This window comes from Saccharophagus sp. K07, from assembly GCF_014336955.1.
Taxonomy (GTDB): Bacteria; Pseudomonadota; Gammaproteobacteria; order Pseudomonadales; family Cellvibrionaceae; genus UBA5868.
The window spans coordinates 461374-576716 of record NZ_QRAI01000001.1; the positions used below are offsets into that span (position 1 = coordinate 461374).

Sequence of the window (115343 nt, forward strand, 5' to 3'; positions counted from 1 at the left end):
TAAAGACTTAGAAGCCCTACTGAAACGAAATGCGTTGGCTTTAGAGAATACTAAGGAGTCCGCGGAAAATGCGGAGATACAGCGTCAACGTAATAGAACCTGTAATTTCTGGATTCAGGAATACAATCGTACAAGGAGTGAACTGGATAAAAGCCACCGAGATGTGGCGTGTCGGGATGCAGGTAGACCATTTAGTAAATAGTTTTCCACGCTTTTCTAAATTTCTGTTCTTTTTCGTCTTTTCTGGACCAATCCAAAATTAGCTGATCCAGAGTTGCGAATAAAAAAGGCGATTCATTTGAATCGCCTTTTTTGTATCTAACTTTTATTTATTTCTTTTTCTGCAAATACCCATGCATATCCAACCAACGCACAAAGCTGCTGAACCAGCCGGTGCTGGTGGTGGTTTTGTTGTACATGCCGAAGCCGTGGCCGCCTTGTTCAAACAAGTGGAATTCCACCGGGCGTTTGGCGGCGCGCCAGCTGTCGATCAGGTCGTAGCCGGAGTTGGCAAAAAATGGGTCATCTGCGGCCAGGGCGACGAAGAGAGGTGGCGCGTCGGCGGGGACTTCCACTTTGGACAAGGGGCCGTAGATATTGGCGATAAATGCGGGATTGGCGTCTTGGCCGTACAGGGCGGTGGACATGGTGAGCATGGCGCCGGCGGAGAAGCCGACCATACCGATGCGGTCTGGGTCGATCCGCCATTCTTTGGCGCGCTCGCGCACCAGGGCAAAAGCTGCGCGGGCATCAGCTATTTGTACAGCAAATTCTTCCGCCGGGTTTTGATCTGAGAGCGGGCGAGCAGCGCGTGGGGCGCCGGAGAACATGGCAGCCATGGCTTTTTGGAATTTGTCCATGTCGGCAGGCGTTTGCACCAGGCGATATTTCAGAACGAAGGCTGCAACACCTTTATCCGCCAGTGCTTTGGCAACATCCCATCCTTCATTGCTCATGGACAAAGTACGGAAACCACCACCGGGCGCAACGATCACAGCAGCGCCAGTCGCTTTGCGTTTTTTGGGCAGAAAGGGCGTTAAGGTTGCTTCGGTCACGTTGCGAGCGAAGGAGCTGCCGTATTGGCTGTGCCAGGACTCCTGGGCGGTTGCGTTCGGCAGCGGACCGGTTCCCAATGTAATGGCGTTGGGCTGTTTGGGAATGGCAATCGGGGTCATGGTGTCATCCAGCGCAAAGGCTGGAATGGTCAGCTGACAACCGAGAACGGTGAGGGCGATGGCGAATAAACGGGTAAAGCGTTTGCGGGAGGGTGCGATCATTCTTATAGTCTCCTAAACCCTGGTTTGGATGGTATACCGCGTGTTTTCGTGTAAAACGAAGGCCGAATAATAACGGAAATTTGCAGAATTTATATGATAAATAGTGGGCGGTTATAAGATGTGGGCGAGGAGAGATAAGAAAAGGCCGGCATTTGCCGGCCTACGCAATTCAAGGTTCACTATCTATTCAATTTAGCTGCCGCTATCGGTTGAGCCGACACGGATTTGCGAGGGCAGCTCGTGATCCGGTTTAGGTGTGGTCGGGCTGCTGGGTGGCAGGATGGGGAGAGTCACTTTGGGCTGATCCCCAGTCAAACTATGCAGAAACGCCGTAATGGCTTCTACTTCGTTTGCTTTTAATTCACGTCCCAATTGCGCATCACCCATAATTGCTACAGCTTCTTTTAAATCCCAAACCTCGCCGCTGTGGAAATAGGGCGGGGTGAGGGCAATATTGCGCAAAGGTGCTGCGCGGAATACGTATTCATCGCTCGCTGTGTTAGTGACCGCAAAACGACCTTTGTCATCCGCAGGCAGAATATCCGCACCCGGTTTTTTCACCACGCCGAATGGGAAATACGCCTGGCCGCCGACATTCACGCCGTTGTGGCATGCGGCGCAGCCCGTATTAATAAATAAATCGAGTCCTTCTTTTTGCTGTTTGGTTAGCGCATTGTTATCGCCTTTCAGAAAACGGTCGAATGGTGCATTAGGTGTAATCAATGTGGTTTCAAATGCAGCGAGTGCGCGCGCAGCGTTGGCGATGGTGACGGGATTTTTGCCGCCAAAGGCTTTTTGAAATTCCGCTACATATTCGGGAATGCTTTTTAAGGTGGCTTCAATACGGTCCGGTGTATTGTTCATTTCCACCGGTGCTTGCAACGGACCTAAAGCCTGTTCTTTGAGGTCGGCTGCACGACCATCCCAAAATTGCGCAACATTAAAGACAGCATTGAGCGCCGTTGGATTATTGCGCGGACCTTTTTGCCAGCCGTGACCGATCGAAACCTGCACGTTGTCACTGCCGCCAATACTTAAATTGTGGCAAGTGTTGCAGCTGATGAGATGGCTGCGCGATAAACGCGGGTCAAACCAGAGTTTATGCCCCAGTTCGATTTGCGCGGATACGACTTTTTCACCTGCCACTTCCGTTACTTTGATTGGAATCGGTTTAAAAATGGCGTTAGCGCGATCCCTTAAAGCCTGATCCGCACTCGCGGCACTTGCCATTACCAGCGTTCCGCCGATGAGCAAGGAGAGCAATTGATTTTTCTTCATGGGAGGGTCCTCATTATTGACCTTAGCGTTAGAAGTGCACTTGATAAGACGAGTTCCGGAAAATCGGTTTTATTACCCTCTCAGGGGCGGTTGGGCATGTGTTTAACGGGTTACTTAAATGAATGTGCAGGCAGGCGAAACAGGCGTACAACATAAAGCGCCACTCAATTGATTCGAGACCTAATGGAATAGAGCGGCGCCGTTAGCACGGCACCGGTAAGTCTTGTAGCGATGATATTGCAGGGAGGGAGTTTAGGATTTGATTGACATCAAGAGTTCGAGTGAATGCATGCGTTCGTCTGGGTCGTACAGATCGATGGTAAACATGAACTCGTTAACTTTTAGTTCGTCGGCCAAGTTTTCCAAATGAGCTTTGATTTGAGTAGGAGTACCTACGCCTGCCAGTGCGAGAAAGTCGCTGACACCCGCTTTTTCCTGCGGTGTCCAGAGTTCATCCATATTTTTAACCGGCGGGCGCAACCACAAGGGTTGATTGCGGAAAAGGGCAAGGATGCGCTGCAGACTGGTGGTAAAAATAAATTTGGCTCTTTCTTCCGTTTCGGAAATCACTACCGGCACGCCCAACATTACGTAGGGTTCGGACAATGTTTCGGACGGGCGAAATTGCGTGCGATAGATATAAATCGCTTCGCGCACTAAGCGAGGAGCAAAATGCCCCGCAAATGCATATGGTAGACCGCGCTGGGCAGCGAGTTGAGCGCTGAATAAACTCGATCCCAATAACCAGATCGGCACTTGTGTGCCTGCGCCGGGCACGGCTTTTAAACGTTGATTGGGGGTGGCGGGCGCTAACAATTGTTGCAGCAGGCTGACTTCAGTAGGAAAGTCATCCGCGGCGCGATCGTCTCGTCGCAATGCGCGTGCCGTGACAGGATCAGTGCCCGGAGCGCGGCCGAGTCCTAAATCAATCCGCTCTGGATAAAGGCTCGCTAGGGTGCCAAATTGTTCTGCGATCACTAAAGGTGGATGGTTGGGCAGCATAATGCCGCCCGACCCCACCCGAATATTGCGTGTGGCGCTGGCGATGTAGCCGATCAAAACTGCGGTGGCGGAGCTGGCGATCCCTTCCATATTGTGGTGCTCCGCCAACCAAAATCGTTTAAATCCCAATTCATCTGCTTTTTGAGCGTAGCGCAACGAATGTTTAAAGGTTTCGCATGCGTCTTCGCCTTCGCGAATGGAAGCGAGTTCAAGCAGTGAAAATGAAATGGTGTCGAGCATATTGTATTAACCATACTGCGGTAATGAGACTTGGATTGTACTGGATCTTATTGGTGCCAGTGATTTTGATGAATCTTTTGTTGCGAGTCGGTTGCAGAGAGAAAAATACAAAATTTCATTGCGGCAATTTTTATCCGAGAAAAAATGAAAATTCATTTCTCTCAATGTTTGATGGTTTTTAACTCTTTTTCTCAAATCGTAGAAATATTGATTTTAACCACATGTTGATAGCGGCTTCTTTTTTGCAAACGTGTTAACAAAAAATATCCGTGTAATAAATTGAGAGTAAGCAATCGCAAACTGCGTCTCATTTTTTAATGAAGGTAGACTCATACAATTTTGGGGGTTATTCCCCCAAATACAACATGGTCACCTACTATGAAAAAATCGAATTCAGACGATCAGGTCAGCTCTTCACGGGAGGAGCGGCGCAAACTGGTTAAAGCAATTGGATCGGCAGTGGTTGCGGTGCCTGTGATGAGTCTGCTGGGGTGTGGCGGCGGCACAGGTGATTCCAGTTCGAGCAGTTCAAGTAGCAGTAGTTCGAGTTCAAGCAGCAGCTCCAGTTCCAGCAGCAGTAGTTCAAGTTCGAGCAGTAGCAGTGGAACTCCCGTTGAGGGATGGGCATCGGGCGGAACTGCTTCTATGTGGACGGCATTTCCACCACCCAGTCCCTTCACTCCCGGCAGCGCCACTACCTGTACCCCCACAGGCGATTTGATGCTAGGCCCCTGTTATTTTTCCGTCGATCATTTCCGCGAAGATATTTCCGATGGTGAAAAAGGTGTGCCGGTGATTTTTGCCTTTCAGGTTCTTAACCGAAATTGCCAGCCTTTATCCGGCATCATTGTTGATATTTGGCACACCAACTGTGAAGGTTTTTATTCAGCTGATAACAGTGGAGCTGCCAAGAGTTCCCCTGATTGGAATGGTCCTTTCTGCGCGAATAACAATCAGCGTGCTATGCAGTCGCGTTGGCATCGCGGTGCGCAAATTACCAATGCTCAGGGCGAGGTGTATTTCAAATCCTGCTTCCCTGGCTGGTATGCGGGGCGTTCGAATCATCTTCATGCGCTATTTGTGGAAAACGGCCAGGAGCTGTTGGCGACGCAGTTCGCCTTTACGGATGAGCTCAATAACGAAATCCATGTCAATCACCCCGAATATATCGGGCGCCCTCAAGATACCCCGCTCGCCAGAGACAGTGTTTTTAGCGGCGGTTTCGGCGGTGGTTTTGGAGGCTTTGGTGGTTTTGGTGGAGGCGGCGGTGGCGGTGGATCCGGCGCTAATTGGGTGATGGACACCAAGCGCAATGAAGACGGATCCATGCTCGCCTACCGGTCGATCATTCTCGATATCTGATTAATTTTCATTGCGGTAAGCGCGATCTTTCCGGGCGGCATCTCGCCGTCCGTCTCCCCACTATTTCACAGCGGAAATTTCCGTTCGGAGGTTTTCATGAAACCTTATGCGATTGACGCCTTAGCCCGACTTGGGCGGATCCTTGGCAGCCTTGTTTTGGCGATGTTTCTATCTGCCTGTGGCAGCGAGGATGAGCCACTTGATGGTTCCTCTTCCAGCAGCAGTTCAAGTTCTTCCAGCAGTTCTTCATCGAGTTCGTCTAGTTCTTCTTCCAGTTCTTCCTCAAGTTCATCTTCGTCCAGCTCCGGCGATGTGCATACCCACGATCACTGCGAGGTTGGTTTCCATCCGCATTCAACGGATGGAACGCTGCCAGATCGCTGGGCGGAGTACACGGAAAACGGCCAAACGGATGCGACCCTGCGTCCCGAGATCATCGCCTGGATGGATTCTCAGGCATGGCAAGAAGCCCATTTCATCTGGCATCAGGCACGCCGTTGTACCTCTGGCGGTGGTGGCGGATTCGGCGGTTTTGGCGGCTTCGGTGGAGGCGGCGGTGGTGGCGGTACTGTAGATCCCTGTCAGTTCCCGGATAAGCGCCCAGCGGAAAACGAATGTGCGGGTCCGCAGGACGGCTATGAATTCCTGGTCATGCACCGCCATATGATCCACACCCTTCAACAGTTGTGGCCGAGCCTGAAAGATCAATTTGCCGGCTGGGATAAATTCCCGTCGCAAAACGATTATCCGGATGTGGTGCAGCAGTACTTCCGCCCCTGGGCGAGTGGCGTCGCGCAGGATGCAGCCCTGGCCGACGGTATCGATCAAATGACCCGGGAAGATGTCTTGTCCCGTTGGCCAACCGAAGGTCATTTTGGGCAGTGGATTCAATGCGGCACTCTGCAAGGCGGTTTGGGGTTAAACGGTCTGCACGGTGCTCTGCATTTCAATGCCTTCCCACCCAACAACCAAGCGCACAGCGTTGCCAATCAGCGGCGCAATCTCGACGCCTACACCTTTTGGAAACTGCACGGTTGGATAGACATGGTGTGGGAAAAATATCGCACCAAGGTCGGCTTAACCGCTGATGATCCCAAGCTGGCTGCGGAACTGGTCAAGCAATGTAAAGAGCATCATTTCTGGGCGCAGCAGATCGATCCCAGTTTGGTACAGCCCGAACCAGGTCCCGGCGGGGATGAAGAAGCCGGATATTTCCACGAGCTGGTGCGGCCGGCATTGGAGCAGGGTGGTTGTACAGGCTGTCACGGACCCGGTGAGTCAGCAGGATTGCGTCTTGGCTACAACATCTCCTCCGCTGAAATCGTGCAGCGCTTAGTCAATGTCAATTCCGCTCATGCGCAAGGCTACAAGCTGGTTGTTCCGGGTGATCCGGATAACAGCTGGTTGTATTTGAAGGCGTCGGGAGGCAGCCAAAACACCAACGCCGTGTGCAATCAAGCTGCCTTGTCGACCTGCAAACAACCTATGCCCGGCATGAGCCAACAGGGGCTGGATGCTTTGCGGCAGTGGATTTTGGATGGCGCACCTGCGCCGACCAAACAATAAAAGTTTAAGCGCGAGTCAGGGCCGAGTTGGCAATCGACCGGCCCTTTTTTTGAGCCATAAAAATAGGTAAATGCAGATGAAACGCTTTTTTTGGCTTATTGCAGCGTTATTGTCAGTGTCGGTTTGGGCTGGTGATACCACGTCTCCAAGTGCGAAAGCAGCGGATGCACAACCTGGACAAATAATCTCCAATGACAAAATTCCCAGCGGAATCTTTGTGGCGGGTCAATTGAATCCAGGTTTTCACGGGCGCGGCGTATCACTGGAAGCCAAGGTTCTGGAAATCCGCGATGCACCGGATAAGACCCATTTGCTCAAGCTGGAATTGACGGGAAAAGAGCCTTCTCGCTTTTGGGCCACCACCTTTGTGCCGCTGGCCAAGGATGAAGTCAAAATTGGCGGCGTCTTGATGTTTAAGGGATATATCGCCAGCACCGACTCATTGGATTCAGGAGGCAGGTTGCGACTTATGACGGAGGGAAGTTTGGCCGTGCTACAGGCGCGAACTATAGAAACGCCAAAGTAATATCGAAAGCTATAAATAAAAACGGGGCCAATTGGCCCCGTTTGTTTTCCGTAGCAACCGATTAACGGATGTGACGGTTGATGATGTTTTCGTACAACTCTTGGCGACCGGAAATTTGTTCTGGCTCGCCATTTTTGTTGCCGATTTCTGCCAGTTGTTCCAGGGACAGCTTGCCAGCTTCGAATTCTGCACCTTTGCCGCTATCGAAAGACGCGTAACGGTCTTTACGCATTTTTTCGATCGGAGAGTTGCGCAGGATGTCGTCAGCGATCAGCAGAGCGCGGGCGAAGGTGTCCATGCCGCCGATGTGGCCGTAGAACAGGTCAACAGGGTCAGTAGAGTTACGACGTACTTTCGCGTCGAAGTTAACACCACCACCTTGCAGGCCGCCGGCGCGCAGGATAACCAGCATCATTTCAACGGTTTCGTTGATGTTGTATGGGAACTGGTCGGTATCCCATGCGTTTTGGTAGTCACCGCGGTTGGCGTCGATGCTGCCCAACATGCCCGCGTCAGCTGCAACTTGCAGCTCGTGGTCCATAGTGTGCAGAGCCAGAGTGGCGTGGTTGGTTTCGATGTTCAATTTGAAGTCTTTATCCAGACCGTAGTGGCGCAGGAAGCCGATGACGGTAGCGGAGTCGAAATCGTATTGATGCTTGGAAGGCTCCATCGGCTTAGGCTCGATGAAGAAGGTTCCTTTGAAACCTTGCGCACGAGCGTAATCGCGAGCCATGGTCAGGAAGCGGGCGAAGTGTTCTTGTTCGCGCTTCATGTCGGTGTTGAGCAGGCTCATGTAACCTTCGCGGCCGCCCCAGAACACGTAGTTTTCACCGTTCAGAGCGATGGTTGCATCCAACGCGTCTTTCAACTGAGCACCAGCGTAGGCAACTACGTTGAAATCCGGGTTGGTGGAAGCACCGTTCATGTAACGTGGGTTGGAGAACAGGTTGGCGGTACCCCACAGGAGTTTTACGCCAGACTCTTTCATTTTCTCTTTAGCGCGTTCTACTACGGTGAACAGGCGCTCGTGAGTTTCGTGACGAGAAGAACCTTCTTCAACCAGGTCGATGTCGTGGAAGCAGTAGTAGGGAGTGCCGAGTTTTGTGAAGAACTCGAACGCTGCGTCCATTTTTTTGTAGGCGCGGGTGATAGCGTCAGAACCTTCGTTCCACTCGCGACGCTGGGTGCCTGGACCGAATGGGTCAGCGCCAGTGCCACAGAAGCTGTGCCAGTAACATGTGGCGAACTTGAAAAACTCTTCCATGGTGCGGCCAGCGACGACTCGCTTGGCGTCGTAATATTTAAAAGCTAAGGGGTTATCGGACTCTGGACCTTCATAGCCGATTTTCCCCACACCTTTAAAATATTCTTTATCTCCAATTACTATGCTCATTGCGTAATACCTTCTGTTAATGACACAAATGTCTTGTTCAGTGTTGTGCTCCCTGCCGGGGCGTGGGTTATACGGAAGTGATCAAGCGCACTCCCATATGAGCCGTAAAACTGTCATCCGGTGCCAGAGTTATCAGGCCGTCGCCTGTGTTAAATGCATCGATGCCGCAGCTAACGGATTCGATTGCGATAGATAGCCGGTCTTGCGCGATACAGACCTGCAGGTAGTTTAATCCCAGTTCGCCAGTTTTCTGCCAAATCTCCAGTCCTAATTTTTGACTTTCAGACCAGAGAATCGTTTTGGCGACAGTGGTTACGTCGCTGTCTTCCAGGGCAAAACAATCGTCGAACTGGATGTCGCCCATAGGGCGGAGCTGGTCGAACTCGTGATAAGGCAGGCGCTCACCGGTCGGCAGCATACGCTCATCAATAGCCAGCTTGCGTGAACGCGGCAGCTTCAGACTCAGCGTATCCATTTTCTCTGACAGCCCAAAATAGGGGTGCCAGCCTACACCGATTGGCATCGGCGACTTGTCACGATTATGGACCCTATACTCGATATCGAGCTCGGAACTTGCGCGCAGGGTGTAGCGGATAACGACTTCCGCTTTAAACGGATAGCCCTGCTGAGAGCCGTCGCAGTCGTAGCGAAGAGTTGCTTCGCTGACTTCATCGCCTTCGACTACGGAGACTTCAGGCTTTATATGATGAATAAAACCGTGCAGCGCATTGTTGCGGCTCGTCTCATTAACCGGCAATTGATAGGTCTTGCCGTTGAACTCATAACGCCCGTCGCGCAGCCGGTTAACCACCGGGAAAATCGGAATATTGCGGAAAACCTTGTCGGTTTCCATGGCGCTTTTGCTAGGTAGCCCGACGATCACATCAACGGGCCCTTTGGCGGATTGGAATTGCAAGCGGTTGGTAAGACCGCCGAATTCTGGAACCAATTCCAATAAGCACCCATTGGCGGTGCGAAGAATATCTGCTGCGTAATCTTTGCTCATAAGGAATTACTCGGCACTGGGTACCGTTTCACTCCATTTTTGATAGGCATCCTGGTACTGCGCTTGCAGCTCAGGCTTCGGCTCGATGCGCTCTTTCAGTGCCAGGCCAGCAAAGGCTGACTGCACAGAGTCGTAAAAGCCGGATCCTAAAGCGGCACCGCGCGCGGCACCTTCAGCACCGTCGGTTTCGTACAGTTCGATGGTGCTGCCGGTGGTGTTGGCGAAAGCTTCGGTGAAGATGCTGCTCAGGAACATATTGCCGCGGGATGCGCGCACGAGGTCGCAGCGGCCGCCCAGTTCTTTAATGACGTCAAAACCGCGATTAAGCGCGAACACAATACCTTCCTGAGTCGCGCGGACCAAATGGCCCAAGCTGTGACGGTTGAGATCGATATTGTGGAAATGTGCACCGACGGTGCGGTTGTGCAACATACGCTCGGCACCATTACCGAAAGGCAAAAACTGCAGGCCGTCGCTGCCGACAGCCACTTTTTCTGCCAGTTGGTTGAGCAGACCGTAGTCGAGCAGATTGCCGTTGGCGCTGAGCACCGAACGCAACCAGCTGTAAGCTCGACCGGTGCCGTTTACGCACAGGAGTACACCATTGCGCGCTTGCTCGCTGGTATGAGTGACGTGCAGGAAGGTGTTGACGCGACCTTCACGGTCGGTCAGCGGTTTATCGGTTACGGCGTACACAACGCCTGAAGTACCGGCGTTGGCCGCGATCTCACCTGGATTCAACACGTTCAAACTGAACGCGTTATTGGGCTGGTCGCCCGCGCGGTAGCTGATTGGAATACCGGCGGGAATGCCGAGTTCTGCAGCTGCAGCGGCGTTAACAGTGGTGGTGCCGCCGATATTGGGTTCGATGGCAGGCAGCAAGTCGGCAGAGAACTGCCAGTGGTCCAGCAGACGATGAGCAGGGCTGGATCCTTTGAAATCCCACAACATGCCTTCAGACAAACCGCCTGGGGTGGTGGTCACCTCACCTGACAGTTTCAGGGCGATGTAGTCGCCGGGCAGCATGATCTTGTGGATTTGCTGATAAATCTCAGGCTCGTTTTGCTGAACCCAACGCAATTTGGAGGCAGTGAAGTTGCCGGGGGAGTTCAGCAGATGTTGGAAACAGTAATCTGGTCCGAGGGATTGCAGAGCCTCTTCACCTTGGGATACAGCTCGGCTGTCACACCAGATAATAGAAGGACGAAGAACTCGGTTGGCTTTGTCGACTACAACCAAGCCGTGCATCTGATAGGTGATACCGACTGCTGCTATGTCTTTAGGCGAGAAGGTGCCTTTGCTCCACAGCGCGGCGCAGCCTTGTTTGACACAGTTCCACCAGGTTTCCGGATCTTGTTCCGCCCAGTTCTTTTGCGGGCTGAGGATTTCCAGCTCTACGGCTGGATATTGTGCGGATGCCGCTGATCTGCCGGTTTTGCCGTCGAGCACGGAAAGCTTGACGGAAGAACTACCGATATCAATGCCCAAGAAATACATATTGAGGCTCTATTTATTGAAAATTAAATGGCAAAACGCCGCGAAAATATCCCAACGAGAATAGAGGGGACTAACACGGCCGGGCTACAGGCTTTTTAACCGCCTGAACGCGTATTTTTAACTACCCAAATGCACGTTAAAAACCCATTATCAACGGGTTAAATTGTATGCTTTCCGCAAATTCACAATTGCTGGATCAAGTTTGGGCTGCTCCTGTGTTTAAGAAGCCATATTTCAATCTCTGATTCTCGCGGAACCGACTGGGAGTGAGTTTCTTGTTTTCGAGAAACTTGCGGTTGAAATGCGAGATGTTGGCGTAGCCGCAACTTAAGGCTATATCCAATATATCCCGGTCTGTTGTCGCCAATAGGTGACACGCTTCAGCGATGCGAACCTCGTTAACGAATGAAACAAAGGTGCGTCCCGTTTGCGCGCGGAAAAAGCGTGAAAAACTTTGCGGCGCCATGTTGACGAGCTTGGCTACGTCCGGCTGTTTGATTTCTTCGTGTAGATGGTTTTTGACGTAATTGATGGCGTTGGTCAGTCGATCGACGCCGCGAACGGATTGTTCGACCACATAGTCGTCACTGGCCAAAGCTTCCTGCTCACATTCACTGAGAGACTGACACAGCAAAAGAAAATGAGCGATACGGGCAAGTCCGCGGTGATTGCGCACATTTTCCAGCCACTGGCGCGCTTCGCCCAGGTTGCCTTGGGTAAATAACAGGGCTCGGCGAGTCGCTGTAATAAGCGTTTTCATAGCCCGCGCTTCGGGGATGCTATAAAAAGTTTCGCCGAGAAATAATGGGTCAAACTGCACGACCAACATTTCGTTTTCGGTAAATTGGTCGTCACTAATCCAGCAATGGGGAATATTCGGACCGATTAAAACCAGATCACCTGGATAAAAGGTTCCTATATGGTCACCAATGAAACGTTTACCACTGCCTTTGAGAATCAGCGAAATTTCAAATTGCGGATGAAAATGCCATTTGTGATTGGCTTGAAACGCCGGACAGGAATATTGCAGAACCCGAATAGATTCATCGGCTTCAAGTTGTACATTTTCAAAAGCGGGTTTTTCCATGGTGATGCTAACTTGAGACTTCTCGGTTCGTGATTTATGAGCGTTTCTGGGATAGAAATCAGTTCTTTCTATTCTTTCCATAGCTTTTCACGGTATTCAAATCGGGGTTGTTGCGGGGCAGCAAGCTTTGCCGGTCAAACACCTTTGAGGCTGCAGTCTAACACCCGTCATTATGTCGCGCCATGCGTCCAATCTCACATTTTTCGCATAAAAGGGTAGTGCTTATGGTTAAAAATAGCAAAGAAATGGTTAAGACAGGGGAGGGAACCTCACTATTAAGGTGATAGGCTCCTCATTATGATTTTGACAATAAGTTACTCAATAAGCCCAATTCATCTGGTCATTTCAATGAGCAATTCTTTCCTAAAACGAACTCGTGTAAATCGAGTTTTTTATTTTTTCTTTATAGTCGTTTTTACTTTTTTATATTCCTTAAATAGCTGGGCTCTTGGTGAGCCTGCCTATATTAGTGATAAGGCCGAGACTGGCGCTCTGGGAATTGTCGGGAAAGAACGTACGGCTTCTATATATGTAGATGCGGCGGATTTTCCTGGCGTTATTAGGGCGGCAAAAGATCTCGCGCTCGATGTCCAGCGGGTATCCGCAAAACTCCCTGCGCTGGTGCAGTCTCCGGAAGAATTGAAGGGGCACGCCATTATTATTGGAACGCTTGAGCGCAGCCCGTTAATTCGCCAATTAGTAGAGCTGAAAAAACTGGATGTCGCGGCTATTGCTGGACAATGGGACGCGTTTCATCTCGAAGTGATCGACAATCCTCTTCCTAATATTGAGCGTGCGCTGGTGATCGTCGGTGCGGATAAGCGGGGAGCGATTTACGGAATTTACGACATTTCTGAACAAATCGGTGTATCGCCCTGGTACTACTGGGCAGATGTTCCCCCAAAGCACAAAGAGCAAATTTATGTGCGCGCAGGCACGCACAAACAGAGTGCGCCGACCGTGCGCTACCGCGGTATTTTCCTTAATGACGAAGCGCCGGCTTTGACCAATTGGGTTAAAGCGAATCACGGTGACTATAACCACGAGTTTTACGCGAAAGTGTTCGAGTTGCTTCTGCGTTTAAAGGCCAATTATTTATGGCCGGCTATGTGGAATAACGCCTTCAACGATGACGATCCGAAAAACCAGGCCTTGGCGGATGAGTACGGCATAGTGATGGGCACATCGCATCATGAGCCTATGATGCGCGCAGATAAAGAATGGAACCGCTATGGCAAAGGCCCATGGGAATACTCCATCAACCGCGAAAATATTTTTGAGTTTTGGCGAGCAGGTACGCAGCGCGCCAAACCTTATGAAAGTCTGTACACACTTGGAATGCGCGGACAAGAAGACGCGCCTATGAGCGAAGGTGAAAATATTGAGCTGTTGGAACTGATTGTTCGCGATCAGCGCAATATTCTCAGCGAAGTATTTCCTCATACCCCGCTCGAAGAAATTCCGCAGGTCTGGTGCTTATATAAAGAAGTACAAGCTTATTACGAAAAAGGCATGCGCGTGCCGGACGACATTACCTTGTTGTGGAGTGATGACAACTGGGGGAATATCCGTCGTTTACCAACGCCGCAAGAGCGCAATCGTAAAGGTGGTGCAGGGGTTTATTATCATTTCGACTATGTGGGTGGTCCGCGATCTTATCGTTGGATTAATTCGACTCCCATCGCCAAAATCTGGGAACAAATGCATTTGGCCTACCGCTACGGCGCTACCCAAATTTGGATTACCAATGTCGGCGATCTCAAACCCATGGAATTTCCGACCGAATTTTTCCTGCGCATGGCGTGGAATCCGCAGCAATGGCCAAAAGAGCGTTTGCAGGAATTTGGCCGTTTATGGGCAGAGAGAGAATTCGGCCCTGAATACGCAGCTGATATTGAAGCGCTGATCACCGGCTATACCCGCCATAACGGCCGGCGCAAACCCGAGTTAATGGAGCCGGAAACCTACAGTCTGCTGCATTACGGTGAAGCTGATCGGATTCTGGAAGAATTACAGCAGCTGACTGCCAAGGCGGAATACATTTACAGCAAGATAAGCGCGGATAAACGCGATGCTTATTATCAGTTGGTGCTGCATCCGGTGCTCGCCACTGCAACCGTCTCCCGTCTTTATATAGCGACTGGTAAAAATCGCCTTTACGCCAATCAGGGGCGCAATATTGCGGACCGCTATCGCCAGGAAGCCAAAGAATTGTTCCGTCAGGACCAGGCATTACGCGAGCGCTACCACAGCATCAATGGCGGCAAATGGCGTCATTTTATGGATCAATCCCATATTGGTTACACCAATTGGCAGAATCCGGAAGGCGATCAGCTGCCGGTGCTGTACGAATATGTGCCGGGTGATTATGCGGAAATGGGCATCGCAGTCGAAGGTATTGCGGAATCCTGGCCGTCGGCGGTAGCGGGCACTTGGCCGCATAAAGGTAAGCATGAATTGCTGTTTGATTTTTACGGCAAACAAACCCGCGAATTGGTGATGTTCAATCGCGGCCAGCATCCTTTTGAATTCACTGCCACTGCGGAACCTTGGATTAAGCTCAGCAAGGCAAGCGGCCCGGTTCAAGATCAGGTTGCTATTGCTGTGACTATTGATTGGGATGCGTTGCCGGATGGTGTTGCACAAGGACAAATTGTTTTTCGCGGCACTGGCTGGCAGAGCGCGAGAATTTCTGTCTCAGCCAACAAACCTGTAGCGAAGTTGCGAGAGACCGCCAAAGGTTATCTCGAAGCGGATGGATATATAGCAATAGAAGCGGCCAACTTTACCACCAGCAAAGCGGTTAAAGGTTTTGCGTGGCAGGAAATCCCTTTGCATGGGCGCACTCACAGCTCGATCTCGGTTTATCCCATTGGCGATCAAGTCTTTAGCAATCCGGCAAAAGCACCTTACGTCGAATATCCCATAACCTTCTTCTCATCGGGCGAAGTCGATGTGCAAGTTTTGCTGGCGCCGAGTCTGCCGTTCGTTCCCGGCCGTGGGTTGCGTTACGCTGTCGCGATTGGTAACGAAAAACCGCAGATAGTGGACTTTTTGCAGGGCTATAAGGATGGTGATGCCGCATGGGAAGAATCGGTAAAAGATGGAGTGCGTGTAGGCAGCAGTCGTCACAAGATAAAACATCCAGGACCGACTACACTGAGATTGTATGCGGTAGATCCCGGCGTTACGCCACAAAAATTATTGATCAATACCGGAGGCTTAAAGCCGAGTTATCTCGGGCCGGAACAAAGTCCGTTTTTACAATAAATAGGGTTTTAGCTGTCATGTGCGACAAACGATCGTTTTGTCGCACATGCTGATCTGATCATAATGAGTTTATGGCGCGCGTTTGACAAAAGATAGATTCAACGCCTAGCCCTATGTTAGTCTTTGCCGCAGCTCTCCTGCTGGATAGGAATAAAAATAAGGCAGAGCTTATTAGCTGGTGACTGTGTTCAAAGTGCAGGTTCATAAAAATAAAAGCACTACTATCTGATTTATTTGACTCGCTACACGCATTCAACTTGCGGTATCAGATAATCCAAATGCCATTTCACATATGGCACTTAGTGTGTGCGAACTTGCCTTGAAGTAGTCCTATCACCTCAATCATTGTTCTGCTGTAAATAGTGCCGCTCTGTGCAGCCTTGTCTGGCGTAAAGCCGGAGGGTGTATGCGGAAAATAATAACGAATGTTGCTTATATGACAGCGTGGGCCATGCTTGCATCAAGTGCTGAGGCTAATGCCGTTTTTCTGACACTTGTTGGGAGCTGCGATCTTCCAAAAGTTGGCTATTCTGACTAATTGGCTATGCTCTAAAAGGGCTATTCCCAAACCGTACGCAGGCGGTTTGCAGTAACACTTTCATGGACGGGCTTTAAGCACAATAACAATAAAGGCTCGATACATTGGGGTCGATCCCGGGCAAACATCATCGGTTAAAAAACAAATAACTATTAATCAGGTAATCTCGGAGACGCTATGTCTAAGTCAATTTCCAGGAGTCCATTTGCGTGGCCGCTATATGCTAGCTTCGCAATTCTGTCGGCGTGTTCCGACAGTGATCCGGCGAACGTGTCCTTTAATGGTGGGGACACAACTGTGGTGGAAACCAATGTCATTCCAAACCATGACTTATCCAACGGCGATGAAGGTTGGGAAACGAGAGCTGACAGCGTCGTTGCTGAGTTTGCACTAGCTCCGACCCTGGGTCAGGGCGGCAACAGTCTGAAGACGTCGGTGAAAATTGTGGAAGTTGACAGCGCACCCGACGATATCTCTGTGGGGCCATCTTCCGTCACTGTGAAACCTGGACAAGCCTATTCCGGGGCCGCCTATGTAAAAGGTCCTTTGTGTGGTTTGACCCGATTTGTGGTTAATCCAGTCGGCAATACGGATCCTGAGCAGATTTTAGTTAGTCAGAATGTTTTCCTGACTGGTCAACCGCAGATGGTTGAGTTTTATTTTCAGGTTCCGGATGGCGTCTCTGAAGTAGAAATCCCGGTACAAATGGGATTCGCCGATAATATCGGCAGTGAAATTTATATCGATCGGATGATTGCCGCACCCATCCCCCGTATGCCACCTATACAGGAAGGCAACGTTGTTCCCAACTCCGATTTTGAAGAAAGCACAACGACTATCGCTGGCGCTACAGGCTCCTGGGGAAATACAGCACCGGAGGCGGGTGCAACATTTAGCGTGGACTCTTCAGGAGTTGCGCAAAGCGGCAACAACGCGGTCAGAATCGATTTTCAAGATTCGGTCGGCACTGGCGATCCCTGGGCTATTGAAGGCGGACCTACCAACGTTAGCGTAGTGTCTGGCTGGACTTACACATTTTCTGCCTGGGTGAAGGGCGATAACGGGGGCAAGATCAATTTCCTGGTGCAAAACCCGACGCAATACAACTCTTATGGTACTCAGGAAATAGAGCTTACCGCTGAATGGCAAGAAGTGCGTTTCTCAGCAAAAATCGATGGCACTGATGTAGTCCGTCTCTACGCCCAATACAATTTCGCTGAAAACAAGGGCAAAACCATCTACGTCGACAACATTAAGCTGATTCCGCCGGATACTTGCCCATATGCTCCTTCGTCTGGGGATCTGGTCAGCGATAACGCCTCCCTGTTTGACTACAACCACGTTACCAATGGCAGTCTGGAAGAGGATGTTCTCGATTTCCTCGGTTGGGAAACCAAAGCCGCAAATGGCGCCAGTGCCGATTTCGACATGCAAATCGTCGACAAATTTAATCGGTCTTTGGTTAACAAAGGTAATCAATCTCTCAGAGTCAGCATAATCGACACAACGGCAAATCCTGCCGATATCCAGGCTGGTCCTGCTGATATTTTTGTCGTTCCCGGAAAAACCTATATTTATTCTGCTTTTGCGCGTGGCACCGTGGGCACCAAGGCGAAATTCGTTCCCGTGCTGAGCGATGCTATTGCGACGTCACTGGAAGGTTTGGAAGTGACGTTCGACAACGTTTGGCAGCAAGTCACGTTTGATTTCACTGTGCCGGAAAACGCTCCCGTTTTAACCGAGACAGAGCTCCAGGAAGCCCGCTTGCCTGCTGATGCAGTTGTAGCTCGTCTGCAAATGGCGGTGAATCTGGGTTATCCGCAGAATGAAGGAAAATATGTTTTCCTGGATGATTTCACTTTGTTGCCAAACGCTCTCACCAACGGCGATTTGGAAGACGGTCTGCAGGGGTGGGCCACGGTTGCCCCGGACAATATTGCGACTACCACGCTGGATAACACCGACGCGCACACCGGCAACAATTCATTGCGATTTGATTTCAGCAAAAATGCCGCTAATTCAGATGACTCCGGCTTCTTATTGCAACTGGAAGACGTTTATGCCGGATTTGAAAATGTGGCAGTTGAAGGTGGACGCAAATATTACGTTTCCGCGCGATTCAATGGTGATTCCGGCGCGCGTGTAAAACTGCTCGTCAATTCCGCAGATGGTTCGAAGGAGTTTGCTTCCAGCGTTACCACTTTGAGTGGTGGTTGGCAGGAAGTCACATTCACAGCCAATATTCCGGAAGATGTTGAAGTGGTGAATGTAATCGCGCAAATGGGTTACCCCTCAAACGCTCTGCACTCGATTAGTTTGGATACCTTCAGATTGGTATCGCAAATTCCGCCGCCGCCCCGTGCGAAAGCCGCCAATCTGGTATCGAACGGTAATTTTGAGACTGGAGCTACCACAGGCTGGGAGGGAAACAACGCGGCAATTGAGCTGGTTGATGCAAACAAAAATGCGGACGGCGTACGTTCCGGCCGTTATGCGTTGCGCGTGTCTGATCGAGCATACGACTGGGCTTCTGCACAATTCGAATTGGGAGACAGTGCTCTTACCGCAGGTGACAGCTATTTCGCTGCTGCTTGGGTGAAAGTGGATGGCGCAGTTGCGGATACGCTGCAGCTGACCTTGCTCGTTCAATACTCTGAAGGTGATCCGGATTATATTCCGATTGCCAACACAGGCTTAGCCGATACCCTGGAGTGGACGCGCCTAGCCGGTGTATTCACCTTCAATCCGGGCAGAACGGTCACATCCATCAGGCCCTATATAGAAGCGACTAACGCCGAGACCAATTATTTTATTGATGAGTTGGTTGTCACCAAGATTTACAACATCAATGGTGGATTCGAGTCGGGCGATATCTCGAAGTGGGATGAGGCGGGTGCAACCATCGAAGTCACCACGGCGGAAAAACACTCCGGCGAATTCTCAGTGCACGTGACTGGCCGCACTGAAAACTGGAATTCCGTGCAATACGACATGCGCGATATAGGCCTGGTGCCGGGGCGTACTTATCTGTTGTCCGCCTGGGTGAAAGTGGATGGTGCAACCGCAGAAACCATCAAAATGACGATGGAATATGTGGATGAGAGCGAATCTCCACAATATCGCACCATTGCCAGCTCTTCCGATACGTTGAACTGGGTTCAGCTAAGCAACACATTTACTTATTTGCCTGATGGGGAAGTGAGCACGCTCAAAGTCTACTTTGAGTCGGATAGCGCTACGGCATCCTATTTTGTTGATGACCTGGTCATTACAGAATTCGTACCTCCTGTGAGTGTGATTACTAATGGCGATCTTGAGACAGGTACGATCAAAGGATGGGAGCCCTCCGGTGGCGCCACTGCCATTTCCGTTGTGCAATGGCCGCAAGGCGGTGCTCATTCAGGGTTCTTTGGTCTGCATGTGTCAGGCAGAAGCGCCAACTGGCATTCTGCGCAATACCCCCTGCTGGATTTGGAGTTGGAAAAAAATACTTCTTATAAAGCGTCCGTATGGGTCAAGCTCGCCGGTGATACTGAACTTGACACGGTATATCTGACGCTGCTCTTGAATGACGGCGGAGCGGATCAGTACATCAATGTTGCGAGTGCGACCGTCACCAACACTAAATGGACCAAGCTGGAAGGTATTTTCGACTACGCACCGACTGGCGATGTGACAAATTTGCGTCTGTATATCGAAGCCGTAGGCGCTGAAACCAGCTATTACATCGATGACCTTGTCGTTGCGCGCAATTACGCCTTTAACGGCGGTCTGGAAGTGAGCGCTACAGACCATATCGGTTGGACTGGCTCTGGTGCGGCAAACATCTCCGTGACAGACGAGGAAAAACAGCACGGTTCTTTCTCACTGTATGTGACGGATCGAGCAGCGAATTGGAACGCTGCGCAGTTCGATCTGACAAATAGCGGCATGCAACCCGGCAAAACCTACGATATTTCTGCATGGGTGAAAATTGATGGGATCGTTGAAGATCCCATTGCAATGACCATGGAAACGCGACGACGGGCAGATGATTCGGAATCGAGCTACACCACGCTGGATCGCGCTGAAGACACCTCGGACTGGGTACAACTCAAAGTCCGGTATGCCTTTGCCTTTGACGAAATGCCTGAGATTTTCAAGGTTTATTTTGAGGCGACCGATGCAGACAGCTCTTATTACGTGGACTCATTGGTGATCACAGAAGTAGACGAAATCTATACGCATTAAAAAGCGAGTTGAAACTGTTATTCACTGTCACGTTTACAGAATTCGAGAATGGTTATGACGAATAAAATAAATACCTTGCGTAATAAAACAGGCATATTCACCTACTCTTCGACAGCTGTTTTGCTCGGCGCTTTATTTGCTCAGCAGGCTTATGCGCAAAACGCAGAAACAGAGGAAACTGCAGCTCCGGTAGTGGAAGAGGTGGTGGTATATGGAATTAAACAATCGCTGAAAAACGCCCAGGATTTAAAACGGGATTCGGCGACGGTAATCGATGCCATTACGGCATCGGATATTACCTCGCTGCCGGATAAATCTGTGGTGGACGCGCTGACGCGCGTCCCCGGGGTAACCGTGGAAGTATTCGAAGCGACGGATGACCCCGAGCACTTTGGCGCAGAGGGAAGTAGCGCGCTGGTGCGCGGCCTTGATCGCACACTGACGCAATTTAATGGCCGCACATCCTTCAGTGCGACTCAGTGGGGAGCGGTTAACCTCTCGCATATTCCATCGGAGTTAGTGGGGGCAATTGAAGTACAGAAAAACCAAACCGCTTCCATGATTGAAGGTGGTATTGCAGGTACTTTGAACGTTATCACCCGTAAGGCATTCGATAGCCCCGGAATGCAATTGGGTGGAGCTATTAAAGCGGATTACGGCGATCTGGTAGAAGAATGGTCTCCGAATATTTCCGGTTTGTTCAGTAACCGCTGGGAAACCAATGCTGGTGAGATTGGTTTTTTGGTGTCGGTAGCTTGGAGTGAAACCAATGCGGCATCCCAATCCGTCGGTACTCACAACTACTATGAAAAAAGTAATCGCACCGCGCCACGGTATCCGGAGGGGAATTCCCTGGACGGCGTGGGTTCGCCGCTTCCTGGCGCAGATCCTGATGCCGTTTATTGGTTGCCGCCTTCTATTCAGGTGAGAACCAAACAAGACGCTAACGAACGTTTGGGTTTCGTCTCGTCACTGCAATGGCGCAACCCGTCCGAAACATTTTTGGCTACCTTGGAATTTATTCGTTCGGATAACAAGTCTTCCTGGACGGAGCGTCTGGTACAGAATAAAGACCAGTTGGGCGATCAGTTCGACAACGCCAATATCGTGAATGTGCTGGAAATTCCCGGCATTTCCGGTTTGAACGAAAGTTTTGATCCTGAGACCGGCTTGTTCACTCACGGTGTTTTGGCCGGTAGCGGCACAGCTACCTATGGATACGCACCAGAAACGCGTTATCACGATGAAGAAACTTATGTGAACGACATAAGTTTGGACATCGAATGGAAAGTCAACGATAACCTCACCATCAACAGTGATATTCAATTTGTGGATTCAGGCCTGGTTCTGTTCGACCACACGATCCACAGTTATTTTGAATCTGATGTGTGGATGGATTTTAGAAGTCCTGACAATCCGCAAGTCGGTTTCCTGGGCAGCAACTTCCACATGCTAAGTTCCGCAGAAGCGGCGGCGGGTCACAAAGGGACTGTATTGAAAGATGCCAACGGTAATTATTGGGGCGGTGATATTACCTCTATTACGGACCCCGCCAATATTCATACCCGCTCAGCCATGGACCATAACACCGACAGCTCCGGAAAAGATTTTGCGTTTTCATTGGATGCGGATTATGAATTGGAAGATAGCTGGTTAACCAATATCAAAGTCGGCTTCCGTGTATCGGATAGAAGTCAGACTCACAAATCGACGGAATATGACTGGGGTGTGATTTCTCCGGAATGGAGTTCGCAACACAGACGCTCCGTGGCGGATTATCCGCAATTCCAGGAAGTATTCGATTTCGGTAGAGGCTTCCACAACGGCAAAGCGTTTGTCGACGGCAGCGTCACTGCTTTCTATATGCCAAGATTGGACTGGGTAAAAGATCTGAACGCGTTCGAGCGCGAATTCCGCTCTATTATTCCGAAAGAATACGATCCAGATATTGCTGCCCTGCCGATTGGTGAGGGATTCCCCGATGCAAATGATCCACGCCGGGATTCCACCTGGTGGTACACCGAAGAAGAAGGCGCGGGCGATCCCTTCTACACATTGGAAAGCCGATATGTGGAAGGCAAAGAGCCCGGCAGCCCATATTCGCCGTACTACATTTTTACGGTAGAAGAGCGAAAAAGCGCCGCTTATGTTCAATTCGATTTCGACTTTGTCGATCTGCCAATGCCTATTCGCGGGAATTTAGGTTTCCGCTACGTGGATATCGACGTGTCGACAACGGGTTCGCGAAATTTCTCGACGCCTTTAAAAGCTGGAGCTTGGTCTGACCCTGCACGTTATGCTCCGACCACCCAGATCATCGGATTTCCCGCCGACTTGGAGCAATGGTTACGTGACAACGCTGCGGCTTATGAAGAAGCCATCGCAGCGGGTGAAACACCGCCTGTCCCAGATCCATCGACGCTGGAATGGCTCAATGGTTATTCGGAACGCACCAGCGTTAAACCAAAACGCTATTCAACCGTGTTGCCCAGCTTGAACTTGGCGATGAATTTAAGGGAAGACTTGATTTTGCGCTTTGCCGCATCAAAAGCGATTTATCTGCCGCACTTGTCGTTGAAACGAGCGAGCCAGGAGTTAGGGGTCCAGGTGACCGCAGTAGAGGATGATAATCCACCCACTGGATGGGATTCGGAAACACGGGGTGAGCCGCTCAAGTCGGTTACCTTCGTGAACTACACCAGCTCTACTGTTGGTGGCTCCAACCCGCACTTGTTGCCGGAAGAGTCGATTAACGTTGACTTGGGACTTGAGTGGTATTTCTCTGATGTAGGTTCTTTGTCCGGCGTCATTTTTACCAAAGACATGGATAACCTGATCCGCAAAGGCTCAGCTCGTCTGGACACGGATAACCCCTCAACTGGTGCAGTGGTAACGGTTGTTCAGGCGGATACCTATGAGAACGTCGGTAAAGCGAGAATCGATGGTTTCGAAATTTCGTATCAGCAAACTTACGATATGCTGCCAGGATTCTGGAGCGGTTTAGGTTTGCAGGCAAACTATACCCGCCTCTATACCAAAGAGGATGTCGGAGCCAATATCGATACTTCCATATATGGAGCCTTTGTTGGTCTTCCGTTGGAAGGATTGTCGCCAGAAAACTACAACGTGATCGCGTTTTACGAGAACGATATATTCAGCACGCGGTTGGCTTACAACTTCCGCTCTGAATATATGTTGAATTCTCGCGATGTAATCGGTAAACGACCGGTTTACAACACTGACCGCGGAATTCTCGACTTCTCGTTTACATACAAAGTGAATGATTCGTTCAAAGTCGGCTTTGACGTTAATAACCTGACCAACGAAACGACGCATACCCGGTACCAGTATGACGAGGCTGGCAATTTGCATCCGCGTCATTATTTCATCAACGACCGGCGTTTTACCTTGCGTATGTCCGCGAGTTATTAATACAACGCTTGGGTGATAACAAAGCAAAGCGTATAGTGAAAGCTATACGCTTTTTTTATTTGTGCAGATTCATTTTTTATCCGCATTAGTGTTGTTGATTCCAGTCAAGACGCAGGAACAGTATGCAGACAAATACCGCATCTCAAGATGGGCCAATCGAGCATCTGGTAATTCTGGGTGGAGGAACGGCAGGCTGGATGGCCGCTGCGGCTATCGGTCGAGTGTTTCGTAATTCCGCGATGAAGATTACGGTCATCGAATCCAGTACTATCGGGACAGTTGGTGTAGGCGAAGCGACGATTCCGGAAATTTACAATTTCAATAAGTCTCTAGGTGTCGATGAACGGGAGTTTCTCAAATTTACCCAAGGAACATTTAAACTCGGTATCGAATTTGTCGGCTGGAACAATCCCGGTGCGTCTTATATTCATCCATTTGGGCGTTATGGAACCGCGCTCGGTTCAGTGCCGTTTTTTCATTATTGGCAGCGCTTGCACAATTTAAATCTCGCCAAATCTCTTCCGGATTACTGTTTTTGCATCGAAGCCTGCAAACAAAATAAATTGTCCCGTCCGGTCAATGTGCCTAACTCGCCCTTGAGCGAAATCGATTATGCCTATCACTTCGATGCCGGCCGTTATGCGCAATTTTTGCAACGCTATTCGGCCGCCTGCGGGGTAAAACATGTGGATGCAAAGGTCCTTGCAGTTGGCAGAAATAAGGAAAATGGCTATATCCAGTCACTGGCATTGGATACAGGCGACACCATAGAGGCAGATTTTTTTATTGATTGCACAGGTTTTAAAGGATTATTGATTGAAGAAACCTTGCGCAGTGGTTATGAGGATTGGAGCCATTATTTGCCCTGCGACAGCGCTATGGCGGTGGCCAGTCCGCGGTTAGACCCTTTGCCACCTTATACGCGGGCAACTGCACGCGAAGCAGGTTGGCAGTGGCGTATCCCGTTGCAACACCGCACCGGCAACGGCTATGTGTTCTGCAGTCATTTTATTTCCGACGAAAAGGTCAGAGAGACCTTGCTTAATAATGTGGCTGGTGGAGCGACGTCAGAGCCGCGCATTATTCGTTTTAAAACCGGTGTGCGCCGCAAACAGTGGAATAAAAATTGTGTCGCCCTGGGATTGGCGTCGGGATTTCTTGAGCCGCTGGAGTCCACCAGTATTCACTTGATCTATGAGGCGATTGCCAATTTTATTGGCTTGTTCCCGACCAAAGTGGTCAAGCGCGAGCTAGTGGAAAAATATAATCAGCTGCAGGCGCGCAGCTATATGACCATTCGCGATTTATTGATATTGCATTATTGGGCAAATAATCGCGAAGGGGAGTTTTGGGATTATTGCCGCAATATGGATATTCCGGATCGGCTGCGCCACAAAGTGGATCTTTATCAAAACGCCGGAAGACTTTTCCGCCAAGACAATGAATTGTTTGGTGACACCAGTTGGATTTCGGTTTTGGTAGGGCAGGGAGTGAAAACGTCACACTACAATTCGATTGCGGACACCATGCCGCTGGAAGAGCTCAAACAAAAATTCGAGCAGATATATCAAATTATCCAAAACACCAGTCGGCAGCTGCCATCGCACAGCGAATATATCGAAAAATATTGCAAAGCTGAGAACTATTAAGGAGAGGCGCAAGCTGAGCAAATACAGCTTGCGCAGATTTGCGGATTTATTTGCAGCCGGTGGAGCCTTCGGGCAAGCGTTCGAGGCGAATATTGGCGATCGACAAATCCAGTCTTCCCGATGTGCTGATCAAAAATACCCCGTTGATTTTGCTTAAATCAAAATTGGAGCTTTTCAGACAGTTCAACGGAACTGGAAAGGATGTCCAGGTATCGGGCTTCAGTTTTCGCAACAGCATGCCAATTTCATATTCCGCTCGGCACGGATAGCCGCAATCCATACCGACCAATACGCTTTCCTTGGGACGGGTTTTGACTTTCACATCAAAGGTTAGGGCCGCCACATCTCTATAAGCCGCAATATTGATTGGCTGACCGTATATTCCCAGCTCGCCTTTCATATCTTTTTTCGACCAGGAAATATTTATGGCATCGTTTTGCCCTACGAAATTATCCGGCTCCACGCGAATTTTTCCGCTGGCGGATTTTCCGGAAAGTCCATTGATCGACATGGCCCATTTGCCCGGATCTCCCAACAAAATACCGCGGGATCCCAACAGCTCACCCTTCACGAAGTAAAAAAAGTCCGGATTAAGTGCTGCCTCGGCTGCCGGGGTCTCGGAAGCTGCGGGGCACTCATCCAGTCCTGCGGGAGTTGGTGCAATGCGGATATTGGTGATGGAGACATCCATGGATCCGGAAGTCCCCAACAGAAATACGCCGGAAATTTTGCTGAGATCGAAGGTTTGACCGGAAAAGCACGAGAGTGGGATAGGCAAAGCAGTCCAGCGTTCAGTTTCAATCGAGCGGAGAATGCTGCCAATATTGTATTGCCCGCGGCAGGGGAAGCCGCAGTCCATACCGAGCTGCACCTCCTGTGATGGAGGTGTATGGACTTTGACGTCGAAGATCAACGAGGAATTATTGAGTTTCGACGCTAAATTGATGGAAGCGCCGTAGATCGATACATCTCCTTGTTTATCTTCACCCGACCAGATCGCTCGAAAAGTATCATTACTGATACGGAATTTATCGGGAGAGATGCGAATTTTGCCAGTTGCTGATGTACCAGACAGGTTGTTGATGGGTTGCAGCCAGTTTTGCGGGTCGCCCACCGTCAGTGTTCTTTCATCCGATAGGCGTCCCTCTACAAAAATGGGAAATGTAGATGACGGTGCTGTATTGGCTAAACCCAGACTCGCCGCTAACAGGACAGAGAACAGTGGATATTTAAGCATTTGGCGGAAATTTATGTTCATAGTAGACCCCCTAAAAGCTAGATAAAGTTTAGCTGCGGAATTCGATCATGGCTGGGACTGAAGGAATAAAGACGGCGGTGAGATTGCGGTAAATTCTGGAAATAGGCTTTTTGCGGGCAAAAAAAAGGCGCAACTTAATATGCGCCAAAGTTCCGGGCTAAGGAAACGTGAACCGCCTGCGCAAAATGCGCTAAGCAGCTAAAACCGAGCAATTAATAGCGGACGGATTAAGGCGAACGATGTGGCGGGCTTCGGCCCTGGATGATGCATCCCTATAGCAAACAAGGAAAGGCAACATAAATTTCCCATCGGTTCTTTTTATTTTCAGTCGGCAAATCCGTCCGGTTCTTACAAGATTAGCACTAGCTGCGAAAAATGCATGGCTCCGTTTGGTGTCAGAGCGTTGACGCTAGACTTGTCGCTTATGTTGTTCATGAAGATTAGTGCCAACATTCGGACATTTGTTACATGCTTTTTAGCCAAGTGGCGGTACTTTTTTCACACACATTCAGCTTTGTTAATTACAACTGGGAGCGGTGTTAACCCATTCTAATAATCAATATGACCATATATGCTTGGTCGTCTTGTTTGGGGGTTTTTTATTTCTTTCGGCCCACTGGTTCGGGGGAGAGGAAAATGTGCTGCCAGCGGAAATTTTGGTGCTATGATTCGTGGCCACGCGTGATGAAGCATGTTGGGGATTATCGCCGGTCGAGATTTTCGGATGAACCGCCTGAGCGCAACTATAATTTCACCGCGAAACATTCCGCGTAACTTTAATCGTCACAATAATAAGTTGTTCTTTTCTGGGGAATTATCATGAGTTCATCTGATCCACAAAGTCTTACCGCAAACGCGGGAGACAACCAGGAAAATTTCTTTTTCATCTTGGCCATTTGCTGTGTAGCGACCATCGGGGGATTTCTATTTGGTTTCGACAGCGGGGTTATCAACGGGACAGTTGATGGGCTCAAGATCGCCTTTAACTCGGATTCTGTCGGGACAGGCTTTAACGTAGCTTCCATGCTGCTCGGTTGCGCCGTAGGTGCTGCAGCGGCAGGTCGATTGGCGGACATTTATGGTCGCCGCACCATGCTGATTTGGTCCGCAATCTTTTTCATCGTATCTGCCTGGGGGTCGGGCATCGCCACATCCTCTGGCGAATTTATTGTCTACCGTGTCCTTGGCGGTCTTGCCGTGGGCGCAGCCAGCGTTATGTGTCCCGCCTATATCAGTGAGGTAGCTCCCGCCCGCTATCGCGGCAGGCTGGCGACGGTGCAACAGGTGGCCATTATCTGCGGTTTGACGGCAGCGTTTTTGAGTAACTATTTGATTGCGGCCGTGTCGGGTTCTTCGCTGAATATTTGGTGGTTGGATTATGAGGCCTGGCGTTGGATGTTCTGGGTTGAAATCTTGCCAGCTGGCATTTTCTTGATCACTTTGTTCATGATCCCTGAGAGCCCGCGTTTCCTAGTCGTGCGCGACAGGAAAGAGCAAGCAGCCAAAGTTCTGCGCCGTCTTTATGGCAATGTCATCGGCTCCGCCAAGGTCGCAGAGATTGAGTCCTCTCTGGCAGCGGACCATCACAAGCCGAGTTTGAAAGACCTGGTCGACAAAACAACCGGCAAGATACGCCCGCTGGTATGGGTGGGTATTGGGCTTGCGGTGTTTCAACAGTTGGTGGGCATTAACGTGGTGTTCTACTACGGAGCCGTGCTGTGGCAGTCCGTCGGCTTTTCCGAAAACGACTCTCTGATGATCAACGTCGTGTCCGGCTCGGTCAGTATTGGCGCTTGTATTGTTGCCTTGTTGCTGATCGACAAGATTGGTCGCAAACCGCTGTTGTGGATCGGTTCTGCCGGTATGGCCGTAACCCTTGGATTGTGCGTAGTTGCCTTTGCTTCCGCGACCCTGGATGCCAATGGTCAGCCGTCTCTGACGGAAACCATGGGCGCCCTGGCTCTGATCAGCGCCAATCTCTATGTGATTTTCTTTAACCTGTCCTGGGGACCGGTTATGTGGGTAATGTTGGGCGAAATGTTCCCCAACCAAATCCGCGGTTCTGGGCTGGCTGTTGCCGGTTTCTTCCAGTGGGTGGCCAACTTCGCCATCACCATGACCTTCCCGATCATGTTGGGATCCATAGGTCTGGCGGGCGCCTACGGCTTCTATACTCTCTGCGCGGCGATTTCTGTGGTGTTCGTGTTGAAGTTTGTCCACGAAACCAAAGGCATCGAATTGGAAGATATGAAAGGGTAACCAACCCGTCAAAAAGGATTACATCGAACGCGGGACTATGTCCCGCGTTTTTTTTGTTTTAGGTTCTGAGCACCAGGAGCAACTTACGTGAAAATCATCGATACCAAAGTGATTGTTTGCAGCCCGGGGCGCAACTTCGTCACTCTCAAAATCATTACGGATGAAGGCATTTATGGTGTGGGCGACGCGACGCTCAACGGCCGGGAAAAGGCAGTGGTCAGTTTTTTGGAGGACTATGTTTGCCCGTCTTTGATCGGGCGTGATCCGCACCGGATCGAGGACATCTGGCAATTCTTTTATCGCGGTGTCTACTGGCGCCGCGGCGCGGTAAATATGACGGCGATTGCCGCAGTGGACACGGCGCTTTGGGATATCAAAGCCAAAGCCGCCAATATGCCGCTGTACCAGCTATTGGGTGGTAGAAGTCGTGACGGCGTGATGGTCTACGCCCACGCCAATGGCAAAGACATCGCGGAAACACTCGACCGCGTGGCGGAGTTGAAGGACCAGGGGTACAAGGCCATTCGTGTGCAGTGCGGAATCCCAGGCTTGGATAAGGTATATGGCGTAGGCAAGGCCGGCCATTATGAGCCTGCGGATTCCGATCTGCCGGCGGAGCATGTGTGGTCGACAGAAAAATACCTCAACCATGTACCTAAATTGTTTGCCGCTGTGCGCGATCAATTTGGCGAAGATCTGCATATCCTGCACGACGTTCACCACCGCCTGACACCGATTGAAGCCGCTCGTCTGGGCAAAGAAGTTGAACCGTTCAAACTGTTTTGGCTGGAAGATCCAGTTCCAGCGGAAAACCAGGAAGGCTTCCGTTTGATTCGCCATCACACCACTACGCCGATTGCGGTGGGTGAGGTATTCAGCTCTATCCACGATTGCCGCGAGCTGATCCAGAACCAGCTGATCGACTACATCCGCTCGACCATAGTGCATGCGGGCGGTATTACCCACTTGCGCCGTATTGCCGATTTGGCGTCGCTGTATCACGTGCGCACCGGCTTCCATGGCGCTACTGACCTGTCACCCGTCTGCATGGGGGCTGCGCTGCATTTCGACTACTGGGTACCCAACTTCGGTATTCAGGAGCATATGGCGCACAGTGCTGAGACGGATGCGGTGTTCCCCCACGCTTACAGCTTTAAAGACGGCTATTTCACCCCAGGTGAAGTGCCGGGGCATGGGGTGGATATCGACGAAAAACTCGCGGCCAAGTACCCCTATCAGCGCAAATGTTTGCCTGTTAACCGTTTGGAAGACGGTACGCTCTGGAACTGGTGATTGTCCGGTTTTATGTTTCCCTATGAGGCCATGCCGCGCGGTGCGCAGTGGTTGGCGGAATGTCTGCCCGCCACGCATTTTATGCGCGCGGTTCGCGGAGTCGTGTTGCGCGCGGCGGAGGTGAGGGATCTGGTGGAGGACTTGCTCTGGTTGGCAAGCTTCTCCGTAGTGGGACTGATAGTTGCCTCATGGCGTTTCCACAAGCGCCTGGATTGACATCAATAAAACAACGCCATAAGTCCGCGCCCGATCAGGGACAAAACCACTATGTGAGGAATAATAAAAATCGGCAGGAGGATGGCGAGACCATCCTCCCGCAGGAAGGGTTGGCCAAACCTTTCGCAAAGTTTTAGCAGCGCCAGCCAGCAACCAAAAAACAACACAATGGCCAGCAAGCCTTTGCCCAGGAATTCCCAGTAGGCGGTGGAAACCCACGAACAGAGCAACATCATCAGCAGCCAGACGAACACCAAGTGAACACCCAGCTCCAATAACTTCCGGCCGGACAGTCGGGTAAACAAAACGGTCAGCACGATCACGGCGATCAATGTGCCGGACTGCCATAGTGGCGACTCAATATACAGGCGAATATGCTCCATACAGGTTTCCTTGTATGTCCTGCGGTTGAGTGGGGCACCCCAAAATAGCAGAAAATATAACGAGCTATTTTATTTGGCGAGTCAAAAAATGTAATTCGCCGCCATCATTTTGCTCGGGGCGCGCAGCTCGGGGTGCGTAGCTCGGGGCGCGCAGTGGATGGAGCCGGACGCACTTTGTTATGGCTTATACAACGTATCTTGTGATATTGACGAATCAGCGCATCGACTTTGCGACGCAACTCATCTTTCATCTGTGCGGAATACCGCGTAGGCCCGCGGGGGAAGAGGTTTTGACGTGGGTAGAACACCAAGGGAATAAAACACACAAATGCTTATTGCATTTGTGTGGATACCTTTGCTGATGGATTTAGGCGGCAACTGCGCCAGCGTCTTCCAGTCCGTTGAGACAGGACTCGAAATTCCAGGAAATTTGTGGAATCAAATCTTTGATAATGCACTGAACCAGCGCGTTATGACTTTCCAGGGATGTATCGAGCATGGTATCGATCAGATGTTCTTCCACCTCTTGTACTACGTCCAGGCGATCGTCGCCGATTATGCGGTTGAGTAGCGGCGCATAGCGGTTTGTTGTGGCTGGGGATTCCAAATGCCGCTGGTTGATATAGGGTAGGAGATAAGCCAGGGCAAAATCACGAATTTCGGCCATTTTGCGGAAAACGGATTTGAGATGCTGGGAATCTGTTTTTTTCTCCGCGATCCGATAAAACTCAATGCCGTCATCGAGAGTTTGGATCAGTGGGACCAGCGGGTTGTGCGTAGGTCTCATTGAAATTCCTTATATCTTGCGTCTGTAATCGGACGTCGAACGTATCTCTTCGAAATGAATCTCTTAAAAAGTGTAGTTCTTGTATCGTCAACCAAAAAATCACTGCTGCGATGCGCTGATCATAATCAGATCTTGTGACTATTGTGTTGCTGAGGCGCAACAAAACATTTGCGCGAGCGTTTCAACACTACACTTAAAAATACGGAGCTCTGTGCGTGAATAAAATTGTGAAGGGTCGCACATAACTCGTGATGTCGCTAAGGCTTAGCGTAACCTTGATCGAGGCCTTCTTCTATGTTGGGCTTTTCAGAATACACGCAGTTTTTTATCGCCATGTTGGCAATTGTGGACCCGGTAACAATTTTGCCGCTGTATCTGCATCTGGTCCGTCACTTTACCGAAGAAGAAAAACAACAAGCAGCCCGCAAAGCTGCTGCGACTACAACAATTGCGCTGGTGATTACGGTGTTTATTGGTCAGTCAGTGTTGGATTTTTTCGGTATCAGCATCGGATCTTTCCAGATCGCCGGTGGTTTGCTGCTGTTGATCGTTGCGCTGCAATTAATGAACCATGATCCATTGCCGAGTCATGATGGAACGGATAAAAGCCTGTCAGCCAGTCAGGTGGTGGTACCTTTGGCGATTCCTTTACTTGCGGGCCCAGGGGCTTTTTCCACAGTAATTGTCTTTAGTTTTCGCAGTGACAGCGTCTGGCATTCAGCTGTATTAAGTGGTTGTCTGTTGGTGCTGGGCGGCATTGTTTGGCTGGCCCTGCATATGTCCAACCGGTTTATGCGCTACTTAAGTCCAACCACAGTATCAATCGTCAATAAAATTATGGGATTGATAATGGCGGCTATCAGCGTGGAGTTTATTGCGAATGGGGTGAAATCCTTATTTCACCTTTGAGAAGGAATGAAATAAAACAGCTTTTAGTGGATGAAGGTTTCGATATCGTCTTCCTGATCCACGAGTTCGATCAATTGACCAAGCATTAAAATGGCATCGATTCTTAAATCGGCGAGCTGTTCTTGGGGCAGGTCGCGCACCGATTCCGCAGGCGTTTTTCCCTGCTGTAAAGCTCGATTAATTTTTGCTGCCAGACTGATGAGCTGTGAATAAGTGTTTTGGCTCTCACGATCTTTTTCCTGATCGCCAATGGCCTGGCAGATTTCCTCTGGAAAATTCCAGCGGCGCGCCAACTCTGCACCGACATCAGTGTAATCGCAACCAAATTGCGTGCGTTGCAGAGCGGCTTTGTTCGCGCCTGTGTTGACCAATGCGTAAATATTGACCATCTGCTCTTTGTGGGCCAGAAACAACAGCGTGTCGCCAATGTTGTGCAGCAGGCCACAGGTAAACGCGACTTCGCCATTTGCGCGTCCCAGCTTCGCTAATAATTTCGCAATCTGTGCTACCGAAAATGAGGTGCGCCAAAAGGATTTCTGATTGAGCCCGGGGATGGTTTTATAAGCGGATGCCAGTCCGGATGCTATGACCAGTGTTCTCAAAGCGTTGAAGCCGAGAATGATCACGGCGGATTCGATGGAGTTGATCTGCCGTCCCGCGCCGTAGCGGGCGGAATTTGCCAAGCGTAAAACCTTGACCGAGAGCGCCTGATCCATCTGAATTTTTTGCGCTATGTCCCGAGCATTGCTGTCCGGGTTGTTGAAGTTATCGATAAGTTCCTGCACAACCTTGGGAATACTGGGGATGTTGTAAACCTGGTTGAACAGCTTGTTGAACGGCATGCGGATCTCCACACATCTGGTTCGGCGATCGGCTATTTCAGCCTGGTAGAGCTATTTCAGCTCAGAAAGTACGGCGTTAGAGTTTTTAAATGCCAGCAAGAAGCCACTTGAACGGCTGGTGGCAGGCTTGCTCTGCATTACTAAACAAGCAACGCCACAAGGTCGTCAGCCTAGTCGGCTTTTTGAGTATAGGAAAGAGAGGCGAGTCGGCAGAAAAAATTTCCTATAGGCTCGATTTAAAAATTTATTGTCGGATAATTCCGCTCAAAAGAGGCGTAATTCCGGGGGCAAAACTGCGTGATGTTCTTTTTTGTTGAACGGGCAGGTGAAGCGCAATTCCGCTGCCACCAATTGCATGGGCCGGCCATCGGACACTGAGGAATACTGCGGATCGCCCACCAATGGATGACCGAGCAGAGAAAAATGGCGGCGAATTTGATGAAAGCGACCGGTCTGTAAATGAATTCTCACTAATGCTGTATCTGAAAGGCGTTGAGCGACGGAAAAAGTGGTAAGTGCTGCTTTATCATCGAGAGGGATGTCGATTCTGCCGTTGTCGTCCGGCTGGCCGTGAACTTCCGCCTGATAGATTTTTTCTACTCGAGTTTCGCGCCAGAGTTCGCTCAGTTTGGCTGCGGCCTCTTTGTGGTAGGCGAAGATCATCAGTCCAGCCGCTTCCCGGTCCAGGCGGTGGATCAAAAACACCTGCGACAAACCGCTCAACTGTTTGACCTGATATTCCATGCTGCCGAGGTCGCCGTAAGGGGTGCCCTGAGAGACGACATTCGCCGGCTTGTACCAGACGCCCCAATGGCGCGTCACTTGGATAGGTATAGGTGCGGAAGGTGTGTCCTTATAAAGACGGTCGTCGTAGTAAAACTCCACTTCATCGCCGGGCTGCAGCTCCTTGGTCGCTCGCCGGCAGCGCTGCAGGGTGCCTTTGCCGCGCGGTTTCAGCCAGCCGCCACCGAAGTTCAAAGCCTTCTTGATCCCGCTTTTGGAGATATCGGAATTTGACGCGATAAACTCCACCAGGGTAGTGGCTTGGCTGACGGTTTTCTTGAGCTGAATCTTCATATATAGGGCGACCGGGGAAAGAGGGCGGCGATTATAGCGAGTTGTAGGCTGGACATGACCCGCATGTTTTTGACTAGCGAAACATGCGCCAAATCAGGGCGACATTTGACTGGCGACAACAGGATCTTTGGCGTACAATTCGCGCCCAGATCGGGGCACCACCGTCCCACCGCGCTCAGGCTGCGCGGAATCCCAAATAAAACTAAAAAGCGAGGCGAAACTGGCCGTTTCCCTCGCTTTTTTGCAACCAGCTACCCAAAAGTACCGCGCTAGTCTGCCGGTTTCCCGGTCAGGTTTAGTCTGCGCGGCGCTTTTTCGCGCACCTGCAGTTTGTCGGCGCCGCTGTTTGCAACCATCGAATGTAATATCGGTCTGCGGTTACGCAGGCCTAGCTGGAGGATAGTGATTTGACCACTGGTACATTCAAACCCGCCATTTTGGTATTGCAGGATGGCAGTGTGTTCCGCGGCAAGGCCATAGGCGCGGAAGGGCTTTCGGTTGGTGAGGTGGTATTCAACACCGCTATCACCGGCTACCAGGAAATTCTCACAGACCCATCATACGCCGAGCAGATCGTCACCCTGACGTATCCTCATATCGGCAATACCGGAACCAACGCCGAAGACGAAGAGTATTCGCGCATCTGGGCGAAAGGTCTGGTCATTCGCGACCTGCCGTTGCTGGCCAGCAATTTCCGCAACCAAACCAATCTGAGTGATTACCTGCGCAAGCACAATATCATCGGTATCGCCGACATAGACACCCGCCGCCTTACCCGTCTGTTGCGCGACAAAGGCGCTCAGAATGGCTGCTTGATGGCCGGTGATGAGATCGATGAAGCCAAAGCCCTGCAGGCGGCGCGCGACTTCGCCGGTTTGAAAGGTATGGACCTCGCCAAAGTCGTATCTACGCGCGAACCCTACGCGTGGAACGAGGGTTCTTGGACTCTGGGCGAGGGCTTTGGCCAGCGCCCAGCAGGCGAAAGCTTCAAAGTCGTCGCTTATGACTACGGTGTAAAAAGCAACATCCTGCGCATGCTCGTCGATCGCGGCTGCGACCTGACAGTTGTGCCGGCACAAACCCCTGCAGCTGAAGTTCTGGCACTGAATCCGGATGGTGTGTTCCTGTCCAACGGCCCTGGCGACCCGGAGCCGTGCGATTACGCCATCAATGCCATCAAAGAAATCGTCGACAAAGGTGTTCCTGTATTCGGCATCTGCCTGGGCCACCAGTTGCTCGCCCTCGCCAGTGGCGCCAAGACCATCAAGATGAAGTTCGGCCACCACGGCGCCAACCACCCGGTGCAGGATCTGGCTTCGGGCACAGTGATGATCACCAGCCAGAACCACGGATTCGCGGTGGAAGAGAGCACTTTGCCGGCCAACCTCAAAGCGACCCATCGCTCCTTGTTTGACGGCTCCCTCCAGGGAATCAGCCGGACTGACCGACCTGCTTTCAGTTTCCAGGGACACCCAGAAGCGAGCCCCGGCCCCCACGATGCGGCGCCTTTGTTCGATCATTTCATCGAACTGATGAAGGCGCGCCGCTGAGGGCCAGCCTACTTTTCCGTCTTGAAATATTGATGTCTCAGAGAACAGCGGACCCCGACTATGCCAAAACGCACCGACATCCAATCCATATTAATCATTGGTGCAGGGCCGATTGTGATCGGCCAGGCCTGTGAGTTCGATTACTCCGGCGCCCAAGCATGTAAAGCACTGCGCGAAGAGGGTTACAGAGTCATTCTGGTCAACTCCAACCCCGCCACCATCATGACCGACCCGGCGATGGCCGATGCGACCTATATCGAGCCCATCACCTGGGAAACCGTGGCGCAAATCATCGAACGTGAACGCCCGGATGCGATTCTGCCCACCATGGGCGGCCAGACCGCGCTGAACTGCGCCCTGGCGCTGCACAGACACGGCATTCTGGAGAAATACAACGTCGAACTGATCGGCGCCAAAGAAGACGCCATCCACAAAGCGGAAGACCGCGATCTGTTCGACAAGGCCATGAAAAAGATCGGCCTGGAAACCGCGCGCGCGCGCATAGTGCACAACCTGGCCGAAGCTATGGAAGTGCCGAAGGAATTCGGCTTCCCCTGCATTATTCGCCCGTCTTTCACCATGGGCGGTTCCGGCGGCGGTATCGCCTACAACTGGGAAGAATTCGAAGAGATCTGTGTGCGCGGTCTCGACCTGTCGCCCACCAATGAACTGCTGATCGACGAATCCCTACTCGGCTGGAAAGAGTACGAGATGGAAGTTGTGCGCGACAAAAACGACAACTGCATCATCGTCTGCTCCATCGAAAACTTCGACCCCATGGGTGTACACACCGGTGACTCCATCACCGTTGCTCCGGCGCAGACGCTGACCGACAAGGAATACCAGATCATGCGCAACGCCTCCATCGCGGTGTTGCGTGAAATCGGTGTAGAAACCGGCGGTTCCAATGTGCAGTTCGCGGTGAACCCGGAAAATGGCCGTATGGTGGTCATTGAGATGAACCCGCGAGTTTCCCGTTCATCCGCACTGGCTTCCAAAGCGACTGGCTTCCCCATTGCGAAAGTCGCTGCCAAATTGGCGGTTGGTTACACCCTGGACGAGCTGAAAAACGAAATCACCGGCGGTGCAACGCCGGCATCGTTCGAGCCGACCATTGACTATGTTGTCACCAAGGTTCCGCGTTTTACCTTCGAAAAATTCGGCGATGCCGACGCGCGCCTGACCACCCAGATGAAATCCGTGGGTGAGGTAATGGCGATCGGCCGCAATTTCCAAGAATCGCTGCAAAAAGCTCTGCGCGGATTGGAAGTCGGTTCTGCCGGTTTTGAGAGCAAAGTTGACCTGGCTGATCCGGAAGCGTTGGCGCGCATTCGCCGCGATCTGACCACTCCAGGCGCTGAGCGCATCTGGTATGTGGGCGATGCCTTCCGCGCCGGCATGACCGTGGAAGAGGTTTACCAAACCTCGAAAATCGACCCGTGGTTCCTGGCGCAGATCGAAGACATCATCTCAACGGAAGAACATCTGAAATCCAAACCCTTGTCCGGAATCGACGCTGAGACCATGTTCAACCTCAAGCGCAAAGGCTTCTCGGACAAGCGTCTGGCGCATCTGCTTGGCGTCACTGAAAAAACCGTGCGCGATCATCGTCACAAGCTCGGCGTGCGCCCGGTTTATAAGCGCGTGGATACCTGTGCGGCGGAGTTCTCCACCTCGACCGCTTATATGTACTCCAGCTACGACGAGGAGTGTGAAGCTCAACCGACCAACCGTGAAAAAATCATGGTTCTCGGCGGTGGTCCCAACCGTATCGGCCAAGGCATCGAATTCGACTACTGCTGTGTACACGCGGCGCTGGCTGCGCGGGAAGATGGTTACGAGACCATCATGGTCAACTGTAACCCCGAGACAGTGTCTACCGATTACGACACGTCCGACCGCTTGTATTTCGAGCCGGTAACTCTGGAAGATGTGATCGAAATCGTGCACAAAGAAAAACCCAAGGGCGTTATCGTTCAGTTCGGCGGTCAGACTCCGCTGAAACTGGCGCGCGCGCTGGAAGCCGAAGGTGTGCCGATTATCGGTACCAGCCCGGAAGCCATCGACCGTGCGGAAGACCGCGAGCGCTTCCAACAGATGATCGAGCGCCTCGGCTTGCGCCAACCGCCTAATGCGATCGTGCGCTCTATCGATGAAGCCGTGCGCAAAGCGGAAGAAGTGAAATATCCGCTGGTGGTCCGTCCCTCCTATGTATTGGGTGGCCGCGCCATGGAAATCGTCTATTCCGAAAAAGAATTGCGCACCTATATGCGCGATGCGGTGCAAGCCTCGGAAGACGCGCCGGTTCTGCTCGACCACTTCCTTAACAATGCCATCGAAGTCGATATAGACGCGGTGTCCGACGGCAAAGAGGTTGTGATCGGTGGCATCATGCAGCACATCGAGCAGTGTGGTGTTCACTCCGGTGACTCTGCATGTTCATTGCCACCTTACTCTCTGCCGGAAGACGTGCAGAACGCCATGCGTGAACAAGTGCGCAAAATGGCATTGGAGTTGGGCGTTGTCGGCTTGATGAACTGTCAGTTGGCGTATCAGGACGGTGAGATCTACATCATCGAAGTCAATCCGCGCGCATCTCGTACAGTGCCGTTCGTGTCGAAATGTATCGGCGTGTCCCTGGCGAAAGTCGCCGCTCGCTGCCAGACCGGCAAAACACTGGCTGAGCAGGGTTTCACCAAGGAAATCATTCCGAAATACTTCAGCGTAAAAGAAGCGGTGTTCCCATTTAACAAATTCCCGTCAGTGGACCCGATTCTCGGACCTGAAATGAAGTCCACCGGTGAAGTCATGGGCGTGGGTGACACCTTTGCTGAAGCTTTTGCCAAGTCGCAGTTGGGCAGCGGGGCGCGTTTGCCGACGAAAGGTACCGCGTTTATTAGCGTGCGCGACTTCGACAAAGACGGCTCCGTTCACGTCGCAAAAGAATTGGCGGATCTCGGTTTTGAACTGGTTGCTACTCGAGGTACAGCAGCCCGTTTGCAAGAAGCCGGGCTCAATGTGCGCGTAGTCAATAAGGTGGCGGAAGGGCGTCCGCACATAGTGGATATGATCAAAAACAAAGAGGTGGATCTGGTGATCAACACCACCGAAGGGAAACAGGCGATTCGCGATTCTTCATCCATTCGCCGCAACGCGGAAAATCAGCGCGTTTATTACACCACCACTTTGGCTGCAGCTAACGCATTGTGCATGGCGATTCGTTTTGGTCAGCAACAAAAAGTGCGTCGCTTGCAAGAGTTACATGAGGGGATTGCCTAATGGCATTAAACAAAGTTCCAATGACAGTGGAAGGCGCGGAAAAACTGCGCCTGGAGCTGGAGCATCTGAAAAAAGTCGAGCGTCCGCGCATCGTTAAAGCGATTGCCGAGGCGCGTGAACATGGTGATTTGAAGGAAAATGCGGAATATCACGCAGCGCGTGAGCAACAGAGTTTTTGTGAAGGGCGCATTCAGGAAATCGAAGCCAAATTATCGCTCGCGCAAATCATCGACGTAAAATCCATTCCGGAAACCGGTCGTGTGATTTTTGGGGCGACCGTTGAGCTCGTCAATGTCGAAACCGATGAATCCGTCACTTACCAAATCGTCGGTGAAGATGAGGCGGATATCAAAAGCAATAAGATTTCCGTTTCCTCACCGATTGCTCGCGCTCTGGTGGGCAAAGAAGTCGGTGACATAGCCGTCGTTAAAGCTCCGGGCGGCGATATTGAATATGAAATCGAAGCTGTTCGTCATATCTGACCTTCCTGCGCCGGTGCACGCCGGCGCTTTCCTGATCATGCAGTGTTCCTGATCATGCAAACCAATTCTTCCTCTCATTCATTTCCAGTGATCAGTATGGGCAAATTGACCCTGCTGTATTTTGCCACCGCTGGTTTTTACGTGGTTTATTGGTTTTATCTCTGTTGGCGCGGCGCTGAGAGCGTTACCGGCAGACGCTATTTCCGCGTGGGCCGTGCCGCCTTCGCAGTGATATTCGTATATGAATTGTTTCATTTGATTTTCAACGAAGAGCGCCGCAGAGGCGGGGATTATCCGTGGCGTCCCGCAAAACTCGCCTGGGTATTTATAGGTGCGGCGGTTTTGCAGGTGCTGTTTAGTTACAGCATCGATCGTTTTGGACTCGGTTGTTGGAGCCAGTTATCCGCATTTATTCTGGTGCTGATTGTGCAGTTTTATTCGATATACCAAGCTCAGCTTGCGTTAAATCGAATTGAAGGTGACCCCTTCGGGCGGCGCAATGAAAAACTGACCATGCAAACGCATATTGCGATAGTGGCGGGTTTGTATATCTGGTTCAACCTGATATCGAATTGCCTTTATCACCAGTCTGCGACAGCTCCTAACGCGCCTGCGACTGTCCCCGCACCCAATTCCTCCGTTCTATAACGCACAACACAGATCGGCGCCGATCTGTGTTGTTTTCCCTTCGATTAAGCCTCTGGCAATAAAAAATTGCGCAGCAATTCGCGCCCACCTTCGGTGGCGAAGGATTCCGGGTGATATTGAATTCCTTCGATGGGAAACTGCCGGTGGCGCAATCCCATGATTTCGCAGCCAGCCAAGGCCGCTTGCGCCAGATCTTCCGGCATATCCGGCTTAGCAATAACTGAAGTAATTTCCAGGCAATCCGGTAATGACTGCGCCTCCACCATCAATGAGTGGTAGCGCATGATTTCCAGCGCTTGCGGAATATTGTGATAAACCCCGCGACCGTCGTGCTGAATCAAGGATGTTTTGCCATGCATAGGAACTGGCGCGCGCACGACCATGCCACCGAAACAATGAGCAATTCCCTGCATGCCGAGACACACGCCCAACAATGGAATGGTTTTTCCAAGTTGCAAAATCACATCGCTGCACACGCCAAAATAATTGCGGTCATCCGGTGAGCCGGGGCCGGGGGAAATAATGATCCGATCCGGATCGAGCTGTTGAATCTCCTCTAACGTAATTTCGTTATTGCGCTTGACCAGCACATTGAAATGGCCAAAGCCGAGTTTGGACGAAAGAATTTCGCCTACATACTGGTAAAGGTTGTAGGTAAAGGAGTCGTAATTGTCGATGATTAAAACGAGCATAAGTGAGACCTGAATCAGCCCTTATCGGCTGGAGATTTCTTTTCAAAGGTGGCGAGCACGTTGCGCATGGCGGAAAGTTTGCGCTCGATTTCCAGGTATTCGTCGTCGGCGTTGGAGTCGTACACATTGCCGCCGCAGGTTTGCGCGTAGGCTTCTTCCCCTTTGATAAAGACCGAACGAATGGGAATGGCAAAGGTGCAGTCGCCATTGAAACTGAATTGGCCAATGGCGCCGCCGTAAGGGCCTCGGCCATCGGACTCCAGGCCGTTGATGATTTTCATGGCTTCTACTTTGGGGGCGCCGGTCAAAGTTCCCGCTGGGAAATTGGATGCCAGTGCGGAAAACATATCTTCGTTTTCATTCAATATGCCGACAATTTCCGAAGAAATATGCTGGACGTGGGAAAAGCGTTTGATGTCCATCAGGTTGCGAACTTTGACTGTGCCAAAACGCGCAACTCGTCCTAGGTCATTGCGGTGCAAGTCCACCAGCATATTGTGCTCGGCAATTTCTTTGGGATCGTTCAATAATTTGCGTGCGAGTTGCGTATCTTCGGTGGCGTCTTTGCCGCGTTTGGTGGTGCCGGCGAGAGGGTAGGTTTCCATTTCGCCATTGCGCAGGCGGAACAACAATTCCGGCGAGGCACCGATAATTTTCTGATCGGAGAATTTGACGTAATACATATGCGGCGATGGATTGGTGTCACGTAACTTGGAATAAATGTGCGTGGCATCACCGCGAATAATGTAGCGGGTTTTAAAACCGACTTCGCACTGGAAAATCAAACCTGCGCGAATATCTTCTTTGACTTTTGCTACTGCTTGCGCGTGTTCGGCGCGGGACATGGTATCGCCTAAGCAAATGCACTCGGTCTCGCCAAACTCTTCGTACTTTTCATAAAGCAGTGGTTCAATTTCTTTGTAACGATTGTGGCCGTAATAGTAATAAAAAATTTCTCCGGTCATCTGGTCGTAGACTAAGCCATCCAGATAAACACCGAATTTAAACGGCTCAAATAAAGTACTGGTTTTGATATTGAGGCTAGGCTCGAAAAAATTGACTGAGTCATACCCGAGATAGCCGACTATGCCGCCGGCATAACGCCGGGAAATAATATTTTGTGGCACCAGTTCGCGCAGTGCGTAATAGGGATTGGCACAGGTGTGTTTCTGTATTGCACCGGTTTTGGTATCACGGATGCACAGAGTGTTGCGATCCTCTGCGTAAATTAGCTGGGCAGGGTCGAAACCTATGATGTGGTGGCGGGAGATATGACTTTCTTCACCGAGGGATTCGAATAAAAAACAATTATCATAACGTTTTTCGATTTTGCGAAACAACTCGAAAAAGTTATGGTCTTCCGCCAGTTTTACGTAGCTGGGCTTGCCTGGCAGTTCGATTTTGGAAGGTTTGGTGCTCATAAGCTTCTCGTGCATACCAGCGGTCAGCGTTTGTGCTTTTCCGCAGGATTCGTGGAAAAAGTGTAATTTGCAAAAAAGCGGCTATGGCGCAACGCTGCCGCGCCGCGCGTCACGGTGGCGATTCCAACATTTAAGGTTGCAGCGATTTCTCGCTGGGGAATATCCTGCTTAAGCATGCGAAAAATCTGTAGACGGTTTTCCAGTTCCTCGAATTCTCGAGGCGTTAGAATGGCTTCCAGTGCGTCTTCCATTTCTTTGGGGTCAGAAATGTCGCACAGAAGTTGGATAAGTTCGCGATGGGGGGGGGGTCGTGTATTCATGTACTAGTACGTTACCACCGAAGAGGAGAGATTGTAAATCAGATTTTCTATATTGGTTGCGTGGTACGACCAGCGGCTCTCATGAGCGAGTCGGTGGGTTGGCGTTTCATATTTTGGTCTGTTAGGCTCCGAAGCCTGAATTGACTTCTCTTGGGAGATCCAGATGACTGTGTTCCGGATGATCAGTAAGCGCTTTACCAGGCAGGCTGGCGCGTTTCGATTGGCTTCACACTTGGTTACCAAGTGCCTGGTGATGGGGGTTGCCAGCTGTCTGGCAGTGGCGCAGGCGGAGGCCACAACGGTCAAGATTCATCTCAATCAGATAGGTTTTTTGCCCGAAGCCAACAAGGTGGCCGTAGTGCCCAACACTGTAGGCGGTGAGTTTTGGCTGGTGGATGCGAAAACCGGGCGGGAGCTGTTGAGAGGTCCTCTATCGCAGGCGCAGTCTTGGGATGTGGCCGGCGAGACCGTCAAGATCGCTGATTTCACTGCATTCAATAAACCCGGACACTACAAGGTCAAAGTGGCGGAAGTCGGGGAGTCGCCAGAATTTTATATCCAAGAGAATATTTATGATCCGCTGCTCGCCGCCGCGATCAAATACTATTACTACAACCGCTCTGGCGCGCCTATTGAAAAAGAATATGCCGGGCAATTTGCCCGTCCGGCGGGACACCCGGATACGATCGCTTATATCCATCCTTCGGCTGCATCCAACCAACGCCCAGCAGGTACAGTAGTGGCCTCGGCAAAAGGCTGGTACGACGCTGGCGACTACAACAAGTACGTGGTGAATTCTGGCATCACCACTTATACATTGTTAGCTGCGCTCGCGGATTTTCCGCGTTTGTTTGCGGATGTGCGTTTGAATATTCCTGAATCGACCAATGCTGTGCCGGATTTGCTGGACGAAATCATGTGGAATCTCGACTGGTTTGCCACCATGCAGGATCCGCACGACGGCGGTGTTTATCACAAGCTGACAGATCTGGCATTTTCTGGTGACGGAATGCCGCATGTGCAAAATAGCAGGCGTTTTCTGCTGCAGAAAAGCACTGCGGCCGCATTAAATTACGCCGCGGTCATGGCCTATGCGAGTGTGGTTTTGCGCGATTATGAAAAGCATTTCCCGGGGCGCTCGGCTGCCTATTTGCAAGCTGCGCAAGTAGCCTGGAATTGGGCGAAGAAAAATCCCAAGGTTTTATATATACAACCTGCGGATGTTTCCACTGGCACTTATGCCAAGGCGGACGAGGATTTGCAGGATGAATGGTTGTGGGCGGCTGTAGAATTATTTCGCGCAAGCGGAAAAAAGACCTTTCTTAACGATGTGAAATTGCCGGCCAAGCCGCGGGTTCCCGAATGGGATGCAGTGGAAACTCTGGGACTTTATACGCTGGCCACCTACAGCAAGATACCTGCGAAATTGCAGCAGGATGCGAAACAATTATTGATCGATATGGCCAATCGCATGGTGCGGGAATATTGGGCGTCGGGTTATCTCGTTGCTATGACCGAAGAGGATTATCGCTGGGGCAGCAATGCGGTCGCGCTCAATAAAGCCATGGTGTTGTTGACGGCTAATCGTGTGAGTCCAAATAAAGATTACGAACCGGCAGCGCGCGGTTTATTGGATTATGTGCTCGGACGCAACCCGACTGGTTACAACTTTGTCACCGGATTCGGATATAAATCGCCGAAACATCCGCACCATCGGCTTTCACAATATGATGGAGTTGTTCCGCCAGTTCCGGGTATGTTGGCCGGCGGTCCGCATTCTGGATGGCAGGACAAATGCAAATATCCAAGCCGCTTGCCCGCCAAATCTTATTTGGATGATTGGTGCAGCTATTCAACCAATGAGGTCGCTATTAATTGGAATGCGCCTTTGGTTTATGTATTGGCGGCATTGAGAGAGTAGCGAGGGATAGTAAACCGGCAACAAGCTTTTGTTGCCGGTTTAATAATTAAATTAGACAGTAGCCCCAAGTTTCCACGGATTAAACTCATTATGTCCGTATCCCAAATCCTCGCTCAGAGTTTTCTCTCCCGACGCCACAGCTAAAATGCGAGCGAAAATTTGCTTGCCGCATTCTTCCACCGACATTTTTTGCGTGATGATTTCTCCGCAGTTGATATCAATATCATCGCGCATTCTGGCGTAAAGCTCGTTATTGCTCGCCAATTTGATGCTGGGTACAGGCTTGAAGCCAAACGCCGAACCTCGACCGGTAGTAAAGCACACAATATTGGCTCCGGAAGCGACCTGGCCGGTTACTGAGACTGGATCGAAACCCGGGCTGTCCATAAAAACCAAACCTTTTTCTTTAACGGGTTCGGCATATAAATAGACTGCACGCAAATTGGTTGTGCCAGCTTTGGCTTGAGCGCCGAGGGATTTTTCCACTATGGTAGTCAAGCCGCCGGATTTATTGCCGGGCGAAGGATTGTTGTCCAATTCAAATCCATGCTTCGCAGTGTAATCCTCCCACCAGTGGATGCGTTCAAGCAGTTTTTGCGCAATTTCCGGCGTTTCCGAGCGCTGCGTCAACAAATGTTCTGCACCGTAAACTTCCGGAGTTTCTGAATAAATAACGGTTCCGCCATGCGCAACCAAAATATCGCAGGCCGCGCCGAGCGCCGGGTTGGCGGTAATGCCGGAAAATGCATCCGAACCGCCACATTGCACCGCTAATATCAATTCACTTGCAGGAATAGACGTGCGCGTTTGCGCGTTGACGATTGGCAACATATCGCGAATTGCGGCCAACCCTTTTTCGATGCTGGCGCGTGTGCCGCCACTTTCTTGAATGGTGAAGGCTTTAAAAGTCGGTGATTCGGCAAGACCGTTTTCTTCCAACAATCGTTGAATTTGCATGGTTTCGCAGCCGAGTCCGATCAGCAAAACTCCGCCAAAATTCGGGTGGTTTGCGTAACCGACCAGGGTGCGCTCCAATAATTCATAAGCCTCGCCGGATGAGCGCATGCCGCAGCCACTTTCGTGAGTCAACGCAACCACGCCGTCCACATTGGGAAAATCCGCCAAGGCGCCGGGATAGGAAAATTGCCCAGCGATATGGGTAGCAACTGTGGCGGAGCAATTAACACTGGTAAGAATGCCGATGAAATTGCGCGTACCGGCTTTACCGTTGGCACGCCTGTAACCCATAAAGGAAGTGCGTTGTTCCGGCGCAACCCATGGAGTGGGTTTGGTGTTCTGACAAAACCCATAATCTTTGGCCTGGATGCTGGCATCGCAATTGTGAACATGAACATGATCGCCGGGTTCTATGTCCACAGTTGCGGTGCCTATGGGTTGGCCGTATTTGATGATTTCTTGCCCTTTTGCAATACGGGCCAGGGCGACCTTGTGCATCACTGGGATTTCTCGCGCCAGAGCAATGGTCCGGTCGGATAGGCTGAGTGAGGTGCCTGGAGAAAGGGGGATCAGGGCGATGGCGACGTTATCATCTCGGTGCAACTGCAGAAATTGATTCACTCGACACCTCGCCGATTAACTAAGCAATGCATGGGACTACCTTATTGATCAAAAGCTCACTTTCCCTGCGATAGTATATGGTTTTAATTTATCAGCTTATTGGTAAGACCGCAAATTCATTATTGGTAAGACTAGATTGGGTGGCTTTTGGTTTTTAGGGCATTTGATAGAATCTGAAGTCTTTTTCTTGAGCTTGGTCGCGGTTTGTGCTCCAGTAGCGATTAGGTCCGGTCGGAGTTGCCGGCTTACAACTCTTTATGACTTGTCTGACCAACTTTTTATATTTTGTTAGATAGCGCTCGCAAGCGGAGCCGGGCGTGTGGATTAGAGACCTTATAGGTAGCGAATATGAATCATTCGGAAACGGCAGTAGGCCGGGCATCGGAGAATATTGGAAATAAAGCGGAAGCCGGTGCGCCCAAAGTTGGCGATACGGGACGCCTGTATCAGCGGGTTGCCGAGCAATTGGCAGAGGTGATCGCATCGGGCGAGTACCCGGTGGGTTCTCGTCTCCCGGCTGAGCGGAAGCTGGCCGAGCGCTTTAATGTCAGTCGTCCGACGGTGCGCGAGGCGATCATAGCCTTGGAATTGGCCGGTTGCGTGGAGGTGAAAGGTGGGTCCGGTGTGTATGTCACGTCCGGCAGTTCAAAGGGATTGGCATCGACGGAACTCGATATTGGAGCTTTTGAAATCCTAGAGGCACGACTGATTTTCGAAAGTGAAGCCGCGGCTCTGGCTGCCAAGGCGATAACGGACCAAGAGCTGGCTGATCTGCGTGCGGCACTCGCCTCCATGGTGGCGGAAAACGAGCAGGTGCAGGTCTCGGAAAACGCGGATGAAATTTTCCATTTGCTGATTGCCAAGGCAACTCACAACGAAGCCGTAGTATCGGTGTGCAAACACCTTTGGGCTTTGCGCAACAACTCCAAAGTTTCCGCAAGTATTCTTGAAAAGGTGCGCCGAGCAGGTTCTCGCCCGCGTATCGATGAGCATGCGCGTATTCTGGATGCGCTTGAGAAGCGCGACCCGGCAGCGGCGCGTCAGGCCATGCGCGACCACCTCAATCGCGTGGCAGATCAGCTACTCGATTCCACAGAAGAGCAAGCTGTGGAAGAAGCCCTGCGCAAGGTTAAGCGCGAACGCGAGCGCTTTGCCCGAGTTCGTTGAATGGCGCGCAATTGCGCGCCTATTTCCAAATCTCTCTCGCAAATCTCCCCTTTAATTTGTTTTTGATAGATGGAAGGCCATTTTATTTGAATTGGTCAGTCCAGTTTGATAGCGTTCGGGTTGTTCTGTCGTTCAAACTGGAGATCTCAATGAATTTGCCTTTGACGCGCCGCCTCTTGTTGACCGGTATCGGCTCCCTCGGGGGTTGTTCTGTTCTGGATCGCCCGGCATCAGTGCCCGCTTGTGCAGACGACTGGCTGGAAGCTGAATGGATTCGCGCGAATATCCAGGTTCCGGTTTTCCCCGACCGGGTATTTCGGCTGACGGACTTTCTGGAAAGCGGTGCAAAAGACGCCTCCTCGGCTATGTCCCGCGCGGTGCGCGCCTGCCATGAAGCGGGTGGTGGTCGCGTTGTGGTGCCGGCGGGCGAGTATCTGTGCGGTCCCATCCATCTGCTGTCGAACGTCAATCTTCATCTGGAAGCAGGCTCAGTCCTGCGCTTTCACACAGATCCGCGCCACTACCTGCCCGCTGTTTTAACCCGCTGGGAAGGCATGGAATTGATGGGCTATTCGCCACTGGTCTATGCCTACCAACAGACCAATGTCGCCATCACCGGTCCCGGGACTTTGGATGGGCAGGCGTCCAGGGATAACTGGTGGCCATGGAAGGGTAACGAGGAGTGGGGTCGGCCCGGCTTTCCGTCCCAGGATGAGGCGCGGACAAAGCTAATGGCAGACGTTGCTGCAGGCGTGCCTGTGACACAGCGGCTTTACGCAGAGGGGGCGTATTTTCGGCCGCCGTTTGTGCAGTTCTACAACTGCCGGAATGTATTGGTTGAGGACGTGCGGGTCATTCGCTCGCCATTCTGGTTGCTCAATCCGGTGTTATGCGATCACGTGACCGTACGCCGCGTGCACCTGGAAAGCCTCGGTCCCAATTCTGATGGCTGTAATCCGGAATCCTGCCGGAATGTGCTGATCGAGGACTGCTATTTCGATACCGGAGACGACTGTATCGCCATCAAATCCGGCCGCAATGCCGATGGCCGGCGCATTGGGATTCCCAGCGAAAACATTGTGATTCGCGGCTGCCAGATGCGCGCCGGGCACGGCGGCATTGTCATTGGCAGCGAGATCTCTGGTGGGGCGCGCAATATCTTTGCGGAAAACTGCCATATGAGCAGCCCCGATCTGGAGCGGGGTATTCGCATCAAAACCAACTCTGTGCGCGGTGGCCTGATCGAGCATCTGCGCTTCCGCAATATCTTGATAGGCCAGGTTCAGGATGCGGTGGTGATCAATTTCTATTACGAGGAGGGGGATGCAGGGCAGTTCGATCCGACCGTCCGCGACATAGTTATCGAAAATTTGTTATGCGACAACGCCCGGCGGGTGTTTCAGGTCAGAGGCTTTGCGCGCAAAAAGATCGAGTCTCTCCACCTGAAGAATGTTCATGTCGTGAAAGCGGCGGAAATCGGGGTTTTGGAACACGTTGAAGACTTGGCTCTGGACAGCGTTTCCGTCAACGGCCAAGCGCTGTGAGAATGACAAGCTCCCTTATTAGCATGGCTTATTAGGAAGGCCAATTGGTTGTCAAACTGGTCTGACAAAACATATTGTTTGGTAGTCCAATTTGTGCAACTATTGGCCCACTACATAAATGGGCCATGCCATCGTCCGATCCCCTCGGTGAGCGGCAAAGCCGAAATGATGATCTACGGGAGAACAATAATGACGATTCCCACCATGAAACCGCTCGCCTTAGCCATTGCTTTGACGACTCCAGCATTTACCTCCTTTTCCGTCCTGGCGGATGCCGAGCAGAAGCTCGTAGAAGAAGTGGTTGTCACAGGAAGTTTTCGTGACAGCCTGGCAACAGCGCTGGATGCCAAACGCGAATCCACGGCAGCGGTGGATGCCATCATGGCGGAGGATATCGCTGATTTTCCCGATAACAATTTGGCCGAGTCGCTGCAGCGTATTGCTGGAGTGGCTATTTCCCGCGTAGCGGGTGAAGGGCGCAATATCACTGTTCGCGGTCTTGGACCGGATTACACTCGTGTGCGTATTAACGGAATGGAAGCAATCGCCACTGGCGGTGGCACTGATGCGGCGGGCGGGGCCAATCGCGGACGAGGTTTCGATTTCAATACTTTTTCCTCCGATTTATTCAGTTCTCTCGTAGTGCGAAAAACCGCTTCCGCTGATGTGGAAGAGGGGTCTCTCGGCGCGACCGTGGATTTGAATTCCGCAAAGCCTTTTGATTATGGCGAGCGAGTTTTTACCGCGAGCGCACAAGCGGGCTATAACGATTTATCTGAAGAAATTGATCCGAAAATATCGTTGCTTGTCAGCGAAGTATTCAACGAAAAATTCGGCGCTTTGCTGTCGTTGTCTTATTCGGAACGCAATATTGAAGATAAGGGTTCCAGTACTGTTCGCTGGGCAAGCGCCAACGATTTTGGTTCATGTACCGCCGAAGATTGTGATCTCTCTGCTGTCAATGATGCGTTTCGCCCGCGCCTGCCGCGTTACGATGCTTATACCCATAAAATGGAGCGATTGGGCGTGAGCGGTAGTTTGCAGTTCCGCCCGACGGATGCAACTGACCTCAGCTTAAATGTTCTTTATTCCCGCCTGGATGCTTCCCGTCAGGAAGTGTTTATGCAGGCCATTTTAAACGGCAATGGTCAAACCACTCCTATGACGGTGGTGGATTACGAAATCGACGGTAGTAATACCGTGACCTATGCGGCGTTTGAAAATGCGACTTTCCGTTCCGAAAATCGCTACGACGAACTGACCACCGATTTTACTCAAGTAACTTTAAATGCGACCCATGAATTTAGTGATCGTTTGCGCGGGTCAGCGATGATTGGTCGCGCCGAATCGGAATTTGATAATCCGATTCAAACAACCGTCGTTATGCAAAAATCTGGATTGAATTTTTCCTACGATTATCGCGATGGCAAGCGGGAAAATCCGGTGCTGATTTTTGGTAATGAAGACGCTTCTGATCTCAACGCGATGGATGGCTGGGGAATTAACAGCGTGCGTTTGCGTCCTTTGGGAGCCACTAATACCTTTGATGTGGCCAGCGCTGATTTGGAATTCGACCTCAACGATGCCATTACCTTAAAAGGTGGTGTGCATTATAAATCCTTCGAGTTCGATACCTACGAAGCGCGTTTGCCAACTGAAGGAACATCCATTCCGTCGAACCCCAATGATCCTGCTTATGCCACTGCGCAGGCGATTGCTGGAATTCAGTTGACCGAGAACAACACAACACTTTACAACGCAGGTATAGGCCCGCAAGGTGTTTGGCGAATTCCGGATTTAAATGCGATAGCCGCGCAATACGGTTTGTATAACGGCGGTGCCTTTACCACCGGTACACAATTCCGCTTGGCGGATAACTATTCTGCGGAAGAAGACACCTTGGGAATTTGGGGGCAATTGGTTTTCCACACGCAAATCAAAAACACCCCGGTTCGCGGTGATATCGGCTTCCGCTATGTGGATACCGACCAATCCTCCACCGCTTGGGCGCGGGTGGGGTCAAGCGATCAGTTAATTACGCGCAAACACAGTTACAACGATATTTTGCCGTCGTTGAATGTGGTGTTTGAGCCCTATGAAAATGTGCTGCTGCGCGTGGGCTATGCCGAAGTTATGGCGCGCGCTGGTTTGCAGAGCATTCGTCCCAATTTGTCCATTTCCGCTTCCGGTGCCAACCGCACAATTCAGGGCGGCAATCCACAACTCGAACCGACAAAAGCAAAAAATTATGACGTCGGCTTGGAAGTGTATTTTGAAGATGGCGGCGCATTTTCTGTCGCCGTATTTAAGAAAGACATAGATTCTTTCGCGCAGGAATTGCGCCGTACTGATGCTTACACCAATCTCACTTATAACGGCGAACCTCTGCCGGTGGAGTGGGTAGTGGATGCGTGTACTGCCGGTCCCGGTTACGGTGAAGCCACAGGTTGTAATGAAAATGCTACCTGGGATTATCGCCTGCCTCTCAACGGCCCCGGCGGTGATTTGTACGGTTTTGAAACCAGCTATCAGCAACCTTTTACATTTCTGCCAGGGTTCTGGAGCAATTTCGGCATCATCACCAATTTCACCTATGTCAAAGCGCAAATGGATTATGTGGACTTAAACGGTGCTGTGGTGGCGACCCGCAACCTGAATGGTTTGTCTGAATCTACTCGAAGTGCAACTCTGTACTACGAAAATGACAAATTCAGTGCGCGCATTTCTTCTGTGAGTCGCTCCTCCTATTTGACGCAACCGCTCGGACGGGATGGCAACGATATGGAAGGCACCAATGCGACCACCAACGTAGATGCAGCTGTGTCTTATCAATTGACTGACAATTGGAAACTGTCGTTTGAAGCATTGAATTTGACGGACGAAGTTGACGATCAGTGGGTGGACAGTGTCGGCAATCGCTTGTCTTACTATCACGAGACCGGCAAACAATTTTATTTTGGAGTGCAGTACAAATATTAAGGGTCCCACGCTTTGTGCTGGATTAACGCAGGTTAATCCAGCTGTTTTTTTATTGCGTTGCTCAAGTTCAAGCAAAATTGAGCGAGGGAAACCAACGACAACACTCAGTGAAGAACGAGATCATGGGATTCCAACTTTTCTTACGCGGTGCTTTTTATGTCGGAGCGATGGGTTTAGTCGCTTGCAGCCAACCTCACAGCAAAAAATCTGATGTTTCCTTAACCAGTGCCGGTGCGTCTTGGATTGCCACCGTTGAACTTGCCAACCCGTCGAATTTTGCACGTATCGATGAGCCGGTTTATCTGAGTTTTTACAACCTCGGAATTAGCTCTCGCGACGATCTGGTTTTTATCGAAGACAAAAGATCCTTGCCCACCGAAGTGGTGGATATTGATGGCGATGGGGAAGGGGACGGCATTCTCACTGTATTGAATTTTGCCAGCGCTCAAGTTCGCCAAGTTACGGTCGCAGCGGGTGGGAAAAAAGCAGAACCATCCAAACGCACACAAGCCGAAATTTCCATCAAACAAGGTGGGCAATGGGTGCCGCGCAAAGATGGGAGTGGGTATCGCAATTACGAAGGCGGTCAATTTGTAAATGTCGATGCGGTGCGCGTGCCGGATTATTACACGGATCACTCCAATTGGATCCGTTATGAAGGACCGGGGATTGAATCGGATTTAGTCGGTTACCGCATTTATCTCGACGGTCGCAACGGTTTTGATATTTTTGGTAAATCCATACCGGAACCGGTTTTGCAAAATGTCGGTTTGGATGGTTATGAGTCCTACCATCATCCGCAACCTTGGGGTCTGGATATTCTGAAAGTTGGAAAATCCCTTGGAGCCGGAGGTTTCGGCTATTGGGATGGCAAAGAGCTGGTGCATGTGCAAAAGGTGGCAGAGCGCAGTTCTCGGATTGTGGAAAATGGTGATCTGCAATCCAGTTTTACCATCGACTATCGCGGCTGGCAGTTTGATGGAAAAAATGTGGATGTCGCGGCCTATTTTTCCATGCAGGCAGGCAGCCGCCTGGCCAAAAACCAGATCAGACTCAGTGCGGAATTGCCGAATCTCGCCATAGGTTTGGTGGCACATCCCAATATGGAATTTATTCAAGGACCGCAGGAAATTCCCGGGGATGCCTATACCTATATTGCGACTTGGGGACCGCAGAGTCTCGATGGGCAAAATCTCGGCATGGCGGTGTTTTTCCGCAAAGGCGACAGTAAAAAAATATTCAATGACGGCTCCAGTCATATTGTTTTGATGAATCCCGCAGGCAGCGCGCTGACCTATTATTTTGCCGCAGCCTGGGAAGGTGAGCTGGGTAAAGGCGTAAAGACATCCGAGGAATTTAAACAGTATTTAACGCAGCAGACTGAACGACTTACCCGCCCTTTGCGCCAACGCATAACGACGCGTGCAACCTCGCAGGCGCGCATAGCAGGAATTACTGCCGACACAGCCCAGGGTTGGGCGACAAAATTGGCGGATTCTGAACTTGCGCGAAAAACCCTGAATTATCGTTATGACGGCTGGGATGAAAACCGCAAGCGCAAACCGAAATTTGAGTACGACATAGTGGGTTTGTTGCCGCACACCTATGATGAACTAGCGCGCGTAACCGGCAATTCCCGCTACAGTGACGTCAAAAATATCGTAACTGCCTCCTACATCGAACAGGATGGCAAGATCCGCCAATATAACAAGCGGGATTTTAATATAGATGCAGTGGCTCCTGGCCGCGCACTGTTGCGGGTATATCAGGAAAACCCCGAGCCAAAATATCGAAGCGCATTGCAGCAATTGCGCGAACAATTGCGTGATCAGCCGAAAACCAGCAATGGCGCTTTTTGGCATAAACACATTTATCCCGGCCAGTTGTGGTTGGACGGGGTCTATATGGGTATGCCTTTTTTAGCAGAATACGCTTCCTTGTTTGAGAATGAGCAAGAAAAAGCTAAAACCTTTGAAGAAATCGTGCGCGAATTTTATCTGACGAGGGAAATCCTGCGCGACCCCAAAACGGGCCTTTATTGGCACGCTTGGGATGAGTACAAACAGCAAAACTGGGCGGACACAAAAACGGGCTTGTCGCCACATTTGTGGGCGCGCGCCAATGGCTGGCTAGCCATGGCTTTGGTCGACACTTTGGATTTTCTGCCTGCGGCACATCCGGGCAGGGAAGTTTTATTGGAAATGACGGTCGAATTGGCCAAGGCGTTAAAAAATTATCAGGATCCAACCGCCACCTGGTGGCAAATCATGGATAGACCGGGCGAAGTCGGTAATTACCGTGAATCCTCTGCCAGTGCCATGTTTACTTATTTTTTGGTCAAAGCGGTAAATCGCGGTTATCTGACAGTGGAAAATTACGGTGGTGATGTGGATCAGCTGGTGATGCGGTCCTATGAGGGATTAATCAAGGAATTTGTTCTGGTTCATTCGGACGGCCGCATCAGCATGGTGAACCAATGCCATGTGGCCGGCCTTGGGTATGGGCGTGACGGCAGTTACGACTACTACCTGAATGAGGCCATTATCGCAAACGATCCCAAAGGTACCGTTCCTTTTATGTTGGCCGGTATCGAAATGCATAAATTCTTGTTAGGCAAAAATCATGACTGAACAAAAATTGGTGAACCCAAATGTGGAAGAACGATTTGCGGTTCACATTGACGACTACAAACATTACGACACCGAAACTTTGCGCAAGCATTTTCATGTTGCCAAGGTGTTTGGCATCGACGAAATTCGCTGGGTGTACACCCATTACGACCGCATGATGGTGGGCGGCGTGGTTCCTGCGACAAAAGCGGTGGATTTATTGCCCATCGATCAAAATAAAATGCCGTACTTTTTGGCGCGGCGCGAACTCGGTGTGATTAATATCGGCGGCGCCGGTGTTGTCACAGTTGATGGTAAAAATTATCCGCTGGCGTACAAAGAATCCCTCTATGTTGGCAAGGATTCGCGCGCTGTGACTTTCACCAGTGCGGACGCAAAAAATCCGGCCAAATTTTATTTACTGTCCACACCTGCGCATATGGCCTATCCGACGATAAAAGTTGGCCAGGAAGATGCGGAGGTTGCGGATCTGGGTGCGCTGGAAACCAGTAATGCGCGCACCATTCGCAAATTATTGGTCGCGCCAATTATTCAAACCTGTCAATTGCAAATGGGTATGACGGAACTGAAAGCCGGGAGCGTCTGGAATACCATGCCGCCGCACACCCATTCGCGTCGCATGGAAGTCTATTTGTATTTTGAAGTACCGGAAAATCAGGCGGTTTGCCATTTTATGGGACCGCGCGATCAAACGCGCCATATCTGGTTAGCCAATGAAGAAGCTGTGATATCCCCCCCTTGGTCAATGCACTGCGCAGCGGGCACCAGTAATTACATTTTTATCTGGGGCATGGCCGGGGAAAATCTCGATTACGGGGATATGGATTTTTGCCGCCCCAGTGATTTGCGCTGAGGAATCATCATGCAATGTCATCCATTATTTGATCTCAACGGTAAAGTTGCGCTGGTCACCGGGGGTACTCACGGACTTGGTATGGCCATGGCGGAAGGCCTTGCCAGTGCCGGTGCGCGCATTGTCGTAAATGGACAATCCAGCCAGGAAAAAATCGATGCCGCGGTTACTCACTATCGTGAGCGCGGTTTTGATGCCTACGGATACAGATTCGATGTCTGCGATCCCGCTCAGGTGGAGGCTGCCGTAGGCCGTATTGAAGCGGAAGTGGGACCCATCGATATTCTCGTCAATAACGCCGGCATTATTAAGCGTATTCCGCTGCTGGAAATGGCGCTGGATGATTGGGAGCAGGTCATTCGCACGGATCTTACGAGCGTATTTGTGGTCAGTAAATCCGTGGTGAAACGCATGATCGAGCGCGGTGCCGGCAAGGTCATCAATATTTGTTCGATGATGAGTGAATTAGGCCGCGACTCCGTCGGTGCTTATGCGGCGGCAAAAGGCGGTTTAAAAATGCTGACCCGCAATATGGCGACTGAGTGGGCGCGTCACAATATTCAGGTAAACGGAATAGGGCCTGGATATTTTGCGACAAGTCAGACGGCGCCGATTCGCGTTCCCGGCAATCCCTTAAATGAATTTATTATTCAGCGCACGCCCGCTGGAAAATGGGGCGATCCTGCGGATTTACAGGGTGCCGCCATTTTTTTGGCTAGCAGCGCCAGCAATTTTGTCACAGGTCAGATTTTGTATGTGGATGGCGGAATTTTGGCGACTATTGGCCGCCCGCAGGGAGAATAACGGAAATATTTTTGCCAATATAAATTCCATTCGTCTGAGGAATTTTTTGTTTTGGCAAATTGCATGATGGGTCACAGCAAGTCCGATTTCCCGCTGCCATACTTGTCCTGAGACCCCAATTTCCTTTGGTGTTTTTGATGTACCGCTGAACCGGCAGATTTCCCTGAGCTGGCAGTTGGCCTGGTAGCCCAGGCCTTTTTTATTCCGTTTTTTCACGTCCTTGCATTTTTCATCAATCTATTTATCCATTAATTTCCAAGCAAATCGCGCAGCGCCTTTTTAACTCCGTTGTTCGCAATATTTCTCAGCCAATCTGCTGTTTGTTGCTGAATGAGCAGGTTTTCCTGGAAATCGCTGCCGAAAATACTGTGCTGGGCAAAAAACGCTTTGACGACTGCGTCATAGTCTTTGCCATGCTCTTGCCAAATCGTCGCAAAATTTGCGGCATGGGGATCAGACACAATAATGGATTCGCCTTTTTCATCGACGCCGCGGACAAAACGAATCCATGCGGCAAGCGCAAATGCAAAAATGCGGGTATCTCCATTTTGAGCGATCACACCGCGCAGGCTATTGAGCCAGCGTTGCGGGACCTTTTGCGAGCCGTCCATAGCGATTTGCCAGGTTTTGTGTTGCAGGCCGGGGTTGGCGAAGCGGTCGATTAATTGCTGTTGATAGGCTGCAACATCGAAATTGTCCGGCGCGCTAAAGGTAGTGGCAGCAGTGGTCATAAAACGGCGGGTGAGGGCGACAAAATCCGCGTCCTGCATCACTTGGTAAATGGTCGCGTAACTGGCGAGATAGCCGCTGTAGGCCAACAGACTGTGGCTGCCGTTGAGCAAGCGCAGTTTCATGGTTTCATAATGGGCGACGTCTTTTACCAGCAGGGCGCCAGCGTTTTCCCAGGCTGGGCGCTCGCTGCAGAAATCGTCCTCAATGACCCATTGGGTAAATGGTTCTGCAACGACCAAACCTTCATCGCGATAGCCGTATTCGTTTTCCAGCCATTGGATATCTTGCTCGGTGGTGGCAGGCACTATGCGGTCGATCATAGTGCCGGGGAAGCTCACATTGTCGCGAATCCATTGGGCCAGTTCCGGATCAATGGTTTCCGCCAGGCTGGTGACTACGGCGCGGGTAACTGCCCCACTATTCGGCAGATTGTCGCAGCTCATAACGCTGACAGGCGGCAGGCCATTTTTCCAACGTTGACGCAAGCCGGCGACTATAAAGCCCGGCGCAGTTTTGGGCCGATCAGGATGGCGGATATCGTGCTGAATATCAGGGTGGTCGAGATTGAGCGTGCCGCGGGCAGGCTCGTGGCAATAGCCTTTTTCCGTGATGGTCAAAGAGATGATTTTGATCGTCGGCGCAGCTATAGCTTGGATAATCGCAGCCGGATCATCAGGCCCCACCAGGACTTTTTGCACAGCCCCGACGATTTGCGGGCGGTTGCTGTTGCCGCGCTCCAGCACGGTGTAAAGACCGTCTTGCGGCGCCAGTTGTTGTTGCACTGAGGGCGACCGCAGGCTGCAGCCGATAATGCCCCAATTTCCTCCCGACTGGTTCATTACGGTTTCGGTGTAAAACGCCTGGTGGGCGCGGTGAAAAGCGCCTATGCCGATATGGACTATGCCTGGAAGAACGCTGGCGCGATCGTAAGTGAAGCGGGGAATATTCAAGTTGGCCACAAGGCCGGAATTCAGTCGTTGCATAGCAGTTCTCAAAAAAATACCCCGGCGATGGGCCGGGGCATAAAGAACAAAAAGGGTTAGAAAAGCTTATAGGCTTTCTTCACGAGGTTGTAAGTCAGATCCACTGCCAATTCGCGGGCCTCGTCTTCATTGATGCGGTGTTCCGCCACCAGCTGCGCGAGGAACACGCAGTCCATGCGACGCGCTACATCGTGGCGGGCAGGAATCGACAAAAACGCACGGGTATCGTCGTTGAAGCCGACGGTGTTGTAGAAACCAGCGGTTTCGGTGGTTTGTTCGCGGAAGCGGCGCATACCTTCCGGGCTGTCGTGGAACCACCAGGCCGGCCCCAATCGCAGGCAGGGGTAATGGCCGGCCAGAGGCGCCAGCTCGCGGCTGTACACGGTCTCGTCGAGCGTAAATAGAATAACGGTGAGATCGCGCTCATTGCCGAAACGGTCGAGCAGGGGTTTTAAGGCTTGTACATAGCTGGTGGCAACCGGGATGTCGGCGCCCTTATCGCGCCCGTAGCGGGCGAAAATTTTCGCGTTGTGATTGCGGAAGGAGCCGGGGTGAATTTGCATCACCAGGCCGTCGTCCATGCTCATAGCAGCCATTTCAGTCAGCATCTGGCCGCGGAACAGTTCGGCTTGTTGCGCATCGCATTTGCCCGCTAATGCCAGGGCAAAGAGTTTTTCCGCTTCCGCCCGACTCAAATCAGCCGTTACAGCGGTAGGGTGGCCGTGGTCCGTCGAAGTGGCGCCCATGCTTTTGAAATACTCCCGGCGCTGCCGCAGGGCGGCGAGGAAACCATGGTAATTGGAGGTGTCTTCGCCGGTGATTTCACCCAAACGCGCCACGTTGGTCGCAAAACCTTCGAAGTCGGGGTCTATAACCGGGTCGGGACGGTAGGCCGTAATCACATTGCCTTTCCAGCCGCTGGCGCGGATTTTTTGATGGTGGCGAAGATCATCCAGCGGAGATTCAGTAGTCGCCAGCCATTCAATATTGAATCGCTCGAAGAGCGCGCGCGGCAGAAATTCGGGGCGGCTCAGGGCCTCGGTGATATGGTCGTAATATTCGTCCGCAGTTTCGCTATTGAGCGCAACTTCCAGGCCAAACACTTCCTTAAATACGTGATCCAGCCACATGCGCGAAGGCGTGCCGCGAAACGCGTAATAATGCTCAGCAAACAGGCGCCAGGTTTTGCGCGGGTCGGTTTCCACCGGGGTGCTGTCCTTGGTGCGAATGCCCAGGGCTTCCATAGGCACGCCCAGGCTGTACATCATGCGGAACACGTAGTGGTCGGGGCGGATCAGCAGTTCGGTTGCGTTGCCGAAGGAGGTGTTATCGGCAAACCACTGCGGGTCTGTGTGGCCGTGAGGGCTGACAATGGGCAGATCCTTGATTTCGTTATAGAGCCGGCGAGCTATGGCTCTCTGGGTAGGATCGGCGGAAAACAGGCGGTCAGGGTGAAGCGTCAATGGTTGTCTGGCGGCGCGAGTCATAGTTGTTCTTCGACTTAAAGGTGGAATGAATCTGACCTAACAGCTAAGGTCATAGTTCGCTCTAGACGAGCCTTAAGAGTCCGGTAAGACCAATTATGGTTTCAGACCAGCCAAGAGCTGTCAATTAAGTATGAAAAAATGCTATTGAATATGCTGGCTAGAGAACATTTAATCACTAACACGCCGAAATCAGAGCTAGAAATTGGCGGGAAAAAGAGACATTATTGCACCAAACTGGTAAGGCCAGATTGGTTGAACGGTTGACTTGGCGACGGTGAACAGGACACTTATGGGGATTCAAATACTAGCGATTGGCGAAGTGATGTTGGAGCTGGCTCCCGCTGGCGAGTTCAACGGTAAAAAGCTGATGGCCCTCGGCTACGCCGGCGATACCTATAACACCTCGATCTATCTCGCCCGTCTTGGTGTCCGCACCGCCTATTTCACCCGCCTTGGCGATGATCCTTACAGTCGTGAACTGCTGCAGATCATGGTGCAGGAAGGGCTCGATACAGCTTCCATTGAAGCCGTTCCGGGCCGCACACCGGGCCTCTATTTGATTGCCAACCAGCCGAACGGCGAGCGCAATTTCAGTTTTTGGCGCGGGCAGTCTCCAGCGCGGGAAATGTTTTCGACGAAAGAATCCAGCAGTGCTTTGGAAAAACGCCTGCAAGAGGTCAATACCGCTTATTTTAGCGGTGTGACCATCGGCATTCTTAGCGACGAGGCGCGCGCGACTTTGTTGTGCGCTCTTGCCGAATTCCGGGCGCGCGGCGGCAAGGTGATTTTCGACAACAATTATCGCCCGCAACTGTGGCGTGATCGCGCGCATGCACAACTGGCGATGGATCAATCCCTGGCGGTTGCCGATATAGCCTTGCTCACCGATGACGACGCTGAGCGTTTATGGGGAAGTGGAAAGCCAGAAGATATTCTCGACCGCTGTATAACCGCGGGCGTGAGCGAAGTGGTGCTCAAACGCGGCCCCAACCCCGTTGTGGTAGCGATTGAACCGCGCGACGGTCAGTATCAGCAGCGCATCCAGGTCGAGGTTCCTCCGGTTGCCAAAGTAGTGGATACAACCGCAGCCGGCGATTCATTTAATGCCGGTTATTTGGCCGCACGTTTTGCAGGCGAAAATATTGACCGCGCTGCTGCGCGTGGCAGCCGTTGCGCCGGTGTTGTGATTCAACATCGTGGCGCGATCGTGGAGCGGGAAATTTTTCTGCGGGAGATTTCCGCATAAAGATGTTTGCGGAATTTATCAGATATTTGAATTGCGAAAATAATTTTTAAGCTCAAAAAATAACTTCAGCAGCATGCGCGCCAATAAAGACGAGATGCGCAAATGCTTGTAGCCAGAAATGCTTGTTTTACCCAACCCCGCTGTTTATTCTTGCGAGGTTTTGCTGGCACACCACAATAAAAATAATGCCGGAATTATCGCGCTTTATTGATATGTCGAAATAAAGCGTTACCAGAATAACCGATAATATTGTGATGACTATATGACAGTTCCTTCTATCGGCCGCTATCGCTGGACCATCTGCGCACTTCTGTTTTTTGCCACTACAGTCAATTATTTGGATCGCCAAGTTCTCAGCTTGTTGGCGCCGGAATTGTCTCGTGAATTTGGCTGGTCAAATACGGACTACGCCAATATCACAGCAGTGTTTCAATTTGTTTATGCCATTTCCATGCTGTTTGCCGGCCGCATTATCGACAAACTCGGCACTAAATGGGGTTATATCTGGGCAATTATCATTTGGTCGATCGGGGCGATTATTCACGCCTATGCTGTCGCCATGGGGCACGCCGCTAATAATGTGTTGGCGCTGGTAGGTATTGCCGCGGTTCCGGCATCGGTTATCGGATTTATGTTTGCGCGGGCGGTGCTGGCTTTTGGCGAAGCAGGTAATTTCCCGGCCGCTATTAAAGCCACGGCTGAATATTTCCCGAAAAAAGAGCGTTCTTTTGCCACAGGCATTTTTAATTCCGGGGCTAACGTCGGTGCGATCCTTGCACCTTTGACGGTTCCCTGGATAGCCACTGTATGGGATTGGCAAACCGCATTTATTTTGGTCGGCGCAATCGGTTTTTTCTGGATGGTGTTGTGGGGAATTTTTTATGAAAAGCCCGAAAAGCAGCATCGGCTCAGTGCGGCAGAACTGCAATATATCAATAGCGATGCAGCCGAGGAGACCGTTGCGCGACAGCCTGCGCAGGTATCGTTTAGCTGGTTTAAATTGCTCGGTTATCGCCAAACCTGGGCATTTACACTCGGTAAATTTTTGACCGATGGCGTGTGGTGGTTCTTCCTGTTTTGGCTGCCCAAGTATTTGGGTGAGCAATACGGATTGAAAGGAACTGAATTAATGTTGCCGCTCGCCATTTTGTACAGCATGACCATGTTCGGCAGTATTGGCGGTGGTGCTTTCCCTATGTATTTCATTAATCGCGGCCATAATGCATACGACGGTCGCATGCGCGCCATGCTGATCATTGCGCTGTTCCCTCTGGTTGTGCTTTTGGCGCAACCGCTTGGCCATCTTACCTTTTGGGTACCGGTTTTATTGATCGGCGTAGGCGCATCAGCGCATCAGGCATGGTCAGCCAACATTTTCACCACAGTATCAGACATGTTTCCCAAACACGCTGTCGCTTCTGTAGTGGGAATTGGTGGCATGGCTGGAGGAATGGGCGGTGTTGTGGTTTCCAAAATCGGCGGCTGGTTATTTGATTACTACGGCGCTCAGGGGCAAATCTCAACAGGCTACGCCATTATGTTTTCATTTTGTGCGGTCGCTTATTTGATTGCGTGGAGCCTGATGAAATTATTGGTGCCGCGTTATAGGCCGATTCAGGATTTGTGATTTTCTATTTAATCCAAGGGGAGGAACAGATTGTCAAGTCTCGTCTAGTCGCTGATTTCTCTCCAATACCCACCCGCGCGAATTGCGGGTAAAGCCGATTTTTTCGTAGTAGGAATCCGCTGCAGGAGCAGCAAATAAAATCAGTTTGCAGCGCGGACCGAGTTGCTCCTGAGTCAAAGTCATCAGTTTTTTGCCAATGCCTTGGTGCTGGTATTTTTTATCGACCGCCAAATCTGATAAATAGCAGGCGTAGTGAAAATCCGTTAGGGATCGTGCGACGCCGATCAATGTGCCCTCGTGCCATGCGGTAACGGTCAGGTTGGCATTTTCCACCATTCCCTTGATGCACGAAACATCGTCCACCGGTCGGCGCTCGGCCAGACCGGATTTTTGTAGTACTTCGATAAATTGTTCGGCGGATATGGTGGAATTAATTGCGTATCGAATCATCACGCGATTCCAAAATACGTATTGTTAAGCTGGTGCCAGCGCCAGCGGTGGTTCATTTAAGGCAAATAATTGTTCGCGCAATTCCAAAATGTGTGAAGACCAATAACGCTCGGTGTTGAACCAAGGGAAATGGTGAGGGAACGCCGGATCGTCCCAGCGGCGGGCGAGCCAGGCGGCGTAGTGCATCAAGCGCAGAGTGCGCAGACTTTCGATAAGCGTAAGTTCGCGCGAATGAAACTCGCAAAACATTTCGTAGCCTTCGATCACATTGGCGAGCTGGACCAATTGGCGCTGGCGATCGCCGGACAGCAGCATCCACAAATCCTGAATGGCGGGGCCGTTGCAGGCATCATCGAGATCGACGAAGTTGGGTTTGTCGTCGCGCCACAGAATATTTCCCGGATGGCAATCGCCGTGTAGACGTATAGCGGTATAAGGCGTGCGCGCAAATATTTGCTTTATTTGTGCCAGCAATTGTTCCGTAATGGTTTCGTAGGCGGCGCGCACACCGGACGGAATAAAATCGTTTTGCAATAAAAATTCCCGACTGGCATCGCCCATGCGTGAAACGGATAAATCCACCCGGTATTTGAAGGGTTGGCTTTGTCCCAGGGCGTGGATGCGGCCAAGGTATTGCCCGAGCGTGAACAAGGTATCGTCATTGTCCAGCTCCGGCGCGTGGCCGCCCCGGCGAGGGTAGAGGGCAAAGCGAAAATTGTCGTAGTGAAATAGCGTGTTGCCGTCGATTTCCAAAGGCGGAACCACCGGCACTTCCAGCTCAGCCAATTCGGCGCTGAATTTGTGCTCCTCAAGGATTTGCTCGTCCGTCCAGCGCTCCGGTCGGTAAAACTTGGCAATCAGCGGGTCTTTATTGCGGCCTTCCAGGCCGACCTGATAAACACGGTTTTCGTAGCTGTTGAGCGGGTAAATGCGGGCATCGCTGGCGTAGCCGAGGCTTTCGACAGCGGTCAAAACCAGATCTGGCGTGAGATTGGTAAATGGCGGCTCTCGGTGATTGGATTCCATGACAACGACCCACAGGCAAAGGATTGAGGCGCGATTATAGCCGCAACGCATCTACCTTGGCCCGCTCACAGCGCTGCTATGGCCTGCCCAACAGCTCTGCTACGGCCCGAAGATCAGTGTCGTTCAGCGAGTACGCAGCAGTTTTTGCCCTGCCGTTTCGCCTGATACATGGCGGAATCCGCGCGTTGCACAGCATCCAGCAAGTCGACGGTACTGGGATCGACCACACAGATGCCGATGCTGCAGGTGACCCTCAGCGTCAGCTCATTGGTAAATATCTCGAGCTCTTCCACTGCCTTGCGGATGCGCTCGCCAAAGGCCAGTGCGTCTTCCGGAAGGACATTGGCAGATACCACAACGAATTCTTCGCCGCCGGTGCGAAATAACCGGTCGCCGTCGCGCAGGGTTTGTTTGACGACTTGAGAAAATTGCGTAAGCACTATGTCGCCGATTTTGTGGCCGTGACTGTCGTTGATGGCTTTGAAGTTGTCGATATCGAGCAACATCACACAAAACGACAAATCTGATTTGCGCAGCATATGCAGATTGATACGACGGCAGAATTCTTCAAATTCGCTGCGATTTTCCGTTTGTGTCAAAGGATCGATGCTGGCTTTTTTCTCCAGCGAGCGGATATGGTCGTCGAGTTTTTCGATATTTTTGATAATGGCAATAATCAGCGTTTGATCTTCGTGCTCCTTTTTGCTCAAGGTCGCTGCGACTGGAACTTCATGTCCGTCTTTGTGCAATAACATCAAACGGTCCGGCAGATTGAGTGAATAACTCCGGTCGATTTTGACATAGCGATCCAGCATGCCCGCTGCGTTATTGCGCAGATTTTCCGGTAGTAACAGCGCCATGCTCATGGAACACAACTCTTGCGGGCTGTAACCCAGAATGCGCTCCGCGCCGGAATTTGCGTGCAGAATATTTAAATGATCATCAAATAACACAATGGCGTCGGCGGAAATTTCCAGCAATTCATGAATCTGGCTTCTTAATTGATTGGTGCGGCGGCGTTCCTGTACCAGTTGGCGAAACCAGTGGTCCATTTGAATGGTGTGGTGCGCCAGGGCGCTGGCAACAATCAGGGTGCAAAACAGGCAAAAAATCGCTATGCCAACGCCCGTACCTATCCAGTGATGCTGCACACCGTAATTCAAAACGCTGCCTAAACAGAGTGGCAAAATCAGCACCAGAAAAAATAACCAGCGAAAATTGCGCGCGTTGCGGGTATTGCGGTTGAGCAATCCCGCCGCACCTTTGCTGGTGGTCAGCAACAACAAGGCGAAAAAGAAAAATAAAAAATTCAGGCTGCAATGCAGTGGCATGCTCCCGAGAGCAGGGGTTTTCAGCACTTCATCGGGCGCAAACACATAGCTGAAAAAAACAAATAAGGGAATGGCGAGAAAGGCTGTTAGAAGTGCGTCGTACCAATTGATGTGTTGATGAGGATAAGTATGATGCAAAGCCAGCAGCGCGCCACCGAGAACAAAACTGGCGGCCGTGCCCAGTGCCATGCGACCGGGATTGACCGGGTTCCACGGATCTGGAAACAACAGTTCATCTATGCCGAGTCGCAGGCCGAAGAGGTATTCAAAAATGGTGACCACGCCGAGCACCATTACCGCTAAACCACAAACGACGCTGATCCGATATTGCTTTTGCCAAATTGCCAAGGTGCCAATCATCATCGCCAAAAAGCCAAGTGCGCTATTGGCTTTCATGGAGGCGGCACCTAATAAAAAGGTCGTTGCGTAAAACGAATCCGTAAGCCAGCCCCATAACACAATCAAACTGACGGCACCCATAGCCGCAAGAAGGATCAGCGCCAAGTGAGTGCGGGCGGGGTTGTGAGGAATTTCATTCATGAATGACCGAGTCCTTTATGCGCCTACGATTCGTGCCCTAAAGTATTGTCGTCCACCGGGATTTGCGCAATTTGCTAAATGGTCTACCCATCCAGGGCAAAGTGAACTGATCGCCAAAATTGAGCAAAAGTAATTGCGGCGAAAAATTCGCAGCTGGTGTTGTACTCCATAAAACAACTGAAAATGGGATTCGTGTTAAATATTTTTGAGTTTCGCTGGTAAATTTGCGGCCTATATTGAGAGGAAATTTTAATTTGCAAATGCCTTCAAGTCCCCGGTTTAGGCGTCCGCGCCAGCGACCAGATATGCACCTTGCCCGCGCCAGCATCAAGCAAACAGCGACTCATTAACTGCGCCGTTGCGCCAGTGGTAATGACATCGTCGACGACCGCTATGGTTTCACCATTGAACTGGGCGCGGCATTGAAAAGTGTTGCGCAAGTTGGCGAAGCGCTCTTTGCGATCCAGTGTTTTCTGCGGTTTTACTTTGCCTGTATGACTCATGCACGCCAGAACCTTTACGCCTGTGGCCGCGCTCAACAACTCCGCCAGTGCCTCGGCGTGGTTGAAACCGCGACGCAGACGGGTGAGCCAGGGGCTGGGAACCGGAACCATAATATCTGGCCAGGAGGCTTGATATAGGTCTTGCAGCGTTGCTACCAGCAGCGGCAACAATGCACGCGCCTGTATGCGAGGATTGCGCTTTTTCAGATGCAAAATCAGATGGTCGACGGGGTGTTGGTAAAGCAGAGGGCTGACGGTCAGTTCGTATAGCTTGGGATAAGCAAGGCAATCACCGCAGGTGGGCTGGTTGACTTTTAAGGGCAGGGCGCAGGTCTGACAGTGATTGGTATTGCGCGGTAAGTCGGCATGACATGCCCGGCACAGGAGCTCATGCGCGCGGTGGCCGCACAGGGAACAGCGATGGGGGAGATGGCGATAAAGGAGATGCATCAGATCCATTTGTAAACCCGAAAATCCATTTTTGGTTGACAGCTTTTTCGCTTCGCCTATGATGGCCGTCAGACTCTACCCCAATCCAATGCGGCGGTCAGCCGCTGAACTGAGATTTTTCCATGTCTGTTGCCCAAGCTGTGCGTCATGACTGGACGCGCGACGAGATCCTCGCCCTCTTTAATCTGCCTTTCAACGACCTGTTGTTCCAGGCACACACCGTCCACCGCCAGTTTTTTAATCCCAATGAAGTGCAGGTCAGCACTCTGTGCTCTATCAAAACCGGCGCTTGCCCGGAAGACTGTGCCTACTGTCCACAGAGCGCCCGTTACGACACAGGCCTTGAGCGGGAAAAATTGATGGCGGTGGAAAAGGTTCTGGAAGAGGCCCGCGCGGCCAAAGCCAGCGGCGCCACCCGCTTCTGTATGGGCGCAGCCTGGCGTTCGCCAAAAGCCAAAGACATGCCCTATGTCACTTCCATGGTGAAAGGGGTTAAAGAGCTGGGGTTGGAAACCTGTATGACGCTCGGCATGTTGAGCGCTGAGCAAGCGCAAGAGCTGGCGGATGCAGGACTCGATTATTACAACCACAACCTCGATACCTCGCCCGAGTATTACGGCGAAATCATTACCACGCGCACCTATCAGGATCGTCTGGAAACTCTCGCCAATGTGCGCGCAGCGGGGATGAAAGTGTGCTGTGGCGGCATTGTCGGTATGGGCGAAGAAGTGAAAGATCGCGCCGGCTTGCTGCAACAACTGGCCAATATGCCGGAGCATCCGGAATCCGTGCCTATCAATATGCTGGTTCGCGTTGAGGGGACCCCGCTGGCGGACGAGCAGGATTTGGATGCATTCGAGTTTATTCGCACCATCGCTGTTGCCCGTATTCTCATGCCGAAATCCCACGTGCGTCTGTCCGCCGGGCGCGAGAATATGAACGAGCAAACCCAAGCCCTGGCATTTTTTGCCGGCGCCAACTCGATTTTTTACGGCGCAAAATTGCTGACCACTCCCAATCCGGAAGCCGACAAGGATCGCCAGTTGTTCAACAAATTGGGCATCAAACCGGAAGCTTACGAAGTTGAGCACAGTGATGAAGCCGAAGCCCACGCTCTGCTGGATCGCGTGAAAGCCGCACAACAGGACAAAGTTTTCTACAACGCCGCAAGTTGATCCTCGCCGCCGCGTATGCGGCGGTGCTCTGGTGTATTTATGTCCCTTTCTCTCGAACAGACCCTGCGGCAGCGGCTGGCCGAGCGCCAATCGCTGAACCGCTATCGCGAGCGCCCGATTGTGCAGTCCCCCCAGTCTCCGGATATCCGCGTGAACGGCCAGCGACTGACGGCGTTCTGCAGTAACGATTACCTGGGCCTCGCCAACCATCCCAAAGTCATCGAAGCCTTCCAGCAGGCGGCCAATCGCTACGGCGTTGGCAGCGGCGCTTCGCACCTGGTCTGCGGCCATTCGGATGAGCATCACAAGCTGGAAAAGGAGCTGGCGGACTTTACCGGGCGGGAGCGGGCGCTGCTGTTTTCCACTGGTTATATGGCGAATCTCGGTGCGGTCAATGCACTGATCGGGCGCGGTGATGCAGTATTTGAAGATCGCCTCAACCACGCGTCTTTATTGGATGCCGGATTGCTCTCCGGCGCGCGTTTTCAACGCTTTCGCCACAACGATGTGGCGCATCTGCGTGAGCAGCTGCAAGCCAGCGATGCGCGCCACAAACTGATTGTGGTGGACGGCGTATTCAGCATGGACGGCGACTTGGCGCCTCTGCCGGAGCTGGCGCAGCTGACGCAGGAGTTTGATGCTTGGCTGATGGTGGACGACGCTCACGGACTCGGTTGCCTCGGTGCCACTGGCGCTGGTTGTCTGGAACACTTCTGCCTGAATGAAGAGCAGGTGCCGATCCTGATGGGTACATTGGGCAAAGCCTTTGGCTCCTTCGGTGCCTTTGTCGCGGGCAGTGAAACCCTGATCGAGTCCCTGATCCAGTTCGCCCGCCCCTATATCTACACCACTGCGCTGCCCCCCGCCGTGGCTGCCGCCACCCGCGCCGCTTTGCGCCTAGTGCGGGAGGAGGGCGAGCGCCGGGAACATCTACAGAATCTGGTGCAGCGCTTCCGCGCTGGCGCACAATCCCTCGGTCTCGAACTCTGGCCCTCCGTATCCGCCATCCAGCCCATTATCGTCGGCGATGATGCTCGCGCACTGCGGCTGACCGAGGCGCTGCGCCGACGCGGCTTCTGGATCAGCGCCATCCGCCCACCGACAGTGCCCGAAGGCACGGCGCGCCTGCGCGTGACCTTGTCTGCGGCGCATACCGAGGCTCAGGTGGATGGGCTGCTGGAAGCGCTTGTGGAAAGCTGGCGGGAGGTGGAAGGTGCTTGATTCGTTTGCTCACGCCCTCACCCCCTGCCTCTCTCCCGGGGGGAGAGGGGAGTGGAATTGCCCTCCGTTAGGGGTAATGAAATCAGCGAATAAATTGAACTCTGATTCTCTTGGTCGATTTTTTGAGATGGCTCCGCACGGCTCCCCTCTCCCCCAGGGAGAGGGGCTGGGGGTGAGGGCGTCTGAGGCGCCAAGATGATCACCAGCAATAACCCACCCTTGGTCTTCCTCCACGGCTGGGGCAGCGATTCCAGCTTGTGGCAGCCGCTCTGCCAATTGCTTCCCGGTCAGCACTATTTTGTCGACCTTCCGGGGTTCGGAAATTTCGACTCGAAACTGTTAGACCTGGATACTTTTCTCGCTCAAGTAGCAGAGCAGCTGCCGCACAATTGTTATCTGGTCGGCTGGTCTCTCGGAGGCATGTTGGCGGCGCAACTCGCTCGCCGAAGCGACCGCGTGCGCGGGCTGGTGACCATCGCCAGCAACGCCGTATTCGTCGCGCGACCCGATTGGCCGGAGGCTATGGAACCCGCCACCTTTGCGCAGTTTTTAGCGGATTTCGCCAATACTCCGGTGGAAACCTGGACGCGCTTTTGCGCGCTGCAAACTCTCGGCGATAGCAAACGTAAAATCGTTGCAACTCTGCTGCGCCAACAATCTGCGCCCACCTCCGTAAATCACGTCACCTGGCTTCAGGGATTGCACTGGTTGGAGCAATTGGATAATCGCCAGATTTTGGCGGAACTTTCCATACCACAGCTCCATTTACTCGGCGCAGGCGATGCTTTGGTGTCCGCAGTAGCTGCCAGCCGATTGCGCGATTTATTGCCTGTTACAGCGGAAATCGAAGTTTTATCTGATCGCGGTCACGCACCGCATTTATCTGATCCGGAAACAGTTGCAGCAAGGTTGAAAGAATTTTTTGTTCCGCGCCTGGACAAACGCCGCATCGCGCGCTCATTTGGCGATGCTGCTGCAACCTACGACCGCTTCGCTCATATTCAACGCCGGGTTGCTGCTGATCTACGGGCGTTTTGCCCATCATTCGAGATCGATGCACCTGTTCTGGATCTAGGGTGCGGCACCGGTTATATGGCTGAACTGTTGCAGGAAAAAAATCCTTCTCTCAATGTATTTCTCGCCGATCTCGCTCAGCCCATGGTGCAAATCGCCCGCGAAAAACTGCATGGATTGCCCGGCATAGTGGCGGACGGTGAATGTCTGCCGATAACAAACAATTCGCTGTCGGCAGTGGTTTCCAGTTTGGCGTTGCAGTGGTGTAACCATCTCGATGTGGCCGTAAGTGAAGCTCACAGGGTTCTACAGCAAGGTGGCTATTTTGCGTTTTCCACGCTTGGCCCGGAAACCTTATGGGAATTGAAAAAAGCGTGGGAAAAGGTGGATTCCTATACACACGTTAATCAATTTCAAAATCCAGAATTCGTGCACGCTGCGCTGGATAAGGCGGGTTTTGGCGAAATCGAAATGCAGCGTTATTCGCTGGTGGTGCAATACAACGAATTAATGCAATTGTTGCGCGAGCTTAAAGGCATAGGCGCCCACAACATCAACCCTGGCAGCCGCCCCGGTCTCACTGGCGCGAAGCAAATGCGCCAGTTGGAAAATGCCTATGCGAGCTTGCGCGATAACCAAGACCGCTTCCCGGCAACTTACGATGTGATTCTGATAAGGGCGCTAAAGCCGTGAAAAATACATTCTTTGTTACAGGTACAGATACAGGCGTAGGCAAAACTCTGATCACTGGAGCATTGCTGCACTTGGCCGCGCAAAAAGGGCTGCGCGCCTACGGATTAAAACCCATTGCGGCAGGTTGCACAGACACTCCTGAAGGACTGAAAAACGAAGATGCTCTGCTGCTGCAAAGCCACAGCAACATCAAATTGCCCTACAGCCAGATAAATCCCGTCGCATTGCGAGCTGCCAAAGCGCCGCATATAGCCGCAGCAGAAGAGGGACGCCGTCTGAGCCTCGACCGCATAGTCGGCCTCTGCCGGGGCGCATTGATGCAGCCAGCAGATTTGCGCCTGATCGAAGGTGCCGGCGGTTGGCGTGTGCCGCTCAATGATTACGAATTCTTAAGTGGACTTCCTCTGCAACTGCAAACTCCCGTCATTCTCGTAGTCGGCCTGCGCCTGGGTTGCTTGAACCACGCTCTGCTGACCGCCGAAGCTATCCAGCGCGATGGCCTGCCCTTGGCTGGTTGGGTCGCCAACGGCATAGATCCACAGATGGACTCAGTAGAAGAAAATCTCACCGCCCTGCGCCGCTCCATTCCCGCGCCTTGTTTGGGTGTAGTGCCTGCGCTGGATGAGGTGAGTGTGGAGAGGGTGGTGAGATATCTGGATTTGGATGGATTGTTCAAAGAAGCTAAACGTGGCGCGCTGTGCTCCAAGGGGGAGGTTGGGAGTTCCTGAGAAATAACCCCACCCCAACCCTCCCCTTGAAAAGGGGAGGGGGCAAAACGGACTCCGTGTGGACCCTGCTACGGGAGAACAAACAAAGGATCATGTAAATGGACAAAAATTCCAACAAGCCTCAATTCAACCCATCTCACACCAAACCACTACGCCAAAATCTCCGCCGCAATCTCACTCCCGCAGAACGCATACTGTGGCAGCGTATCCGCAATAAACAACTCGGCGTTAAATTCCGCCGCCAACACGGAATAGGTCCATATATAGTCGATTTTTACTGCGCTGAATGTTCTTTGGTTATCGAGCTGGACGGTGAAACTCATTCAACAGCTTCGCATATCAATACGATCACAAGCGCGAAGCGTTTATGAGGTCGGCGGGAATTAGAATTTTACGATTTACGAATGGAAATATTGCGGAAAATATCGAAGGAGTGATCGCGATGATTGCCGATGTAATCATCGCGAATGCTAAATCAACGAGAACTTAAGTGATTGTTAACGGCTTTGCACTGGATTGGAAACATGCGGCCAACTTCGATTGTCAGGTCGTCACCTTGGCCGCGAATGGTATTGGGGCCGTTAGTGTAGACAAAGCCGGATGCGCTGCGTTCTTGTTGGAGTTCAATGGCTGTTCCGTAGCGTGTTAGCACGGCGCTATTGTTGTTAAAGCGCACGAAAACCTTTTCGCCATTGACACAGGAAAACGTCACGTTTTGCTCAGCTTTTCTCTGAGCGGTGCTGCAGGCGCAAACAAGGGAAGAGGCAAGCAAGGCGAAGAGTAGAGTTTTCATGGGGCTCCCCCGTTATTGTGTGTATATCTGTGTATGGCATACATCTTATTTAATCCATGGATGCCCGTTTGTAAAATTTTTTCACAGAAATTTTGCAAATCTATCCAGCCGAAAAGGAGCTGTAAAAACTGGCAATTGGCAAGTCGATCAGCAAATTATATCGACGGAATTTTGCTTCCGCGCTGTACAGCGGGGCGTGCCAGAAATTGCTTAAGTACACGTAATACTTCCGGAAATTGTTGGATTCCGACCAAGTCTCCCGCCGCGTAAAAATCGACAAGCGTATTTACCCAGGGAAAAATCGCAATGTCTGCAACGGTGTATTCGTCACCCATTACCCAGGTTTTATCACTTAAGTGGTGATTGAGTACGCGCAGTAAACGAGTGCTTTCCGTTGCGTAACGTTCGCGCGGGCGCGGATCTTCTATTTCGCGTCCGGCCATGCGGTGAAAATATCCCAATTGACCAAACATGGGACCAATTCCTCCCATCTGAAACATTAGCCATTGAATCGTTTGGTAACGACGGCTCGCCTCTGCTGGTAAAAATTTTCCGTATTTCTCCGCGAGATATAACAGAATTGCACCTGATTCAAATAATGCCAAAGGTTTTCCATCTGGTCCGTTAGGATCGAGGATTGCAGGAATTTTGTTGTTAGGGCTAACTATCAAAAATGCTGAGTGGAATTGCTCATTCTTGGTGATATTGACAAGGTGCGGATCGTAGGGCACGCCCAACTCTTCCAACAGAATGGAAGCTTTCTGGCCGTTTGGTGTCGGCATGGAATAAAGCTGGATATGAGTGGGATTTTGTGGCGGAAAACGTTCGTAGATCAGAGTCAGTGTGGTAGCAAGCATGTCGGTACAGCCTATAAAAAACCGAATCAATACGCAAATCAGCTAAATGAAAATTTAGTTCGTCCAAATGAAAATAAATTCCCGTCCAATCGAAAGTTACCGCTACCAAAGCGTCTATTCGGGAGACGGAAGTTGACCGCTGGTGACAGAATTGGCCGCGTTTTCCACTGCCGCTGCTGTTTGTGCGCCTACATGCTTGAGTGCTTCGCGCACGTCGTAGCCGCTTGGAGATTGGTAGACGCGCAGGCCGAATTCGGGAATGACGGCAAATATGTGGTCAAAAATATCCGCTTGCACACCTTCGTGTACGACCCAGGCTGTATCAGAGGTAAAAGCATAGACCTCCAATGGAATGCCTTGGGGGCCGGGTTGGAGTTGGCGGACCATTTGGATCATGCCGGAGTGAATGTTGGGGTTTGCTTTTAAATAAGCCGTTACATAAGCGCGGAAAGTCCCCAAGTTGGTCATGCGCCGACCATTGACCGGTGAGGATGGATCGACGTTATTTTCTTGGTTGTAGCGCTTGATCTCTGCGATTTTATTTTCGATATATGCACTTAACAGCTGCGCTTTACGTAATTTTTCCAGATCGTTTTCATCGAGAAATTTCACACTGGTCGCATCGATATTAATAGAGCGTTTAATACGACGACCGCCGGCCTCCGTCATGCCACGCCAGTTTTTGAAGGAGTCGGAAATCAGTGCGTAGGTGGGAATGGTTGTGATGGTTTTATCCCAATTGCGCACTTTCACTGTGGTGAGATTGATATCGATCACGTCACCGTCGGCGCCGTATTTTGGCATTTCCAACCAGTCGCCAACCGCCAGCATATTGTTGGCAGACAGTTGAATGCCGGCCACCAAACCGAGAATAGGGTCTTTGAATACCAGCAGTAATACTGCGGTCATGGCACCCAAACTGCTCAGCAGGATCGCGGGCGATTTACCGATAACCAGCGAGATGGCGTAAATCAGTGCGAGCAGGAAGGCCGCGAGTTTGACGCTTTGAAAAATTCCCCGCACCGGCAGTCGTTTGCCCTGCGGTGAGTTGAGCAGCAGGTCTTCCACCGTATCCAGCAGGGAAAAAAGTGAGAGCAGCGAAAACAGCAGTACCCAGAGGAAGATAAAGGTTTCTATGGCGGGTAAGACGGGCGAATCCGCCTCCAGCCAGATGCGCGCCTGGGTCAACAGAATGACGGCCTGCAGTGTCAGTGCAAGACGGGTAAACAATCTATGGCGAAAAAACGCAGCGTGCCACCAGCGTTGCGATTGTTTGGCGTAGATTTCCATCACTCGCAGGATGCCCTGGTGCAGCAATATATGGATTGCCAGGGCGGTGATCAGAATGATCCCCAGGATCAGCACTGCTGCTATCACGGGGGTGATGGTGAAGCCAAAAGACTCTAACCAGGTGAATAGACTTTCCCTCATAGGTCCTCGCAAATCTACATCGTCGAATAGGCTCGCTATCTTAAACGTCAGCCGAGTTATTGCCAGCTTTGATTGGTCCCGCAGTATTGGTTGTGCGATTGGATGACCAATTTTTATATTTGGTAAAACAAATTTTGTGGCGTTGGTCAAAGTATTTGGTTGGCGGATCCGCAATACTGCGCCTTCGGGCTTATTTCAACGCAAAATCAGAATACGGATACTCATATGAATAGATTGCACGGCGTGATCCTGGGGATCATGGCAGCGAGTTTGGCCGCGTGTGGGGGGGAGACTTCTACCAGTTCAACTTCATCCAACAGTTCAAGTTCTTCCAGTTCTTCATCCTCTTCAAGCAGTTCTTCTTCCAGCTCCAGTTCGAATTCTTCCAGTGGCGGTTCCGTTAATTCGCTGACGATACAAGAAGCGACCACAGGCTTTTGTTACGCGGATTACAGCGCTGCATCCGGCGGAGTCGATACGGAGCATGCTGGTTATACGGGTAGTGGTTATATCGATGTGCAAAATGCGCTGGGTTCCAAAATCGAGTGGCAGATCGATGCGTCGGAGACCAGCGTTTACACCGTCAAATTCCGCTATGCCAACGGTGCCAGTGGGGCGCGTTCGGGTGTTTTGACCGCCAATGGCAATGTAGGCGCTGCCGCGAACTTTACTTTTGCCCCGACTGGCGCTTGGTCAAGCTGGGCGGAGGAGAGTGCCGAAATATCATTGAACGCCGGTACCAACCGTTTGGTGCTGAGCGGAGTTTCCGCGGACAGTTTCGCCAATATTGATTCGATTACCATTTCCGGCCCGCGGGTAACGGCGCAATCATGTTCTGGCTCGAGTTCATCTTCTTCATCCTCATCGTCCAGTTCCAGCAGCAGTTCCAGTGGCGGGACGGGCAGCAATATGCCGCGCATGAGTGTGTCCCAGTTTGTCGGCTACGGTAGTCCGGTAACGGGTGGGGAAGGTGGGCAGGTGGTGACGGCGACGACCGGTACTGAAATTCACCGCGCCATTTGTCAGCGTGCATCCAAAACCGCACCTTTGGTCATCATGGTGAATGGCACCATTAATCACGGCAATACCACCAAAGTAAGTGGAAATTGTGATACAGCGGCAGATCGCATCCAGCTCAAGGGCGTTGCAAATATTTCGCTGATCGGCGTCGGTAAAAATGCGGTGTTTGATCAACTAGGTATTTTTATTCGCGATGCCGAAAACATCATCATCCGCAACGTCCACGTGAAAAACGTGAAAAAATCCGGCTCTCCGACATCCAACGGTGGCGATGCGATTGCCATCGAAGGTGGCCCGCAGACGCGTATCTGGATTGATCGCAATACGCTGGAAGCATCGGGCGGCGAAGACGATGGCTACGATTCCCTGCTTGATATGAAAAACGACACCACTTACGTGACTGTGTCCTACAACCATTTCCTCAATTCCAGCCGCGGAGGTCTTATAGGCGCGAATGACAGTCCCGATGGCAATAACTACATAGTGTTTCACCACAATTTTTATCAAAACATCGAGCAGCGCACTCCGCTGTTGCGTCGTGCGACCATTCATGTGTTCAACAACTACTGGGAAAACAATAGTTCGGTGAAGCAAATCCACTATGTAAATGCGCGGGCGGAAGGCAAGGCGTTGGTGCAGAATAATTACTTCAAAAACGTGAATAACCCACTGCTAGCCTCTACGGATTCCGATGTGCCCGGCTGTTGGGTTGCCAATGGCAACGTGTGGGACGGTGGTACCTATACACGCACGCCCAGCAATGGCGGTGCGCATTACGTGCCGGCCAACTGGCAGAGCGGCAATCTGAATGGAACAGTAGCCGGTTGCAGTGTCAGTGGCGCCAGCAATGTGCTGCTGGATGAGGCCGCCAATGTTCCGGCCATAGTCAAAACCCATGCTGGTGCTGGCAAGATGTAATCAGTCTGTTAAAACGGGGCTTCGCGCCCCGTTTTGTTTTTTGAGGTCACCAATACTCTTGTACAAACCGGCGATCTGATATGCCGGTTCCCTCTGCCTCATAAGTGGTCGTTAGCATAAAAAGGCTCTATGGTTGTAAGACTGGCCCCTTTTGGATTGATCAGTTAAAGCTCCTAATGATTAGCCTTGTGAATAAATCCGTCGCTGCATTGTTAATCGCCTTGTTCGTACCCTCTCTCCAGGCCGCAACCGTCTACAAATACAAAGATGCCAACGGGCGCTGGGTGATTACCGATAAACCACCGCAAGGGAAGGCGGTTGAGACAGTCGAACAACAGCGTCTGGTTTATACAGAAAAAAGTCCCACGGTCTCAGTCGTCAATCGCGGCAGCAAGCAGCGGCCGGTGCTGTATGCGCTCAATCAGACCGGTGGACCGGTGCAGGTGTGGCTGGAGTTTTATGTCCAGGAGAACTTGCGTCTGAGTCAGGAGGCGCCGTTCGAATGGGTAATCCCACCTTTTACCGAGCAGTTTGTGTTGCAGATGGAGGCCGCCGAGCCGAACAAAACCTGGGCTTATGAATGGTCCTATCGCTTTGTGCCGGGTGAACCGGTTAATACAGCGCAGTTGGGAACGCCGGAAATCGGTTTGCCATTTCGCGGCGGTCCCTTCCCGGTTACCCAGAGTTTTTACGGTGAAGCATCCCATAAACACTATGTGGAAGCGCATTATGCGGTGGATATCGCCATGCCCGATGGCACACCCATAGTGGCGGTGGATGATGGCGTGGTCACTGAAGTGGAACGGGATTTCAGCCGTTCAGGCTGGAGTGAGGAATATGCCGATGAAGCCAATTATGTCCGCGTGCTACACGCAAATGGCGCCATCTCGGTCTACGCCCATTTAGCGGCAGATAAAGTGGAAGTTGTGCCCGGGCAGGCTGTGCGACGCGGGCAGCTCCTGGCGTATTCCGGCAATACTGGCTTTTCCACTGGCCCCCATTTGCATTTCGTCATGCAGGCTAACGGCGGAAAAAAACTGCAGTCGATTCCTTTTCGCTTTCGCGGCCATCACGCACCGCCGGTTGCCGGTGAGCGTTTGGAGAATCATCAAAAAGATTAAAAAAGAATGAGCGGGGGCAGGGGTCTGGCGACTTATCTCCAGCCCTGCATATAGGTTAAGGCCTTGCCGAATTCCAAGGACTGAAGTGCGGCACTGAAGGCGAGAAAATCCGGCGCTGCCATTTGCTTTTGCAGATGGCGTTCCAGCTCCTCGAATAAATCGAACGCACGCAAATCATTTTCCGCCAAGCAGTCGGATAACAATTGCATTCGCTCTTGTAAGCGGCGCGGATGTTGCGTCTGCAGGGCGTATTTTTCTTTTTGCCGCTCCAACCATTCTGATGCGTCGCCGAGAAACAGGGAAAATTCCTGGTCCAGCCAGTCCAGTAGCTGGGTCACCAGATTGGTGGTTTCACCTGCATCCAGCAGCTGTTCCAACTCCACCGTCAATTCACAAACCCGTTGGCCGCCCAGGTTGGCAACGCTGCCACGTAAGGTGTGGAGCATATGGGCCGCCTGATGATATTGGTTGCGTTGAATGGCCGCGCGCATTTCCTGGATTGGCGCGTTGCCCGCATCCACCAAATTCTGCACGATTTCCATAATGGCTCTGGCCCGCGAATCGCTGCGGGCTATGTGATGCTCCAGTTTGCTCGGTTCGAAGATAGTGCTCGGTTGTGATTGAAAAGGATTGATCATATTCATGGCGTTATGCGGCCCGTCAGCTCGCTTCCTTTATTGTTTCTTGTTCTAGTGTGGCAACCTTGAATTGATTGCGTCCCGACGCTTTCGCCAGATAAAGAGCAGAATCTGCGGTTGTTATAAGGTTTTCCAAAGTGGTTCGGGTGTTGGGGGTCACTGTGGCTATGCCAGCGCTAACTGTGATAAAGGGCACGGCGCCAGCATGTGCATGAGGAATCGCCAGAGACAACACCCGCTCGCAGATCCAACGCCCGTACTTTTGCGCGTTTTGTAGATTGGTATTGGGCAGGACCACGGCGAATTCTTCGCCGCCGTAACGCGCGACAAATTCGCCGGGGCGGCGCGACCCAGCGCCAATCGCCTGGGCTACTTCGCGCAGGCAGATATCACCCTGAAGGTGTCCGTAGGCGTCGTTATAGGGTTTGAAGTAATCGATATCCAGCAGGGCAAGCGTCAGCGGTTGCTGCTGGCGATTGTGGCGCTTGAGCTCAAGGCGCGCCTGGTTTTCGAAGTAGCGCCGGTTGTAAACCTCGGTCAGCCCGTCTTTATCCGCTAAGGCTTGCAACAGGCTCTTATGCGATGACAAGGCGATATGAGTGCGGACGCGGGCTTGAAAAATGGCGGGTTGGAAAGGAGCGGCAATGAAGTCGACTGCTCCGGCTTGTAGTGCGGCGAGTTCCAGCTCCCGCTCCTGTTCTTCCGCCAGTATGAGAACGGCGCAGTCTTTCGAATCCCGGTGTGCTTTTAGCCGTTTGCACAAGTCGATTCCGCTGTTGTCACCGACGCGGGCGGCAATGATGATCAAGTCCGGTTTGCGGTGGCAGGCCATAAACTGGCCGGATTTGACCGACGTGGCGAAAATCACGTCGCCGGACTCCTTCAAGAGAGCTCCGAGCCTGAGCAAGGCCTCGGTGTCGGAATGGATGACCAGAATGAGATTATTCTTTTTCTTTGGCTGCACGACTCAAACTCCCTTGGCCCCAGATGATTTTGAGTCTAGTCAAGGCCATACCAAACGAAACGAAATGGCGGAATTCGATCACAAAAAGTTATATGCCATCCGACGAATGGTTCGTTAGGTCGACTTAGCGGAGTTCGGCGTTCGTCAAATCGTCGCTTTGTGACGCATAAATTTTCGCCAACCGTTTTGGTCGTTGCTTTTTACCCCGCCTCCTCATAGAATTGCGCGCCCTAAAACCGCCGGCCCTTTTAGGCTGGTATCTCCTTGCCTCACTCCATCAGGGGGAGGCTATTAACCCGTAAGGAGCAAAAATGCGTCATTACGAAATCGTTTTTCTGGTTCATCCAGACCAATCAGAGCAAGTGCCTGGCATGATCGAGCGTTACAGCTCTGCCGTGACCAGTTCTGGCGGTAAAGTACACCGCCTGGAAGACTGGGGTCGCCGCCAGCTCGCCTATCCAATCAACAAAATCCACAAAGCTCACTATGTGCTGATGAACATCGAGTGCACAGAAGAAACTCTGGAAGAGTTGACCACCAACTTCCGTTACAACGACGCAGTTCTGCGCAACCTGGTTGTGCGAACCGACGAAGCCGTAACTGGTGAATCCGCCATCATGAAAGCGGAAAAAGAAAGCCGCGAACGCAAGCAGCGCGCTGAGCGCCGTCAGGAAGAAGCAGCCGCACGTGCGGAAGCTGAAGCCGAAGATGGCGTTGAAGATGACGCTGAATTAGAGAATGAGGAGGAATAATCCATGGCACGTTTTTTCCGTCGTCGTAAGTTCTGTCGTTTCTCCGCTGAAGGCGTTAAAGAAATCGACTACAAAGATCTCGAAACGCTGAAAGCCTACATTTCCGAAACCGGCAAAATCGTACCCAGCCGTATTACCGGAACCAAAGCTCGTTATCAGCGGCAGCTGTCTACCGCCATCAAGCGCGCGCGCTACTTGGCCTTGCTGCCTTACTCTGACAGCCATCAATAAGGGGTGCTGCAATGGAAGTTATTTTGCTTGAAAGAGTGGGCCGTTTAGGCACCGTAGGTGACCGAGTCAAAGTGCGCTCTGGTTACGGCCGTAACTACCTTCTGCCCCAGGGCAAAGCTATCACTGCAACTGCCGCCAACATCGCTGCTTTTGAAGCGCGTCGCGCTGAATTGGAAGCCGCTGCTGGTGAGCGTCGCAAAAACGCTGAAACCCGCGCTGCCAAACTGGCTGAACTGGTTGTTACCATCACCGCTAACGCTGGTGACGAAGGCAAACTGTTCGGTTCCGTTGGTGCTCGTGACATCGCTGAAGCGGTTACTGCAGCTGGCGTTGAAGTAGCTAAGTCTGAAGTTAAACTGCCTGCAGGTACTCTGCGTGAAGTTGGTCAGTACGACATCACTCTGCAATTGCATGAAGATGTCGCTCAGACGGTCAAAATCGTTATCGAAGCTCAATAAGTTGAGAGCAGTGGCGGAGACGCCATTTTCTTGACTGGCTAATATTAGGGGCACCGGGTTTTCCCGAGTGCCCTTTTTCGTTTTCATCGCGGCAGAAAAGTCCTATGAACCCATTCGATTCTCAGGAAGCCGATTTTTACTCCAGTTCCCCGCCGCCAATGGCGGACGAGCCAGTTCTTCCGCATTCCATCGAGGCCGAACAGTCGGTTCTCGGCGGCTTGATGCTCGATTCGTCTGCCTTTGACGCCGTCTCCGAAATTGTCGGTCGCAACGACTTTTATAAAGCGGCTCACCGGCAGATCTTTGGAGTTATGACCCAACTGCTGGAAGACGGCCAGCCTATCGACGTCATTACAGTAGCGGAAGCGCTCAATCGTCTAGGTGAACTGAATTCTGTTGGTGGACTGGCCTATCTCACCGAATTGGCCAGTGGGGTGGCGGGCAGTGCAAACCTGCCAGCCTACGCCCGCATAGTGCGCGAGCGCTCGACCTTGCGGCAGTTGATCGCCGCCGCAACCGAAATCACCAAAGCCAGTTATAACCCAGGTCCATTGGGCGCGGATGAGTTGCTGCAGCTGGCGGAAAAAAAGGTGATGGAGATTGCCGAGGAGCGGCCCAAGGACGGCGGTTTTACCGACGTAAACACGCTGCTGAAAGCAGCGGTGGAAAAGATCGATGCCTTGTTCCGGTCGGACAGCGATATCACCGGTGTATCCACCGGATTAACCGACCTCAATGCCAAAACGTCCGGTTGGCAGCCGGGTGAATTGATTATTCTCGCTGCGCGTCCATCCATGGGTAAAACCGCCCTGGCCCTGAACTTCGTCGAGGCGGCGCTTATGACGCAGCCTAAACCTGTGCTGATCTTCAGCTTGGAGATGCCCGCGGACGCACTGGTCATGCGTATGTTGTCGGCGATCGGTCGCATTGATCAGGGCAATATCCGCACCGGTCGTTTGACCGAAGAAGACTGGCCGAAGCTGGAAGCGGCTGCCCGCAAGCTGAAAGACAAGCTGCTGTTTATCGACGATACCGCGGGTCTGACACCCAATGAGGTGCGTGCGCGCACCCGGAAGATCGCGCGGGAATATGGCAACCCCGGCATGATCATGATCGACTACCTGCAGTTGATGCACGTTGCCGGCAGTACCGAAGGCCGTACGCAGGAAGTTTCGGAAATTTCCCGCTCGATGAAAGCGCTGGCGAAAGAGTATCAGTGTCCTGTGATTTGTCTGTCCCAGTTGAACCGCGGCGTGGAATCCCGCCCCAACAAGCGGCCTATGAACTCGGATTTGCGGGAATCGGGCGCGATCGAGCAGGATGCGGACGTGATTTTATTTATTTATCGCGATGAGTATTACAACGAGGAAAGCCCGGACAAAGGCATTGCCGAGTTGATCATCGGCAAGCAGCGGAACGGTGAAATCGGTACCTGTCGAGCCGCCTTCGTCGGTAAATACACCCGTTTTGACAATTTGGCGCCGGAGTACTTTCAGCAGTCTTACGAGTAAAGCCATTGTCTTACGCAATAAAAGCCACACGTCGTGAACCAGGGCGCCAGCGTTGCGGTTCCCTTGTTGAAACGGCCTGTAGCTTTTATGATGCGCCGCCGTTTACGGCCCTGTTGCGGAGCGATCAGTCATGCAGATTTTTCACCATATACAGTCAGTGCGCCAGGAATTGCAAAGCCAGCGAAAGCAGGGCAAGCGCATTGGCTTTGTTCCGACTATGGGCAATCTCCATGACGCCCACCTCGCCCTAGTCAAACAAGCGCGCGAAAACGCCGATGTGGTTATCGCCAGTATTTTCGTTAATCGCCTGCAATTTGGCCTGAACGAAGATTGGGATAAATACCCCCGCACGCTGGAAGCGGATATCGCCAAGCTGCGTTCTGTCGGCTGCGATTATTTATTCTGCCCGGAAGAGCAGGAGATCTACCCCAATGGCATGGATACCCAGACGCGCGTCATAGTCCCGACCATGGCGGACATATTGTGCGGCGCGAGCCGACCGGGCCATTTCGAAGGCGTTACCACTGTTGTCACCAAGCTGTTCAACATAGTGCAACCGGACGTTGCGGTGTTTGGTCTGAAGGATTATCAGCAGCTTGCCATTATCCGACGTATGGTGCAGGACCTATGTATTCCCGTAGAGATACTCGCGGGAGATATCGTCCGGGAAAGCGATGGGCTCGCTATGAGTTCGCGCAACGGCTATCTCACTCCAGAAGAGCGTCCCAAGGTCAATCAGCTTTACCTCACCTTGACCTGGGTGGCGGAGCGTATTCGCGCGGGCGAGAAGAATTTTGCCGAGCTGGAACAGCAGGCAAAAAAGAAAATCAGCACAGTCGGGTTCCGGCCTGATTACGTCACTATCTGCAACAGCCGCACGCTCGCGCCTGCGGCTCATGACGATGACGAAATTACCGTATTGGGCGCTATGTATACGCAGGGCGCCAGGCTGATCGACAATGTTTCCCTGTCGCTCGGCAATTTAACTGCAGAAACTTGAGTTTCGGCGCGCCCCACTTTGGCGCAATAAGCCCACTGTGGCGCGTAACAAGGTCGTCCCAAGAACACAAAACCCGAACGGTTGCGCTACAATACGCCGGCCAAACCTAAGGTTTGGCTAAATTTTGAGCAATGCCGGGTCTGAACCAGAGGTAAACCATGCAAATCACTCTTTTGAAAGGCAAGCTGCATATGGCGCGCGTGACCCAGGCAGAGCTGTGGTATGACGGCTCCTGTGCGATCGACGCTGACTTGGTCAAGCTTGCTGGGCTGCGAGAGTTCGAGCAGATCGATATTTATAACGTCGACAACGGTGAGCGTTTTACCACCTACGTGATTCTCGCCAAACCGGGTTCAGGCACTATCTCTATGAATGGTGCGGCTGCGCGCAAAGTTCAGGTGGGTGATCGGGTTATTATCGCTGCCTACGGTCAGTTCACTGCATCCGAAGCGGAGAATTTCAAACCCAAATTGGTCTACTTGGGAGAGCGTAACAAGGTTGAGCGAACCTCTGACACGATTCCTGTGCAGGTAGCCTGATTTAAATCCTGTCTTGGGGCGCGCTAGCGCCCACTCCGGTTTCCCTTGTTTTCCGCTAAGATGTTAAGCACATTCCTTCTCATCAAAACAATAAGGGGAACGCCATGTCTGAACGGCATATCTACCCTGTCAACCGTCGCTTGGCGGCTGCCAGTCATATCAATGCGGAGCAGTATCAAGAGTTGTATCAGGAGTCGATTCGTCAGCCGGAGGCATTCTGGGCTCGCTTTGCTGAAGAATTTTTGACATGGGAAAAAAAGTGGACCCAGGTCCGCGAGTTCGATTTTCACAAGGGCACGGCGACTTGGTTTCGCGACGGTAAGCTGAACGTTACCGTCAATTGCATTGACCGCCATCTGGCGACTCGCGGCGATCAAGTCGCGTTTATCTGGGAAGGCGATGACCCGGCGCAGGATGCCAAAATCACCTATCGCGAACTGCATTTACACGTCTGTCGTCTGGCCAATGTGCTGAGATCGCGCGGCGTCAAAAAGGGCGATCGCGTCTGCATCTATATGCCGATGATTCCCGAAGCGGCTTACGCCATGCTCGCCTGCGCTCGCATTGGCGCTATTCACTCCGTCGTCTTCGGCGGCTTTTCCCCTGAATCCCTCAAAGACCGCATTCAGAACTCCGATAGCCAGGTATTGATCACCGCGGACGAAGGTATCCGAGCAGGAAAAACCATCCCGCTGAAACAAAACGTCGAAAAAGCGCTCGCACATTGCCCGGATGTGCACACGGTTGTAGTCGTGCGCCGCACCGGTGGAGATGTGCCGTGGAATGAAGATCGCGATCTCTGGTATCACGCGGCGGTGGAAGAAGTGGCGGATTTCTGTGAGCCGGAAATCATGGATGCGGAAGATCCGCTTTTTATTCTGTACACCTCGGGTTCAACTGGTAAACCCAAAGGCGTTCTGCACACCACTGCTGGCTATTTGCTGCAAGCGGCCATGACCCACAAGTACGTGTTCGATTATCACGAAGGCGATATCTATTGGTGCACTGCGGATGTGGGTTGGGTGACGGGGCACAGCTATATCGTGTACGGACCCTTGTGCAATGGCGCAACCTCATTGATCTTTGAAGGCGTGCCTACCTATCCAACTCCCAGCCGCTTTTGGGAGGTCGTCGACAAGCATCAGGTCAATATCTTCTATACCGCGCCTACGGCCATTCGCGCTTTGATGGGGCAGGGTGATGAGTTTGTTGAAGCCACTGCGCGTAGTTCGCTACGCATCCTCGGCAGCGTCGGGGAGCCTATTAATCCGGAGGCGTGGGAGTGGTATCACCGCGTGGTTGGCAACGGCCGTTGCCCCATTGTCGATACTTGGTGGCAGACAGAGACCGGCGGTCACATGATCACTCCGTTACCTGGTGCGATTGATCTCAAGCCCGGATCTGCCACCTTGCCATTTTTTGGTATAGAGCCGGCATTGCTCGATAACGATGGCAAAGAAGTGCATGGCGCGGCCGAGGGTAATCTCGTTATCAAAGCGTCCTGGCCGGGGCAATTGCGCACTGTGTACGGCGATCATGATCGTTTAGTACAGACTTATTTCTCTACCTACCCGGGCTACTACTTCACGGGTGATGGCGCGCGTCGTGACGAGGACGGCTATTACTGGATCACCGGGCGCGTCGACGATGTTCTTAACGTCAGCGGCCACCGTATGGGAACCGCAGAAGTGGAAAGCGCTCTGGTGCTGCATCCTGCTGTGGCGGAAGCTGCAGTGGTCGGCTTCCCTCATGACATCAAAGGCCAGGGAATTTATGCCTACGTGACTTTGATGCACGGCATTGAGCCAAGTGATGCCTTGCGCAAGGAGTTGGTAGCGCTATGCGTGGAAGAAATTGGTCCCATCGCCAAACCGGATGTAATTCAGTGGGCTCCCGGCTTGCCGAAAACCCGTTCGGGCAAAATCATGCGACGCATTCTGCGCAAAATTGCGGCAGGCGAAATTGATTCGCTCGGCGATACATCCACTCTCGCTGAACCGAGTGTAGTGACCACGCTGATAGAAGGTCGGCAAACGGTCTGAAGCGCCTTCTTTACAACCCGGGGGCTATTCAAGTAGGGTGCCCGCTCCCATAGATAACTCCCGGGCCGTGCAGGGTTTGGGTAGGAGACAAATATGAAAGTTGCAAAAGATTGTGTGGTTTCCATCCACTACACCCTGACGGATGATGGCGGCAACGTTATCGATTCTTCTCGCGGAGGCGAACCGCTGAATTATCTTCACGGTGCTGGAAACATCATTCCTGGCCTGGAAAAAGAACTGACTGGTTTGGAAGTTGGCACCCAGAAAAACGTCAAAGTCCAGCCTGCAGAAGGTTACGGCGAAATCGATGCGGATTTGATCCAGACTCTGCCGCGCGAAGCCTTCAGCGGCGTTGACCAGATCGAAGTCGGCATGGAATTCCATGCGCGCGGCCCTTACGGACAGGTTCAAGTGGTTGTTGTGAAAGACGTTGACGAAGATGGCATCACCATCGACGCCAATCATGCTCTCGCTGGCAAGGTGTTGAACTTCGACGTAACTGTGGAAGCTGTACGCGAAGCCACCGCCGAAGAAATCGATCACGGTCACGTACATTAATCGGAACCACCCGGAAACGCGAGCATAGGCTCGCGTTTTTTGTGAATGCTATCTTAGCTACCTTACCGCAAGGCTTTTTCAACACCTCTGTGCGCAAAGTTTTTTAAAACAGCGCAGTCTGATATCCATATTCCACTGCTAAACTGGTTATAAAGCCCTGCTGAATTGCTGCAGCCAGTGTCGCTGCTAAGGAAATTTCGTGGAAAAAATCAAACTGGCAAGAATCACACCCGAACACAGCCTCAATGTTCTTTCTCAGTTGGAAGTTTCACGTTTGGCCAAGGTGAGTGACGCCAAACTGTACGACAATTTTCGCCGTTGTGCCTTGGCTGTATTGAATACCGGGCAGGAGACGGACAATACCAGTGAAATATTGGAATCCTATAAAGATTTTTCCATCGGCGTGATTGCCCAGGAAAGAGGCATCAAGCTGGAAATTCATAATGCTCCAGCGAGCGCATTCGTTGATGGGGAAATGATCAAAGGTATTAAAGAGCACCTTTTTGCGGTGCTGCGCGATTTGGTTTATATCGACAATGAACTCAAAGAAAATCGCGATATCGATTTTAATACTTCTGCGGGTATTACCAACGGCGTGTTCCACATCATTCGCAATGCCGGCGTTCTGAAGCACAATAACGAAGTAAATTTGATTGTGTGCTGGGGCGGCCACAGTATTGGCGAAACGGAATATCAATACACCAAAAAAGTTGGCTATGAACTCGGCTTGCGCGGTTTGGATATTTGCACCGGGTGCGGTCCAGGTGCGATGAAAGGTCCTATGAAAGGCGCGACCATTGCACACGCCAAGCAGCGTCGTGCGGGCCGTTATCTGGGGATTACCGAGCCCGGCATTATCGCTGCGGAATCGCCGAACCCGATCGTCAATCAATTGGTGATCATGCCGGATATTGAAAAACGTCTGGAAGCGTTTGTGCGCACGGGTCACGGTATAGTGGTATTTCCAGGCGGCGCAGGTACGGCGGAAGAAATCCTTTATATTCTCGGTATTCTGTTAAATCCCGAAAATGAGCAGCTGCCGTTTCCTCTGGTATTTACCGGACCCGCGACAGCACAAGCCTATTTCCAACAAATTCATGAATTTATTGGCGCTACTCTCGGGCCAAAAGCGCAATCGCTTTATAAAATCATCATCGATGATCCAGCCGCGGTCGCGCGTTACATGAAAGAAAAAATGGCGGATGTTCAGGCTTTCCGTCGTCAGGCACAGGATGCTTATTATTTCAATTGGATACTGGAAGTGGCGGACGATTTCCAACACCCATTCCGGCCAACCCATGACAATATGCGACAGCTGCAACTGCATCGCCAACAGGCTCCGCACGATCTCGCAGCGAATTTGCGCAAAGCGTTTTCCGGTATAGTTGACGGTAACGTGAAAGAGCACGGTATTCGAGCGGTGGCAGAAAAAGGCCCTTACGAAATCAGTGGCGAAAAAGATGTAATAGGGCCCTTGGATGCGTTGTTGCGATCGTTTGTAGCGCAGAAGCGCATGAAGATCCCCACGCAGGAATATGTCCCCTGCTACAGAATTGTGAATTAATGATGTGTGCGGTCTAAGGCCGCACGAAGTGTTTTTCGAGATCTCCGCTATGTCTGATGAAGATCAATTCCAAGCACTGTTGGGTGACGACGTCAAACCTATAAAAATCGAGCGCCGGGTTGTTATCAACAAAAACGCTGCTGATGAAAAAACGCTGGCACACCGGCGTGAAAAAGCGGAGAGTGAGGAAATCAAAGCAGACGACCCGCTTGCAGGTGAACCCATCGAAATGGTGGATCCACTTGCTGAACTTTCATTTCGTCGACCGGGTGTTCAGCATGGTGTATTCCGCAATTTGCGCCAGGGGAAATATGCAGTTGATGCTCGGCTCGACCTGCACAAAATGAACATAGAGCGTGCACGCCGAGAGGTGTACCAATTTATCAAGGATTGTATGCAGAACGACGTGCGTACCGCCTTGATCACTCACGGTAAAGGTGAAACACGTGAGCAGCCCGCATTGTTGAAAAGTTGTGTTGCCCACTGGTTGCCTCAAATGGAAGAGGTCTTGGCTTTCCACTCTGCGCAAAAACAGCACGGTGGAGTTGGCGCAACTTATATCTTGCTGCGCAAGAGTGAAAGACAAAAGCAGGAGACCCGCGATAAATTGCTTCGCGCAGACAAAAAATTGTGATGAAAGGAGTGCTTCATGTTTTATCCAATGTTTGCATTGGTTCTGCTGACCTTTTTGGTGATGCTGGTGAATGTGACCTGGCGCATCAGGGCCGTAAAAAAGCGGCAGGTATCGGCAAAATATTTTCGTGTATTCGAGGGAGAAGGGGTTCCGGAATATATCAAGGCCGGAACTCGTCACTACGCCAATTTATTTGAACTGCCAGTTCTGTTTTATGCCGCCTGTATTACAACAATGGTATTGCAGGCGCAGCAATCACCAGTTCTCCAAGGATTAGCCTGGGCTTTTGTGGCGTTTCGTGTAGTCCACGCATTTATTCATATGACGTATAACAATGTTCTTCATCGCATGCTGTCTTTTATGGGAGGCATGGGTGTAGTGATGATTATGTGGATAGTTTTGGCTGTGCATTATGCTTCTAGATCGCTCTAATGAGCGACGAAAAGCCTTTGGATTTGCAAATCGTTTGGCAGTAAATCATCCAGCTTGTCAGTAATAGCCAGATTACCCTCTCTTGGATACTGCTTGAATGCATCCCCTGAATGAGAAAATATTAGAGTATTTGCAAGAACCATAAGACTATTTCTGCAATATGGCCGACACATCTTCCGAATTTGTATTTAAACCGATTGGTATAGTGAAGTCGTGCTTCACCGAATTGTTCGGCATCCCTCGCCAACCTGGACTGGCTCCGACAGCGGAGGGCAAAATTCTGATTTGTCCTCCATTCGCAAACGAGCAGGCTTTTGCCGGTTTGGAGGAGTGTAGCCACGTGTGGTTGCAATTTATTTTCCACGCCAACGAAGCAGAGTGGCGACCAAAAGTAAGGCCTCCTCGTTTGGGAGGAAATAAATCTCTGGGGGTATTCGCCACCCGATCTCCTAACAGGCCTAATCCGATTGGATTATCTGTGGTTGCATATCGAGGATGGTCTAAGGACAACGGAAATTTTTATATCCACGTGGCGGGCTTGGATTTGTTGGATGGCACGCCGATTTTGGATATCAAGCCATACGTGCCTTACGCTGATGCCCTTGCAAATGCCTACAATCATATAGCGGCAGAACCACCTGCTTGCCATCCGGTTGTATTTTCCTCGGTGGCTCAGGCCGTTATAGATAAATGGAAGACCGAAAAAGACGCGGCGGATTTGGAGAGACTTATTCGCGAAATTTTGCAACAAGATCCCAGGCCGAAATATCAGCGCATCGATACAGAGCGCATTTATGGTATGAGTCTGTACGATTTGAATGTTCGCTGGCGGTATGTGCCGAATGAAAAAGCGGATTTTTTTATTGAGGTGGTTGAGATAGGCAACAAAGTTTAATTTGTTATTTAGTTATATGCGCCCAACTTGGAAGATTTATAAGGGGCTCATATTGAGGTGTTTTTATAATTGCAGATGGTTTAATGTGTCTATTTTTTAAAAATGGCGCAAAATAGCGAATAAGCAGTCGATTGGCGCCTAAGGTTGTTTTGACAACTCCTGATATGTGGGCAAATATTAATCTAGGATTGGATGCGGGAGGTGTGCATCGTGTTGCCAGTAAGCGTAGATGTAGAAATTATGGAAGCCATCGACGATTCAGCCTACCAGAGCTTGGATAAGCGCGGAACTCACAGTTCTATTCCCAACGACCTTCATCAATATCTCACGCCACTACAGCGCCAGAGTCTCGAACATTTAAAAGAGTTTGGTTGGAAATTGGAGTTTGTGCGAAGGCCTCTATTTGAGCCTCCTACAGTGGTGTTATTGAGTCCGGAAGGAAAACAATACGCAACATTGGAGGAAGAGGGTTCGCTCAATCTTGAACCTGAAATTCGCTGGCGAGCATTGGCGTAAGATAAGTCTCTCTTTTTTTTCGGCGTTTATTCTTTTCCTCGTGAGGGGGAGCCCCTCCTGGTTGTATTTCCTATCCCTAACAGAATCTTGCCGTTACAATCGCCGCTTCCTCGATTGGATCTTGGAGGGCAATGTTTCCAGCATGGGTATTACCAGCAGTGTCGTAACTGGCATCCGTATGGCAGTTTTTATGGCTGCTTGCTTGTATATGCATGCCGTCTCAGCAAAGGCCACCTCATGGGTCGAATACACCTCGAACCACTTTGTGGTCTACTCTGATCGCAAACCGGCGGAAGCGCGCCGCATCCTCGAAGATTTTGAAAGGTTTAGGGAGGCCGCTCTGATGCTGACCGGGCATTCGGAATCAGCAATGCACGGGCGTGCCCAGGTCTTTTTGTTCAATCGGTCGCGCGATTACCGGGAGCTCCAGCCGGATAAGGCTATCGCGGGCTACTTCCTCGACACATGGCAGGGGCCCAGGATGGTGGTCGGTGCGGATATGGGGTTGGCGAATGTGGGATTGGTGCTGTTCCACGAGTATGTTCACTACCTGATGCGAACCCATAACCCGCTGAACTATCCCCTTTGGTATGAGGAAGGGTTTGCTGATCTTTTGGCCGCGTCCTCCTTGGAGAATCAGGGGATGGTGGTGGGGTTGGTCCATCAGTGGCGGCGAAAGGATGTGGATAGGGATGGCTTGTTGCCGGTGTTAGAGCTGCACACTCCACAGGACACGAATAACGCTCGATATTGGTCGCGCTATTACGCCACTGCTTGGGTGTTGATGCATTACCTCCAATTAGGGCATTTGAATCAGCAAGCGGACCACCGGGCTGGCTTGCGGGCTTATCTTGCGTCGATTGGCCGGGGTGAGGATGTTGCCCAGGCCCTGCAGCGTTATTTGGGGGTGACTCCGGAACAGCTCGACGCAGCTTTAAAGACATACGCGGAAAAAAAGACCTGGATGGGATTCCGTCTGGAGGTAAAACCCTACACGGGTCCTCTGGTGGAGAAGCGCTTGTCGGTAAATGATGTGGCTTATCTTTTGGGAGACCTAGCGTATAGATCCGGGCAGCAAAATGTTGCGCTCGAATGGCTCAAAAAAGTCGATGCAAAACAAAATTCCGTAGCGCGGGCATTTTCGATACGCGCCGTTATCGAGCAACATCAGAATCGAAATGAGCTGGCGCGACACGTTCTCGGTTTGGCCCTGAAGCACAGTCCAAATGATCCCTATGTTTTAACCAATGCTGCGCATGTCTACTGGGATGGCGCGCGCAACGAATCTGGAAAATCTGCGGAAGAAAATATGCTGCGTGCAGCAGCTCACGCATTGCACGCCATTCAAGTGGACGCGGATAGTTTGGAAGCTGCGTACTTTCTGGCAAAAATTTATCGGTATCGAGACAGAATCGATGATGCCATAGCTTTATTAGAGGGATTTTATTCCCGGTTTTCTTCCGATGTTCGTCTCAACTTGGAATTGGGGTCCCTGCATGCAGCTAAAAGAGACTCCGCGGGTTCCGTGAATTATCTTCAACGCGTTATCGCTTGGGACCATGCTGATACCCGCCGCCAGCAGGCTCGCAAAATTTTGCAGATGGTGGCAGTGAGTTCCGAAAAATTAGAGGCAGAATTGGATGAAGTGCATGCCGTGCCGATCCAAATTCTCGCCCGCTGATTACTTCTCTGTTTTTAGAATTGCGCTGCCAGATGTTTGCTCGCGCAGCTGATTTTGCAAATTGCCAATCTGATCCTGCGGGCATTCACTCTGCAGCAAAACCTTCTCTGCGTCGTAAACGGTATTCGATACCGATAAGCGCATTTGCGATAAAAGATTGCGAACTCGCTGCTCCAATGCGAAGCTGACAATGATTTCTATAGGCTGCGTTGGCACCACCATACAGAATTCCGCAAGATCCAGCGCCCCCGAAACGGCTTGTCCGTAAGCTCGAGTCAGTCCGCCTGCACCTAACTTGATTCCGCCGAAATAACGAGCAACCGCAGCAAAGGAATTGCCCACTTTTCTCTGGGTAAGCACATTCAACATCGGCTTCCCCGCCGTACCGCCCGGCTCCCCATCATCATTAAACCCCGCCATCAAGGCCTGCTCCGGATCCCCAATTAAATACGCCCAGCAATGGTGCCTGGCATCGGGATGTTGCTGCTTCATCGCATTGAAGAACTCGAATCCCTCCTCCTTCGACTTGACTGGCCAAACATACGCATGAAAACGACTGCGCTTTTCTTCGTAGCAGAACTCGGTGGGGTGGGTGAGGGTTTGGAAAGGGCGAGACATGTGTATTGGTTCTAAGTGTTGGCAAAGCAAAAGGCAATTGTATTTCGTCGAATGCTTTTTGTTAACTGCGGATTGCTTTGTAGGGGGAGCGTATACAAATCAGGTTTTAAGATGATTGCGCGTGTCTGGATGAGGCGGAGTCAAAAATAAGGTGACTCGACAAAACCATGAGCTTGAATGAATTTATGAATCTTGATGTTATGGTGATTTTGGGGGCCTATTTTATTAAGAAAGTTATTGCTTCTGAAAGGCCAGATTAAAAATAAAGGAATTATTTAGTAAATTTAATGTGAATATTTCGCAAAAATTTGACGTTATATTTTCTTTTTTATGGTTGTTTTATTTTTTTATATTTTGTTAGCTAGGCGGGTGGTTTAATGGAAATATAAAAGGAGTTTTTATGAAATATAAAAGTTTTGTTCTGTTTGGTTTTGCTCTTTTCTGTTTGGCTTCTGTTTCTCAGGCTGACCCAAAGGATGATGAGAAGGAGGTTTTACAGGAGCAGTCGCAGCCTGGTTTGGGCGACTTGATTAAGTCGACGGCTGATTCGGAAATACAACAGCAGTCTCGTGACGGAGTTTGCCCAGTGAAGTATGTGCAATGGGTTCGCGGGATCCAAGTTGTGCATTATCCCAGTTCCAGTCAGGATCCAGATTGTCCGCCGCACTGATACACGTCGCCAATGAGTTGATCCAAGGTTCGGTCTTGTGTCTTTACGTCTTGAGATGATTTTGTTGATAAATGCCTTCGATTTTCGAGAAAGCCGCTTTGGATCAACATATTAATTGAGTTTCTGTTTTTAAATTCAAACGAATGAATGAATTTTTTGATTCGATAGAAAGCATTTGGTCTGGTTTTATTCTGGCCGATTGATGGCTTGGTGATCAGGGTGTTAATCTAAGAAAGGAATTTAACCAAAAGTCAAAGATAGGAGGATATATGGCAGCTAATATTGGGGGGCAGAAAAATCTTATTGTGATATTGTTGCTCATAATAATTTTTTTAATTGGGGTGATTGTTTGGCTGTTTGGGCGTCCTGGCTTAGGTAATATTAAAGCGGCAGGAGGTAAAACAAAATATATTGTTGCGGTCGGCGAAGTGGGAGATCTTGAGATATATTCTCCCGATGGCGTGCGCTGGGATACTTGCGTAGGCGATAGTTGCAAGCGACTATTTCCTCCTGAGCGTTTAATTCGAGATACTGATGGATACCAAGGTTTTCTCGTCGCAAGTCGGAATGATATTAGGCCGACAATTGAACCAAAAGGATCTTTTTTGGATGCGCTTATCCAATCTGCTTTTGCTCAGCCATATGTGAGAGATGGTAACTGCCCTGTAGCCTATGTAGAGTGGATTGAAAATCAGGTTTCATTGAGGTATCCGACCCCAGATCAAGACCCGGATTGCCCGCCTTAGTTCACTCACAGATTGATGCTGGCGCTTATCATGAGCGTCAGCTCTGGGAAAAATTCCAAGGGTCTTGCATTTGATATAAAGTAGTCAAAGTCAGCATATTTGAATTTTTCGTCAAAAAGATTTTTGGCTGAAAATTTCAGTGCGCCGAATGAGAAATTTCTGTAAATATCAAAGTCGGTGATAAAAACATATTCCGAGCTATTGATTTCAGGTATGTTTACGATGTTCGGAACGACCAATCCCTCCGTATGAAAATTCTGATTGATGTAGTGGTTTGCTAAGGTAAGGCGTGTTTTGCTTGCTATTTCCCAGTTTAGAAAAAATGAAATATTGTCATTGCTGAATTTCAATGGAAGATTAATATCTGTAGAGCTTGGATTGCGATCTCTGTGTGTTTTTTCTGAGGATGCCTTAATGCTAACTGAAGCTGAGTTGCTGAGTAGGCTCTCGAAGTATAGCTTGTGGTTTTCCGATTTCAGTTCTTTTTCCACAATTCTAAGCTGTTGTCCAATGCTGAGCTGGGGAAAGATTATGTCACTGGTGTCGTAATTGTAACCAATGTTGGTGTTTTCCCATAATCTTAATGTTAAATTTGCCGCATAAGTATCAGTGGTAATTCCTTCCGCACCTTCGGTTAATTGTGGAAAATTTAGAATGTGTGTGGGCTTTAGCGATGTTCTTATTGCTTGATTGTTGCTGAATGTTTCGAAATATGCAGCGCTTACTTCGATATTGTTGATGGGTGTCCATTGGATCCCGAATTTGGGGAAGTATTTGTTTTTTTTGTCTGTTATTAAGCTGAGATTGCCAACAGAATATGTGACAGGATTTCGAATTAGGTCTGTTCCATAAATTATTTGTAGTTGAGCGCTTGGTTTTATGTAGTGGTATGCGTAAAGATCTTCTGGGTGGGCGCTTGTATTGCGAAGCTCTTTCGAAACGGTATTTAAGCTATCTACTTGATTATCTGCTACCAACCCTCCAATAATCACGTTTCCAGAGACGTATTGGTGATTATATCTAAAATCTAACACATCGGTTTTGATTGAGGTTTCTCTGGAGACTGTGGAGAAATTATTCTTCTCGTTATAGTCAGAGTACCGATATCGCTTCGTTAACGATACTAAGAGCTGTCCGTTTTTCGAGGTGGTTATATTTGTTCCTAGTCTATATGTGGAAATGTCTGCATCAGTTCTTTGATTTTCGTTAAAGTTGTTAAGGTTAAATCTCAATCCGAGATCGCCAAATTTATCTTCTCTCTGACTAATTTCGGCTTGGATGCCAAATGACGGCTGCGCTTGCCATTGGGCTAGCAGGTTCGATATAGAATAAGTTGCGTCGTTGTTCTTTCTAAATCCGTCAGTTTGATAAGAATAATGGCCTAACGCCACAGCGGTGTTACTTCTCGTTCCAACTATATTAACGTTGTACGCATCTGTATTCCGGCTTCCTCGTGACATGCCAGCTTGAGCGCGAAGTCCTTCGTTGATAAATAGTCTGGTATACTCTCCAAATCCAAGATCAGAAGGGCCTGTTCCGTTGGCTACTAAAAGTCCCACTTCGGATAACCCAAAAGGTAATGGTGTAGTCCCAACCGGTTGCAGCATCGTTGCTTGGAGACGCTCGGATGCTCTAAGCGATTCATAACGATTTTCTCTGCTATACAGCTCAGCTAACAAACGATGCCCGCTATGTTCACCTGGGATTTCTCGGATAGCTTTGGTGCCAAGATCAATAGCTTTTTCTGTTAAACCCAACTCGCTGTAAATCCTTCCAGCATTCGCCGCGCGTGATGCCGCATCCCTGTCCAGATAAAATCTGGATCGATAAACCAAGCGATTATTGTTTCGCGATTGGCTTTCTTCTAGGTCCTTAGCTGCACGGATTAAATTGCCTTGGCTCTGGTTTTTAAGTGCGCTATAAAACCACGGCGTAGGATCATTAGGATCTAGGTTTTTCGCCAGTTGGTACTGCGTATCGGCCCAATCATTTTTGTTTTGTGTCGCGTAGGTTTTACCCAAATAGCTGCGCAATAAACTGCTGCCTGGGTCGAGTAGGACGGCCATTTCCATTTGTTGGCGGCCTTGTTCGATTTTGCCTCTTTGTATCAGTGCCAAAGCCAGACCAAATCTGGCTAGGGGTTCGCTGCTGTTGGTTTCGATGGCGGTTTGGAAATACCTTTGCGCGTCTTTGGTGGCGAAGCGATTGAGGGCGATAAAGCCTGCGAGTGTGTTGATGCGGCTGTGGCGGGGGGATTTTTGCAGTGCTTTGTCAATTAACTTGCGTGCCGCACTGGTATTGCCGGCGCTGAGTTCGAGTTCGGCTGTACGTGCTAGGGCAAACAGATTATCGGGTATAAGTTCCAGGGCTTGTCTATTAACAGTCAGTGCGTTTTCGATTTCGCCTTGGCTTTGGATGGCGTAAGCGTGAACCAGCAATACGCTGGGATTGTTGGGATAGGTTTGAACCAATCGTGTTGTTTGCGCAAGCGCCTCTTTATCGTCACCTTTTATTAGGGTGCACAAAGCCTGAAGAGCGAGGGCATCGGCAAGTTGCGGATTTTGTTCGAGAGCGCTTTGTAAATATTGTTCGGCTTTTTCCGCTTGCCCGGAATTAAACGCGAGTGAGGCCGCTAAAGTTGCGGACTCCGCTGTTAACGCATTTTTCGTGAGTGTGTCCAATGCATCGTTATAGCGTTCATTTTCAATCAATCGTTCGATTGCTGGTGAAGTTGCTTGAGCGAGAAGAGGGGGGTAATACAAGATCCACTCGGCGGCATCGCGCACGCGAATGGTTTGTGCAGGACTTGGTGCGGTTGTGGCCGTCGCCGAGGTTTGCATTCCGTCTGCCAATTGAATTTCGCCAAACTCGTTATTTACCCGAACATTACCTTCCAACACTGCAACGCGGTTGCTGGTGCTTGCCGCGCTGACAATAAATTCGGTTCCGTCGACAGCAGCGTTTAAATAGGGAGCTTTAATGGTGAACTGTTTGGATGTGCGAGATAAAAAATGGGCTGCTCCTTCCACCAATTCCAGCCAAAATCCGCGATCTTCCGGTAGCAGGGTAATTACTGAATTTTCCTGCAGACGCAACAGAGTATCGTTTGCCAGTCGCAGCACAGCTCTTTGGGTTAAAACGCGCACACGATCGCCGTAGCAGAATGGCGTTCCAGATGGCGCATTGGCCCAGGTTTGTTCCTGTGGAGATTGCCATTCGACCAAACCCTCTGCACTTTCTAAGGTTGCGGCAGGGTTATCGCAGCGGGCGTTAGCGTAACTCGAATAAAATAATAAAATTCCGAAAGTCAGAGCGGCGGGAAAGTTGGGGCGACTTGCGTTCATGGAACTCTCCTGATCCAAACAGCATTATTAGTTTCGGGCGCTTAGCTCCTCTCGACACGCGTTAGCAAAGTATAAGCTCGGACCATCAGCATATGCGTCTGCTATTTGCGCGAATTGCGCCAAAGCCAATCCAAAGTGGCGATTTTCATAAAGTTCGTACGCCTGTTTAAAGCGAACATCTAAATCGGTAGGCGTATCTGCGTAGGTATATAGTGCAACTGGAACGGCTTTATTGCGCAGTGAAAAATTACCCAAAAAACGTAGCTTCACGTCATTTAAATGATTTGCAACAGGTGCGGAACATAATATCCGTGTTTTGAGCTGTCTGTTCAAATGCTCGATGCGAGACGCGGTATTAATCATATCGCCAACTGGCGAATACTCAAAATGTCCGAAGTGGCCGAGATTGCCAAGCGAAAATTGGCCGCCATGAAGACCGAAGCAAGTCGGCAGTTTTTCAGTCAAGTCGGGCTCTTGTTCTAATCTTTTTTGTATGTCGTGTACTGCAAGTAGTGCTGATTTGCACATGTTGTCGTCGATTTCCGATCCGGTCCACAGCGCCAACATACCGTCGCCCACCAAATTGCCGATAAAGCCACCGTGCTCTTCTACGGTTTGAATTAAAACCGCGTAATAACGATTCATTAACGCATGCAATTCTATTGGGGAAATAGTCTCTGCCAAGCGTGTGTAGCCTTGCACATCGGTCAGCAGACAAACGCCCTGGACAAGTTGCCGTTGTTGCTCGAGTCGACTGAAGTCGCGACTTAATTTATGCGCCGCTTCGGTTGGTAAATATTGGGTGAGCATATAACGGATTTCCTGCTCTCGCTTTTTCTGCTGCAGGTAATGCCATGTCCACATAATGCTATTGCTCAACAGCAACGCAATAAAAGGTATAACGATGGGTAGCCATACAAAGTAATTGAGAAACAGGCGATATGAGATGACTAAATAAGCACCTGCCGCGAGGAACTGAATTATTAGGCACACAGGGGCGGAAAATTGATGTGCCAAAATTGCAATTGCTGCGAATACCAATGCTAAACCGAGCATCCAGTAATGACTGGGCGGCTTCAAATAGTTGTTTTGTAGCAGATTGGCGAGCACGGTTGCGGATATTTCGACACCACTGATATCTACGCCGCGCCGGTCGCTGAATACGGTGCGGTAAGCGTCCATCTGCTCGGTTTGGCGAGAGTCTGAATAGCCGACATAAACCACTTTGTTGTGAAATTGTTGGCGCATTTCCTCTTTGGTCATTTGCAGCGCCCGGTCGATCGGAACGGTGGAGAAGGTTTCCGCAGGCCCGTAGAAATTGATCGGCATAGGGTTGGGTAAATGCAATCGGACGAGCAAGTCTTTTTCTTCAGTGGATAAGGTGGGCACTGTAGATACGGGCCATATCTCCCCTAAGAGTCGAGCCCACTCGCTTAATTTTTCTGGTGCTTGCTGTTCTGGTCTTAGCTTGTCCCACAGACTTTGTCTAACTGCTTCGGGCTGCAGCGCCAAAAATGCGAGCAGTGGTTGTGTAGCTTCTTTCCCCTTTGTAAGTTCAGTGAATAAATAGGCGTGGGTGACTTCAGCCGGATACTTGGGTAAAACAAAGCTGCCGGACGCTAATGCATGCTGTGTGAATCTCTGCAGCGGGGCGATTTCTTCTTCAATATCGGCAAGACCTTTGCCGAGATTGATTTGATGTCGGCGCAGATATTTGAATAACAGCACCTTGCCGTTATTTCGTAAAGCATTTTCGAGAGCTGCATCTTCCTCCTCGCGCCGAGCATCTTTAAAAGCAATGTCCATAACGATCAGGCGCACTTGAGCCTGTGTAAGGCGATCGATCAGGGCTGCATAAATATCGCGCGACCAACTGCTGGTCTGGCGGGAGAGGTTCATGTTTTCACCGGCTGCGGAATTAATTCCGATAATCCGAATATCGGATGGCGGCGTTATTGGTCCCCGCAGATGAAAAAGCCAGTGCAACCCGGTTTTTTGTTCGACCTTAACAGCATAAGATGACAGGCAGACGCAGAGGAGCAGCAACATCAGCGTTAAGGATGCCAACCACCAATAGCGGTGATGGTGGTGTATTACGGGTGCTCTGCTTGCGCTATGTGGCATGGTATCCGTGCCTGACCATAAAAAGAACGATTATCAAAAGAGAGTCCATCCATGCTTGAAAAAGTTAGCCTGTTCTCCAATATCCCGCCGGAGTGTCTGTATAAGCTGGAAAAGATTTCGAGCCTACGCAAATATCCCAAAAATACCATCCTCTTTATCGAAGGTGATGACAATTCACAATTGTTTGTAGTCAAGAAGGGATTGGTCTGCATTCATACGGATGACAACGAGGGGCGCCAATTGGTGCTTAATTATGTCGGTCCCGGAGAGTACTTTGGGGAATTGTCGTTGTTAGATGGCAAGCCGCGCTCCGCGTCCGCAACCACTGTCGAAGACAGCAACCTGTTAACTATATCGCGGGAGAATTTCCGCGGATTTATGCAGGAGTATCCCGAGCTATATGAAGTGCTTATGGTAGAGCTGGCAAACCGCATTCGCTCTCTGACCGAAAACGTAAAGGATATGGCGTTATTGGATGTTTATGGCCGTGTGGCCCATACGCTGGAGCGGCTGTGTAATCCCGAGGTGGAGATATCACCCAAACTGACCCATCAGGACATTGCCAACATGGTTGGCGCTTCGCGGGAAATGGTGAGTCGGGTGATGAAGGAGTTGGTATTGGGCGGCTATATCGAAATCCAGCAGAAGCAGATTCGGATTGTGAAGTCATTCCCCAAAAACTGGTAAAACTGATTCATTCGTGTTCAATACCTGTCTTTACGCTCAGCTTTCGTTAAGGTTTATAACTGCATTCTAGGTTCAACGCCCGGGAAACGGGCACTTCAACTGGAAACCTGTAGGGTGGTTATGAACAAACAGCTCATTATCGGATTGTGTATAGGCGGGTTGGTGGCGACGGCTGGCGGGGCGTTGGCTTTGAAGGATTCGTCACCCAAGGCGGCTGACATAGTATCGATCAAGCCAATTACGGCAGCGATGGAACAGGAGTACGCTCAGGTCGTGAATATTATCGAAGTGGCTGATCCAAATGGCCCTCGGTTTGCCGCGGTGGTGGATGTACAGCCGGTTACTCAGCGAGGCAGGGATGAAGAAATCTGCGAAACAGTTACGGTAACTCACCAAGCGCCGGTCAAAGATGAAAATCAGATTGCTGGCACAGCTGCGGGAGCAGTCATTGGCGGCGTGCTGGGTAATCAAGTTGGCGGTGGCAACGGCAAAAAAGTGGCGACCGTTGCCGGCGCCGTGGTCGGCGGGATTATCGGCAAAAACGTCCAGGCGAATCACCAAGCCAAACAAACTTACGAAACAACCGAACGTCAATGCTGGATAGAGCCTGGGCAAGACAAAGTTGTCGGCTACGACGTGACCTACCAAATTGACGGACAGTCCGCGCTGGTGCGCATGGGCTACAATCCAGGCAAAGAGCTCCCTGTTGTGGGAGGGGAAGTGGTTACCGATAAAGCTGAAATTAAACGTCTGAGCAGCAATAAAGCGCCTACCAGCTATGAAGTCTTCTATGTATACGGCGCGACAGAAAGCAGCATCCTGATGCCCAAGGCGCCGAAAGTCGGAGACCTGCTGTTGGTGAAAGATGGGCAAGTGGTAACGGATGCAAAACGCTTGGCCGAAATTCAAGCGTCACAAAACCAAGTGGTGGCTTACCAAGTAACCTATAAGCTTGGAAATAAAGTGGCTGAAGCGCGTATGACGGAAAAACCGCAAGGTAGAGTTATCTACGTCAAAAACGGCCAAGTGATAGCTGATACAGATTTGAAAGACAAAGAAAGCGTGTCTCTCTAACTCTCAGTTTCTGCAAACTTTGCTCTTCAAATTCCTACTCTTCACAAACAGTTAGGCCCACCTCCGGTGACATCACCGGCGGCGGGCTCTGCGTCCATCGCTGCACCATATAAGCTTGCAACCGCACGCGGGCAACTGGCGACAAGTCCAGCAGGTGCATCACGGGTTCCGCCTTCAAATTTGTCGGGTTGATTTGCCACAAGGTGCCTTCTTTGCTGATGGCCCACAAGCTGTCGCAGTCATCTTCTGTGGCAAATTTCGGCTCCATGGAAACTCCTCCAATACCCTCTTTGATCGCATGGAAGTGTAGTGCCGCCTTGAAGTTGGCGTCTAAAATATCCTTAAAGGAGTTTAAATAAAATTTTTACTACATAAGTGCGAATCAAGGCGATGCTACTGGCGGTTTAACATGGCTGTCAAGCGCATTCATTGCGCCGATTTACCCTTTTAAGGTGGAGTCTTCCAACACAGCATGGCCAAACCCCTAGTAGATGAGCTGGATCGCCATATAGGTCAGCGTCTAAAAAAATTGCGGCAGAGAGAAGGTATTAGTGCCCAGGCTCTAGCAGAGGCAATCGAATCTACCCAGCAGCAAATCTCCCGCTACGAAAATGGCCACAACAAGCTCAGCGCCACGCAGCTTTATCGAATCGCCTGCGCCCTGGGTGTTCCCGTTTCCTGGTTCTATCAGGATTTCACACCAAGTGTTCAGGTCCGCAATCTTGCGGAGGAGCCTGCTTCCTACGAAAAAGCACAAATCAGCGAAGGATTGGCGTCCGTCTCTCAGTTATGGCCACGGTTGAACGCCGAGCAGAGAGCAGCGGTTCTGCGTGTGATAGACGCCTTTTTGATTTGACGAAACCGCAGCGTGCCGCGGTTTCTATCTTTAAATGAGTGATAGTGGGTCGTAATAGGAGATTCCCAGCGCGTCCGCTACTGCTTTATGCACGATTTTCCCTTTCAGCACATTAACTCCGTTAAGTAATCCGGGATGTGTGCGGCATGCATCAACGCCAGCATTCGCTAACAGCTGTATGTAGGGCAGGGTAGCGTTGGTGAGCGCAATGGTGGAGGTGCGAGGGACAGCGCCGGGCATATTGGAAACGCAGTAATGAACTATGCCGTCGACTATATAAGTGGAATTTTGGTGAGTGGTCGGCTGGCTGGTGGCAAAGCAGCCGCCTTGGTCTATGGCGACATCCACCATCACAGAGCCCGGTCGCATCAGTTTCAGCATATCGCGCGTCACCAGCTTGGGCGCCGTGGCGCCGGGTATCAACACTGCGCCTATAAGAGCATCCGCTCCTGTCAAAGCTTGCTCTATGTTTTCGAGATTGGAATACAGGGTGGTTACGCGTCCTTGAAAGACGTCGTCTATATGTCGGAGCCGTCCGAGCGCTTTATCCAATACAGTGACCTTGGCTCCAAAACCCAAGGCGACTCGGGCCGCATTCATGCCGACCACCCCGCCGCCCAGCACCACCACTTTTCCAGGTTCTACCCCGGGGACACCTCCGAGTAAAACTCCGGAACCGCCAGCGGATTTTTCCAGGCTTTTGGCCGCCGCTTGAATCGCTAACCGACCTGCAACTTCACTCATTGGAGCCAGCAGAGGAAGTCCGCCATTGGGATCTGTGACAGTCTCGTAGGCGATTGCGGTGGCACCGCTGGCGAGTAGGTTGCGGGCCTGGGCTGGATCAGGGGCTAGGTGGAGGTAGGTAAACAAAATATGATGCGGGCGCAGGCGGCGGATTTCCTCGGCCTGGGGTTCCTTAACTTTGATGATCAATGTGCTCTGGGCAAATACTTCTTCCGCATCATTGGCTAGCTGGCCTCCCGCACGTTCGTATTCTTCATCCGTAAATCCTGCACCTGCACCAGCTCCGGCTTGCACAATTACTTGATGCCCCGCTCGAACCAGTTCCCTGACACAGCCGGGCGTCAAACCTGCCCGGTGTTCTTGTGGTTTGATTTCAGTGGGTACTCCAATCTGCATATAGCCCCCGAATGCTTAGGGTGTTAACGAGCGAATTCCGCAGAGTTCCAACCAGCGCAAAAGTCCAGCGCTGCGATATTTATGTTTGTGTAATGCCGCGTAGAACATGCGGCGAAAATCCCGGTAGGGAACTGGCAGGGGCACCAGTGAGCCACGGTGGAAAGCGTCTTTCAGAGAAATATGCGACAAGCAGGAAATACCCAAATCGCTTTCCACCGCGCGCTTGATGCCTTCTGTATGCTCCAACTCCAACAAAATATTCAGGTGGGGAAGCAGGCCGCGCATTGCTCGCTCAAATGCTTGGCGGGTGCCGGAGCCCGGTTCCCGCAAAATCCAATTGGCGGAAATCAGGTCTTGATCCGTCAGGGTTTGTTTTTGTGCCAGGGGATGCCGAGGCGAACAGAAACACACTAATTCATCTTCGCGCCAGGGGATGATCTCCAGTTCCGCATGGTGATATTCGCCTTCGATCATGCCTATATCTATATCGAAGTTCAGCAGTTTTTCCGCAATGGCTTGAGTATTCGCAACCACCAAGCTTACCCCCGCGCCCGGACTCTGCATAAATTGGCTGATCAAGGGCACGGCTAGGTAGTTGCCGATGGTCAGGGTGGCGCCAACCTTGATTTTGCCTACCTCTTTGTGGCGTTTGAGGTCCATCTCCAGTTCTTGCGCCATGGCCAGCAGGGCCTCCGCTTTGGGGCGCAGCAAACGGCCGAGTTCGTTGGTTTGCAGGCGTTTGCCGACGCGGTCAAACAACTGGACGTCGTATTGAGTTTCCAAATCCTTAAGCGCACCGCTGCATGCAGATTGGGACATGGAAAGATAATCTGCGGCTTTAGTGACATTCTCGAAATGCGCAACGGCGAGGAAGACCTGGAGTTGGCGCAGAGTGTAGTGCATGGGAACACTCCAGAAAATTGAAGTCCTAACTTGTTATGGGGTGGGTGAATGCAACCTGCTAATGTTTGAGGTCAATCAGCAGTTATTGGTTCAGCCGATTTGAAATATTTGAATTAGCCGATTTACCTATATAGTAGACGTCCATTAGCCTAGCGACAAATTTACCCTTCCTCGCTGTTTATCCTGGACGACCCATGAGCAATCTGCTGACCGAAACCGTCATTGACGTACATCATTGGAACGATTCTCTATTTACCTTCCGCACGACTCGGAACTCCGGTTTTCGGTTTCGCAATGGGCACTTCACCATGATTGGTCTGCCGCTGGAGAACGGGCGCCCCTTGTTGCGGGCCTACTCCATTACCAGTGCGAATTATGAAGATCATTTGGAGTTCTTCAGCATCAAAGTGCAGGATGGCCCGCTGACATCGCGTCTGCAAAAAATCAAACCGGGTGATTCTGTTTTGGTAAACAGCAAATCGACCGGCACTCTGGTTCCGGACCATCTGCTGCCTGGCAAACATCTTTACCTGTTAAGCACAGGAACTGGTCTGGCTCCGTTTTTGAGCATCATCAAAGATCCGGAAATTTACGAGCTCTACGACAAAATCATTCTGACCCACGGAGTTCGACAGGTGAACGATCTGGCGTATCAGGAGTTCATCGAGAAGGAATTACCGCAACAGGAATTTCTCGGTGAGGTAGTGCGGGAAAAACTGATTTACTACCCGACCGTAACGCGTGAGCCGTTCCGCAACCAGGGACGCCTGACCGATTTGTTGGTGTCCGGTAAATTGACCAGCGATATAGGTTTGCCGCAAATCAACACCGAGACTGATCGTTTTATGCTGTGCGGAAGTCCTTCTATGCTGAAGGAAACTTGCGCGATATTGAACCAGCGTGGCTTCCAAGAAGTGCGTCACGGTGAGTCCGGTCACTATGTCATAGAACGAGCGTTTGTAGAGCAATAATCTGCTCATTTCCATTCATAATGAAAGGGTCCTTCAGGACCCTTTTTTATTTGTGCATCGCTCATTCAAATGTTTGTAAACATTTACTTATTTTTTGTATTGATATAGGGTGCCGTCCTCTAAGAAGAGGGTAAAATGGTGAACCTGTTACCATTTTGCGATTTTCCAATTTTGCAATCTCAATAATAACGATGCGCCACTTGCGATCCGCCAGCGAGGAAATGGGCGCGCCCAGTTGTCATATTCATATCGAGATCTTCCAGCGGAGACATCTATGCAAGAAAACGAGTTGTTTGTCTTGTTCCTGAGTACCGTCGTTCTACTTTTTATCGTTTTTTATCGCAAAGAACTCAAACGCTTACCTGCCGCTGGTTGGTTGTTCTCTGCCTATGTTGCGATCTGGATTGGGTGGTGTGCGACTACACTGGAGCACCTTATGGCGCCGACCTTTTTTAATATGGTGGAGCATATCGCCTACGCCGCTAATGGTCTGCTCTTGCTCCTCTGGTGTTGGTTCGGAATAAAAAACGGGCGGGTTGGGGCACATGATTAGTCTGTTAGACGGTATTGGTGCAATCGCTTCGCTTGGCGCTGTTTTGCTTGCACTGACGTCCTGGCGCCAGCATCTGACGACTGCGGAAAAATGGTTGATGTGGGCCATTGGTTGTGCGACGGCCGTCATCAACAGTATGAGTTTGTCGAGTTGGTTCGGAGTTGGAATTACCGGCGGCGACCTGGTTCAAGAAGGTCTCGGTGATTATCTGCAAATCCTGCAGCCCGCATTGTGGGGAATGTTCTTTTATGCAGCGGTGCAGGCCGCGCAGCGCAAACAACTGGAAAAAAGCCGCCAACAAATGCGCGATCTGGTGGAAAACATGCCGGTCATTTTGCATGCGTATGACGACAAGGGACGTATTCTCGCCTGGAACCGACACGCGGAAGAGGTGAGTGGGTATTCCAAAGAAGAAGTATTCAGCAACAGCAATATATTGCTGCGCTTGTTTCCGGATGCGGAGTATCGGCAGCAGTTGATCGAGGAATGTCACAACCGCGGCGCCAGCTACCGACATCGTATTCGTCCACTCCTCTGCAAGCAGCGTTATGAACGGCAGATAGCCTGGTACAACATTTCCGAAAAATTCCCGATCAGCGGGTGGGCTAACTGGGGCATAGGTCTGGATATGACCGACCAGTTGGTAGCTCAGAAAGAGCTGGAGCATATGGCAACTCATGATGAGTTGACGGGGCTTGCCAATCGCGCCCTGCTGCGCGATCGCCTGAGTCACTCATTATCAGATGCGCAGCGCAACCAACGCCGCGGTGCATTGCTGTTGCTCGATCTGGATCATTTCAAAATGGTCAATGACAGCCATGGCCATCCTGTCGGCGATCAGCTTTTGCGAGAAGTGGCGGAGCGTTTGCGCAGCTGTGTGAAATCGACGGATACCTTGGCGCGCCTCGGCGGCGATGAGTTTGTCATTCTGCTGGAACGCATCGGCCGACCTGAAGAGGTAGCGTTGATCGCAGAGCGCATTTTAGCGGCGTTGGTCGGTCGACCTTTTGATGTATTTGGCAATGAAATTCGCGTGCGCACCAGCATCGGAATCACCATATTTCCCGATGATGATTTGAATCTCGACGAGCTGATGAAAAACGTTGATCTTGCGCTCTACGCGGCGAAACAAGGTGGGCGCAATGGTTACCATTTTTATTCGCGCGCGATGCACAACAAGATACGCTGGCAGCACCGGGTGGCGGAAAAATTGCGCAACGCATTGGAGTCGGATTCTTTTACCTTGCAATATCAGCCGCAAATTTGTTTGGGGGATTCTTCAGTTGCAGGGCTGGAGGCTTTATTGCGCTGGAGTGCGTTTGATGAAGTGCCTTTATCGCCTTCGGCTTTTATTCCCATCGCAGAAAATATGGGCTTGATGCCGTCCTTGGGTAAATGGGTGGTAAAAGAAGCATCGCGCCAAGCGGCTGCTTGGAAAAATTTGCGACTGCCTATTGCAATTAATTTGTCGACGATTCAGTTGTATCAACCGAATTTGGTGGAGTCTCTGCACGAATTGATGCAGGAACATAATATAGATCCGCAAACCATCGAGTTTGAGATTACCGAATCCGCCGTAATGCGCAATATAGATAGTGCGATCAATACTATGCGACGGTTGCGCGAAAAAGGTTTTTCAATTTCGCTGGATGACTTTGGAACGGGTTATTCGTCGCTCAGTTATCTAAAACGATTTCCGGTTGGCAAACTCAAAATTGACCAGTCCTTTGTCAAATGCATTGAAACGGATCCGGTTGATGCTGCGATAGTGCGAAGTGTTATCAATCTCGGCCACAGCTTGAATATGAAGGTATTGGCCGAAGGGGTTGAGACACAAGGACAGCTGGAGCGACTCGGTAACGAGGGGTGCGATTATATTCAAGGTTTTTATTATGCACCGCCGCTGACGGTGGAATCTGTGGAGGCTTATCTGCAGAGTGGTCATGTACACTGAGAGTGACGGCTGCTCGATCGTTTTATTTTTCTTCTTTCATTTATTCCAGGTTATTTTGCGGATCGCTATAGCGCTCGTGCCAAGCTAAAAATTCATCGGCTGGCACCGGGCGGCTGATATAAAACCCTTGCGCTTGCTCGCAATTTAAACGTTGCAATTCATCCAGCGTTTTTTGATCTTCTACGCCTTCCGCTACTACCTCCAGGCCAAATGAGTGGGCAAGCCCAAGCGTGGATTGCACAATCACCGCGTCTTGCTCATCGGACAACATATCGCGAATAAATGAACGGTCGATTTTTAAGGTATCAATTGGCAGACGTTTAAGATAACCGAGCGATGAATAACCTGTACCAAAATCATCTATGGCAAAACGCACTCCCAGGCTGTGAATGCGATTGATGACATTCAATGCCCGCTCTGGATCGCCAATCAATGTGCTTTCGGTAATTTCAATTTCCAATGATGGAGGCGGGACGGCATATTTTTGTAAAAGCCGTTCGATATGGCTCGGAAATGCGGAGTCCATCAGATTGCGGGTGGAAAGGTTAATGGAAACGACCAAATCCAGGCCTTCTTCTCGCCACAGATGAATTTGTTTGAGCGCGTTTTCCAGTACCCATAAACCGAGCGGCTGAATCAAATCGCTCATTTCCGCGAGGGGAATAAATTCACTCGGGGGAACCATGCCTAAACGGGGGTGATTCCAACGCACCAAAGCCTCGCAACCGAGACAGCGTTTGTTGGTGATATCGATGCGCGGTTGATAGTGCAGAACCAATTGGTTTTGCCGGATGGCGGTGCCCAATTCCCCCATCATGGCAAGTCGGCGCGGGTTGTGAGCGTCGTGCTCGGGATCGTAAATCACCGTGCTCGAGGATTCGGATTTGGCCTTGTACATGGCCACGTCGGCGCAGCGCAATAATGAGTGACTGTTGTCGCCATGCCGTGGAAAAAAGGAGATGCCGACACTGCCGCCTAACTCGAGGGTGATGTCACCGACCTGGGTAGGACTGCGCAGGCAGGAGTGAATCCGATTGGCGAGGCTCATGGCTTCCTGCTCATCCAGAACATTGGGAGCCAGCACCGCAAATTCGTCGCCGCCAAGGCGATACAACTGGGCGCCGCGGGCGCGCAACATTTGATTTAGCTGCTGGGCGATGGTTTGCAGCAGTTTGTCACCCATCGCATGCCCGAGGGTATCGTTGACCTCTTTAAAGCGGTCCAGGTCGAGCAGCATCATCGCCAGTTTTTGATTGTTGGCTTGCGCCGATACTATGGCACCTTGCGCCATATCGTGTAGGCGAGCGCGATTTGGCAAGCCGGTCAGTTCGTCATGATTGGCGCGGTATTCCATTTCGCGCTTTGAATTGAGCAATTGCTCATTGGCCCGTTTGCGTTCGGTCATATCCGAGGCAATACATAAAAAGCCGGATACGGAATCGCTGTCGTGATGCAGGGCCGTGACGGATAACAATACGGGTACACGCTCACCGTTTTTGCGGATATAGGTCCACTCTCGCTCTTCGGTGCGATTGACAGAGGGGTATGCCGTTAAAGTGGCGAACCCTGGTTCGACAGCATGGGGCAGTTCATCATTGAGTTCTATGGCGCGCCAGTAAAGTTCGTCTTCGTCGTGAAAGGCCAGCGGGGTCAATTTGCCTATGACCTCATCGGCCGAGTAGCCGAGCATGCGCTCGGCGCCGCGGTTAAAACTGAGGATCGTGCCTGACAGATCGGTCGCGATAATGCTGTAATCCGCGCCGTCGAAAATGGCCTGTTGCAGCGAGAGCAGGTGCTGGATTTTGGCCTGGGTTTGTTTGCGTTCGGTGATGTCTCTGACGCAGGCGACCAAATAGGGAGTTTGATCCAGCTCAATGCGCGTCAGGCTTACTTCAGAGTCAAATTCCGTCCCGTCGAAGCGGCGTTGGCGCCATTCGAACAACTGGGGAATGCCGTCCTTGAGCGCCGGTTGCATGAACTGCTGCACCTTGCTCACGGACAGCTGCCCATCGGCTTGATATTCAGCCCAAAAGCGCTTGGGCGGATGGCGGGAGAACTCCTCCAAAGTGCAGCTGTACAACTTCAAGGCCGCCTGGTTGCATTCGATCATGCGATTGTTCTGCAACAGGAAGATGGCGTCGGTTGTTGAGTCGAACACCTTGCGATAGCGCTCCTCCGAGCGGTACAGCGCATGCACGGCGAGCAGTTGCGAGAGCAGGTCGGCTATAGAGACGGCAAAACTTTGTTCTGCCTGCGACCAGGTGCGGCCCGGTCCTACATGTTCGATGCACAGCACGCCAATGGTCTTGCCGGCTTGGCGCAGGGTGGCATCCAGCAGACTGGAGATTCCCAGAGGTTGGAAATAGATCGGACCAAAGGTCGCCGTTTCCGGCGTCTTGTAGGCGTCGTGTGCGGCCAGAATTCGGTCGTTGAGAATGGAGTTGAAATACGCCGGGTGATCCTTGCAGAAGATTTCCAGTGCGGGATCGAGGGAACAGACATTGCTGTCGCACAACATTTTGCAGTACAGGCGATCATACCCGTGGTCGAAACTCCACAAGCCTACCCTTCGGACCCGTAATGATTCAGCACAATGATTCAGGACGAGACGAAGGCTTGCATCTATACGCCCCTGCCAGAGACTGTCTTCTTTGAGCAGTTGGATATAGGCACTGTGTAACGAATTGCTATATGTCTCTTGAGGTTGGGATGCTTCGGTCATTAAAGATCGCTGAATCGGGCCGTTGAGCGGTGTTTCCATACAGGGTAGTTCAAACCGGCCAATCATGCCGCCTTTCGCCTCGACGCCCGATGGACAGTAGCGAAAACCTGAATCCATTAGTCATTTTTCATCTTCGAAACGAAATTTTTTGTAGGGTGCGAGCGCGAGAACTGGCATGATCGCGCGCCAGCCATATGCCGGCCGGCTCAGTTATCTAATTCATTTCAAGGGTTTTTATGGTGCTTGAAGCTTTGCATGCCCAAGCTGACGAGGAGTCGCTGTTTGCGCTCATCGCAGAGGGCTTGGAACAGTGGGGTTACATTGTCTTGCCCAAGGGTTTGCCGCGGCATCTGATCGATTGCCTGCAAACCCTCCATCAACGGGAACGGGAAAGGTTTTACGCCGCAGGAGTTGGTCGCGGCAGTGGGCAAAGTCAGAATCAGATGTTGCGGCGAGACAAGATCTCCTGGATCGAGGAGACGGATACTTTTGCCGAACCCTGGATTGCATGGACCACTTCTTTACAACGTTACCTCAATCGATCTCTCTATCTCGGCTTATTCTCATTTGAAAGCCACCTGGCGGTTTACGAGCCGGGCGATTTTTATAAAACCCATCTTGATGCCTTTCGCGGGCAATCCAATCGTCGCCTATCCCTTGTGACATATCTGAACGATGAATGGTCAGAGGAGCAGGGGGGTGAGCTGGTGATCTATCGGCCTGGGGCGGACGAATGCCTGACCAAGGTAAAGCCAGAGCTCGGTACTCTGGTATTGTTTCTTAGCGAAGAATTTCCGCATGAAGTTTTGCCGGCGAAAAGTCAGCGCTTGAGCGTTGCGGGATGGTTTCGTATCAATGGTTCCAGCACCACACTCGTCGATCCGCCGAGTTAAAGGCGGTTAAAAAACGGACACGGCTTGTCATTGCCTGTATAATCCCGCGCCTTTTGTTTCGGCATGCAATGCCATCAGTTTTTGGCCATCAGTTTTGCCCCTCTATACAGGATTCCGTCATGACCCAAATCAGCCCTACCTTCGAACAACTTGGGCTTTCTCAACCATTGCTGCAGGCGCTGCAACAGATTGGTTACGAATCTCCATCGCCGATTCAGGCGATGGCCATGCCCCCGCTGCTGAAAGGCCGCGATGTACTGGGGCAAGCACAGACCGGAACGGGCAAAACCGCGGCGTTTGCGTTGCCGGTGTTGCAACAGTTGGACTTAAAGCAAAAACATACGCAGGCGTTGGTGTTGGCGCCGACGCGGGAATTGGCGATCCAGGTAGCGGAAGCGTTCCAGAGCTATGCGCACTTTTTGCCGGGTTTCCACATACTGCCGATCTACGGCGGTCAGGCCTATGACAAACAAATCCAGGCGTTAAAGCGCGGAGTTCAGGTTGTCGTCGGCACGCCGGGACGTGTGATGGACCATATGCGCAAAGGCACCCTCAAACTCGACAAAATCAAACATTTTGTTCTGGACGAAGCCGATGAAATGTTGCGCATGGGATTTATCGACGACGTGGAATGGATTCTCAGTCACGCGCCGAGTGACCGTCAGATCGCGCTCTTTTCCGCCACTATGCCGCGGGAAATTGCCAAGGTGGCCAATACCTACCTCAACAATCCTGAGCATGTGAAGATCGAGGTAAAAACCACTACAGCGGAAACCATTCGCCAGCGTTATTGGCCGGTAAGCGGTCTGCATAAGCTGGATGCGATTACGCGCATTCTGGAAGTGGAACCCTTTGATGCCATGATTATTTTCGTGCGCACCAAAACCACGACTGTGGAATTGGCGGAAAAACTCGAAGCGCGCGGCTACAGTGCCGCCGCTCTCAACGGTGATATTCCGCAAAACGTGCGCGAGCGCACCATCGACAAACTTAAAAACGGCCAGATCGACATTCTTGTTGCTACCGACGTGGCGGCGCGCGGATTGGACGTCGACCGCATCAGTCACGTACTGAATTACGATATTCCATACGACACCGAAGCCTATGTACACCGCATAGGCCGCACTGGTCGCGCCGGACGCGCAGGCGAAGCGATTTTGTTTGTCGCCAAGCGCGAAGTGCGCATGCTGCACGCCATCGAAAAGGCCACAGGTCAAGCCATTCAGCCGATGCGCCTGCCATCTGCTGCGGATATCAACGAACACCGCGTTATTCGTTTCAAACAAAAAATTCAGGATGCCTTGCAACAGGAAGACCTGGATTTTTACCGCAATCTGATCGAAGACATTTGCCGCGACAACGAACAAAATCCTATCGACATTGCAGCTGCGCTTGCCTGCTTGTATCAAGGCGATCAACCGCTGTTGTTAAAAGAGCGTGACACCACGCCGTCGAATGATTTTGTGTCGCAAGGACGCAAAGAGAAACATGAGCGCAGCGACCGACCGGATAAAAAGGAGAAACGCAAAAAACAAAAAGAGTTGGATGTGAATATGGAAACCTACCGGGTAGAAGTAGGCCGTCGAGATGGCGTGCGCCCGGGTGATTTGGTCGGTGCCATTGCCAATGAAGCAGGTATCGATAGTGAATATATCGGCCATATAAAAATTCACGACGACCATTGCACTGTCGATTTGCCAAAGGGAATGCCAAAAGAAATCTTCCGCGTGCTGCAAAAGGCATGGGTTTGCCAAAAGCAGTTGAATATCTCCTTGGCCAGCGAGCAGAAGTACGGCAAGTCAGCAGACAATTCCGCGGAAGATAATGGTCGCGGCCGGCGTGCCAAGCCGGACCATAAAGGCTCTCGCGACAAAAAATTTGAGCGCGGTTCGCGCAAAAAGTAATTCAGAACATTGGCGGGCATAACCCGCCAATTCTCTTGCTATTCCTGCATCCTTCATTTTCTTTTTTACACCTTCCAAGTTTTTATAACCACGTTTTTTCTCTTTATTGGCGTTGAAGTGCGATTACTGACGCATTCGGTTGACCAGTATTGGTTAATTTTATGGGTTTGGCTTACAAGTTGCTCTTCCACCTCAGAGTCCATTGATACCGAGCTTGTGTATTGCGGTGATGTTGGAGATGGGTGTCGCCGAGGAGGCAATTGCGTGATTGGGGTGGGAGAGCTATGAACATGAAGCGGAAAATGACTCGGTATTCGCTGACCAACTTTATTCGATTTCTGGAAGTGGTTTGGCAGGAAAGACTGGTAAAAAAACAGACCTTGCAACAGTGGCAGGAAGCTATATCTGAATTCCAAAACATTCTTAGCCTAGATGAAGTTGCCGATCTCCGTTGCTTGGATATTCAGCATTTAAGCAGCCGCTATGTGGACTTTTTGGTGGATAATCGCAATAGCATTACTCCCTGGCGCATTTACCAACTGAAGAATGGCTTAATGCAAGGGGTGGGAGATTTTATCGCCTATACAATAAATCCCAACGAGTATAAACGCTGCGCCAGGTTGGCTTTGGCCAAGCATATTTACTTACAGAAAAAAGCTCGCGTGGCTGCTGCAGTTTTGCCATTACCTGCGATTCGAGCGAGCGAAACGCGGGTTTCGTCGGGTGTTCAATAAAGATTTTTAGAACCAGCGGAGCCCGGCATGCCGGAATTTGATCTGGATTTTCATCTTATTATCTTCAATTTTTATCAGCTCGGAATCGCTTTCATACTGGCTTTGCCCATTGCGCTCAATCGCGAGCACGGAGCAAAGGAGGCGCGTGGGGCTGGATTGCGGACATTTCCGCTTGTCGCTATCGCTTCTTGCGCTTTTATGTTAGTGGCGATGAATGTGTATGATGGCGCAGAGGCAGAAGCTCGGGTAATGTACGGAGTTATAACCGGTATAGGATTTATCGGCGGCGGGGCTATAGTAAAAGAATCCAAAAGAGTGGGCGGAACTGCCACGGCGGCGGGCATCTGGATAACCGGGGCCATTGGTATTTCGGTAGCATATGAGCGTTATGAAATTGCACTTACTTTGTCGTTATTTAGCTTCCTGATCTTTCAATTCTTTCCGTATTTCAAACGCAAGGATGAAGGTTGAAATTCAAGGCGCTTAACCGGCTTGAAGGATTGAGGCGTCCTTTCCTCATTTTGTGTCATCCTTTTAATTAACAGTTCTCGTCGGTTGCTTTTTCGCAAGCGTCTTCTATAGCATCCCCGGTATTTTCCGCTGCGCGATCAACTTTTTCGCCAGCTTTTTCCATGGGGCCATCTCGATCGCATCCGACTAAAGAAAAAGAAGTTGCCCCAAATAAAGCCAGCATTAACGCCAATGTGTATGCCTTTGCCATAATCTTCTCCCAATGGTTTTGAGTTGTTGGTTGGTGATCGAGTAATGCGGTTTTTGTGCCAGTTGTTCTTCGTTGCCAGTGGCAACGATTTGTTGGAAGAAAGGAAGTAGCCTGTGCAGCGTTTTATTTCACAAAAAACTAACGCTTTGGATTTATTTAGTACACAATAAAAACACTTAAAGTTGTTGTTCTGCAGAAATTACAAGCCGAAGCTTAAAAATTTACATGGCTCGCTTTTAAGATAATGCTAATAATAAGAAGCGAGACGAAGTGGTGAAGTCTTCTGATCTAAAGAATTGCTTTGATGTACAGCATAATTCGCAGTTGCCAAATAATGGCATGTCAATTGCTCTTGTGTCCCCAACCTTTACACGATTGATTGTGAGAATTATGAAACCTCTAAAAAAAGCAACGATGAAAGACGTGGCGGTAATTGATATCGAAGCCTCTGGATTTGGCGCGGAAAGTTACCCTATAGAAATTGGCATAGTGTTGCCGGACGGCACGCGTTATCAATCTCTGGTGAAACCTGAACCAACCTGGTTGCACTGGGACAAAGATGCGCAAGACATCCATGGAATATCACGGCTGTTGCTGCTGAAAGAGGGGAGGCCTGTGCAGGAAATTTGCCGCGATATCAACGCTATATGCAACGGCGTTACGCTGTATAGCGATTGCTGGGTTCATGATGCGCAATGGTTCAACGCCTTGTTTACTGCAGCA

At 51.1% G+C, this 115343-nt stretch carries 94 protein-coding genes and 1 pseudogene (2 of these 95 only partly in view); 60 read left to right on the forward strand and 35 right to left on the reverse strand.

What is annotated here, in order from left to right:
* Positions 1 to 202, forward strand: the 3' portion of a protein-coding gene (locus DWB84_RS01920; RefSeq protein WP_187408070.1) for a hypothetical protein. Its footprint begins 155 nt before the window's first position; only the last 202 of its 357 coding nucleotides appear in the window; its start codon lies off the left edge, out of view; the stop codon is at positions 200 to 202.
* Between the two features lie 127 nt (positions 203 to 329).
* Here DWB84_RS01920 and DWB84_RS01925 read toward each other — a convergent pair whose 3' ends face one another.
* From DWB84_RS01925 to DWB84_RS01935, 3 genes are all read right to left on the reverse strand, one after another.
* Positions 330 to 1277 (reverse strand): alpha/beta hydrolase, encoded by a 948-nt coding sequence (locus DWB84_RS01925; RefSeq protein WP_187408071.1) that lies wholly within the window; start codon positions 1275 to 1277, stop codon positions 330 to 332.
* 192 nt (positions 1278 to 1469) lie between these two features.
* Positions 1470 to 2555 (reverse strand): cytochrome-c peroxidase, encoded by a 1086-nt coding sequence (locus DWB84_RS01930; RefSeq protein WP_187408072.1) that lies wholly within the window; start codon positions 2553 to 2555, stop codon positions 1470 to 1472.
* Positions 2556 to 2807: 252 nt separating this feature from the next.
* Complete coding sequence (locus tag DWB84_RS01935; RefSeq protein ID WP_187408073.1) at positions 2808 to 3797, reverse strand: LLM class flavin-dependent oxidoreductase; 990 nt, start codon at positions 3795 to 3797, stop codon at positions 2808 to 2810.
* A gap of 378 nt (positions 3798 to 4175) precedes the next feature.
* On the opposite strand from DWB84_RS01935, the gene DWB84_RS01940 reads away from it, so the two are divergent.
* The 3 genes from DWB84_RS01940 (at position 4176) to DWB84_RS01950 (ending at position 7251) form a co-directional block, all read left to right on the forward strand.
* Complete coding sequence (locus tag DWB84_RS01940; protein WP_187408074.1) at positions 4176 to 5159, forward strand: hypothetical protein; 984 nt, start codon at positions 4176 to 4178, stop codon at positions 5157 to 5159.
* A gap of 96 nt (positions 5160 to 5255) precedes the next feature.
* A complete protein-coding gene (locus DWB84_RS01945; RefSeq protein ID WP_187408075.1) occupies positions 5256 to 6725 on the forward strand; it encodes a hypothetical protein in 1470 nt (489 codons plus the stop codon).
* Between the two features lie 76 nt (positions 6726 to 6801).
* The gene (locus tag DWB84_RS01950) at positions 6802 to 7251 is read left to right on the forward strand and encodes a hypothetical protein (protein ID WP_187408076.1); all 450 of its coding nucleotides are present in this window, start codon (positions 6802 to 6804) and stop codon (positions 7249 to 7251) included.
* A gap of 61 nt (positions 7252 to 7312) precedes the next feature.
* On the opposite strand, the gene xylA is transcribed toward DWB84_RS01950, so the two are convergent.
* The 4 genes from xylA to DWB84_RS01970 all read right to left on the reverse strand — a co-directional run bounded on the left by xylA (position 7313) and on the right by DWB84_RS01970 (position 12234).
* Positions 7313 to 8644, reverse strand: coding sequence for a xylose isomerase (xylA, locus tag DWB84_RS01955; protein WP_187408077.1), 1332 nt, complete (start codon positions 8642 to 8644; stop codon positions 7313 to 7315).
* Between the two features lie 67 nt (positions 8645 to 8711).
* Positions 8712 to 9650, reverse strand: coding sequence for an aldose 1-epimerase (locus tag DWB84_RS01960; RefSeq protein ID WP_187408078.1), 939 nt, complete (start codon positions 9648 to 9650; stop codon positions 8712 to 8714).
* 6 nt (positions 9651 to 9656) lie between these two features.
* Positions 9657 to 11147, reverse strand: coding sequence for a xylulokinase (locus tag DWB84_RS01965; protein ID WP_187408079.1), 1491 nt, complete (start codon positions 11145 to 11147; stop codon positions 9657 to 9659).
* Positions 11148 to 11343: 196 nt separating this feature from the next.
* Complete coding sequence (locus DWB84_RS01970; protein ID WP_187408080.1) at positions 11344 to 12234, reverse strand: AraC family transcriptional regulator; 891 nt, start codon at positions 12232 to 12234, stop codon at positions 11344 to 11346.
* Positions 12235 to 12582: 348 nt separating this feature from the next.
* Between DWB84_RS01970 and DWB84_RS01975 the strand changes: the two genes are divergently transcribed.
* From DWB84_RS01975 to DWB84_RS01990, 4 genes are all read left to right on the forward strand, one after another.
* Entirely contained in the window at positions 12583 to 15504 is a 2922-nt protein-coding gene (locus DWB84_RS01975) for a glycosyl hydrolase 115 family protein (RefSeq protein WP_187408081.1), read from the forward strand.
* A gap of 715 nt (positions 15505 to 16219) precedes the next feature.
* Positions 16220 to 20272, forward strand: a complete 4053-nt coding sequence (locus DWB84_RS01980; protein WP_187408082.1) for a carbohydrate binding domain-containing protein — start codon at positions 16220 to 16222, stop codon at positions 20270 to 20272.
* Between the two features lie 54 nt (positions 20273 to 20326).
* Positions 20327 to 23704 carry a TonB-dependent receptor gene (locus DWB84_RS01985; RefSeq protein WP_187408083.1) on the forward strand — a complete coding sequence of 1126 codons (3378 nt, stop codon included), beginning with the start codon at positions 20327 to 20329 and terminating at the stop codon, positions 23702 to 23704.
* 122 nt (positions 23705 to 23826) lie between these two features.
* Entirely contained in the window at positions 23827 to 25353 is a 1527-nt protein-coding gene (locus tag DWB84_RS01990; RefSeq protein WP_187408084.1) for a tryptophan halogenase family protein, read from the forward strand.
* 46 nt (positions 25354 to 25399) lie between these two features.
* Here the strand turns inward: DWB84_RS01990 and DWB84_RS01995 are convergent, their stop codons facing one another.
* Positions 25400 to 26611, reverse strand: coding sequence for a putative glycoside hydrolase (locus tag DWB84_RS01995; RefSeq protein WP_187408085.1), 1212 nt, complete (start codon positions 26609 to 26611; stop codon positions 25400 to 25402).
* A gap of 819 nt (positions 26612 to 27430) precedes the next feature.
* On the opposite strand from DWB84_RS01995, the gene DWB84_RS02000 reads away from it, so the two are divergent.
* The 3 genes from DWB84_RS02000 (at position 27431) to DWB84_RS02010 (ending at position 30379) form a co-directional block, all read left to right on the forward strand.
* Entirely contained in the window at positions 27431 to 28870 is a 1440-nt protein-coding gene (locus DWB84_RS02000; protein ID WP_187408086.1) for a sugar porter family MFS transporter, read from the forward strand.
* Positions 28871 to 28957: 87 nt separating this feature from the next.
* Positions 28958 to 30163, forward strand: coding sequence for a D-mannonate dehydratase ManD (manD, locus tag DWB84_RS02005; protein WP_187408087.1), 1206 nt, complete (start codon positions 28958 to 28960; stop codon positions 30161 to 30163).
* A complete protein-coding gene (locus tag DWB84_RS02010; RefSeq protein WP_255428784.1) occupies positions 30164 to 30379 on the forward strand; it encodes an ABC transporter permease in 216 nt (71 codons plus the stop codon). It begins immediately after the preceding gene.
* Between the two features lie 2 nt (positions 30380 to 30381).
* Here DWB84_RS02010 and DWB84_RS02015 read toward each other — a convergent pair whose 3' ends face one another.
* Together DWB84_RS02015 and DWB84_RS02020 are read right to left on the reverse strand one after the other, a co-directional pair.
* Entirely contained in the window at positions 30382 to 30762 is a 381-nt protein-coding gene (locus tag DWB84_RS02015) for a hypothetical protein (protein ID WP_187408088.1), read from the reverse strand.
* A 367-nt stretch (positions 30763 to 31129) separates the two neighbouring features.
* Positions 31130 to 31549 (reverse strand): hypothetical protein, encoded by a 420-nt coding sequence (locus tag DWB84_RS02020; RefSeq protein WP_187408089.1) that lies wholly within the window; start codon positions 31547 to 31549, stop codon positions 31130 to 31132.
* A gap of 294 nt (positions 31550 to 31843) precedes the next feature.
* On the opposite strand from DWB84_RS02020, the gene DWB84_RS02025 reads away from it, so the two are divergent.
* Entirely contained in the window at positions 31844 to 32458 is a 615-nt protein-coding gene (locus tag DWB84_RS02025; RefSeq protein ID WP_187408090.1) for a MarC family protein, read from the forward strand.
* Between the two features lie 23 nt (positions 32459 to 32481).
* Here DWB84_RS02025 and DWB84_RS02030 read toward each other — a convergent pair whose 3' ends face one another.
* Complete coding sequence (locus DWB84_RS02030; protein ID WP_187408091.1) at positions 32482 to 33300, reverse strand: HDOD domain-containing protein; 819 nt, start codon at positions 33298 to 33300, stop codon at positions 32482 to 32484.
* Between the two features lie 264 nt (positions 33301 to 33564).
* Positions 33565 to 34377: an RluA family pseudouridine synthase gene (locus DWB84_RS02035; protein WP_187408092.1), complete on the reverse strand. Its 813-nt coding sequence runs from the start codon at positions 34375 to 34377 to the stop codon at positions 33565 to 33567.
* Between the two features lie 407 nt (positions 34378 to 34784).
* Here DWB84_RS02035 and carA point away from each other — a divergent pair, with 407 nt between their 5' ends.
* Genes carA through DWB84_RS02055 form a run of 4 tightly spaced genes read left to right on the forward strand, consistent with a single transcriptional unit; the run spans position 34785 to position 40336 of the window.
* On the forward strand, positions 34785 to 35927 hold the full coding sequence (gene carA / locus DWB84_RS02040) for a glutamine-hydrolyzing carbamoyl-phosphate synthase small subunit (RefSeq protein WP_187408093.1): 1143 nt from the start codon (positions 34785 to 34787) through the stop codon (positions 35925 to 35927).
* Between the two features lie 60 nt (positions 35928 to 35987).
* Positions 35988 to 39206, forward strand: coding sequence for a carbamoyl-phosphate synthase large subunit (gene carB, locus DWB84_RS02045; RefSeq protein ID WP_187408094.1), 3219 nt, complete (start codon positions 35988 to 35990; stop codon positions 39204 to 39206).
* On the forward strand, positions 39206 to 39688 hold the full coding sequence (gene greA, locus DWB84_RS02050; RefSeq protein ID WP_187408095.1) for a transcription elongation factor GreA: 483 nt from the start codon (positions 39206 to 39208) through the stop codon (positions 39686 to 39688). Before carB ends, greA begins: the two co-directional genes overlap by 1 nt.
* 54 nt (positions 39689 to 39742) lie before the next feature.
* The gene (locus DWB84_RS02055) at positions 39743 to 40336 is read left to right on the forward strand and encodes a hypothetical protein (RefSeq protein WP_187408096.1); all 594 of its coding nucleotides are present in this window, start codon (positions 39743 to 39745) and stop codon (positions 40334 to 40336) included.
* A 44-nt stretch (positions 40337 to 40380) separates the two neighbouring features.
* Here the strand turns inward: DWB84_RS02055 and DWB84_RS02060 are convergent, their stop codons facing one another.
* Genes DWB84_RS02060 through DWB84_RS02070 form a run of 3 tightly spaced genes read right to left on the reverse strand, consistent with a single transcriptional unit; the run spans position 40381 to position 42769 of the window.
* A complete protein-coding gene (locus DWB84_RS02060) occupies positions 40381 to 41028 on the reverse strand; it encodes an aminodeoxychorismate/anthranilate synthase component II (RefSeq protein WP_187408097.1) in 648 nt (215 codons plus the stop codon).
* A 14-nt stretch (positions 41029 to 41042) separates the two neighbouring features.
* The gene (locus DWB84_RS02065; RefSeq protein ID WP_187408098.1) at positions 41043 to 42449 is read right to left on the reverse strand and encodes an anthranilate synthase component I family protein; all 1407 of its coding nucleotides are present in this window, start codon (positions 42447 to 42449) and stop codon (positions 41043 to 41045) included.
* A gap of 23 nt (positions 42450 to 42472) precedes the next feature.
* Positions 42473 to 42769 (reverse strand): Trp family transcriptional regulator, encoded by a 297-nt coding sequence (locus DWB84_RS02070; RefSeq protein ID WP_187408099.1) that lies wholly within the window; start codon positions 42767 to 42769, stop codon positions 42473 to 42475.
* Between the two features lie 163 nt (positions 42770 to 42932).
* On the opposite strand from DWB84_RS02070, the gene DWB84_RS02075 reads away from it, so the two are divergent.
* A complete protein-coding gene (locus DWB84_RS02075; RefSeq protein WP_222867981.1) occupies positions 42933 to 44690 on the forward strand; it encodes a glycoside hydrolase family 9 protein in 1758 nt (585 codons plus the stop codon).
* A 51-nt stretch (positions 44691 to 44741) separates the two neighbouring features.
* Here the strand turns inward: DWB84_RS02075 and DWB84_RS02080 are convergent, their stop codons facing one another.
* Complete coding sequence (locus DWB84_RS02080) at positions 44742 to 46268, reverse strand: altronate dehydratase family protein (protein WP_187408100.1); 1527 nt, start codon at positions 46266 to 46268, stop codon at positions 44742 to 44744.
* 348 nt (positions 46269 to 46616) lie between these two features.
* On the opposite strand from DWB84_RS02080, the gene DWB84_RS02085 reads away from it, so the two are divergent.
* From DWB84_RS02085 to DWB84_RS02110, 6 genes are all read left to right on the forward strand, one after another.
* Positions 46617 to 47435, forward strand: coding sequence for a FadR/GntR family transcriptional regulator (locus DWB84_RS02085; protein WP_187408101.1), 819 nt, complete (start codon positions 46617 to 46619; stop codon positions 47433 to 47435).
* A 149-nt stretch (positions 47436 to 47584) separates the two neighbouring features.
* A complete protein-coding gene (locus DWB84_RS02090; RefSeq protein WP_187408102.1) occupies positions 47585 to 48979 on the forward strand; it encodes a glycoside hydrolase family 28 protein in 1395 nt (464 codons plus the stop codon).
* A gap of 189 nt (positions 48980 to 49168) precedes the next feature.
* The gene (locus DWB84_RS02095) at positions 49169 to 51958 is read left to right on the forward strand and encodes a TonB-dependent receptor (protein WP_255428785.1); all 2790 of its coding nucleotides are present in this window, start codon (positions 49169 to 49171) and stop codon (positions 51956 to 51958) included.
* A gap of 107 nt (positions 51959 to 52065) precedes the next feature.
* Positions 52066 to 54588 carry a DUF4861 family protein gene (locus tag DWB84_RS02100; protein WP_370589649.1) on the forward strand — a complete coding sequence of 841 codons (2523 nt, stop codon included), beginning with the start codon at positions 52066 to 52068 and terminating at the stop codon, positions 54586 to 54588.
* Positions 54581 to 55441 (forward strand): 5-dehydro-4-deoxy-D-glucuronate isomerase, encoded by an 861-nt coding sequence (gene kduI, locus DWB84_RS02105; RefSeq protein WP_222867982.1) that lies wholly within the window; start codon positions 54581 to 54583, stop codon positions 55439 to 55441. The genes DWB84_RS02100 and kduI overlap by 8 nt, the downstream gene beginning before the upstream one ends.
* A 9-nt stretch (positions 55442 to 55450) precedes the next feature.
* A complete protein-coding gene (locus tag DWB84_RS02110; protein WP_187408103.1) occupies positions 55451 to 56245 on the forward strand; it encodes a gluconate 5-dehydrogenase in 795 nt (264 codons plus the stop codon).
* A 248-nt stretch (positions 56246 to 56493) separates the two neighbouring features.
* Here DWB84_RS02110 and DWB84_RS02115 read toward each other — a convergent pair whose 3' ends face one another.
* Positions 56494 to 57960: a mannitol dehydrogenase family protein gene (locus DWB84_RS02115; protein ID WP_187408104.1), complete on the reverse strand. Its 1467-nt coding sequence runs from the start codon at positions 57958 to 57960 to the stop codon at positions 56494 to 56496.
* A 56-nt stretch (positions 57961 to 58016) separates the two neighbouring features.
* Complete coding sequence (uxaC, locus tag DWB84_RS02120) at positions 58017 to 59447, reverse strand: glucuronate isomerase (protein ID WP_187408105.1); 1431 nt, start codon at positions 59445 to 59447, stop codon at positions 58017 to 58019.
* Positions 59448 to 59736: 289 nt separating this feature from the next.
* Between uxaC and DWB84_RS02125 the strand changes: the two genes are divergently transcribed.
* Together DWB84_RS02125 and DWB84_RS02130 are read left to right on the forward strand one after the other, a co-directional pair.
* A complete protein-coding gene (locus DWB84_RS02125; protein WP_187408106.1) occupies positions 59737 to 60693 on the forward strand; it encodes a sugar kinase in 957 nt (318 codons plus the stop codon).
* A gap of 262 nt (positions 60694 to 60955) precedes the next feature.
* The gene (locus DWB84_RS02130; protein WP_187408107.1) at positions 60956 to 62320 is read left to right on the forward strand and encodes an MFS transporter; all 1365 of its coding nucleotides are present in this window, start codon (positions 60956 to 60958) and stop codon (positions 62318 to 62320) included.
* Between the two features lie 33 nt (positions 62321 to 62353).
* Here DWB84_RS02130 and DWB84_RS02135 read toward each other — a convergent pair whose 3' ends face one another.
* The 4 genes from DWB84_RS02135 to DWB84_RS02150 all read right to left on the reverse strand — a co-directional run bounded on the left by DWB84_RS02135 (position 62354) and on the right by DWB84_RS02150 (position 66629).
* Positions 62354 to 62770 (reverse strand): GNAT family N-acetyltransferase, encoded by a 417-nt coding sequence (locus DWB84_RS02135; RefSeq protein WP_222867983.1) that lies wholly within the window; start codon positions 62768 to 62770, stop codon positions 62354 to 62356.
* Between the two features lie 24 nt (positions 62771 to 62794).
* Positions 62795 to 63796, reverse strand: a complete 1002-nt coding sequence (locus DWB84_RS02140) for a serine/threonine protein kinase (RefSeq protein WP_187408109.1) — start codon at positions 63794 to 63796, stop codon at positions 62795 to 62797.
* Between the two features lie 113 nt (positions 63797 to 63909).
* On the reverse strand, positions 63910 to 65667 hold the full coding sequence (locus DWB84_RS02145; protein WP_187408110.1) for a sensor domain-containing diguanylate cyclase: 1758 nt from the start codon (positions 65665 to 65667) through the stop codon (positions 63910 to 63912).
* A gap of 266 nt (positions 65668 to 65933) precedes the next feature.
* Positions 65934 to 66629, reverse strand: coding sequence for a ComF family protein (locus tag DWB84_RS02150; protein ID WP_187408111.1), 696 nt, complete (start codon positions 66627 to 66629; stop codon positions 65934 to 65936).
* A gap of 113 nt (positions 66630 to 66742) precedes the next feature.
* Here DWB84_RS02150 and bioB point away from each other — a divergent pair, with 113 nt between their 5' ends.
* From bioB to DWB84_RS19310, 6 genes and pseudogenes are all read left to right on the forward strand, one after another.
* Positions 66743 to 67795 carry a biotin synthase BioB gene (gene bioB / locus DWB84_RS02155; RefSeq protein WP_187408112.1) on the forward strand — a complete coding sequence of 351 codons (1053 nt, stop codon included), beginning with the start codon at positions 66743 to 66745 and terminating at the stop codon, positions 67793 to 67795.
* Positions 67796 to 67834: 39 nt separating this feature from the next.
* Positions 67835 to 69016 (forward strand): 8-amino-7-oxononanoate synthase, encoded by a 1182-nt coding sequence (gene bioF, locus DWB84_RS02160; protein ID WP_187408113.1) that lies wholly within the window; start codon positions 67835 to 67837, stop codon positions 69014 to 69016.
* Positions 69017 to 69211: 195 nt separating this feature from the next.
* Positions 69212 to 70723: a malonyl-ACP O-methyltransferase BioC gene (gene bioC / locus DWB84_RS02165; RefSeq protein ID WP_187408114.1), complete on the forward strand. Its 1512-nt coding sequence runs from the start codon at positions 69212 to 69214 to the stop codon at positions 70721 to 70723.
* Complete coding sequence (gene bioD, locus DWB84_RS02170) at positions 70720 to 71451, forward strand: dethiobiotin synthase (RefSeq protein ID WP_187408115.1); 732 nt, start codon at positions 70720 to 70722, stop codon at positions 71449 to 71451. Before bioC ends, bioD begins: the two co-directional genes overlap by 4 nt.
* Positions 71452 to 71549: 98 nt before the next feature.
* The gene (locus DWB84_RS19305) at positions 71550 to 71822 is read left to right on the forward strand and encodes an endonuclease domain-containing protein (protein ID WP_222867984.1); all 273 of its coding nucleotides are present in this window, start codon (positions 71550 to 71552) and stop codon (positions 71820 to 71822) included.
* Positions 71801 to 71941: pseudogene (locus tag DWB84_RS19310) on the forward strand (DUF559 domain-containing protein); the annotation flags it as partial. The gene DWB84_RS19305 and the pseudogene DWB84_RS19310, both read left to right, overlap by 22 nt.
* Here DWB84_RS19310 and DWB84_RS02180 read toward each other — a convergent pair.
* From DWB84_RS02180 to DWB84_RS02190, 3 genes are all read right to left on the reverse strand, one after another.
* The gene (locus tag DWB84_RS02180) at positions 71927 to 72244 is read right to left on the reverse strand and encodes an MliC family protein (RefSeq protein ID WP_187408116.1); all 318 of its coding nucleotides are present in this window, start codon (positions 72242 to 72244) and stop codon (positions 71927 to 71929) included. The pseudogene DWB84_RS19310 and the gene DWB84_RS02180 overlap by 15 nt on opposite strands.
* Positions 72245 to 72399: 155 nt before the next feature.
* Positions 72400 to 73101: a glutathione S-transferase N-terminal domain-containing protein gene (locus DWB84_RS02185; protein WP_187408117.1), complete on the reverse strand. Its 702-nt coding sequence runs from the start codon at positions 73099 to 73101 to the stop codon at positions 72400 to 72402.
* Positions 73102 to 73215: 114 nt separating this feature from the next.
* The gene (locus DWB84_RS02190) at positions 73216 to 74532 is read right to left on the reverse strand and encodes a mechanosensitive ion channel family protein (protein WP_187408118.1); all 1317 of its coding nucleotides are present in this window, start codon (positions 74530 to 74532) and stop codon (positions 73216 to 73218) included.
* Between the two features lie 225 nt (positions 74533 to 74757).
* Here DWB84_RS02190 and DWB84_RS02195 point away from each other — a divergent pair, with 225 nt between their 5' ends.
* Entirely contained in the window at positions 74758 to 76470 is a 1713-nt protein-coding gene (locus tag DWB84_RS02195) for a carbohydrate-binding protein (RefSeq protein WP_187408119.1), read from the forward strand.
* 188 nt (positions 76471 to 76658) lie between these two features.
* On the forward strand, positions 76659 to 77591 hold the full coding sequence (locus DWB84_RS02200; protein ID WP_187408120.1) for a M23 family metallopeptidase: 933 nt from the start codon (positions 76659 to 76661) through the stop codon (positions 77589 to 77591).
* Positions 77592 to 77623: 32 nt separating this feature from the next.
* On the opposite strand, the gene DWB84_RS02205 is transcribed toward DWB84_RS02200, so the two are convergent.
* A complete protein-coding gene (locus tag DWB84_RS02205) occupies positions 77624 to 78235 on the reverse strand; it encodes an Hpt domain-containing protein (RefSeq protein WP_187408121.1) in 612 nt (203 codons plus the stop codon).
* 16 nt (positions 78236 to 78251) lie between these two features.
* Entirely contained in the window at positions 78252 to 79193 is a 942-nt protein-coding gene (locus tag DWB84_RS02210) for a diguanylate cyclase domain-containing protein (RefSeq protein WP_187408122.1), read from the reverse strand.
* Positions 79194 to 79504: 311 nt separating this feature from the next.
* On the opposite strand from DWB84_RS02210, the gene rpsF reads away from it, so the two are divergent.
* The 14 genes from rpsF (at position 79505) to DWB84_RS02280 (ending at position 92006) form a co-directional block, all read left to right on the forward strand.
* Positions 79505 to 79945 carry a 30S ribosomal protein S6 gene (gene rpsF / locus DWB84_RS02215; RefSeq protein ID WP_187408123.1) on the forward strand — a complete coding sequence of 147 codons (441 nt, stop codon included), beginning with the start codon at positions 79505 to 79507 and terminating at the stop codon, positions 79943 to 79945.
* A gap of 3 nt (positions 79946 to 79948) precedes the next feature.
* Positions 79949 to 80176, forward strand: a complete 228-nt coding sequence (gene rpsR, locus DWB84_RS02220; RefSeq protein ID WP_187408124.1) for a 30S ribosomal protein S18 — start codon at positions 79949 to 79951, stop codon at positions 80174 to 80176.
* Positions 80177 to 80187: 11 nt separating this feature from the next.
* Positions 80188 to 80634: a 50S ribosomal protein L9 gene (gene rplI, locus DWB84_RS02225; RefSeq protein WP_187408125.1), complete on the forward strand. Its 447-nt coding sequence runs from the start codon at positions 80188 to 80190 to the stop codon at positions 80632 to 80634.
* Between the two features lie 158 nt (positions 80635 to 80792).
* Positions 80793 to 82145, forward strand: coding sequence for a replicative DNA helicase (dnaB, locus tag DWB84_RS02230; protein WP_187408915.1), 1353 nt, complete (start codon positions 80793 to 80795; stop codon positions 82143 to 82145).
* Between the two features lie 130 nt (positions 82146 to 82275).
* A complete protein-coding gene (gene panC, locus DWB84_RS02235) occupies positions 82276 to 83145 on the forward strand; it encodes a pantoate--beta-alanine ligase (RefSeq protein ID WP_187408126.1) in 870 nt (289 codons plus the stop codon).
* A 158-nt stretch (positions 83146 to 83303) separates the two neighbouring features.
* On the forward strand, positions 83304 to 83684 hold the full coding sequence (gene panD, locus DWB84_RS02240) for an aspartate 1-decarboxylase (RefSeq protein WP_187408127.1): 381 nt from the start codon (positions 83304 to 83306) through the stop codon (positions 83682 to 83684).
* Positions 83685 to 83788: 104 nt separating this feature from the next.
* On the forward strand, positions 83789 to 85726 hold the full coding sequence (acs, locus tag DWB84_RS02245) for an acetate--CoA ligase (protein WP_187408128.1): 1938 nt from the start codon (positions 83789 to 83791) through the stop codon (positions 85724 to 85726).
* A gap of 93 nt (positions 85727 to 85819) precedes the next feature.
* Positions 85820 to 86284 (forward strand): peptidylprolyl isomerase, encoded by a 465-nt coding sequence (locus DWB84_RS02250; protein ID WP_187408129.1) that lies wholly within the window; start codon positions 85820 to 85822, stop codon positions 86282 to 86284.
* A gap of 199 nt (positions 86285 to 86483) precedes the next feature.
* Entirely contained in the window at positions 86484 to 87848 is a 1365-nt protein-coding gene (ppnN, locus tag DWB84_RS02255; protein WP_370589650.1) for a nucleotide 5'-monophosphate nucleosidase PpnN, read from the forward strand.
* A 49-nt stretch (positions 87849 to 87897) separates the two neighbouring features.
* A complete protein-coding gene (gene smrA / locus DWB84_RS02260) occupies positions 87898 to 88482 on the forward strand; it encodes a DNA endonuclease SmrA (RefSeq protein ID WP_187408130.1) in 585 nt (194 codons plus the stop codon).
* Positions 88483 to 88497: 15 nt separating this feature from the next.
* Positions 88498 to 88914, forward strand: a complete 417-nt coding sequence (locus DWB84_RS02265; protein ID WP_187408131.1) for an MAPEG family protein — start codon at positions 88498 to 88500, stop codon at positions 88912 to 88914.
* A gap of 160 nt (positions 88915 to 89074) precedes the next feature.
* Complete coding sequence (tsaA, locus tag DWB84_RS02270; RefSeq protein WP_187408132.1) at positions 89075 to 89809, forward strand: tRNA (N6-threonylcarbamoyladenosine(37)-N6)-methyltransferase TrmO; 735 nt, start codon at positions 89075 to 89077, stop codon at positions 89807 to 89809.
* Positions 89810 to 90019: 210 nt separating this feature from the next.
* Positions 90020 to 90325: a hypothetical protein gene (locus DWB84_RS02275; protein ID WP_222867986.1), complete on the forward strand. Its 306-nt coding sequence runs from the start codon at positions 90020 to 90022 to the stop codon at positions 90323 to 90325.
* A gap of 142 nt (positions 90326 to 90467) precedes the next feature.
* Positions 90468 to 92006 (forward strand): lipopolysaccharide assembly protein LapB, encoded by a 1539-nt coding sequence (locus tag DWB84_RS02280; protein WP_187408133.1) that lies wholly within the window; start codon positions 90468 to 90470, stop codon positions 92004 to 92006.
* Here DWB84_RS02280 and DWB84_RS02285 read toward each other — a convergent pair whose 3' ends face one another.
* Positions 92007 to 92624 (reverse strand): YigZ family protein, encoded by a 618-nt coding sequence (locus DWB84_RS02285; protein ID WP_187408134.1) that lies wholly within the window; start codon positions 92622 to 92624, stop codon positions 92007 to 92009.
* 400 nt (positions 92625 to 93024) lie between these two features.
* Between DWB84_RS02285 and DWB84_RS02290 the strand changes: the two genes are divergently transcribed.
* Complete coding sequence (locus DWB84_RS02290) at positions 93025 to 93294, forward strand: hypothetical protein (RefSeq protein ID WP_187408135.1); 270 nt, start codon at positions 93025 to 93027, stop codon at positions 93292 to 93294.
* A 269-nt stretch (positions 93295 to 93563) separates the two neighbouring features.
* Positions 93564 to 94040 (forward strand): hypothetical protein, encoded by a 477-nt coding sequence (locus tag DWB84_RS02295; protein ID WP_187408136.1) that lies wholly within the window; start codon positions 93564 to 93566, stop codon positions 94038 to 94040.
* Between the two features lie 5 nt (positions 94041 to 94045).
* Here the strand turns inward: DWB84_RS02295 and DWB84_RS02300 are convergent, their stop codons facing one another.
* Both DWB84_RS02300 and DWB84_RS02305 read right to left on the reverse strand, forming a co-directional pair.
* Positions 94046 to 97384: a tetratricopeptide repeat protein gene (locus DWB84_RS02300; protein ID WP_187408137.1), complete on the reverse strand. Its 3339-nt coding sequence runs from the start codon at positions 97382 to 97384 to the stop codon at positions 94046 to 94048.
* A gap of 27 nt (positions 97385 to 97411) precedes the next feature.
* A complete protein-coding gene (locus DWB84_RS02305) occupies positions 97412 to 99508 on the reverse strand; it encodes an adenylate/guanylate cyclase domain-containing protein (protein WP_187408138.1) in 2097 nt (698 codons plus the stop codon).
* 51 nt (positions 99509 to 99559) lie between these two features.
* Here DWB84_RS02305 and DWB84_RS02310 point away from each other — a divergent pair, with 51 nt between their 5' ends.
* A complete protein-coding gene (locus DWB84_RS02310) occupies positions 99560 to 100195 on the forward strand; it encodes a Crp/Fnr family transcriptional regulator (protein WP_187408139.1) in 636 nt (211 codons plus the stop codon).
* 120 nt (positions 100196 to 100315) lie between these two features.
* Entirely contained in the window at positions 100316 to 101269 is a 954-nt protein-coding gene (locus tag DWB84_RS02315) for a glycine zipper 2TM domain-containing protein (RefSeq protein ID WP_187408140.1), read from the forward strand.
* A 34-nt stretch (positions 101270 to 101303) separates the two neighbouring features.
* On the opposite strand, the gene DWB84_RS02320 is transcribed toward DWB84_RS02315, so the two are convergent.
* On the reverse strand, positions 101304 to 101537 hold the full coding sequence (locus tag DWB84_RS02320) for a hypothetical protein (protein ID WP_187408141.1): 234 nt from the start codon (positions 101535 to 101537) through the stop codon (positions 101304 to 101306).
* 204 nt (positions 101538 to 101741) lie between these two features.
* Here DWB84_RS02320 and DWB84_RS02325 point away from each other — a divergent pair, with 204 nt between their 5' ends.
* A complete protein-coding gene (locus tag DWB84_RS02325; protein ID WP_187408142.1) occupies positions 101742 to 102125 on the forward strand; it encodes a helix-turn-helix domain-containing protein in 384 nt (127 codons plus the stop codon).
* Positions 102126 to 102155: 30 nt separating this feature from the next.
* On the opposite strand, the gene ald is transcribed toward DWB84_RS02325, so the two are convergent.
* Positions 102156 to 103265 (reverse strand): alanine dehydrogenase, encoded by a 1110-nt coding sequence (gene ald / locus DWB84_RS02330; protein WP_187408143.1) that lies wholly within the window; start codon positions 103263 to 103265, stop codon positions 102156 to 102158.
* Between the two features lie 15 nt (positions 103266 to 103280).
* Positions 103281 to 104168 (reverse strand): LysR family transcriptional regulator, encoded by an 888-nt coding sequence (locus DWB84_RS02335; RefSeq protein WP_187408144.1) that lies wholly within the window; start codon positions 104166 to 104168, stop codon positions 103281 to 103283.
* Positions 104169 to 104362: 194 nt separating this feature from the next.
* Between DWB84_RS02335 and DWB84_RS02340 the strand changes: the two genes are divergently transcribed.
* From DWB84_RS02340 to DWB84_RS02350, 3 genes are all read left to right on the forward strand, one after another.
* On the forward strand, positions 104363 to 105139 hold the full coding sequence (locus tag DWB84_RS02340) for a ferredoxin--NADP reductase (RefSeq protein WP_187408145.1): 777 nt from the start codon (positions 104363 to 104365) through the stop codon (positions 105137 to 105139).
* A gap of 274 nt (positions 105140 to 105413) precedes the next feature.
* Entirely contained in the window at positions 105414 to 105692 is a 279-nt protein-coding gene (locus tag DWB84_RS02345) for a hypothetical protein (protein ID WP_187408146.1), read from the forward strand.
* Positions 105685 to 107646 (forward strand): bifunctional diguanylate cyclase/phosphodiesterase, encoded by a 1962-nt coding sequence (locus DWB84_RS02350; RefSeq protein ID WP_187408147.1) that lies wholly within the window; start codon positions 105685 to 105687, stop codon positions 107644 to 107646. The genes DWB84_RS02345 and DWB84_RS02350 overlap by 8 nt, the downstream gene beginning before the upstream one ends.
* A gap of 40 nt (positions 107647 to 107686) precedes the next feature.
* On the opposite strand, the gene DWB84_RS02355 is transcribed toward DWB84_RS02350, so the two are convergent.
* Positions 107687 to 110485 carry an EAL domain-containing protein gene (locus DWB84_RS02355; RefSeq protein ID WP_187408148.1) on the reverse strand — a complete coding sequence of 933 codons (2799 nt, stop codon included), beginning with the start codon at positions 110483 to 110485 and terminating at the stop codon, positions 107687 to 107689.
* Between the two features lie 119 nt (positions 110486 to 110604).
* Here DWB84_RS02355 and DWB84_RS02360 point away from each other — a divergent pair, with 119 nt between their 5' ends.
* The 4 genes from DWB84_RS02360 (at position 110605) to DWB84_RS02375 (ending at position 114370) form a co-directional block, all read left to right on the forward strand.
* Positions 110605 to 111261 carry a 2OG-Fe(II) oxygenase gene (locus tag DWB84_RS02360; RefSeq protein WP_187408149.1) on the forward strand — a complete coding sequence of 219 codons (657 nt, stop codon included), beginning with the start codon at positions 110605 to 110607 and terminating at the stop codon, positions 111259 to 111261.
* A gap of 119 nt (positions 111262 to 111380) precedes the next feature.
* Positions 111381 to 113165: a DEAD/DEAH box helicase gene (locus tag DWB84_RS02365; protein WP_187408150.1), complete on the forward strand. Its 1785-nt coding sequence runs from the start codon at positions 111381 to 111383 to the stop codon at positions 113163 to 113165.
* Between the two features lie 260 nt (positions 113166 to 113425).
* A complete protein-coding gene (locus DWB84_RS02370) occupies positions 113426 to 113899 on the forward strand; it encodes a hypothetical protein (protein ID WP_187408151.1) in 474 nt (157 codons plus the stop codon).
* 27 nt (positions 113900 to 113926) lie between these two features.
* Entirely contained in the window at positions 113927 to 114370 is a 444-nt protein-coding gene (locus tag DWB84_RS02375) for an MgtC/SapB family protein (RefSeq protein WP_187408152.1), read from the forward strand.
* Positions 114371 to 114437: 67 nt separating this feature from the next.
* On the opposite strand, the gene DWB84_RS02380 is transcribed toward DWB84_RS02375, so the two are convergent.
* The gene (locus DWB84_RS02380) at positions 114438 to 114620 is read right to left on the reverse strand and encodes a hypothetical protein (RefSeq protein ID WP_187408153.1); all 183 of its coding nucleotides are present in this window, start codon (positions 114618 to 114620) and stop codon (positions 114438 to 114440) included.
* Between the two features lie 270 nt (positions 114621 to 114890).
* Between DWB84_RS02380 and DWB84_RS02385 the strand changes: the two genes are divergently transcribed.
* On the forward strand, positions 114891 to 115343 hold the 5' portion of the coding sequence (locus DWB84_RS02385) for a 3'-5' exoribonuclease (RefSeq protein ID WP_187408154.1). Its footprint extends 225 nt past the window's final position; only the first 453 of its 678 coding nucleotides appear in the window; its start codon is at positions 114891 to 114893; the stop codon falls past the right edge of the window.

Excerpts from the sequence above, each read along its gene's own strand:
- DWB84_RS01925 (WP_187408071.1), bottom strand. The coding sequence starts at position 1,277 with ATGATCGCACCCTCCCGCAAACGCTTTACCCGTTTATTCGCCATCGCC.
- DWB84_RS01930 (WP_187408072.1), bottom strand. The coding sequence starts at position 2,555 with ATGAAGAAAAATCAATTGCTCTCCTTGCTCATCGGCGGAACGCTGGTA.
- DWB84_RS01935 (WP_187408073.1), bottom strand. The coding sequence starts at position 3,797 with ATGCTCGACACCATTTCATTTTCACTGCTTGAACTCGCTTCCATTCGC.
- DWB84_RS01940 (WP_187408074.1), top strand. The coding sequence starts at position 4,176 with ATGAAAAAATCGAATTCAGACGATCAGGTCAGCTCTTCACGGGAGGAG.
- DWB84_RS01945 (WP_187408075.1), top strand. The coding sequence starts at position 5,256 with ATGAAACCTTATGCGATTGACGCCTTAGCCCGACTTGGGCGGATCCTT.
- DWB84_RS01950 (WP_187408076.1), top strand. The coding sequence starts at position 6,802 with ATGAAACGCTTTTTTTGGCTTATTGCAGCGTTATTGTCAGTGTCGGTT.
- xylA (WP_187408077.1), bottom strand. The coding sequence starts at position 8,644 with ATGAGCATAGTAATTGGAGATAAAGAATATTTTAAAGGTGTGGGGAAA.
- DWB84_RS01960 (WP_187408078.1), bottom strand. The coding sequence starts at position 9,650 with ATGAGCAAAGATTACGCAGCAGATATTCTTCGCACCGCCAATGGGTGC.
- DWB84_RS01965 (WP_187408079.1), bottom strand. The coding sequence starts at position 11,147 with ATGTATTTCTTGGGCATTGATATCGGTAGTTCTTCCGTCAAGCTTTCC.
- DWB84_RS01970 (WP_187408080.1), bottom strand. The coding sequence starts at position 12,234 with ATGGAAAAACCCGCTTTTGAAAATGTACAACTTGAAGCCGATGAATCT.
- DWB84_RS01975 (WP_187408081.1), top strand. The coding sequence starts at position 12,583 with ATGAGCAATTCTTTCCTAAAACGAACTCGTGTAAATCGAGTTTTTTAT.
- DWB84_RS01980 (WP_187408082.1), top strand. The coding sequence starts at position 16,220 with ATGTCTAAGTCAATTTCCAGGAGTCCATTTGCGTGGCCGCTATATGCT.
- DWB84_RS01985 (WP_187408083.1), top strand. The coding sequence starts at position 20,327 with ATGACGAATAAAATAAATACCTTGCGTAATAAAACAGGCATATTCACC.
- DWB84_RS01990 (WP_187408084.1), top strand. The coding sequence starts at position 23,827 with ATGCAGACAAATACCGCATCTCAAGATGGGCCAATCGAGCATCTGGTA.
- DWB84_RS01995 (WP_187408085.1), bottom strand. The coding sequence starts at position 26,611 with ATGAACATAAATTTCCGCCAAATGCTTAAATATCCACTGTTCTCTGTC.
- DWB84_RS02000 (WP_187408086.1), top strand. The coding sequence starts at position 27,431 with ATGAGTTCATCTGATCCACAAAGTCTTACCGCAAACGCGGGAGACAAC.
- DWB84_RS02015 (WP_187408088.1), bottom strand. The coding sequence starts at position 30,762 with ATGGAGCATATTCGCCTGTATATTGAGTCGCCACTATGGCAGTCCGGC.
- DWB84_RS02020 (WP_187408089.1), bottom strand. The coding sequence starts at position 31,549 with ATGAGACCTACGCACAACCCGCTGGTCCCACTGATCCAAACTCTCGAT.
- DWB84_RS02025 (WP_187408090.1), top strand. The coding sequence starts at position 31,844 with ATGTTGGGCTTTTCAGAATACACGCAGTTTTTTATCGCCATGTTGGCA.
- DWB84_RS02030 (WP_187408091.1), bottom strand. The coding sequence starts at position 33,300 with ATGCCGTTCAACAAGCTGTTCAACCAGGTTTACAACATCCCCAGTATT.
- DWB84_RS02035 (WP_187408092.1), bottom strand. The coding sequence starts at position 34,377 with ATGAAGATTCAGCTCAAGAAAACCGTCAGCCAAGCCACTACCCTGGTG.
- carB (WP_187408094.1), top strand. The coding sequence starts at position 35,988 with ATGCCAAAACGCACCGACATCCAATCCATATTAATCATTGGTGCAGGG.
- greA (WP_187408095.1), top strand. The coding sequence starts at position 39,206 with ATGGCATTAAACAAAGTTCCAATGACAGTGGAAGGCGCGGAAAAACTG.
- DWB84_RS02055 (WP_187408096.1), top strand. The coding sequence starts at position 39,743 with ATGCAAACCAATTCTTCCTCTCATTCATTTCCAGTGATCAGTATGGGC.
- DWB84_RS02060 (WP_187408097.1), bottom strand. The coding sequence starts at position 41,028 with ATGCTCGTTTTAATCATCGACAATTACGACTCCTTTACCTACAACCTT.
- DWB84_RS02065 (WP_187408098.1), bottom strand. The coding sequence starts at position 42,449 with ATGAGCACCAAACCTTCCAAAATCGAACTGCCAGGCAAGCCCAGCTAC.
- DWB84_RS02070 (WP_187408099.1), bottom strand. The coding sequence starts at position 42,769 with ATGAATACACGACCCCCCCCCCATCGCGAACTTATCCAACTTCTGTGC.
- DWB84_RS02075 (WP_222867981.1), top strand. The coding sequence starts at position 42,933 with ATGACTGTGTTCCGGATGATCAGTAAGCGCTTTACCAGGCAGGCTGGC.
- DWB84_RS02085 (WP_187408101.1), top strand. The coding sequence starts at position 46,617 with ATGAATCATTCGGAAACGGCAGTAGGCCGGGCATCGGAGAATATTGGA.
- DWB84_RS02090 (WP_187408102.1), top strand. The coding sequence starts at position 47,585 with ATGAATTTGCCTTTGACGCGCCGCCTCTTGTTGACCGGTATCGGCTCC.
- DWB84_RS02095 (WP_255428785.1), top strand. The coding sequence starts at position 49,169 with ATGACGATTCCCACCATGAAACCGCTCGCCTTAGCCATTGCTTTGACG.
- kduI (WP_222867982.1), top strand. The coding sequence starts at position 54,581 with ATGACTGAACAAAAATTGGTGAACCCAAATGTGGAAGAACGATTTGCG.
- DWB84_RS02110 (WP_187408103.1), top strand. The coding sequence starts at position 55,451 with ATGCAATGTCATCCATTATTTGATCTCAACGGTAAAGTTGCGCTGGTC.
- DWB84_RS02115 (WP_187408104.1), bottom strand. The coding sequence starts at position 57,960 with ATGCAACGACTGAATTCCGGCCTTGTGGCCAACTTGAATATTCCCCGC.
- uxaC (WP_187408105.1), bottom strand. The coding sequence starts at position 59,447 with ATGACTCGCGCCGCCAGACAACCATTGACGCTTCACCCTGACCGCCTG.
- DWB84_RS02125 (WP_187408106.1), top strand. The coding sequence starts at position 59,737 with ATGGGGATTCAAATACTAGCGATTGGCGAAGTGATGTTGGAGCTGGCT.
- DWB84_RS02130 (WP_187408107.1), top strand. The coding sequence starts at position 60,956 with ATGACAGTTCCTTCTATCGGCCGCTATCGCTGGACCATCTGCGCACTT.
- DWB84_RS02135 (WP_222867983.1), bottom strand. The coding sequence starts at position 62,770 with ATGATTCGATACGCAATTAATTCCACCATATCCGCCGAACAATTTATC.
- DWB84_RS02140 (WP_187408109.1), bottom strand. The coding sequence starts at position 63,796 with ATGGAATCCAATCACCGAGAGCCGCCATTTACCAATCTCACGCCAGAT.
- DWB84_RS02145 (WP_187408110.1), bottom strand. The coding sequence starts at position 65,667 with ATGAATGAAATTCCTCACAACCCCGCCCGCACTCACTTGGCGCTGATC.
- DWB84_RS02150 (WP_187408111.1), bottom strand. The coding sequence starts at position 66,629 with ATGGATCTGATGCATCTCCTTTATCGCCATCTCCCCCATCGCTGTTCC.
- bioB (WP_187408112.1), top strand. The coding sequence starts at position 66,743 with ATGTCTGTTGCCCAAGCTGTGCGTCATGACTGGACGCGCGACGAGATC.
- bioF (WP_187408113.1), top strand. The coding sequence starts at position 67,835 with ATGTCCCTTTCTCTCGAACAGACCCTGCGGCAGCGGCTGGCCGAGCGC.
- bioC (WP_187408114.1), top strand. The coding sequence starts at position 69,212 with ATGATCACCAGCAATAACCCACCCTTGGTCTTCCTCCACGGCTGGGGC.
- DWB84_RS19305 (WP_222867984.1), top strand. The coding sequence starts at position 71,550 with ATGGACAAAAATTCCAACAAGCCTCAATTCAACCCATCTCACACCAAA.
- DWB84_RS02180 (WP_187408116.1), bottom strand. The coding sequence starts at position 72,244 with ATGAAAACTCTACTCTTCGCCTTGCTTGCCTCTTCCCTTGTTTGCGCC.
- DWB84_RS02185 (WP_187408117.1), bottom strand. The coding sequence starts at position 73,101 with ATGCTTGCTACCACACTGACTCTGATCTACGAACGTTTTCCGCCACAA.
- DWB84_RS02190 (WP_187408118.1), bottom strand. The coding sequence starts at position 74,532 with ATGAGGGAAAGTCTATTCACCTGGTTAGAGTCTTTTGGCTTCACCATC.
- DWB84_RS02195 (WP_187408119.1), top strand. The coding sequence starts at position 74,758 with ATGAATAGATTGCACGGCGTGATCCTGGGGATCATGGCAGCGAGTTTG.
- DWB84_RS02205 (WP_187408121.1), bottom strand. The coding sequence starts at position 78,235 with ATGAATATGATCAATCCTTTTCAATCACAACCGAGCACTATCTTCGAA.
- rpsF (WP_187408123.1), top strand. The coding sequence starts at position 79,505 with ATGCGTCATTACGAAATCGTTTTTCTGGTTCATCCAGACCAATCAGAG.
- rpsR (WP_187408124.1), top strand. The coding sequence starts at position 79,949 with ATGGCACGTTTTTTCCGTCGTCGTAAGTTCTGTCGTTTCTCCGCTGAA.
- rplI (WP_187408125.1), top strand. The coding sequence starts at position 80,188 with ATGGAAGTTATTTTGCTTGAAAGAGTGGGCCGTTTAGGCACCGTAGGT.
- dnaB (WP_187408915.1), top strand. The coding sequence starts at position 80,793 with ATGGCGGACGAGCCAGTTCTTCCGCATTCCATCGAGGCCGAACAGTCG.
- panC (WP_187408126.1), top strand. The coding sequence starts at position 82,276 with ATGCAGATTTTTCACCATATACAGTCAGTGCGCCAGGAATTGCAAAGC.
- panD (WP_187408127.1), top strand. The coding sequence starts at position 83,304 with ATGCAAATCACTCTTTTGAAAGGCAAGCTGCATATGGCGCGCGTGACC.
- acs (WP_187408128.1), top strand. The coding sequence starts at position 83,789 with ATGTCTGAACGGCATATCTACCCTGTCAACCGTCGCTTGGCGGCTGCC.
- DWB84_RS02250 (WP_187408129.1), top strand. The coding sequence starts at position 85,820 with ATGAAAGTTGCAAAAGATTGTGTGGTTTCCATCCACTACACCCTGACG.
- smrA (WP_187408130.1), top strand. The coding sequence starts at position 87,898 with ATGTCTGATGAAGATCAATTCCAAGCACTGTTGGGTGACGACGTCAAA.
- DWB84_RS02265 (WP_187408131.1), top strand. The coding sequence starts at position 88,498 with ATGTTTTATCCAATGTTTGCATTGGTTCTGCTGACCTTTTTGGTGATG.
- tsaA (WP_187408132.1), top strand. The coding sequence starts at position 89,075 with ATGGCCGACACATCTTCCGAATTTGTATTTAAACCGATTGGTATAGTG.
- DWB84_RS02280 (WP_187408133.1), top strand. The coding sequence starts at position 90,468 with ATGGGTATTACCAGCAGTGTCGTAACTGGCATCCGTATGGCAGTTTTT.
- DWB84_RS02285 (WP_187408134.1), bottom strand. The coding sequence starts at position 92,624 with ATGTCTCGCCCTTTCCAAACCCTCACCCACCCCACCGAGTTCTGCTAC.
- DWB84_RS02290 (WP_187408135.1), top strand. The coding sequence starts at position 93,025 with ATGAAATATAAAAGTTTTGTTCTGTTTGGTTTTGCTCTTTTCTGTTTG.
- DWB84_RS02295 (WP_187408136.1), top strand. The coding sequence starts at position 93,564 with ATGGCAGCTAATATTGGGGGGCAGAAAAATCTTATTGTGATATTGTTG.
- DWB84_RS02300 (WP_187408137.1), bottom strand. The coding sequence starts at position 97,384 with ATGAACGCAAGTCGCCCCAACTTTCCCGCCGCTCTGACTTTCGGAATT.
- DWB84_RS02305 (WP_187408138.1), bottom strand. The coding sequence starts at position 99,508 with ATGCCACATAGCGCAAGCAGAGCACCCGTAATACACCACCATCACCGC.
- DWB84_RS02310 (WP_187408139.1), top strand. The coding sequence starts at position 99,560 with ATGCTTGAAAAAGTTAGCCTGTTCTCCAATATCCCGCCGGAGTGTCTG.
- DWB84_RS02315 (WP_187408140.1), top strand. The coding sequence starts at position 100,316 with ATGAACAAACAGCTCATTATCGGATTGTGTATAGGCGGGTTGGTGGCG.
- DWB84_RS02320 (WP_187408141.1), bottom strand. The coding sequence starts at position 101,537 with ATGGAGCCGAAATTTGCCACAGAAGATGACTGCGACAGCTTGTGGGCC.
- DWB84_RS02325 (WP_187408142.1), top strand. The coding sequence starts at position 101,742 with ATGGCCAAACCCCTAGTAGATGAGCTGGATCGCCATATAGGTCAGCGT.
- ald (WP_187408143.1), bottom strand. The coding sequence starts at position 103,265 with ATGCAGATTGGAGTACCCACTGAAATCAAACCACAAGAACACCGGGCA.
- DWB84_RS02335 (WP_187408144.1), bottom strand. The coding sequence starts at position 104,168 with ATGCACTACACTCTGCGCCAACTCCAGGTCTTCCTCGCCGTTGCGCAT.
- DWB84_RS02340 (WP_187408145.1), top strand. The coding sequence starts at position 104,363 with ATGAGCAATCTGCTGACCGAAACCGTCATTGACGTACATCATTGGAAC.
- DWB84_RS02345 (WP_187408146.1), top strand. The coding sequence starts at position 105,414 with ATGCAAGAAAACGAGTTGTTTGTCTTGTTCCTGAGTACCGTCGTTCTA.
- DWB84_RS02350 (WP_187408147.1), top strand. The coding sequence starts at position 105,685 with ATGATTAGTCTGTTAGACGGTATTGGTGCAATCGCTTCGCTTGGCGCT.
- DWB84_RS02355 (WP_187408148.1), bottom strand. The coding sequence starts at position 110,485 with ATGGATTCAGGTTTTCGCTACTGTCCATCGGGCGTCGAGGCGAAAGGC.
- DWB84_RS02360 (WP_187408149.1), top strand. The coding sequence starts at position 110,605 with ATGGTGCTTGAAGCTTTGCATGCCCAAGCTGACGAGGAGTCGCTGTTT.
- DWB84_RS02365 (WP_187408150.1), top strand. The coding sequence starts at position 111,381 with ATGACCCAAATCAGCCCTACCTTCGAACAACTTGGGCTTTCTCAACCA.
- DWB84_RS02375 (WP_187408152.1), top strand. The coding sequence starts at position 113,927 with ATGCCGGAATTTGATCTGGATTTTCATCTTATTATCTTCAATTTTTAT.
- DWB84_RS02380 (WP_187408153.1), bottom strand. The coding sequence starts at position 114,620 with ATGGCAAAGGCATACACATTGGCGTTAATGCTGGCTTTATTTGGGGCA.